The organism is Erwinia sp. MYb416 (assembly GCF_037479575.1).
Classification (GTDB): domain Bacteria; phylum Pseudomonadota; class Gammaproteobacteria; order Enterobacterales; family Enterobacteriaceae; genus Erwinia; species Erwinia rhapontici.
The window spans coordinates 588,098-702,511 of sequence record NZ_JBBGYT010000438.1; the positions used below are offsets into that span (position 1 = coordinate 588,098).

The 114,414-nt window shown below is 54.9% G+C and carries 105 protein-coding genes, 6 tRNA genes, 6 other RNA genes, 2 pseudogenes and 1 riboswitch (2 of these 120 only partly in view); of the genes and pseudogenes, 83 read left to right on the forward strand and 36 right to left on the reverse strand.

Annotated features, from left to right (window positions below; genetic code table 11):
• Window positions 1-465 carry the 5' portion of a two-component system response regulator KdpE gene (gene kdpE, locus WH277_RS12280; RefSeq protein WP_339505734.1) on the reverse strand. 219 nt of this gene lie to the left of the window's left edge, so the window shows 465 of its 684 coding nt (coding positions 1-465); its start codon is at window positions 463-465; its stop codon lies off the left edge, out of view.
• Window positions 466-757: 292 nt separating this feature from the next.
• Here kdpE and WH277_RS12285 point away from each other — a divergent pair, with 292 nt between their 5' ends.
• The 11 genes and pseudogenes from WH277_RS12285 to nei all read left to right on the forward strand — a co-directional run bounded on the left by WH277_RS12285 (window position 758) and on the right by nei (window position 9,953).
• Complete coding sequence (locus tag WH277_RS12285; RefSeq protein WP_133845539.1) at window positions 758-964, forward strand: YbfA family protein; 207 nt, start codon at window positions 758-760, stop codon at window positions 962-964.
• A gap of 110 nt (window positions 965-1,074) precedes the next feature.
• Window positions 1,075-2,031, forward strand: a complete 957-nt coding sequence (locus WH277_RS12290; RefSeq protein WP_339505735.1) for a YbgA family protein — start codon at window positions 1,075-1,077, stop codon at window positions 2,029-2,031.
• A gap of 14 nt (window positions 2,032-2,045) precedes the next feature.
• The gene (phrB, locus tag WH277_RS12295) at window positions 2,046-3,479 is read left to right on the forward strand and encodes a deoxyribodipyrimidine photo-lyase (RefSeq protein WP_339505736.1); all 1,434 of its coding nucleotides are present in this window, start codon (window positions 2,046-2,048) and stop codon (window positions 3,477-3,479) included.
• Between the two features lie 2 nt (window positions 3,480-3,481).
• Window positions 3,482-4,225 (forward strand): type 2 GTP cyclohydrolase I, encoded by a 744-nt coding sequence (locus WH277_RS12300; RefSeq protein WP_133845534.1) that lies wholly within the window; start codon window positions 3,482-3,484, stop codon window positions 4,223-4,225.
• 179 nt (window positions 4,226-4,404) lie between these two features.
• Window positions 4,405-5,061 carry a 5-oxoprolinase subunit PxpB gene (pxpB, locus tag WH277_RS12305; protein ID WP_133845532.1) on the forward strand — a complete coding sequence of 219 codons (657 nt, stop codon included), beginning with the start codon at window positions 4,405-4,407 and terminating at the stop codon, window positions 5,059-5,061.
• The gene (gene pxpC, locus WH277_RS12310; protein ID WP_133845530.1) at window positions 5,055-5,993 is read left to right on the forward strand and encodes a 5-oxoprolinase subunit PxpC; all 939 of its coding nucleotides are present in this window, start codon (window positions 5,055-5,057) and stop codon (window positions 5,991-5,993) included. Before pxpB ends, pxpC begins: the two co-directional genes overlap by 7 nt.
• The gene (gene pxpA / locus WH277_RS12315) at window positions 5,977-6,714 is read left to right on the forward strand and encodes a 5-oxoprolinase subunit PxpA (RefSeq protein ID WP_339505737.1); all 738 of its coding nucleotides are present in this window, start codon (window positions 5,977-5,979) and stop codon (window positions 6,712-6,714) included. Before pxpC ends, pxpA begins: the two co-directional genes overlap by 17 nt.
• A gap of 64 nt (window positions 6,715-6,778) precedes the next feature.
• Window positions 6,779-7,507 (forward strand): DUF969 domain-containing protein, encoded by a 729-nt coding sequence (locus tag WH277_RS12320; RefSeq protein ID WP_133845526.1) that lies wholly within the window; start codon window positions 6,779-6,781, stop codon window positions 7,505-7,507.
• Entirely contained in the window at window positions 7,507-8,496 is a 990-nt protein-coding gene (locus WH277_RS12325) for a DUF979 domain-containing protein (RefSeq protein ID WP_159337432.1), read from the forward strand. The genes WH277_RS12320 and WH277_RS12325 overlap by 1 nt, the downstream gene beginning before the upstream one ends.
• A gap of 7 nt (window positions 8,497-8,503) precedes the next feature.
• A pseudogene (gene pcp / locus WH277_RS12330) lies at window positions 8,504-9,145 on the forward strand (pyroglutamyl-peptidase I).
• A 16-nt stretch (window positions 9,146-9,161) separates the two neighbouring features.
• Window positions 9,162-9,953, forward strand: a complete 792-nt coding sequence (gene nei, locus WH277_RS12335) for an endonuclease VIII (protein WP_212813906.1) — start codon at window positions 9,162-9,164, stop codon at window positions 9,951-9,953.
• A 69-nt stretch (window positions 9,954-10,022) separates the two neighbouring features.
• On the opposite strand, the gene WH277_RS12340 is transcribed toward nei, so the two are convergent.
• Window positions 10,023-11,306, reverse strand: a complete 1,284-nt coding sequence (locus tag WH277_RS12340; protein ID WP_133845518.1) for a citrate synthase — start codon at window positions 11,304-11,306, stop codon at window positions 10,023-10,025.
• A gap of 633 nt (window positions 11,307-11,939) precedes the next feature.
• Between WH277_RS12340 and sdhC the strand changes: the two genes are divergently transcribed.
• The 31 genes and pseudogenes from sdhC (at window position 11,940) to WH277_RS12495 (ending at window position 32,813) form a co-directional block, all read left to right on the forward strand.
• On the forward strand, window positions 11,940-12,329 hold the full coding sequence (sdhC, locus tag WH277_RS12345) for a succinate dehydrogenase cytochrome b556 subunit (protein ID WP_133845516.1): 390 nt from the start codon (window positions 11,940-11,942) through the stop codon (window positions 12,327-12,329).
• A complete protein-coding gene (sdhD, locus tag WH277_RS12350) occupies window positions 12,323-12,670 on the forward strand; it encodes a succinate dehydrogenase membrane anchor subunit (protein ID WP_133845514.1) in 348 nt (115 codons plus the stop codon). The genes sdhC and sdhD overlap by 7 nt, the downstream gene beginning before the upstream one ends.
• Window positions 12,670-14,436, forward strand: coding sequence for a succinate dehydrogenase flavoprotein subunit (gene sdhA, locus WH277_RS12355; protein ID WP_133845512.1), 1,767 nt, complete (start codon window positions 12,670-12,672; stop codon window positions 14,434-14,436). The genes sdhD and sdhA overlap by 1 nt, the downstream gene beginning before the upstream one ends.
• A gap of 17 nt (window positions 14,437-14,453) precedes the next feature.
• Complete coding sequence (locus WH277_RS12360; protein WP_133845510.1) at window positions 14,454-15,170, forward strand: succinate dehydrogenase iron-sulfur subunit; 717 nt, start codon at window positions 14,454-14,456, stop codon at window positions 15,168-15,170.
• Between the two features lie 232 nt (window positions 15,171-15,402).
• A complete protein-coding gene (sucA, locus tag WH277_RS12365) occupies window positions 15,403-18,210 on the forward strand; it encodes a 2-oxoglutarate dehydrogenase E1 component (protein ID WP_133845508.1) in 2,808 nt (935 codons plus the stop codon).
• A gap of 13 nt (window positions 18,211-18,223) precedes the next feature.
• On the forward strand, window positions 18,224-19,447 hold the full coding sequence (gene odhB, locus WH277_RS12370) for a 2-oxoglutarate dehydrogenase complex dihydrolipoyllysine-residue succinyltransferase (RefSeq protein WP_133845506.1): 1,224 nt from the start codon (window positions 18,224-18,226) through the stop codon (window positions 19,445-19,447).
• A 94-nt stretch (window positions 19,448-19,541) separates the two neighbouring features.
• Entirely contained in the window at window positions 19,542-20,708 is a 1,167-nt protein-coding gene (gene sucC, locus WH277_RS12375) for an ADP-forming succinate--CoA ligase subunit beta (protein WP_062748462.1), read from the forward strand.
• Window positions 20,708-21,580, forward strand: coding sequence for a succinate--CoA ligase subunit alpha (sucD, locus tag WH277_RS12380; RefSeq protein WP_062748464.1), 873 nt, complete (start codon window positions 20,708-20,710; stop codon window positions 21,578-21,580). Before sucC ends, sucD begins: the two co-directional genes overlap by 1 nt.
• 616 nt (window positions 21,581-22,196) lie before the next feature.
• Window positions 22,197-23,765: a cytochrome ubiquinol oxidase subunit I gene (cydA, locus tag WH277_RS12385; RefSeq protein ID WP_133845504.1), complete on the forward strand. Its 1,569-nt coding sequence runs from the start codon at window positions 22,197-22,199 to the stop codon at window positions 23,763-23,765.
• A 15-nt stretch (window positions 23,766-23,780) separates the two neighbouring features.
• Window positions 23,781-24,920 (forward strand): cytochrome d ubiquinol oxidase subunit II, encoded by a 1,140-nt coding sequence (cydB, locus tag WH277_RS12390; RefSeq protein ID WP_133845502.1) that lies wholly within the window; start codon window positions 23,781-23,783, stop codon window positions 24,918-24,920.
• A 15-nt stretch (window positions 24,921-24,935) separates the two neighbouring features.
• A complete protein-coding gene (gene cydX, locus WH277_RS12395; RefSeq protein ID WP_133845500.1) occupies window positions 24,936-25,049 on the forward strand; it encodes a cytochrome bd-I oxidase subunit CydX in 114 nt (37 codons plus the stop codon).
• A pseudogene (ybgE, locus tag WH277_RS12400) lies at window positions 25,049-25,336 on the forward strand (cyd operon protein YbgE); the annotation flags it as partial. The gene cydX and the pseudogene ybgE, both read left to right, overlap by 1 nt.
• 256 nt (window positions 25,337-25,592) lie before the next feature.
• Window positions 25,593-25,997 carry a tol-pal system-associated acyl-CoA thioesterase gene (ybgC, locus tag WH277_RS12405; protein WP_133845496.1) on the forward strand — a complete coding sequence of 135 codons (405 nt, stop codon included), beginning with the start codon at window positions 25,593-25,595 and terminating at the stop codon, window positions 25,995-25,997.
• Window positions 25,998-26,002: 5 nt separating this feature from the next.
• Entirely contained in the window at window positions 26,003-26,680 is a 678-nt protein-coding gene (tolQ, locus tag WH277_RS12410) for a Tol-Pal system protein TolQ (protein WP_171148735.1), read from the forward strand.
• A 13-nt stretch (window positions 26,681-26,693) separates the two neighbouring features.
• The gene (gene tolR, locus WH277_RS12415) at window positions 26,694-27,122 is read left to right on the forward strand and encodes a colicin uptake protein TolR (RefSeq protein WP_062748479.1); all 429 of its coding nucleotides are present in this window, start codon (window positions 26,694-26,696) and stop codon (window positions 27,120-27,122) included.
• A gap of 29 nt (window positions 27,123-27,151) precedes the next feature.
• Window positions 27,152-28,405, forward strand: a complete 1,254-nt coding sequence (gene tolA, locus WH277_RS12420) for a cell envelope integrity protein TolA (RefSeq protein ID WP_339505738.1) — start codon at window positions 27,152-27,154, stop codon at window positions 28,403-28,405.
• 109 nt (window positions 28,406-28,514) lie between these two features.
• Window positions 28,515-29,807, forward strand: coding sequence for a Tol-Pal system beta propeller repeat protein TolB (tolB, locus tag WH277_RS12425; RefSeq protein ID WP_159337429.1), 1,293 nt, complete (start codon window positions 28,515-28,517; stop codon window positions 29,805-29,807).
• 44 nt (window positions 29,808-29,851) lie between these two features.
• On the forward strand, window positions 29,852-30,364 hold the full coding sequence (pal, locus tag WH277_RS12430) for a peptidoglycan-associated lipoprotein Pal (RefSeq protein WP_133845490.1): 513 nt from the start codon (window positions 29,852-29,854) through the stop codon (window positions 30,362-30,364).
• A 9-nt stretch (window positions 30,365-30,373) separates the two neighbouring features.
• Window positions 30,374-31,180, forward strand: a complete 807-nt coding sequence (gene cpoB / locus WH277_RS12435; protein WP_159337428.1) for a cell division protein CpoB — start codon at window positions 30,374-30,376, stop codon at window positions 31,178-31,180.
• 164 nt (window positions 31,181-31,344) lie between these two features.
• Window positions 31,345-31,420, forward strand: a tRNA-Lys gene (locus WH277_RS12440).
• 12 nt (window positions 31,421-31,432) lie between these two features.
• A non-coding RNA gene (locus WH277_RS12445) (RtT sRNA) lies at window positions 31,433-31,546 on the forward strand.
• A gap of 47 nt (window positions 31,547-31,593) precedes the next feature.
• Window positions 31,594-31,669: transfer RNA gene (locus tag WH277_RS12450), tRNA-Val, on the forward strand.
• A gap of 4 nt (window positions 31,670-31,673) precedes the next feature.
• Window positions 31,674-31,749 (forward strand) — tRNA-Lys (locus tag WH277_RS12455).
• Window positions 31,750-31,761: 12 nt separating this feature from the next.
• A non-coding RNA gene (locus WH277_RS12460) (RtT sRNA) lies at window positions 31,762-31,875 on the forward strand.
• A gap of 45 nt (window positions 31,876-31,920) precedes the next feature.
• Window positions 31,921-31,996 (forward strand) — tRNA-Lys (locus tag WH277_RS12465).
• A gap of 37 nt (window positions 31,997-32,033) precedes the next feature.
• Window positions 32,034-32,109 (forward strand) — tRNA-Val (locus tag WH277_RS12470).
• 4 nt (window positions 32,110-32,113) lie between these two features.
• Window positions 32,114-32,189: transfer RNA gene (locus WH277_RS12475), tRNA-Lys, on the forward strand.
• A gap of 31 nt (window positions 32,190-32,220) precedes the next feature.
• Window positions 32,221-32,345, forward strand: a non-coding RNA gene (locus WH277_RS12480) — RtT sRNA.
• 31 nt (window positions 32,346-32,376) lie between these two features.
• Window positions 32,377-32,501: non-coding RNA, RtT sRNA (locus tag WH277_RS12485), on the forward strand.
• Between the two features lie 31 nt (window positions 32,502-32,532).
• Window positions 32,533-32,657: non-coding RNA, RtT sRNA (locus WH277_RS12490), on the forward strand.
• A gap of 31 nt (window positions 32,658-32,688) precedes the next feature.
• A non-coding RNA gene (locus WH277_RS12495) (RtT sRNA) lies at window positions 32,689-32,813 on the forward strand.
• A gap of 68 nt (window positions 32,814-32,881) precedes the next feature.
• On the opposite strand, the gene WH277_RS12500 is transcribed toward WH277_RS12495, so the two are convergent.
• Window positions 32,882-34,339 (reverse strand): AlkA N-terminal domain-containing protein, encoded by a 1,458-nt coding sequence (locus tag WH277_RS12500; protein WP_339505739.1) that lies wholly within the window; start codon window positions 34,337-34,339, stop codon window positions 32,882-32,884.
• A 167-nt stretch (window positions 34,340-34,506) separates the two neighbouring features.
• Between WH277_RS12500 and WH277_RS12505 the strand changes: the two genes are divergently transcribed.
• The 3 genes from WH277_RS12505 (at window position 34,507) to pnuC (ending at window position 36,956) form a co-directional block, all read left to right on the forward strand.
• Window positions 34,507-35,010 carry a methylated-DNA--[protein]-cysteine S-methyltransferase gene (locus WH277_RS12505; protein WP_133841215.1) on the forward strand — a complete coding sequence of 168 codons (504 nt, stop codon included), beginning with the start codon at window positions 34,507-34,509 and terminating at the stop codon, window positions 35,008-35,010.
• 159 nt (window positions 35,011-35,169) lie between these two features.
• Complete coding sequence (nadA, locus tag WH277_RS12510; protein WP_133841214.1) at window positions 35,170-36,231, forward strand: quinolinate synthase NadA; 1,062 nt, start codon at window positions 35,170-35,172, stop codon at window positions 36,229-36,231.
• A 26-nt stretch (window positions 36,232-36,257) separates the two neighbouring features.
• Window positions 36,258-36,956, forward strand: coding sequence for a nicotinamide riboside transporter PnuC (gene pnuC / locus WH277_RS12515; protein WP_133841213.1), 699 nt, complete (start codon window positions 36,258-36,260; stop codon window positions 36,954-36,956).
• Window positions 36,957-37,024: 68 nt separating this feature from the next.
• Here the strand turns inward: pnuC and zitB are convergent, their stop codons facing one another.
• The 4 genes from zitB to WH277_RS12535 form a co-directional block, all read right to left on the reverse strand.
• Window positions 37,025-37,951, reverse strand: a complete 927-nt coding sequence (gene zitB, locus WH277_RS12520; RefSeq protein ID WP_133841212.1) for a CDF family zinc transporter ZitB — start codon at window positions 37,949-37,951, stop codon at window positions 37,025-37,027.
• Window positions 37,932-41,060: an ATP-binding protein gene (locus WH277_RS12525; protein ID WP_339505740.1), complete on the reverse strand. Its 3,129-nt coding sequence runs from the start codon at window positions 41,058-41,060 to the stop codon at window positions 37,932-37,934. The genes zitB and WH277_RS12525 overlap by 20 nt, the downstream gene beginning before the upstream one ends.
• Window positions 41,057-41,647, reverse strand: coding sequence for a response regulator transcription factor (locus WH277_RS12530; RefSeq protein ID WP_133841211.1), 591 nt, complete (start codon window positions 41,645-41,647; stop codon window positions 41,057-41,059). Before WH277_RS12530 ends, WH277_RS12525 begins: the two co-directional genes overlap by 4 nt.
• A 116-nt stretch (window positions 41,648-41,763) precedes the next feature.
• Window positions 41,764-42,096 carry a YbgS-like family protein gene (locus tag WH277_RS12535; RefSeq protein ID WP_133841210.1) on the reverse strand — a complete coding sequence of 111 codons (333 nt, stop codon included), beginning with the start codon at window positions 42,094-42,096 and terminating at the stop codon, window positions 41,764-41,766.
• 292 nt (window positions 42,097-42,388) lie between these two features.
• On the opposite strand from WH277_RS12535, the gene aroG reads away from it, so the two are divergent.
• Window positions 42,389-43,441, forward strand: coding sequence for a 3-deoxy-7-phosphoheptulonate synthase AroG (gene aroG, locus WH277_RS12540; protein ID WP_133841209.1), 1,053 nt, complete (start codon window positions 42,389-42,391; stop codon window positions 43,439-43,441).
• Between the two features lie 73 nt (window positions 43,442-43,514).
• Here the strand turns inward: aroG and gpmA are convergent, their stop codons facing one another.
• From gpmA to modE, 6 genes are all read right to left on the reverse strand, one after another.
• Window positions 43,515-44,267 (reverse strand): 2,3-diphosphoglycerate-dependent phosphoglycerate mutase, encoded by a 753-nt coding sequence (gene gpmA, locus WH277_RS12545; protein WP_012441996.1) that lies wholly within the window; start codon window positions 44,265-44,267, stop codon window positions 43,515-43,517.
• A gap of 157 nt (window positions 44,268-44,424) precedes the next feature.
• Window positions 44,425-45,456, reverse strand: a complete 1,032-nt coding sequence (gene galM, locus WH277_RS12550; protein ID WP_339505741.1) for a galactose-1-epimerase — start codon at window positions 45,454-45,456, stop codon at window positions 44,425-44,427.
• Entirely contained in the window at window positions 45,450-46,598 is a 1,149-nt protein-coding gene (gene galK, locus WH277_RS12555) for a galactokinase (protein WP_133841207.1), read from the reverse strand. The genes galM and galK overlap by 7 nt, the downstream gene beginning before the upstream one ends.
• 2 nt (window positions 46,599-46,600) lie before the next feature.
• Entirely contained in the window at window positions 46,601-47,644 is a 1,044-nt protein-coding gene (gene galT, locus WH277_RS12560; protein WP_133841206.1) for a galactose-1-phosphate uridylyltransferase, read from the reverse strand.
• 263 nt (window positions 47,645-47,907) lie between these two features.
• Complete coding sequence (gene modF, locus WH277_RS12565; protein WP_133841205.1) at window positions 47,908-49,383, reverse strand: molybdate ABC transporter ATP-binding protein ModF; 1,476 nt, start codon at window positions 49,381-49,383, stop codon at window positions 47,908-47,910.
• 19 nt (window positions 49,384-49,402) lie between these two features.
• Window positions 49,403-50,182 carry a molybdenum-dependent transcriptional regulator gene (gene modE, locus WH277_RS12570; protein ID WP_133841204.1) on the reverse strand — a complete coding sequence of 260 codons (780 nt, stop codon included), beginning with the start codon at window positions 50,180-50,182 and terminating at the stop codon, window positions 49,403-49,405.
• Window positions 50,183-50,329: 147 nt separating this feature from the next.
• Here modE and WH277_RS12575 point away from each other — a divergent pair, with 147 nt between their 5' ends.
• The 4 genes from WH277_RS12575 (at window position 50,330) to modC (ending at window position 53,314) form a co-directional block, all read left to right on the forward strand.
• Window positions 50,330-50,494: an AcrZ family multidrug efflux pump-associated protein gene (locus WH277_RS12575; protein ID WP_133841203.1), complete on the forward strand. Its 165-nt coding sequence runs from the start codon at window positions 50,330-50,332 to the stop codon at window positions 50,492-50,494.
• 152 nt (window positions 50,495-50,646) lie between these two features.
• Window positions 50,647-51,417 (forward strand): molybdate ABC transporter substrate-binding protein, encoded by a 771-nt coding sequence (gene modA / locus WH277_RS12580; protein ID WP_339505742.1) that lies wholly within the window; start codon window positions 50,647-50,649, stop codon window positions 51,415-51,417.
• A 149-nt stretch (window positions 51,418-51,566) separates the two neighbouring features.
• Window positions 51,567-52,256 (forward strand): molybdate ABC transporter permease subunit, encoded by a 690-nt coding sequence (modB, locus tag WH277_RS12585; RefSeq protein WP_133841201.1) that lies wholly within the window; start codon window positions 51,567-51,569, stop codon window positions 52,254-52,256.
• Complete coding sequence (gene modC, locus WH277_RS12590) at window positions 52,256-53,314, forward strand: molybdenum ABC transporter ATP-binding protein ModC (RefSeq protein WP_133841200.1); 1,059 nt, start codon at window positions 52,256-52,258, stop codon at window positions 53,312-53,314. Before modB ends, modC begins: the two co-directional genes overlap by 1 nt.
• Here the strand turns inward: modC and WH277_RS12595 are convergent, their stop codons facing one another.
• Window positions 53,315-54,133, reverse strand: coding sequence for a pyridoxal phosphatase (locus tag WH277_RS12595; RefSeq protein ID WP_133841199.1), 819 nt, complete (start codon window positions 54,131-54,133; stop codon window positions 53,315-53,317).
• A gap of 143 nt (window positions 54,134-54,276) precedes the next feature.
• Here WH277_RS12595 and pgl point away from each other — a divergent pair, with 143 nt between their 5' ends.
• The 6 genes from pgl to WH277_RS12625 all read left to right on the forward strand — a co-directional run bounded on the left by pgl (window position 54,277) and on the right by WH277_RS12625 (window position 59,177).
• Window positions 54,277-55,269 carry a 6-phosphogluconolactonase gene (gene pgl / locus WH277_RS12600; protein WP_212813912.1) on the forward strand — a complete coding sequence of 331 codons (993 nt, stop codon included), beginning with the start codon at window positions 54,277-54,279 and terminating at the stop codon, window positions 55,267-55,269.
• Window positions 55,270-55,658: 389 nt separating this feature from the next.
• Complete coding sequence (locus WH277_RS12605) at window positions 55,659-56,504, forward strand: YPO3983 family protein (RefSeq protein ID WP_339505743.1); 846 nt, start codon at window positions 55,659-55,661, stop codon at window positions 56,502-56,504.
• The gene (locus WH277_RS12610) at window positions 56,494-56,955 is read left to right on the forward strand and encodes a DUF943 family protein (protein WP_339505744.1); all 462 of its coding nucleotides are present in this window, start codon (window positions 56,494-56,496) and stop codon (window positions 56,953-56,955) included. Before WH277_RS12605 ends, WH277_RS12610 begins: the two co-directional genes overlap by 11 nt.
• Window positions 56,956-57,416: 461 nt before the next feature.
• Entirely contained in the window at window positions 57,417-58,271 is an 855-nt protein-coding gene (locus WH277_RS12615; RefSeq protein WP_339505745.1) for a YPO3983 family protein, read from the forward strand.
• On the forward strand, window positions 58,255-58,719 hold the full coding sequence (locus WH277_RS12620) for a DUF943 family protein (RefSeq protein WP_339505746.1): 465 nt from the start codon (window positions 58,255-58,257) through the stop codon (window positions 58,717-58,719). The genes WH277_RS12615 and WH277_RS12620 overlap by 17 nt, the downstream gene beginning before the upstream one ends.
• Window positions 58,713-59,177: a DUF943 family protein gene (locus tag WH277_RS12625; protein WP_445235336.1), complete on the forward strand. Its 465-nt coding sequence runs from the start codon at window positions 58,713-58,715 to the stop codon at window positions 59,175-59,177. Before WH277_RS12620 ends, WH277_RS12625 begins: the two co-directional genes overlap by 7 nt.
• 61 nt (window positions 59,178-59,238) lie before the next feature.
• Here the strand turns inward: WH277_RS12625 and ampR are convergent, their stop codons facing one another.
• On the reverse strand, window positions 59,239-60,117 hold the full coding sequence (gene ampR / locus WH277_RS12630; protein WP_212815932.1) for a LysR family transcriptional regulator AmpR: 879 nt from the start codon (window positions 60,115-60,117) through the stop codon (window positions 59,239-59,241).
• 134 nt (window positions 60,118-60,251) lie between these two features.
• Here ampR and ampC point away from each other — a divergent pair, with 134 nt between their 5' ends.
• Entirely contained in the window at window positions 60,252-61,367 is a 1,116-nt protein-coding gene (gene ampC / locus WH277_RS12635) for a class C beta-lactamase (RefSeq protein ID WP_212814422.1), read from the forward strand.
• Between the two features lie 70 nt (window positions 61,368-61,437).
• Here ampC and WH277_RS12640 read toward each other — a convergent pair whose 3' ends face one another.
• The 4 genes from WH277_RS12640 to bioA form a co-directional block, all read right to left on the reverse strand.
• The gene (locus WH277_RS12640; protein WP_339505748.1) at window positions 61,438-61,914 is read right to left on the reverse strand and encodes a kinase inhibitor; all 477 of its coding nucleotides are present in this window, start codon (window positions 61,912-61,914) and stop codon (window positions 61,438-61,440) included.
• A gap of 12 nt (window positions 61,915-61,926) precedes the next feature.
• Complete coding sequence (locus tag WH277_RS12645) at window positions 61,927-62,607, reverse strand: type 1 glutamine amidotransferase domain-containing protein (RefSeq protein WP_339505749.1); 681 nt, start codon at window positions 62,605-62,607, stop codon at window positions 61,927-61,929.
• Window positions 62,604-63,650, reverse strand: coding sequence for an NADP-dependent oxidoreductase (locus tag WH277_RS12650; protein ID WP_133841186.1), 1,047 nt, complete (start codon window positions 63,648-63,650; stop codon window positions 62,604-62,606). Before WH277_RS12650 ends, WH277_RS12645 begins: the two co-directional genes overlap by 4 nt.
• A gap of 90 nt (window positions 63,651-63,740) precedes the next feature.
• On the reverse strand, window positions 63,741-65,027 hold the full coding sequence (gene bioA, locus WH277_RS12655; protein WP_133841185.1) for an adenosylmethionine--8-amino-7-oxononanoate transaminase: 1,287 nt from the start codon (window positions 65,025-65,027) through the stop codon (window positions 63,741-63,743).
• A gap of 89 nt (window positions 65,028-65,116) precedes the next feature.
• Between bioA and bioB the strand changes: the two genes are divergently transcribed.
• From bioB to bioD, 4 genes are read left to right on the forward strand one after another with little or no spacing between them, the layout of a single operon-like run.
• Entirely contained in the window at window positions 65,117-66,148 is a 1,032-nt protein-coding gene (gene bioB / locus WH277_RS12660) for a biotin synthase BioB (protein WP_171149348.1), read from the forward strand.
• Window positions 66,148-67,299 (forward strand): 8-amino-7-oxononanoate synthase, encoded by a 1,152-nt coding sequence (gene bioF, locus WH277_RS12665; protein ID WP_339505750.1) that lies wholly within the window; start codon window positions 66,148-66,150, stop codon window positions 67,297-67,299. Before bioB ends, bioF begins: the two co-directional genes overlap by 1 nt.
• Window positions 67,283-68,041 (forward strand): malonyl-ACP O-methyltransferase BioC, encoded by a 759-nt coding sequence (gene bioC / locus WH277_RS12670; RefSeq protein WP_339505751.1) that lies wholly within the window; start codon window positions 67,283-67,285, stop codon window positions 68,039-68,041. The genes bioF and bioC overlap by 17 nt, the downstream gene beginning before the upstream one ends.
• Window positions 68,034-68,702, forward strand: a complete 669-nt coding sequence (gene bioD, locus WH277_RS12675) for a dethiobiotin synthase (protein ID WP_212815937.1) — start codon at window positions 68,034-68,036, stop codon at window positions 68,700-68,702. The genes bioC and bioD overlap by 8 nt, the downstream gene beginning before the upstream one ends.
• Window positions 68,703-68,786: 84 nt before the next feature.
• Here bioD and WH277_RS12680 read toward each other — a convergent pair whose 3' ends face one another.
• The gene (locus WH277_RS12680) at window positions 68,787-69,503 is read right to left on the reverse strand and encodes an ABC transporter ATP-binding protein (protein ID WP_133841180.1); all 717 of its coding nucleotides are present in this window, start codon (window positions 69,501-69,503) and stop codon (window positions 68,787-68,789) included.
• Between the two features lie 914 nt (window positions 69,504-70,417).
• Here WH277_RS12680 and uvrB point away from each other — a divergent pair.
• Window positions 70,418-72,442, forward strand: coding sequence for an excinuclease ABC subunit UvrB (gene uvrB, locus WH277_RS12685; protein WP_133841179.1), 2,025 nt, complete (start codon window positions 70,418-70,420; stop codon window positions 72,440-72,442).
• A 638-nt stretch (window positions 72,443-73,080) separates the two neighbouring features.
• Here the strand turns inward: uvrB and WH277_RS12690 are convergent.
• Window positions 73,081-73,989 (reverse strand): gluconeogenesis factor YvcK family protein, encoded by a 909-nt coding sequence (locus WH277_RS12690; protein WP_133841178.1) that lies wholly within the window; start codon window positions 73,987-73,989, stop codon window positions 73,081-73,083.
• A 165-nt stretch (window positions 73,990-74,154) separates the two neighbouring features.
• Window positions 74,155-74,290: riboswitch (molybdenum cofactor riboswitch) on the forward strand.
• On the opposite strand from WH277_RS12690, the gene moaA reads away from it, so the two are divergent.
• The 6 genes from moaA to WH277_RS12720 all read left to right on the forward strand — a co-directional run bounded on the left by moaA (window position 74,281) and on the right by WH277_RS12720 (window position 78,125).
• Complete coding sequence (moaA, locus tag WH277_RS12695) at window positions 74,281-75,267, forward strand: GTP 3',8-cyclase MoaA (RefSeq protein ID WP_133841177.1); 987 nt, start codon at window positions 74,281-74,283, stop codon at window positions 75,265-75,267. (Overlaps the previous riboswitch by 10 nt.)
• Window positions 75,268-75,303: 36 nt before the next feature.
• Window positions 75,304-75,819: a molybdenum cofactor biosynthesis protein B gene (gene moaB, locus WH277_RS12700; protein ID WP_339505752.1), complete on the forward strand. Its 516-nt coding sequence runs from the start codon at window positions 75,304-75,306 to the stop codon at window positions 75,817-75,819.
• Window positions 75,820-76,305 (forward strand): cyclic pyranopterin monophosphate synthase MoaC, encoded by a 486-nt coding sequence (gene moaC, locus WH277_RS12705; RefSeq protein WP_133841175.1) that lies wholly within the window; start codon window positions 75,820-75,822, stop codon window positions 76,303-76,305.
• Entirely contained in the window at window positions 76,298-76,543 is a 246-nt protein-coding gene (moaD, locus tag WH277_RS12710; protein ID WP_133841174.1) for a molybdopterin synthase sulfur carrier subunit, read from the forward strand. The genes moaC and moaD overlap by 8 nt, the downstream gene beginning before the upstream one ends.
• A 1-nt stretch (window position 76,544) precedes the next feature.
• The gene (moaE, locus tag WH277_RS12715) at window positions 76,545-76,997 is read left to right on the forward strand and encodes a molybdopterin synthase catalytic subunit MoaE (protein ID WP_159338070.1); all 453 of its coding nucleotides are present in this window, start codon (window positions 76,545-76,547) and stop codon (window positions 76,995-76,997) included.
• 36 nt (window positions 76,998-77,033) lie between these two features.
• A complete protein-coding gene (locus tag WH277_RS12720; protein ID WP_133841172.1) occupies window positions 77,034-78,125 on the forward strand; it encodes a DUF1615 domain-containing protein in 1,092 nt (363 codons plus the stop codon).
• Window positions 78,126-78,158: 33 nt separating this feature from the next.
• On the opposite strand, the gene WH277_RS12725 is transcribed toward WH277_RS12720, so the two are convergent.
• On the reverse strand, window positions 78,159-80,105 hold the full coding sequence (locus WH277_RS12725) for a methyl-accepting chemotaxis protein (RefSeq protein WP_133841171.1): 1,947 nt from the start codon (window positions 80,103-80,105) through the stop codon (window positions 78,159-78,161).
• A 247-nt stretch (window positions 80,106-80,352) separates the two neighbouring features.
• Between WH277_RS12725 and WH277_RS12730 the strand changes: the two genes are divergently transcribed.
• Window positions 80,353-81,114, forward strand: coding sequence for a Bax inhibitor-1/YccA family protein (locus WH277_RS12730; RefSeq protein ID WP_339505753.1), 762 nt, complete (start codon window positions 80,353-80,355; stop codon window positions 81,112-81,114).
• A gap of 85 nt (window positions 81,115-81,199) precedes the next feature.
• Here the strand turns inward: WH277_RS12730 and WH277_RS12735 are convergent, their stop codons facing one another.
• Genes WH277_RS12735 through WH277_RS12745 form a run of 3 tightly spaced genes read right to left on the reverse strand, consistent with a single transcriptional unit; the run spans window position 81,200 to window position 84,155 of the window.
• The gene (locus WH277_RS12735; protein WP_133841169.1) at window positions 81,200-82,153 is read right to left on the reverse strand and encodes a lysylphosphatidylglycerol synthase domain-containing protein; all 954 of its coding nucleotides are present in this window, start codon (window positions 82,151-82,153) and stop codon (window positions 81,200-81,202) included.
• Window positions 82,153-83,397, reverse strand: coding sequence for a cardiolipin synthase ClsB (gene clsB, locus WH277_RS12740; protein WP_133841168.1), 1,245 nt, complete (start codon window positions 83,395-83,397; stop codon window positions 82,153-82,155). Before clsB ends, WH277_RS12735 begins: the two co-directional genes overlap by 1 nt.
• On the reverse strand, window positions 83,394-84,155 hold the full coding sequence (locus WH277_RS12745) for an endonuclease/exonuclease/phosphatase family protein (RefSeq protein ID WP_133841167.1): 762 nt from the start codon (window positions 84,153-84,155) through the stop codon (window positions 83,394-83,396). Before WH277_RS12745 ends, clsB begins: the two co-directional genes overlap by 4 nt.
• Before the next feature lie 183 nt (window positions 84,156-84,338).
• Here WH277_RS12745 and WH277_RS12750 point away from each other — a divergent pair, with 183 nt between their 5' ends.
• The 4 genes from WH277_RS12750 (at window position 84,339) to WH277_RS12765 (ending at window position 88,928) form a co-directional block, all read left to right on the forward strand.
• Window positions 84,339-84,728: a YbhQ family protein gene (locus tag WH277_RS12750; RefSeq protein WP_133841166.1), complete on the forward strand. Its 390-nt coding sequence runs from the start codon at window positions 84,339-84,341 to the stop codon at window positions 84,726-84,728.
• 401 nt (window positions 84,729-85,129) lie between these two features.
• Entirely contained in the window at window positions 85,130-86,575 is a 1,446-nt protein-coding gene (rhlE, locus tag WH277_RS12755) for an ATP-dependent RNA helicase RhlE (protein WP_133841165.1), read from the forward strand.
• A 56-nt stretch (window positions 86,576-86,631) separates the two neighbouring features.
• A complete protein-coding gene (dusC, locus tag WH277_RS12760; RefSeq protein ID WP_133841164.1) occupies window positions 86,632-87,570 on the forward strand; it encodes a tRNA dihydrouridine(16) synthase DusC in 939 nt (312 codons plus the stop codon).
• Window positions 87,571-87,728: 158 nt separating this feature from the next.
• Complete coding sequence (locus tag WH277_RS12765; RefSeq protein WP_159338072.1) at window positions 87,729-88,928, forward strand: MFS transporter; 1,200 nt, start codon at window positions 87,729-87,731, stop codon at window positions 88,926-88,928.
• Here the strand turns inward: WH277_RS12765 and ppk2 are convergent.
• Window positions 88,925-89,842, reverse strand: a complete 918-nt coding sequence (ppk2, locus tag WH277_RS12770) for a polyphosphate kinase 2 (protein ID WP_133841162.1) — start codon at window positions 89,840-89,842, stop codon at window positions 88,925-88,927. The two genes, WH277_RS12765 and ppk2, sit on opposite strands and share 4 nt — an antisense overlap.
• A 203-nt stretch (window positions 89,843-90,045) precedes the next feature.
• Here ppk2 and WH277_RS12775 point away from each other — a divergent pair, with 203 nt between their 5' ends.
• Complete coding sequence (locus tag WH277_RS12775) at window positions 90,046-91,074, forward strand: CorA family divalent cation transporter (protein WP_339505754.1); 1,029 nt, start codon at window positions 90,046-90,048, stop codon at window positions 91,072-91,074.
• An 85-nt stretch (window positions 91,075-91,159) separates the two neighbouring features.
• Here WH277_RS12775 and WH277_RS12780 read toward each other — a convergent pair whose 3' ends face one another.
• The 7 genes from WH277_RS12780 to WH277_RS12810 all read right to left on the reverse strand — a co-directional run bounded on the left by WH277_RS12780 (window position 91,160) and on the right by WH277_RS12810 (window position 100,513).
• Window positions 91,160-92,317, reverse strand: coding sequence for a L,D-transpeptidase family protein (locus WH277_RS12780; protein ID WP_133841160.1), 1,158 nt, complete (start codon window positions 92,315-92,317; stop codon window positions 91,160-91,162).
• 202 nt (window positions 92,318-92,519) lie between these two features.
• Entirely contained in the window at window positions 92,520-94,334 is a 1,815-nt protein-coding gene (locus WH277_RS12785; RefSeq protein WP_339505755.1) for a glycoside hydrolase family 15 protein, read from the reverse strand.
• A gap of 282 nt (window positions 94,335-94,616) precedes the next feature.
• Window positions 94,617-95,384, reverse strand: coding sequence for a FadR/GntR family transcriptional regulator (locus WH277_RS12790; protein WP_133841158.1), 768 nt, complete (start codon window positions 95,382-95,384; stop codon window positions 94,617-94,619).
• Window positions 95,385-95,397: 13 nt separating this feature from the next.
• Entirely contained in the window at window positions 95,398-96,213 is an 816-nt protein-coding gene (locus WH277_RS12795) for an ATP-binding cassette domain-containing protein (RefSeq protein ID WP_339505756.1), read from the reverse strand.
• Complete coding sequence (locus WH277_RS12800; RefSeq protein WP_167864901.1) at window positions 96,210-97,982, reverse strand: dipeptide/oligopeptide/nickel ABC transporter permease/ATP-binding protein; 1,773 nt, start codon at window positions 97,980-97,982, stop codon at window positions 96,210-96,212. Before WH277_RS12800 ends, WH277_RS12795 begins: the two co-directional genes overlap by 4 nt.
• The gene (locus WH277_RS12805; protein WP_167864900.1) at window positions 97,979-98,926 is read right to left on the reverse strand and encodes an ABC transporter permease; all 948 of its coding nucleotides are present in this window, start codon (window positions 98,924-98,926) and stop codon (window positions 97,979-97,981) included. Before WH277_RS12805 ends, WH277_RS12800 begins: the two co-directional genes overlap by 4 nt.
• Window positions 98,927-98,941: 15 nt before the next feature.
• Window positions 98,942-100,513: an ABC transporter substrate-binding protein gene (locus tag WH277_RS12810; protein ID WP_133841154.1), complete on the reverse strand. Its 1,572-nt coding sequence runs from the start codon at window positions 100,511-100,513 to the stop codon at window positions 98,942-98,944.
• A 148-nt stretch (window positions 100,514-100,661) separates the two neighbouring features.
• Between WH277_RS12810 and WH277_RS12815 the strand changes: the two genes are divergently transcribed.
• Window positions 100,662-101,306 carry a DUF1028 domain-containing protein gene (locus WH277_RS12815; RefSeq protein WP_339505757.1) on the forward strand — a complete coding sequence of 215 codons (645 nt, stop codon included), beginning with the start codon at window positions 100,662-100,664 and terminating at the stop codon, window positions 101,304-101,306.
• Window positions 101,307-101,471: 165 nt separating this feature from the next.
• Here the strand turns inward: WH277_RS12815 and WH277_RS12820 are convergent, their stop codons facing one another.
• Window positions 101,472-102,038 carry a DedA family protein gene (locus tag WH277_RS12820; RefSeq protein ID WP_133841152.1) on the reverse strand — a complete coding sequence of 189 codons (567 nt, stop codon included), beginning with the start codon at window positions 102,036-102,038 and terminating at the stop codon, window positions 101,472-101,474.
• A 223-nt stretch (window positions 102,039-102,261) separates the two neighbouring features.
• Here WH277_RS12820 and WH277_RS12825 point away from each other — a divergent pair, with 223 nt between their 5' ends.
• Window positions 102,262-102,849: a Yip1 family protein gene (locus WH277_RS12825; protein WP_133841151.1), complete on the forward strand. Its 588-nt coding sequence runs from the start codon at window positions 102,262-102,264 to the stop codon at window positions 102,847-102,849.
• A 166-nt stretch (window positions 102,850-103,015) separates the two neighbouring features.
• Window positions 103,016-103,969 (forward strand): D-alanyl-D-alanine endopeptidase, encoded by a 954-nt coding sequence (gene pbpG, locus WH277_RS12830; RefSeq protein WP_339505758.1) that lies wholly within the window; start codon window positions 103,016-103,018, stop codon window positions 103,967-103,969.
• 40 nt (window positions 103,970-104,009) lie between these two features.
• Here pbpG and WH277_RS12835 read toward each other — a convergent pair whose 3' ends face one another.
• On the reverse strand, window positions 104,010-104,525 hold the full coding sequence (locus WH277_RS12835; protein WP_339505759.1) for a GNAT family N-acetyltransferase: 516 nt from the start codon (window positions 104,523-104,525) through the stop codon (window positions 104,010-104,012).
• Window positions 104,526-104,712: 187 nt separating this feature from the next.
• Between WH277_RS12835 and WH277_RS12840 the strand changes: the two genes are divergently transcribed.
• Entirely contained in the window at window positions 104,713-107,142 is a 2,430-nt protein-coding gene (locus tag WH277_RS12840) for a DUF3772 domain-containing protein (RefSeq protein WP_339505760.1), read from the forward strand.
• Between the two features lie 55 nt (window positions 107,143-107,197).
• On the opposite strand, the gene dld is transcribed toward WH277_RS12840, so the two are convergent.
• Window positions 107,198-108,940, reverse strand: coding sequence for a D-lactate dehydrogenase (gene dld / locus WH277_RS12845; protein WP_339505761.1), 1,743 nt, complete (start codon window positions 108,938-108,940; stop codon window positions 107,198-107,200).
• Between the two features lie 190 nt (window positions 108,941-109,130).
• Between dld and bglX the strand changes: the two genes are divergently transcribed.
• The 5 genes from bglX to idi form a co-directional block, all read left to right on the forward strand.
• On the forward strand, window positions 109,131-111,428 hold the full coding sequence (gene bglX, locus WH277_RS12850; protein WP_133841146.1) for a beta-glucosidase BglX: 2,298 nt from the start codon (window positions 109,131-109,133) through the stop codon (window positions 111,426-111,428).
• A 78-nt stretch (window positions 111,429-111,506) separates the two neighbouring features.
• Complete coding sequence (locus tag WH277_RS12855) at window positions 111,507-112,373, forward strand: oxygenase MpaB family protein (RefSeq protein ID WP_339505762.1); 867 nt, start codon at window positions 111,507-111,509, stop codon at window positions 112,371-112,373.
• 28 nt (window positions 112,374-112,401) lie between these two features.
• Window positions 112,402-112,812 carry a lysozyme inhibitor LprI family protein gene (locus WH277_RS12860; RefSeq protein ID WP_133841144.1) on the forward strand — a complete coding sequence of 137 codons (411 nt, stop codon included), beginning with the start codon at window positions 112,402-112,404 and terminating at the stop codon, window positions 112,810-112,812.
• Between the two features lie 117 nt (window positions 112,813-112,929).
• On the forward strand, window positions 112,930-114,039 hold the full coding sequence (locus tag WH277_RS12865) for a suppressor of fused domain protein (protein WP_133841143.1): 1,110 nt from the start codon (window positions 112,930-112,932) through the stop codon (window positions 114,037-114,039).
• A gap of 132 nt (window positions 114,040-114,171) precedes the next feature.
• A protein-coding gene (idi, locus tag WH277_RS12870; RefSeq protein ID WP_339505763.1) for an isopentenyl-diphosphate Delta-isomerase crosses the window boundary here: on the forward strand, window positions 114,172-114,414 show its 5' end (the start). The gene runs 309 nt beyond the window's last position; the window shows 243 of its 552 coding nt (coding positions 1-243); its start codon is at window positions 114,172-114,174; the stop codon falls past the right edge of the window.

Consider the following 114,414-nt stretch of genomic DNA (forward strand, 5'->3'; position numbering starts at 1 on the left):
CGTCAGGTGCAGGTCCGCACCGTCGCGCATCACCCGGCGGGCGGCAATATCCACCGTGACGCTACCAATACTAATTGGCGCATCCACGCTGTCGTTACCCTGCTGTGGGCGATGACGTAAGGCGACACGCACTCTTGCCATCAGCTCACCGACACCAAAGGGTTTCGTCAGGAAGTCGTCAGCGCCAGCATCCAGCGCGGTGATTTTATCCTGCTCATCACTGCGTGCCGAGAGCACAATCACCGGGATATTGCTCCACTGGCGCATATCACGAATAAATTCTGTCCCATCACCATCTGGCAGACCGAGGTCAAGTATCACCAGTTCCGGTTTGCGCGTGGCGGCTTCGATTAAACCCCGGCTCAGGGTTTCGGCATCAACCACGCGAAAACCTTCCCCTTCCAGCGCCATGCGCAGGAAACGGCGGATCTCTTTTTCATCTTCAACAATCAGAATTGTGGACACAGAACCTCAGTAGCTAAGCGGCGCGACGACGGGAAAAATGATAACAGGGCTAATTTAGCAAAAAGAACGAAGGGCGTCTGTGATTGTTGCGCTCACCCCTGATGTTAAAGAAAGGATATATTTTTCACATTCTAAGGTTAATATTTAACGAATATGTAACCTTCTTTCATTTTTTAGGCGGTTGGTGGTTTTTATTTCGACAAAAGTGGTCGGATCAGTAGTAAAATTACATCTGAAGGCGTATATTTTGTTCAGATTACACACAACCCTTTTAATCATCTCAGGAGGACGTATGAGTCTTTATCATAACTATTCATCTGCTCGGATTTTCATGCGTCGCACTGCGGTGCTGGTTATCGGCATCGCTGCGCTGCCATTTATGCTGTTTCGCGCCGATCGTGCCCGCTTTTACAGTTACCTGCATCGCGTCTGGGTGAAAACCAGCGATCAGCCCGTCTGGCTGGCACAGGCAGAAGCTGCCGGGTGTGATTTCTATTAACTGACCTCGCATTCATAAAAATCCCGCCGTCTGGCGGGATTTTTTTTGCCTGTTACACCGAGTTTTGCGCTACACTCAAATCTGTACAAGATATCTGAGGTTGTATAATTATGGGCGATAAAATTCCAGTGGGTATTAGTGCCTGTTTGTTAGGTCAGAAGGTGCGTTTTGATGGCGGCCACAAACGCAATGAATTCGCAGCTGAACATCTGGCGCCCTTTTTACACTTCGAGCCCGTGTGCCCGGAAATGGCTATCGGTTTACCTACCCCCAGGCCCGCACTGCGCCTCACTGAAGCCGGGGAAGGGGAGGTGTCACTCTGTTTCAGCAACGGACAGGATGCCCCTGTTACAGAAAAAATGGCATCTTTCTCGCAGGAGAAAATCAGCCATCTACATCATCTCTGTGGCTACATTGTCTGCGCAAAATCCCCCAGCTGTGGCATGGAACGGGTACGCATTTACCAGCCAGATAATAACAATAACCGCAAAGCCGGAACCGGGGTCTTTACCCGGGAACTGATGGAACAGATGCCCTGGCTGCCCGTAGAAGAGGATGGCCGCCTGCACGATCCGCTGTTGCGCGAAAATTTCGTTGCGCGAGTCTATGCCCTGCATGAATTTAACCAGCTTTGGCAAAGCGGGCTGACCCGCGCCAAACTGATGGCATTTCATACGCGTTACAAGCTGCTGCTACTGGCACACTCTCAGCCCGACTACCGTGACATCGGGCCCTTTGTCGCGAAAATGGATCAATGGGAATCGCTGGAGGATTTTGCAGTAGAGTATCGGCAGCGGCTGATGGACCTGATGAAGCAGGTGGCCTCCCGCAGCAATCACACCAACGTACTGATGCATGTTCAGGGCTATTTCCGTCGTGATCTGACATCGTCTCAGCGTCAGGAGCTGGCCGGGCTGATTGACCATTATCGTCAGGGGATCCAGCCGCTGCTGGCACCCATTACCTTACTGAAACACTATATGGCGGAATTCCCGCATCCGTGGCTGGCCGGACAGCGTTATTTTGCGCCTTATCCGGAAGCTCTGCGTCTGCGCTACGGGCATTAATCTCAGGGAGCACTATGACAACTCATCTGGTCTGGCTGCGCAATGACCTGCGTATCAACGATAACTACGCACTCCATGCCGCCTGCCGTTCAGCAAATGCCCGGGTGATAGCGTTGTTTATCGCCACTCCCGGGCAATGGGCGCAGCACCATATGGCGCCGAAACAGGCGGAGTTTATCTGGCAGAGCTTGCTTGACGTCCAGCGCTCACTGGCCAAAAAAGGCATTCCTCTTCATATCGCTGAGTGTGATGATTTCACTGCCTCGGTGGCTTTGTTACAGGACTTTTGTCGGGATCAACGTGTCGACCGTTTGTTCTATAACTATCAGTATGAAGTGAACGAGCGTCAGCGTGATGCAATGGTAGAACAGACGCTGTTTGATCAGGATGTCATGGTACAGGGATTTGACGACAGCCTGCTGCTGCCACCCGGCAGCGTGCTGACCGGCAACCGTGAGATGTACAAAGTGTTTACGCCGTTCAGCCGGGCGTTTGTGAAGCGATTGAAAGAGGGATTACCTGAGTGTCTGCCTGCTCCTGATGTCAGGAAAGGCGGGGCGATCGAAACCGATGATCGTCCCTTAAAGGCATTTGATTACCCGCGCGAAGCGGTGGACGCCCGCCTTTTCCCGGCAGGAGAGCAGGCGGCGATTGCGCGATTGCGCGAGTTTTGTCAGCAGCCTGTGACGGAGTACCCCGAGCAGCGTGACTTACCCGCCCGCGATGGCACCAGCCGCCTGTCGGTCTATCTGGCGACCGGTGTACTGTCTCCGCGTCAGTGTCTGCACCGGTTACTGAAACAGCACCCACGTGGGCTGGAAGATCAGCAGGTGTTTGTCTGGTTGAATGAATTAATCTGGCGTGAGTTTTATCGTCATCTTCTGGTGGCCTGGCCGTCATTGTGCCGGCATCAGCCTTTTACACGCTGGACCCGAGGCGTGAAATGGCGGGACGATAAACAGGGGCTGCTGGCGTGGCAACAGGGGAAAACCGGCTATCCGATTGTCGATGCAGCGATGCGTCAGCTCAACAGCCTTGGCTGGATGCATAACCGTTTGCGCATGATTACAGCCAGCTTTCTGGTGAAAGACCTGCTGATCGACTGGCGCGAAGGCGAGCGTTATTTTATGTCGCAGTTGCTGGATGGTGATTTTGCGGCGAATAACGGGGGCTGGCAGTGGGCAGCCTCCACAGGGACCGATGCCGCCCCCTATTTTCGCATTTTTAACCCTACCACCCAGGGTGAGCGCTTTGATAAAAGTGGGGAGTTTATCCGCCACTGGTTGCCAGAGTTGCGCGCGGTGCCGGAAAAATATATCCATCAGCCGCATGAGTGGGCAAAGAAAAATCAGCAAAGTCTCGATTATCCGCTGCCGATCGTGGAACATAAACAGGCGCGCCAGCAAACGCTGGATGCCTTTGAAGCAGCACGAAAACAGACGGACTGATTATGCTAAATACTGAACTCGAACACCTGGTTAACCAGTTACTCAACAGCGCGGATTACAAAGACTATGCCCCGAACGGGTTGCAGGTTGAGGGACGCCGCGAGATTAAAAAAGTGATTACCGGTGTCACCGCCTGTCAGGCGCTGCTCGATGAGGCCGTGCGTCTGGAGGCCGATGCTGTGCTGGTGCATCACGGTTATTTCTGGAAAAGCGAAGCGCCAGCTATCAGGGGCATGAAACGTCAGCGCCTGAAAACGCTGCTGGCTAACGATATCAACCTGTTTGGCTGGCATCTGCCACTGGACGGACACCCTTCAATCGGCAACAACGCTCAGCTTGCCAGGCTGTTTGGCATTGATGTAAAAGGTGAAATTGCATTGCTGCTGCCCTGGGGTGAACTGGTTGAGCCGGTCAGTGGGGAACAGTTTGCCCAACGTATCACGACGGTACTGGGCCGCGAGCCACTGCACTGTGGCGACAATGCACCCGCGCTTATTCGTCGCGTGGCCTGGTGCAGCGGTGGCGGTCAGGGCTATATCGATCAGGCCGCTGCTTTCGGTGTTGATGCTTTTATCAGTGGTGAAGCGTCTGAACAGACAATCCATAGCGCACGTGAGCAGGGCCTGCATTTCTTTGCTGCGGGCCACCATGCGACCGAACGTGACGGCATTAAAGCGCTGGGGGAGTGGCTGGCAAACGAGCACGGCCTGGACGTGACATTTATCGACATTCATAACCCTGTCTGAGCCTTTCCAATCGTTCAGCGCGTTCTGATGGAATGCGCTGAAGGTTGACTCCGTTACAACAATTCCGCATAACTGTTTGTCATATCTGCAATTAACCAGACTCACCTTCTTAGTGGCAATTCTGTTTTGCCATTGGAGTGAGTGGTTTTTTCCCTTTTCTTATTTTCAGGAGGCGCCTTTTGCAACGAGCACGTTGTTATCTGTTAGGCGAACGCGCAGTCGTACTGGAGCTGGACCCGCCAATATCGCTCGCCAGCCAGCAACGTATCTGGGGCCTGACGCAGCGATTGCAGGATCGCCCGGAAGTGATCGAAGTGGTGCCGGGCATGAACAACATCACCGTGATGCTCAGCGATCCACAGCAGACCGCGCTGGATGCGATTGAGTGGTTACAGCAATGGTGGGAAGCCAGTGAATCACTGACGCTGGAATCCCGGTTGATAGAAATCCCGGTGGTCTATGGCGGTGATTCAGGCCCGGATCTTAATGAGGTTGCCCGCCACAGTGGCATGAGTACGTCTGAGGTAGTGGCCTGCCATGCCTCGGTGGACTACGTGGTCTATTTTATCGGTTTTCAACCCGGATTTCCGTACCTCGGTGGGTTAGATGAGCGGTTGCATACGCCACGGCGCGCCGAGCCACGTGTACAGGTTCCCGCCGGTTCGGTCGGGATCGGTGGCAGCCAGACCGGTGTTTATCCGCTGGCAGCACCGGGTGGATGGCAGCTGATTGGCCACACTAAAACGGCACTTTTTACCCCGGATACGCACCCTCCGGTGTTGCTGCGTCCCGGCGACCGCGTGCGCTTTGTGCCGCAAAAGGAGGGGGTATGTTAAAGATTATTCGTGCCGGTATGAGCACCAGCATTCAGGATGGCGGCCGTGTTGGCTGGCGAAAATACGGTATCAGCCTGGGCGGCGTGCTGGACCATCCGGCGATGCAAACCGCCAATATGCTGGTGGGCAATCCCCGCGACAGTGCGGTGCTGGAAATCACCCTGGGCCAGTTTTGTGCTGAATTCCAGCGCGATGGCTGGATAGCGCTGGCGGGGGCAGGCTGTCACGCCGAACTGGATGGTAAAGCCGTCTGGACCGGCTGGCGCACCGAGGTGAAAAAAGGCCAGCGTTTAACGTTGAGTTTGCCATTACGTGGGATGCGCAGCTATCTGGCTGTCAGCGGCGGTTACCGTGTTGATGAGCGGCTGGGATCGGACAGTACCGATTTGAAAGCCGGTTTCGGTGGTTTTGCCGGACGTAAGCTGGAAGACGGTGATATTTTGCCGCTGGGCGAACCGACACGCCAGTTCCACCAGCCGGCGGGGGTGCGTCAGTTGCTGTGGGGCAATCGGGTGCGTGCCATGCCAGGCCCGGAATATCATGAGTTCAGTGAAGACAGTCAGGAAGCCTTCTGGCGCACTGCCTGGCGGCTTAACCCACAGAGTAATCGTATGGGATATCGTTTACAGGGGCGGAAATTACAGCGTGATGCTACCCGTGACCTGCTCTCACACGGTCTGGTGCCTGGCGTGGTGCAAGTGCCACCTAATGGGCAACCTATTGTGCTGATGGCCGATGCCCAAACCACCGGGGGATATCCGCGTATTGCCTGCGTGATCGAAGCGGATCTTTATCATCTGGCGCAGTTGCGTCTGGGAGAACCGATCCATTTTGTGCACTGTACGCTGTCCGATGCCCTGCATGCCAAGAATGAGCAGCAGCGCTCACTGGATCAAATGGCCTGGGGGTTAGCAGATGAACGTCGATCTTAATGCCGATCTCGGGGAAGGAGCGGCATGTGACCGCGAGCTGTTGCAACTGGTCTCTTCAGCCAATATTGCCTGCGGTTTCCATGCGGGTGATGCGCAGACGATGTTGCAGTCCGTTCGCTGGGCACGGGAGTTCGGTGTCGCCATTGGTGCCCATCCCAGTTTTCCTGACCGTGAAAATTTCGGCCGTACGGCCATGCAACTTCCTGCAGAAACCGTGTATGCGCAGGTGGTGTACCAGGTTGGCGCGCTGAAAGCACTGACCGAAAGTGAAGGGGGCAGGCTGGTTCATGTTAAACCTCACGGGATGCTTTACAACCAGGCGGCCTGCGACCCGCAGCTGGCGGATGCGATTGCCGCAGCGGTTAACGCCATTGATCCCGGACTGATGCTGGTCGGCCTGGCCAACAGCGAGCTGATTCGCGCAGGCGTGCGGCACGGATTAATCACCCGGCAGGAAGTGTTTGCCGACCGCGGTTATCAAACCGATGGCTCACTGGTTCCTCGTGGCCAGCCCGGTGCGCTGGTGGACAGCAACCAGCAGGCGATTAACCAAACGCTGGCGATGATTCAACAAGGGCAGGTTCAAAGCCTGAGTGGAGAATGGGTGAAGGTGCAGGCCGACACAGTGTGCCTGCACGGTGATGGCGCACACGCACTGGATTTTGCCCGACAGCTCCGGCAGGCATTCAGCCAGCAGCAGATTGTGGTGACCAGCTGCTAATACCGATTACTTATTATACGCCCTGACCACGGTTGGGGCGTTTTTTTCTGTTTCAGGAGTCAATATGGACGCTGCTGTTAATCTCTGGCCCCTTGCGGGGATCGCCGCCATCGTGGTGGGTTTTCTCTTACGGTTCAACCCGGTCATTGTGGTGGTGGTTGCCGGGCTGATCACGGGTCTGGCGGCACAGATGCCGATCGCCGATATTCTGGAAAAACTGGGTGCCGGGTTCCTTAATACCCGTAATTTACCGTTTATTCTGTTACTTCCTCTGGCAATCATCGGTTTGTTGGAGCGCAACGGTTTGAAAGAGCGTGCCCAGGCATGGATTGCGCGCATTCGAAGCGCCACGGCGGGCAGATTGATGATTGTGTATCTGTTTGCACGTGAAATTACCGCAGCGCTGGGGCTGACCAGCCTCGGCGGACATCCCCAAATGGTGCGTCCACTGCTGGCACCGATGGCGGAAGGTGCCGCTGAGAGCCGTTATGGCGAACTGCCTCCGGCGGTGCGCTACCGGCTTCGTGCTATGGCCGCCGCCACCGATAATGTCGGGCTGTTCTTTGGTGAGGATATTTTTGTCGCCTTTGGCGCGATTATCTTTATGCATAACTTTATGCAGGAGTCCGCGGGGATCCAGACCGAACCGCTGCATATTGCCCTGTGGGGGATCCCTACCGCGCTTTGTGCGTTTTTAATTCATGCAGTACGGTTGCATCGCCTCGATAAAACGCTGGCGAACGAGTTGAGTAAGCTGAATGCCAGTGCGCTGCAACAGAAGGGGGGACGCTAATGTTCCAGCAAAATTATCTGTACTGGCTGGCGGGCAGCATCCTGCTGGTGGTGGCGCTGATGTCGTGGCGTGATAAAACCAATCCCCGCCGACTGACGACCGGGTTGTTTTGGGCGTTGTATGGCCTGGTGTTCTTTGTGGGGGAATGGGCCACGGATCTGGTGGGGGCGCGTGCTCTGCATATCAGTATTGGCGTGGGGGTTGTCGTGATGGCGCTGATTGCCGGTCTGGGGGGCGTTAAGCTCGGCAGTTACTCACAGCGTACCCCGGAACAGCGTATTGAACGGGCAGAGCGCCTGGGGAACCGCCTGTTTATGCCTGCACTGATCATCCCGGTGGTCACCGTGATTGGGGTTCTGATGTTCAACAATATTCCTGGTCTGCAACAGACGGTCTTCGGGGCCGGGAATCATGCCACACTGGTTACGTTGTTCTCGATGTCGGTTGGCTGTCTGCTGGCATGGTTGCTGGCACTGAGGATGACGCGGGAATCCCCGGCACAGTCCTTACAGGAGGCCCGGCGTCTGCTGGACTCGATTGGCTGGGCATTTATCTTGCCGCAGATCCTGGCGACGTTAGGGCTGCTGTTCACCAGTGCGGGCGTGGGAACGGCAATTTCCCATCTGACCGAAAGTTACCTCGCCGTGGATAATCGCTTTATTGCGGTGGTGCTGTATGCGGGCGGTATGGCGTTGCTGACCATGGTGATGGGCAATGCCTTTGCGGCTTTCCCGATTGTGACGGCGGGCATCGGTATTCCCATTCTGGTGCTGCAACATCATGGTAATCCGGCCGTCATGGCGGCAATTGGGATGTTCTGTGGTTACTGCGGCACGCTGATGACACCGATGGCAGCAAACTTCAATATTGTGCCCGCCAGACTGCTGGAGTTGCCTGACCGTAACGCGGTGATCAAGGCGCAGATTCCGACGGGCGTGCTACTGTTAATAGCCAATATCTTCCTGTTGTATTTCCTGATGTTTTTGTGAGGAAAAAATGAAAACGGTACTGATTACAGGTTTTGAGCCTTTTGAAGGCGCGCGTATCAACCCCTCCTGGGAAGCTGCCAGCCAGTTAAATGAACGGATGATCGGCGGTGTGAAGGTGGTTGCCAGACAGCTGCCCTGTGTTTTTGGCCATTCGCTGGAAGTACTGGAGCAGGCGATTGACGAGCTGGATCCTGTTCTGGTGATTGCTGTGGCGCTGGCAGGGGGGCGTACGGATATCAGCGTTGAACGGGTAGCAATAAATATTGATGATGCGCGCATAGCGGATAATGCGGGTAACCAACCGATTGATGAACCCATTATCGTCGCGGGTCCGGCGGCGTATTTTTAAACCTTGCCGATTAAAGCAATTGTCTCCGGCATTCGTGAGGCCGGTATCCCTGCATCGGTTTCCCAAACCGCGGGGACTTTTGTCTGTAATCATGTCATGTATGGTCTGTTGCATCGCCTGCGGCGGCGTAAAGCACGGGCTGGGCTGATTCATGTGCCCTGTTCGCCCGAGCAGGCGATTGAGCGCCCGGGAACACCCAGCATGTCGCAGGCCTCGGTGGTGCTGGCGCTGGAAATGGCGATCAGTATTGCCTTGACGGTTGAAGACGATATCCGCCTCGAAGGCGGCGCAACCCATTAATTCAGAGTGAGGATCTATGCCTGAGGGCCCGGAAATCCGCCGAGCGGCGGATCAACTGGAAAAGGCAATACAAGGTAAGGTGTTAACCGATGTCTGGTTCGCATATCCGGCATTGCAAACGTATCAGCAGGCGCTGATCGGCGAACGTGTTGTCTCAATAGAAACCCGTGGGAAAGCCTTGTTGACCCATTTTTCAAATGGCCTGACGTTGTACAGCCATAATCAGTTGTACGGCGTCTGGCGGGTGGTGAAAACCGGCAGTCTACCGGAAGGAAAACGCATTCTGCGTGTTCGTCTGGCCGCGGCAGACAAGACGCTGCTGCTGTTCAGCGCATCGGAGATTGCGCTGCTGGATGCTGACGGGGTGGCCAGTCATCCCTTCCTGTTAAAGATCGGACCGGATGTCCTTGATATGTCGCTGACTGAAGAGACGGTGCGTGAGCGGCTGTTATCGCCGCGTTTTCGCCGCCGTCAGTTTAGCGGCCTGCTGCTGGATCAGGCTTTCCTGGCCGGCCTGGGTAATTATCTGCGCGTGGAGATACTCTGGCAGGCGCAGTTGGCCGCACACCATAAAGCAGAATCGTTAAACAAAGCCCAGCTTGATGCGCTGGTCGCCGCATTACTGGCAGTACCGCGTCTCTCTTATCAGACTCGCGGACAGGTGGATGAGAACCATCATCATGGCGCATTGTTTCGTTTTAAGGTATTTCACCGGGCAGGGCAGGCGTGTGAGCGCTGTGGCGGGACGATTGAGCGTACGATGCTGTCATCGCGGCCGTTTTACTGGTGTGCGGGATGCCAGAAATAAATCAGGGCGAGGCATGCCTCGCCCCTACGGGTCATATCTGCAGGAGTCGGGCATGCCCGACCCGGAAGATTATTTCTTGATGTTTGACGAGAAATCACGCTGATCGTAGCCAGTGTACAACTGGCGTGGACGGGCGATTTTTACACCATCGTCATGCATTTCTTTCCAGTGTGCAATCCAGCCCACGGTACGTGCCATCGCAAAGATAACCGTAAACATGGAAGACGGAATGCCCATTGCTTTCAGAATGATGCCTGAATAGAAGTCGACGTTTGGATAGAGTTTACGCTCAATGAAGTACGGGTCGTTCAGCGCAATGTGTTCCAGCTCCATCGCCACTTCCAGCAGGTCATCTTTCATGCCCAGCTCTTTCAACACTTCATGGCAGGTTTCACGCATCACGGTGGCACGCGGATCGTAGTTCTTGTAAACGCGGTGGCCGAAGCCCATCAGACGGAACGAATCGTTTTTGTCTTTCGCGCGGCGCAGGAACTCAGGAATGTGCTCAACGGTGCTGATCTCTTCCAGCATGCGCAGACAGGCTTCGTTGGCACCACCGTGCGCCGGTCCCCAAAGGGAGGCGATACCTGCAGCGATACAGGCAAACGGGTTGGCGCCAGACGAACCGGCGGTACGCACGGTAGAGGTTGATGCGTTCTGCTCATGATCGGCGTGCAGGATCAGAATGCGGTCCATGGCGCGTTCCAGCACCGGGTTCACCACATATTCTTCACACGGCGTAGAAAACATCATGTGCAGGAAGTTGCCGGCATAGGACAAGTCGTTGCGCGGATAGGCAAACGGCTGACCGATGGAATATTTGTAACACATTGCCGCCATAGTTGGCATTTTAGACAGCAGACGGAACGCAGCGATTTCACGATGGCGCTCAATGTTGACGTCCATAGCATCATGATAAAATGCCGCCAGCGCACCGGTAACACCACACATGACTGCCATCGGATGTGAGTCACGGCGGAAGCCACGGAACAGATGGTGAATCTGCTCATGCAGCATTGTATGGCGCGTCACAGTGAGTTTGAATTCTTCAAACTCTTTCTCGGTTGGTGGTTCACCATTCAGCAGGATGTAACACACTTCCAGGTAGTTTGAGTGCAGCGCTAACTGGTCAATCGGGAAACCACGGTGCAGCAGAATGCCTTCATCACCGTCGATATAGGTAATTTTAGATTCGCAGGATGCAGTAGAAGTAAAGCCGGGGTCAAAGGTGAAATACCCTTTGGAACCCAGATTCCGGACATCGATTTCTTCCTGACCCAACGTACCTTTCAGTACATCGAGCACGATAGGATCTTCGCCATCCAGGGTTAGTGTTGCTTTTTTATCAGCCATTTACAGTCTCCTTAGCGCCGTATTTTAGGGATCTTTATCACCAGGAAAGTCATATTCCCCAGCCTTGTGTCTGGCGCAGAAGGTCATCATCTCTGTGGCATCTTTTTGCGTGCAGGGTACAGAGTGACGGGCGCGTGCTGGCCGGGATGACATATTACTGATGCGTAGCATGGTTGTATAAAGACCCGGTTTGGTAATGACTTACGTTGTCGTCAAAACCTGATGCTTTATGGGTAATCCCAACCAATGTTACATAACTTGTGCTTAGGGGAAAGTGTATCCCCATAACTTTTGTGCATCATAGAACTTTTATTCGTCCGTTTGTAACAAGAATGTTGAACTTTTGTCAAATCAGATAATTAAAATTGTATCAATTATGAAAACCGTGAGAGTGATCACTGTTCCGCTGAAATGTTCCCAAAGAGTTTGTAGGGGAATTGTAATGAGAATGTGATCCACCTATACTGCCGCCAGGTCTCCGGATTTCCCCTGCAGTAGGAGCCACCCAGCGTTTCATACGCGTCGTTTTTGACACTGGACGTTGTAGTTTTGGTGCCTGGCGCGAATGGTCAACTTAGATAACGCTGTCTGACCCCCCTTCAGGACCGGAGGAAGCAAAATAAGAAAAGCTGTGTGGGCAAAACCGTGAAAAAACAAAGACCTGTCAACTTGGATCTCACTACGATCCGGTTTCCCTTAACCGCAATTGCGTCCATTCTCCACCGCGTGTCCGGCGTGATCACCTTTGTGTCGATCGGGATTCTGCTCTGGTTACTGGGTCTGTCTCTCTCTTCTCCCGAAGGCTTCCTTCAGGCTTCTGCCGTCATGGATAGCTTTATTGCCAAATTCATCATGTGGGGCATCTTAACCGCACTGGCGTACCATATCGCTGGCGGCATTCGCCATATGATGATGGACTTTGGTTTCCTCGGTGAAACCTTAGAAACGGGTAAGTTTTCCGCGCAAATTGCATTCGGTATCACTGTCGTGCTCTCAATCCTGGCTGGAGTCCTCGTATGGTAAGCAATGCTTCTGCACTGGGTCGCAACGGCATTCATGACTGGTTGCTGCTGCGTGCTGCCGCCATGGTTATGACCCTCTATGTGCTGTATATCCTCGGCTTTATCGTGATGTCAGGGACCCTGACCTATGACATCTGGCGTGGTTTTTTTGCCTCAAACTTCACGAAAGTCTTCACCCTTCTGACGCTGTTCTCCATTCTGGTGCATGGCTGGATTGGGATGTGGCAGGTACTGACTGACTACATTAAACCACTGGCGCTGCGCATGATGCTGCAACTGGTGATTGTGGTAGCCCTGTTGGTGTATGCAATTTATGGAACCGTTGTTGTGTGGGGTGCGTGATGAGTTTGCCAGTCAGAGAATTTGATGCCGTGGTTATCGGCGCAGGCGGTGCAGGTATGCGCGCCGCCTTACAGATTTCCCAATCGGGCCAGACCTGTGCCCTGTTGTCCAAAGTTTTCCCAACCCGTTCTCATACCGTTTCTGCGCAAGGCGGTATTACCGTTGCGCTGGGTAATACCCATGAAGACAACTGGGAATGGCACATGTATGACACGGTCAAAGGTTCCGACTATATCGGTGACCAGGACGCGATTGAATATATGTGTAAAACCGGTCCGGAAGCGATTCTTGAGCTGGAACATATGGGCCTGCCATTCTCCCGTCTGGATGATGGTCGTATTTATCAGCGTCCGTTTGGTGGCCAGTCGAAAAACTTCGGCGGTGAGCAGGCGGCACGAACGGCTGCAGCCGCTGACCGTACCGGCCACGCATTGTTGCATACGCTGTATCAGCAGAACCTAAAAAACCACACCACTATCTTTTCCGAATGGTATGCGTTGGATCTGGTGAAAAACGCCGATGGCGCGATTGTCGGCTGTACTGCGCTGAACATTGAAGATGGTGAAGTGGTGTACTTCAAAGCGCGTGCCACCGTGCTGGCGACCGGCGGTGCCGGACGTATTTACCAGTCTACAACCAATGCGCATATCAACACCGGTGACGGCGTCGGTATGGCATTGCGTGCCGGTGTACCAGTGCAGGATATGGAAATGTGGCAGTTCCACCCGACCGGTATTGCGGGTGCGGGCGTGCTGGTGACCGAAGGTTGCCGTGGTGAAGGCGGATATCTGCTGAATAAACACGGCGAACGCTTTATGGAGCGTTACGCGCCAAATGCGAAAGACCTGGCGGGTCGTGACGTGGTAGCACGTTCTATCATGATCGAAATCCGTGAAGGTCGTGGCTGTGACGGTCCGTGGGGTCCACACGCTAAGCTGAAGCTGGACCACCTGGGTAAAGAGGTGCTGGAAGCGCGTTTGCCGGGCATCCTTGAGCTGTCGCGGACCTTTGCGCACGTTGATCCGGTGAAAGAACCGATCCCGGTCATCCCAACCTGCCACTATATGATGGGGGGGATTCCAACGCGTGTGAGCGGTCAGGCACTGACGGTGAACGAGAAAGGTGAAGATGTTCTGGTTCCGGGCCTGTTTGCGGTGGGTGAAATTGCCTGCGTATCCGTCCACGGGGCTAACCGTCTTGGCGGCAACTCGCTGCTCGATCTGGTGGTGTTTGGCCGTGCTGCTGGTGTGCATCTGCAGGAATCCATTGCCGAGCAGGGTGAGCTGCGCGAAGCCACGGAAGAAGAAATTGACGCTTCTCTGGCCCGACTGAACCGCTGGAATAACAACGTCACGGGTGAAGATCCGGCAGATCTGCGTAAAGCGTTGCAGGCCTGTATGCAGAATAACTTCTCGGTCTTCCGTGAAGGTGATGCGATGGCGCGGGGTCTGGAAGAGTTGAAAGTGTTGCGCGAGCGTCTGAAGAATGCCCGTCTGGATGACCGTTCCAGCGATTTCAACACCCAGCGTGTTGAGTGCCTGGAGCTGGATAACCTGATGGAGACGGCCTACGCCACAGCGGTGTCAGCCAACTATCGTACGGAAAGCCGTGGGGCACATAGCCGCTTCGACTATCCTGAACGTGACGATGCAAACTGGTTATGTCACAGCGTGTATCTGCCGCTGACTGAAAGCATGACGCGCCGTGAAGTGAACATGCAGCCGAAACTGCGTGCGGCCTTCCCGCCGAAAGCACGTACATACTAGTTTGCGGAGATAACACCATGAGACTCGAATTTTCCATCTATCGTTACAATCCGGATGTCGATGATGCTCCGCGTATGCAGGAATACACGCTGGAGTCAGAAGACGGCCGTGACATGATGTTGCTGGACGCGCTGATGCGTCTGAAAGAGAAAGACCCGACGTTAGCGTTTCGCCGCTCGTGCCGTGAAGGGGTGTGTGGCTCTGACGGTCTCAATATGAACGGTAAAAATGGCCTTGCCTGCATTACCCCCGTTTCTGCGCTGGGTAATGGTAAACAGAAAATTGTGATCCGCCCGCTGCCCGGTTTACCGGTGATCCGCGATTTGGTGGTGGACATGGGGCAATTCTATGCTCAGTATGAGAAGATTAAGCCTTACCTGTTGAATAATGGGCAAAAACCACCAGCAAGGGAACATCTTCAGGAGCCGGAACAGCGTGAAAAACTGGATGGTCTGTACGAATGTATTCTTTGCGCCTGTTGCTCGACCTCATGCCCGTCATTCTGGTGGAACCCGGACAAATTTATCGGTCCGGCAGGTTTGCTGGCGGCATACCGTTTCCTGATTGATAGCCGTGACACCGAAACCGATGCGCGTCTTGATAATCTGAACGATGCTTTCAGTGTATTCCGCTGTCACAGTATCATGAACTGTGTGAGCGTATGTCCTAAAGGGCTAAACCCAACGCGTGCCATCGGCCATATTAAGTCGATGCTGTTGCAGCGGGGCGCTTAACACTGACGTACCGGGAGCCTGCGGGTTCCCGGTGTTTTACCAGGTCATCTTTGTAAGGTGTTTTCGGCAGAGTGAAGTTGCCGGAAACCCTTTGCAAAGGTTCCCTTACGGGCCGGTCGCTCGTATCGAAGAACCGTACCACGGTAAGCCGTTAACGCGGCGCGGGACTTGCAAAGGTTCCATTAACCAACCACGGCGAAAAAAAAAGCACAAATATGCTTAAGGGATCACAATGCAGAACAGCGCGATGAAACCCTGGCTGGACTCCTCCTGGCTGGCCGGCGCGAACCAGTCCTACATAGAGCAGCTCTATGAGGACTTTTTAACCGATCCTGACTCTGTCGATGTGGCCTGGAAGTCTCTTTTCCAGCAGCTTCCTGGAACTGGGGTTAGACCTGAGCAATTTCACTCCACCACCCGCGAGTATTTCCGCCGTCTGGCGAAAGATGCTTCGCGCTATACCGCCTCCGTCAGCGATCCTGAAACCAATGCTAAACAGGTTAAGGTACTGCAACTGATCAACGCCTTCCGTTTCCGCGGACATCAGCAAGCAAACCTCGACCCGTTAGGCCTGTGGAAGCAGGAAGCTGTACCGGATCTCGACCCAGCCTACCATGGTCTGAGCGAAGCCGATTTCCAGGAAAGTTTCAATGTCGGTTCCTTTGCCATTGGTAAAGAGACACTGAAGCTGGCGGATCTGTTTGCGGCGCTGCAGCAAACCTATTGCGGTTCGATCGGTGCGGAATATATGCACATGACCAACACCGAAGAAAAACGCTGGATCCAACAGCGTCTGGAATCGGTGGTGGGGCAGGCATCTTACTCTGTTGAAGAGAAAAAGGGCTTCCTCAAGCAGCTGACTGCAGCAGAAGGTCTGGAGCGCTATCTGGGCGCGAAATTCCCGGGTGCTAAACGCTTCTCACTGGAAGGCGGTGACGCGCTGGTGCCGATGCTGAATGAGATGATTCGTCATGCCGGTAAGAGCGGTACGCGCGAAGTGGTGCTGGGTATGGCACACCGCGGCCGTCTGAACGTGCTGATCAACGTGCTGGGCAAAAAGCCACAGGACCTGTTCGACGAATTCTCTGGTAAGCATAAAGAGCATCTTGGCACGGGTGACGTGAAGTACCATATGGGCTTCTCATCGGATGTGGAAACTGAAGGCGGCATGGTTCACCTGGCGCTGGCGTTTAACCCATCACATCTCGAGATTGTCAGCCCGGTGGTCATGGGATCTGTCCGCGCCCGTCTTGACCGTCTTGATGAACCTGCCAGCAACAAAGTCTTACCTATCACTATTCACGGTGATGCTGCCGTTATCGGGCAGGGCGTGGTGCAGGAAACCCTGAACATGTCGCAGGCCCGGGGTTACGAAGTGGGCGGTACAGTACGTATCGTGATCAACAACCAGATTGGTTTCACCACCTCAAACCCTAAAGATGCACGTTCAACTCAGTACTGTACCGATATTGGTAAAATGGTGCTGGCCCCGATCTTCCACGTCAACGCGGATGACCCGGAAGCGGTTGCCTTTGTCACCCGTCTGGCGTTGGATTTCCGTAACACCTTTAAACGCGACGTGTTTATTGATCTGGTCTGTTATCGCCGTCATGGCCATAACGAAGCTGATGAGCCAAGCGCCACGCAGCCTGTGATGTACCAGAAAATCAAGAAACACCCGACGCCGCGTAAACTCTATGCTGACAAGTTGGAAGCCGAAAAGGTCGCCAGCCTGGAAGATGCCACGGAAATGGTCAACCTGTACCGTGATGCACTGGATGCAGGTGAGTGCGTGGTACCGGAATGGCGCCCAATGAGCCTCCACTCTTTCACCTGGTCGCCGTATCTGAACCATGACTGGGATGAAGGCTACCCGGAATCTATCGAACTGAAGCGTTTGCAGGCACTGGCGAAACGCATCAGCACGGTACCGGAATCTGTCGAAATGCAGTCCCGTGTGGCGAAGATTTACAACGATCGCGCTGAAATGGCGGCCGGAAATAAGCCGTTCGACTGGGGCGCAGCAGAAAACCTCGCGTACGCCACGCTGGTGGATGAAGGCATTCCATGCCGTCTTTCCGGCGAGGATATGGGGCGCGGTACGTTCTTCCATCGTCATGCGGTTATCCATAACCAGGCGAATGGGTCGACCTACACTCCGTTACAGCATGTGCATAACGGGCAGGGCATCTTCAAAGTATGGGACTCCGTGCTGTCAGAAGAAGCCGTGCTGGCGTTTGAATATGGCTACGCCACCGCAGAACCGCGGACCCTGACCATCTGGGAAGCACAGTTCGGTGACTTCGCTAACGGGGCGCAGGTCGTGATTGACCAGTTCATCAGCTCCGGCGAGCAGAAGTGGGGCCGTATGTGTGGCCTGGTGATGCTTCTGCCACATGGCTATGAAGGTCAGGGCCCTGAGCACTCCTCTGCGCGCCTGGAGCGTTACCTGCAACTTTGTGCAGAGCAGAACATGCAGGTTTGCGTGCCGTCTACACCTGCGCAGGTTTACCACATGCTGCGTCGTCAGGCGCTGCGCGGTATGCGCCGTCCGCTGGTGGTGATGTCACCGAAGTCATTGTTACGTCATCCGCAGGCGGTATCTTCACTGGAAGAGTTGGCCAGCGGTGCGTTCCTGCCTGCCATTGGTGAAATCGACGATCTCGACCCTAAAGGCGTCAAACGTGTCGTGCTGTGTTCCGGTAAGGTGTATTACGACCTGCTGGATAAACGTCGTAAGAATGAGCAAACCGACGTTGCTATCGTGCGTATTGAGCAGCTTTATCCGTTCCCGCACAAAGCGGTGCAGGATGTGTTGCAGCAGTATTCTCATGTGCATGATTTTGTCTGGTGTCAGGAAGAACCACTGAACCAGGGTGCCTGGTATTGCAGCCAGCATCACTTCCGCGAAGTCGTGCCGTTTGGGGCTTCATTACGTTATGCCGGTCGCCCTGCATCTGCATCTCCGGCAGTTGGCTATATGTCCGTTCACCAGCAGCAGCAGCAAGATCTGGTTAATGACGCGCTGAACGTTGAATAATTAAGGAAATAGAATGAGTAGCGTAGATATCGTTGTTCCTGACCTGCCTGAATCCGTGGCAGATGCCACCGTGGCAACCTGGCACAAAAAACCGGGCGACAGCGTCAAACGTGACGAAGTGCTGGTAGAAATTGAAACAGACAAAGTGATTCTGGAAGTGCCTGCCTCGGCGGATGGCGTACTGGAAGCTATCCTCGAAGATGAAGGCGCCACCGTGGTGTCTCGTCAGGCGCTGGGTCGCTTGAAAGAAGGTAATAGCGGCGGCAAAGAAACCTCTGCCAAAGCCGAAGCCAAAGAGGCGACCCCTGCGCAGCGCGCAACGGCCTCACTTGAAGAAGAGAGCAACGATGCGCTCAGCCCGGCGATTCGCCGTCTGATTGCCGAGCACAGCCTTGACGCTGCCGCAATCAAAGGCAGCGGCGTGGGTGGTCGTATCACCCGTGAAGATGTGGAAAAACATCTGGCAAATGCTCCGGCGAAAGCTGCTGAAGCGAAAGCGGCACCTGCTGCTACCGCACCGGCTGCTTCTCTGGGCAACCGCAGCGAGAAGCGTGTGCCAATGACGCGCCTGCGCAAGCGTGTGGCTGAACGCCTGCTGGAAGCGAAAAACAGCACGGCAATGCTGACCACGTTCAACGAAGTCAACATGCAGCCCATCATGGCACTGCGTAAGCAGTATGGTGATGCCTTCGAAAAACGTCACGGTGTGCGTCTGGGCTTTATGTCCTTCTACATTAAAGCCGTTGTTGAAGCCTTGAAACGCTACCCGGAAGTGAATGCGTCCATCGATGGTGAAGAAGTGGTGTATCACAACTACTTCGACGTCAGCATTGCGGTTTCCACACCGCGCGGCCTGGTGACTCCGGTGCTGAAAGATGTTGATGCTTTGAGCATGGCTGACATTGAGAAGAAAATTAAAGAGCTGGCAGTGAAAGGACGCGACGGTAAGTTGACTGTTGACGAACTGACTGGCGGTAACTTCACCATTACTAACGGTGGTGTTTTCGGTTCCCTGATGTCTACCCCGATTATCAACCCGCCGCAGAGCGCGATCCTGGGTATGCATGCCATTAAAGATCGCCCAATGGCGGTGAATGGCCAGGTCGTTATCCAGCCAATGATGTATCTGGCACTCTCTTACGATCACCGTCTGATCGATGGCCGCGAATCAGTGGGCTATCTGGTGGCGATCAAAGAGCTGCTGGAAGATCCGGCGCGTCTGCTGCTGGATGTCTAAACCCCTGGGGTACGGCAGTATATTGTCGTACCCAACCCTATGTGTAGCCGCTTCTGGCGGCTAAGTCTTTTCAGACCTGAATGGATAGAACATCATGAACTTACACGAATATCAGGCAAAACAGTTGTTTGCACGGTATGGTTTACCGGCACCAACCGGTTATGCCTGCACCACGCCACGCGAAGCAGAAGAAGCCGCCTCTAAGATTGGTGCCGGCCCGTGGGTAGTGAAATGTCAGGTTCATGCCGGTGGCCGCGGTAAAGCGGGCGGTGTGAAAGTGGTTAACAGTAAAGAAGAGATCCGCGCTTTCGCTGAAAACTGGCTGGGTAAACGTCTGGTGACCTACCAGACTGACGCACATGGCCAGCCGGTTAACCAGATTCTGGTGGAATCCGCGACCGATATCGACCAGGAACTGTACCTGGGCGCAGTCGTTGACCGTGGCACCCGTCGCGTGGTGTTTATGGCGTCAACCGAAGGCGGCGTGGAAATTGAGAAAGTGGCGGAAGAAACCCCGCACCTGATTCACAAAATGGCGCTGGATCCCCTCACCGGGCCACAGCCTTACCAGGGTCGTGAGCTGGCGTTTAAACTGGGTCTGACTGGTAAGCAGGTTGGTCAGTTCACCAAGATATTTATGGGTCTGGCAACGCTGTTCCTGGAGCGTGATCTGGCGCTGGTTGAGATCAACCCGTTAGTGATCACTAAGCAGGGCGACCTGGTTTGCCTGGACGGCAAGCTGACGGCTGACGGCAATGCTTTGTTCCGCCAGCCAGAGCTGCGCGAAATGCGCGACCCAAGCCAGGAAGACTCCCGCGAAGCACATGCAGCGCAGTGGGAACTGAACTACGTGGCGCTGGAAGGTAACATCGGTTGTATGGTCAACGGTGCGGGTCTGGCGATGGGTACGATGGACATCGTGAAACTGAGCGGTGGCCAGCCTGCTAACTTCCTTGATGTTGGCGGCGGTGCGACCAAAGAGCGCGTGACCGAAGCCTTTAAAATCATCCTGTCAGATGACGCGGTGAAAGCGGTCTTTGTTAACATCTTCGGCGGTATCGTTCGCTGCGACCTGATTGCTGACGGCATTATCGGGGCGGTGGAAGAAGTGGGTGTAAACGTGCCGGTGGTGGTGCGTCTGGAAGGGAACAATGCCGAGCTGGGTGCCAAAAAACTGGCAGACAGCGGCCTGAATATTATTGCAGCAACCAGCCTGAGCGATGCGGCGCACCGTGTTGTTGCCGCAGCGGAGGGTAAATAATGTCTATTCTGATTGATAAAAACACCAAAGTTATCTGCCAGGGCTTCACCGGTGGTCAGGGGACTTTCCACTCCGAACAGGCGCTAGCCTATGGTACTCAGCTGGTCGGCGGTGTAACGCCAGGTAAAGGCGGCACTGAGCATCTGGGTCTTCCGGTATTTAACACCGTGCGCGAAGCGGTAGAAGCAACAGGTGCGACAGCATCCGTGATTTACGTACCGGCTCCGTTCTGCAAAGACGGTATCCTGGAAGCGATTGAAGCGGGCATTAAGCTGATCATCACCATCACTGAAGGCATCCCAACGCTGGATATGCTGACCGTGAAAGTGAAGCTGGATGAAGCCGGTGTGCGTATGATCGGTCCAAACTGCCCGGGTGTTATTACCCCGGGAGCCTGTAAGATCGGCATCATGCCTGGCCATATTCACCAGCCAGGCCGCATTGGCATCGTGTCCCGTTCCGGTACGCTGACCTATGAAGCCGTGAAGCAGACGACAGATATTGGTTACGGCCAGTCTACCTGCGTCGGTATCGGTGGTGACCCGATCCCAGGCTCTAACTTCATCGATATCCTGAAGCTGTTCCAGGATGACCCACAGACCGAAGCCATCGTCATGATTGGTGAAATCGGCGGTAGCGCAGAAGAAGAAGCTGCTGCGTTTATCAAAGAGTACGTGACTAAACCGGTAGTGGGTTACATCGCCGGTGTGACGGCGCCTAAGGGCAAACGTATGGGGCACGCAGGGGCTATCATCGCAGGCGGTAAAGGCACAGCAGACGAGAAGTTTGCAGCGCTGGAAGCAGCAGGCGTGAAAACCGTGCGTAGCCTGGCTGATATCGGCGAAGCCGTAAAAGCGGTACTGCCACAGTAATACGCTTGTTTACTGCAATACAGGCCACCTGAGGGTGGCCTTTTTTATGGTTGTCTGCCACACTTTTTACTGTTAGTGATTAACGTTAAATTATTATTAAAGCTCTCAGATGTAATTTAACGTTAAATTGCCACTCCATTGTTTTTATATTTTAACCTTCCCCCTGTAATCGCATACAAACCTTTAACAAACAAACCTTGCTACCACAATATATGAGATCTCAATCTTAATTTAGATCAAGAAAAGCAGACTTATTTATTGGGTATATTACTGGAGTCTTTGTGCGTTTTTGGTTTAAATTGCGCTACATCAAATTCAGGTTGTTTCCGCTATCTCATTAAAAGTTGATACAGCCTGCTAAAAATAATACTGTCGTCACAAAACCACTTTAAACCTGTGTGTATAAAGGCGTATTATGGAAGCCGGGATGTCTTTCTGGATCTTCTAAGGTTGTTACTAACCCTTTTAGCCCTATGGCTGGGATGATTCCCTGTGTCAGGAGACACTTTACGGGATTACGTTTTCTTTTTTATTTATTGGGATGTCTCCAGGTAATTCTGAGTAATTTACTCGGGTATTCTTCTGTCGGAACCCACTTGCGGAGCAAGGAGTCAGAATGTTTGATATTGTCGAACTGTCGCGATTACAGTTTGCTTTGACTGCTATGTACCATTTTCTGTTTGTGCCTTTAACGCTAGGTATGGCGTTTTTACTGGCCATTATGGAAACGGTATATGTGTTGTCGGGTAAACAAATCTACAAAGATATGACCAAGTTTTGGGGCAAGTTATTTGGTATTAACTTTGCCCTGGGTGTTGCAACCGGGCTTACGATGGAGTTTCAGTTCGGCACTAACTGGTCTTATTACTCGCACTATGTGGGTGATATCTTCGGTGCCCCGCTGGCCATTGAAGGCCTGATGGCATTCTTCCTTGAGTCGACATTTGTCGGGCTGTTCTTCTTCGGCTGGGATCGCCTGGGCAAAGTACAGCACATGGCCGTGACCTGGCTGGTGGCTCTCGGTTCCAACCTCTCCGCATTGTGGATTCTGGTGGCAAACGGCTGGATGCAGAATCCAGTGGCCTCTGAGTTTAACTTCGAAACGATGCGTATGGAGATGGTCAGCTTCTCTGAACTGGTATTAAACCCGGTAGCACAGGTGAAATTCGTGCACACCGTGGCAGCCGGTTATACCTGTGGTGCGATGTTTATTCTGGGTATCAGTGCTTACTACTTGCTGCGCGGCCGTGATATCGCTTTTGCCAAACGTTCATTCGCGATTGCTGCCAGCTTTGGTATGGCCGCTATCCTGTCTGTTATCGTACTGGGTGATGAATCGGGCTATGAAATTGGTGATGTGCAGAAAACCAAGCTTGCCGCGATAGAAGCCGAGTGGGAAACGCAGCCAGCGCCGGCCGCCTTTACACTGTTCGGTATCCCCGATCAGGAAGCACAGAAGAATAACTATGCTATTCAGATCCCCTGGGCGCTGGGCCTGATCGCGACCCGTTCCGTCGACAAACAGGTCACCGGTTTGAAAGAGTTGATGGAGCAGCATGAAGTGCGCATCCGTAACGGGATGAAGGCTTACCAGCTGTTGCAGGAACTACGTACCGGCAACCAGGACCCAGCCGTGCGTACTGCATTCAATGCGGCCAAACAGGATCTGGGCTATGGCTTGCTGTTGAAACGCTATACAGCGAACGTTGCGGATGCCAGCGAAGCTCAGATCCAGCAGGCAACGAAAGATTCGATTCCCAGCGTTGCTCCACTCTACTTCTCCTTCCGCATCATGGTCGCCTGTGGCGTGTTGATGTTACTGATTATCGGGCTGTCATTCTGGACCGTTATTCGTAATCGCATTGGTAAATGCCCACTCCTGCTGAAATGCGCGCTGTACGGCATTCCGCTGCCGTGGATTGCGATTGAATCTGGCTGGTTTGTTGCGGAATATGGCCGTCAACCCTGGGCGATTGGTGAAGTGCTGCCCACCGCTGTAGCGAACTCATCACTGACTGTAGGCGATCTACTGTTCTCGATGGGGCTGATTTGTGGTCTGTATACGCTGTTCCTGGTGGCTGAAATGTACCTGATGTTCAAGTTTGCCCGCCTGGGTCCTAGCAGCCTGAAAACCGGACGCTATCACTATGAGCAGTCCAGCATCGCCTCGCAGCCGGCACGCTAAGACAGGAGTCCATACATGTTAACTTATGAAGAATTGCGCTTTCTCTGGTGGTTGCTGATTGGTATTTTGCTGATCGGTTTTGCAGTCGCTGACGGTTTTGATATGGGCGTTGGCATGCTGACCCGCATCCTGGGGCGTTCTGATACTGAACGCCGTATTATGATCAACAGTATCGCCCCACACTGGGACGGTAACCAGGTCTGGTTGATCACGGCTGGTGGTGCATTGTTTGCTGCCTGGCCGATGGTTTATGCCGCTGCGTTTTCAGGTTTTTATGTGGCGATGATCCTGGTGCTGGCCTCATTATTCTTCCGTCCGGTCGGGTTTGACTACCGCTCCAAGATTGAAGATATGCGCTGGCGCGGGATGTGGGACTGGGGGATTTTCATCGGCAGCTTTGTCCCGCCGCTGGTCATTGGTGTCGCCTTTGGTAACCTCTTACAAGGTGTACCTTTCCACATCGACAACGATTTGCGCCTGTTCTATACCGGCAACTTCTTCCAACTGCTGAATCCGTTTGGTCTGCTGGCGGGGATTGTCAGTCTGACGATGATCCTGACCCAGGGTGCAACGTATTTGCAGATGCGCACCGTCGGTGAACTGCATCTGCGTACCCGTAAAGCCGCGCAGATTTCTGCTGCCGTGATGATGGTCTGCTTCGCGCTGGCGGGTGTCTGGGTGGTGTACGGCATTGATGGTTATGTGGTGACCTCGGCACTCGATCATAACGGTGCGTCTAATCCACTGGTGAAAGAAGTCAGCCGTCAGGCGGGTGCCTGGATGGTGAACTTCAATAATGCGCCGATTCTCTGGGCCATTCCGGTGCTGGGCGTGGTACTGCCGTTACTGACTATCCTCTTCTCGCGTATTGAGAAAGGGGCCTGGGCGTTCCTGTTCTCTTCACTGACGCTGGCCTGTGTCATTCTGACGGCCGGTATTGCGATGTTCCCGTTCGTTATGCCATCCAGTACCGTACCGAATGTGAGCCTGACCATGTGGGATGCTACGTCGACGGTATTGACACTCAACGTCATGACCGTGGTAGCGGCTATCTTTGTGCCAATTATCCTGGCTTACACAACCTGGTGTTACTACAAAATGTTCGGCCGTGTGACCAAAGAACAGATTGAAAATAACAGTAATTCTCTCTACTAAAGAAGGAGCGACATCATGTGGTATTTTGCCTGGATTCTTGGCACGCTGCTGGCCTGTGCCTTCGGTATCATTACCGCTCTGGCGCTGGAACAAGCTGAAGCGTCAGCCGCGAGTAAAGAGGAACTGTGATGGGGGAGGGCATCGCTCGTCTCTATCAACTGATGGACAAGGGCCCGCTGAGGGCGCTTTCCCTGGTGGCCGCGTTACTGCTGGCGGGGTGTATGTTCTGGAACCCATCGCGCTTTGCCGCGAACAGCAGTGAGCTGGCTATCTGGCAGGGGCTGTTGCTGATGTGGGCGGTCTGCACGGGCGTAATTCACGGTGTGGGGTTCCGCCCGCATCGTCTACGCTGGCGCGGATTTTTCTCTCCACTTCCTGCCTTGTTAGTTGCCATGAGTGGCGGTTGTTTTTTTTTTCCTCTGATCGTGCAGAGGGACAGATTCATCTGTCCCTCTGTTTTCCTCTTTGTCCCTCGCCATAATAAATGTCGCTGAAGCTATTTTTAGCTGCGTTTATGTCAATATTTGTCTAACAAATGTCCTGAAATTAGTGAAGTTGTTACGCAGGGATAATTATTTTCGTCAGCCTCTGGCAACCCATTCCCAACAGGTTAGCTCTTGCGTATAGTAGCAACGTTTTCCTGTACCAACGTTAGCATTACCGGGATGTAGAGTGAGTACAACGCTGTTTCGATGGCCGGTGCGTGTCTATTACGAAGATACCGATGCCGGTGGTGTGGTTTACCACGCCAGCTATGTCGCTTTTTATGAACGGGCACGGACTGAAATGCTGCGCCAGCGCCATTTCAATCAACAGGTTCTGCTGGAACAGCAGGTGGCCTTTGTCGTGCGTCGTATCACGGTTGATTACCTTGCAGCTGCACGCCTCGACGATATGCTCGATGTGCAAAGCGAGGTTATTGGCATGACCAGAACGACCATGACATTCGCACAACGCATCGTTAATGCAGAAGGCCGTGTGCTCAATGAAGCAGAGGTCCTGATCGCCTGCATCAATCCACATCTAATGAAGCCGATAGCGCTTCCCAAGTCTATTGTCGCGGAGTTCAAGCAGTGACTGACATGAACATTCTTGATTTGTTCCTGAAGGCGAGCCTTCTGGTCAAACTTATCATGTTGATATTGATCGGATTTTCTATCGCCTCCTGGGCTGTAATCATTCAGCGTACCCGTATTTTGAATGCGGCCACGCGTGATGCAGATGCCTTCGAAGATAAGTTTTGGTCCGGTATCGAACTGTCTCGTCTCTATCAGGAAAGCCAGGCCCGTCGCGATGAGCTGGGCGGTTCTGAGCAGATTTTCTATGCGGGTTTTAAAGAGTTTGCCCGTCTGCATCGTGCTAACAACCATGCGCCGGAAGCGGTCGTGGAGGGGGCGACGCGTGCCATGCGTATTTCCATGAACCGTGAACTGGAAGCGCTGGAAAACCATATACCTTTCCTGGGTACCGTAGGTTCCATCAGCCCTTATATTGGTCTGTTTGGTACGGTATGGGGGATTATGCATGCCTTCATCGCGCTGGGCGCGGTGAAACAGGCCACCTTACAGATGGTGGCACCGGGTATTGCTGAAGCACTGATTGCAACTGCAATTGGTCTGTTTGCGGCCATCCCTGCGGTCATGGCTTACAACCGCCTGACGCAGCGTGTGAACAAACTTGAGCAGAACTACGACAACTTTATGGAAGAGTTCACGGCTATCCTGCATCGTCAGGCGTTCTCTAGCGACGTAAGCAAGTAAGTCGGAGGTTAGCATGGCCAGAAGGCGTGGTCGCGGTCGCCGCGACGTCAAGTCCGAGATCAATATTGTTCCGTTGCTGGACGTGCTGCTGGTGCTGTTGCTGATTTTCATGGCAACGGCGCCGATCATCACTCAAAGTGTGGAAGTTGACCTCCCGGACGCTACAGATTCTAAAACCGTCTCCAGCGATGATAATCCTCCTGTGATTGTTGAAGTCGCGGGTGTCGGGCAGTACAGCCTGGTGGTCGATCACGATCGGATGGAGCAGTTGCCAGCGGAACAAGTGGTGGCCGAAGCGCAGCGTCGCATTACGGCTAACCCGAAAACGGTGTTCCTGATTGGCGGGGCCAAAGAGGTTCCTTACGAGGAAATCATCAAGGCGCTGAACTTGCTGCATCAGGCAGGCGTGAAGTCTGTCGGATTAATGACGCAGCCGATTTAATTCATTCGAACCGTTTTTGGGAACCGAGAGTGTCGAAGGCAACCGAGCAAGACGAAAAGTTAAAACGAGCGATAACAATATCAGTCATCTTCCACATTATTCTGGTGGCCGTGCTGGTATGGAGTTCGTTTGACGAAAACATCGACGCCAGCGGCGGTGGTGGCGGTAGCGATATTGATGCAGTCATGGTCGATCCTGGCGCGGTGGTAGAACAGTACAATCGTCAGCAAAATCAGCAGAGCGACAGCAAGCGTGCCGAGCAACAACGTCAGAAGCAGGCTAAACAGCAGGCGGAAGAGTTGCAGCAGAAACAGGCCGCAGAACAGCAAAGGCTGAAACAGATCGAGAAAGAACGTCTGCAGGCGCAGGAAGATGCCAAACAGCAGGCGGCAGAACAGGCCGCCGAGCAGAAGCAAGCCGCGGATGCGGCGAAGCAGGCACAGCAGGAGCAGAAACAGGCTGAAGCCGCCGCGGCAAAAGCCAAAGCCGATGCGAAAGCCCAGGCGGATGCCCAGGCGAAGTCTGCTGCTGATGCACATAAAAAAGCTGCAGAAGAAGCTAAAAAAGCGGCTGCTGATGCGAAGAAAGAAGCCGAAGCAGAAGCGAAACAGGCCGCTGCGGAAGCCGCTAAAGTGAAAGCGGCAGCGGATGCAAAAGCCAAAGCGACTGCTGAGGCAAAAGCGGCGGCGGATGCGAAGGCTGCTGCTCAGGAAGCCAAAGCACAGGCGGCGGCTGAGGCGAAAGAAAAAGCAGCGGAAGAAGCCAAAGAGAAAGCGGCGACTGCTGCCAAAGAAAAAGCGGAAGCGGCTGCAAAAGCGAAAGCTGATGCCGCAGCGAAAGCCAAAGCCGATGCCGCAGCCAAGAAGAAAGCAGCAGCTGAAGCCGCGAAAGAGTCGGGTGATGTCGGTAACTTACTGGGTGACCTGACCTCAGGTAAAAATGCGCCGAAGTCGGGTAACGCTGCTGGCGGCGGTGGTGCTGCGGGGCAGGGTACGCAGAAAAAATCGGGTGCATCCGGTGCTGCTATCGACAGTTACCTCGGACAGGTTAAAGGCGCGATTCAAAGTAAATTGTATAATGCGGATACTTTCGCCGGGCAAACCTGCGATATCCGCATCAAACTGGCTCCGGACGGGCTGCTGATTTCAGCGACGACGGCCGGTGGTGATGCTGCGCTCTGTCAGGCCGCGTTAAGTGCTGCTCGTACTGCTAAAATTCCAAAACCGCCTACCCAGGATGTCTGGCAGGCGGTGAAAGAAGCGACAGTCGAGTTTAAACTGTAAGAATTCGGTCATCAGCGGCATGTTGAACTATGTTTTGCATGCCGTACTCTTAGGTTTCTTGATACAAGGCTAATTATCGTGGGTGCTATGCCCGGATAAGGGAGAAAGAATGAAGCAGGCATTTCGTGTAGCGCTGAGTTTTTTAATGCTGTTTGTCGCGGTCGCGCATGCAGAAGTTCGCATTGAAATTACTCAGGGTGTGAATTCCGCACGTCCTATCGGCGTTGTGCCGTTTAAATGGGATGGTCCAGGTGCCGCACCGGAAGATATTGGTGGCATTGTTGCTGCCGACTTGCGTAACAGCGGTAAATTCAATCCAATCGATCGTTCACGTTTACCACAGCAGCCAACCTCTGCTGCCGAAGTGCAGCCCGCTGCATGGAGCGCGCTGGGCATTGATGCCGTCGTGGTAGGCCAGGTTCAGCCAGGCGCAGACGGCAGCTATACAGTTTCCTACCAGTTGGTCGATACCTCGGCTAACCCTGGCGCTGTGCTGGCGCAGAATCAGTTCAAAGTGACAAAACAGTGGTTACGTTATGCGGCGCATACAGCCAGTGATGAAAGCTTTGAAAAACTGACCAGCATCAAAGGGGCGTTCCGTACCCGTATTGCTTACGTAGTGCAGACCAACGGCGGTCAATTCCCGTATGAACTGCGCGTATCTGATTACGATGGTTACAACCAGTTTGTTGTGCATCGTTCACCAGAACCACTGATGTCACCAGCCTGGTCTCCAGATGGTAGCAAAGTGGCTTACGTGACCTTTGAAAGCGGTAAGTCTGCACTGGTTATCCAGACGCTGGCGAATGGCGCGATCAGGCAGGTTGCTTCGTTCCCACGTCACAACGGTGCGCCAGCCTTCTCTCCAGATGGCAGCAAACTGGCGTTTGCGTTATCAAAAACGGGTAGCCTGAATCTGTATGTGATGGACATTGGTTCTGGTCAGATTCGTCAGATCACTGATGGTCGTTATAACAGCACCGAACCAACCTGGTTCCCGGACAGCCAGAGTCTGGCTTACACCTCCGATCAGGCAGGTCGTCCACAAATTTATAAAATCAGCGCAAGCGGCGGTACAGCTCAACGTATTACCTGGGAAGGTTCTCAGAACCAGGACTCAGACGTCAGCTCTGATGGCAAATCAATGGTGATGGTCAGCACCAATGGCGGTGCTCAACACATCGCCCGACAAGATCTGGTAACGGGAGCCGTTCAACAATTAACGGACACGTTCCTGGATGAGACGCCAAGTCTCGCACCTAACGGCACAATGGTAATCTATAGCTCTACTCAGGGTATGGGTTCCGTATTGCAGTTGGTTTCGACGGATGGGCGTTTCAAAGCGCGTCTTCCGGCAACTGATGGACAGGTCAAATTTCCTGCCTGGTCGCCGTATCTGTGATGCATGTGTAAATATGTATGGCAAACTATAATAGGAATTAAATAATGCAACTGAACAAAGTGCTGAAAGGCTTAATGCTGGCACTGCCAGTAATCGCAGTGGCTGCATGTAGCTCTCATAAGAACAACAACAACGACCAGACTAACGGTCTTGGTGACGGTTCTAACAGCGGCATGAACAGCGGTAACATGTCTTCTGACGAGCAGGCACGTCTGCAGATGCAAGAACTGCAGAAAAACAACATCGTATACTTCGGTCTGGACAAGTATGACATCGCTTCTGACTTCGCTCAGATGCTGGATGCGCACGCTAACTTCCTGCGTAGCAACCCATCATACAAAGTGACCGTAGAAGGTCATGCGGATGAGCGCGGTACACCTGAATACAACATCGCCCTGGGCGAACGTCGTGCTTCAGCTGTTAAAATGTACCTGCAGGGTAAAGGCGTTTCTGCTGACCAGATCTCTATCGTTTCTTACGGTAAAGAAAAACCTGCAGTACTGGGTCACGACGAATCAGCTTATGCTAAAAACCGTCGTGCAGTACTGGTTTACTAAGAGAATCACATGATTAGTAGCTTCAGAACTCACCTGTTGAGTCTGTCGTTACTGGTTGGCGTAGCGGCCCCCTGGGCCGCTAATGCCCAGGCAACAATCAGTAACGTTGGCTCCGGCTCGGTTGAAGACCGTGTCACTACACTTGAGCGTATTTCTAATGCTCAGGCGCAACTCCTCCAGCAACTTCAGCAGCAACTTTCCGAAACTCAAAATGATATTGACTCACTACGTGGTCAAATTCAGGAAAACAGCTATCAGCTGAATCAGGTTGTGGAGCGTCAGAAAGGACTTTACCAGCAGATTGACAGTCTCAGCAGCGGTGGTGCAAACGCCGGTGCAGCGGCCGCGTCAGGTGCGGGTGCGGCAGCCGCCGATACGTCCTCTGACGGCAGCAATGCAGCGGCAGCAGCTCCTGCTGCCGCTGCTGCCCCGACCCAAAGTGGGGATGCGAATACCGATTACAATGCGGCAGTGGCGCTGGTACTGGAGAAAAAACAGTACGATCAGGCTATCGCAGCATTTCAGTCCTTTGTGAAGAAATACCCGGATTCGACTTTTCAGCCTAACGCGAACTATTGGCTTGGTCAGTTGAATTACAACAAAGGCAAAAAAGACGATGCCGCGTTTTATTTCGCGACTGTTGTCAAAAATTACCCAAAATCACCGAAGAGTGCAGATGCGCTGCTGAAGGTGGGGGTGATCATGCAGGAAAAAGGCGACAAGGCGAAAGCCAAAGCGGTCTATCAGCAGGTGGTCAAACTGTACCCTAACAGTGAAGCCGCAAAACAGGCACAAAAGCGCTCAGCGGCACTCTGATTGGCGTGATTGAGCTCATTTTAGCCTGAAATATGGTCTGACCGCGTGAAAGCTAAGCAGTTGAACAACTTATCCTGAAATAGTGGTTGCGCTGGAAATTCAAATCAGTAATATATGCCGCCGTTGCCGGGGGATATGTTAAGAGACGCCAGCAGCACAAAAGTGGGTCGTTAGCTCAGTTGGTAGAGCAGTTGACTTTTAATCAATTGGTCGCAGGTTCGAATCCTGCACGACCCACCACTATTAAGTTTTAAACGGTGTAAACCGTGAAGGATGAGAACCGTAAAAGGTTCGAGTCGAGCGAAAGCGAGACAACGTTGCTTCAGCAACGGCCCGTAGGGCGAAGTCATCCTGCACCACCCACCAGTATTAAGTTTTAAAACGGTGTAAACCGTGCTTTGAAGTTTCGATATGGGTGATTAGCTCAGTTGGTAGAGCATCTCCTTTACACGGAGGGGGTCGGCGGTTCGAGCCCGTCATCACCCACCATATCGGGTCGTTAGCTCAGTTGGTAGAGCAGTTGACTTTTAATCAATTGGTCGCAGGTTCGAATCCTGCACGACCCACCACTTCAAAGTCGTAAGCGGTGTAAACCGTGAAGGATGAGAACCGTAAAAGGTTCGAGTCGAGCGAAAGCGAGACAACGTTGCTTCAGCAACGGCCCGAAGGGCGAAGTCATCCTGCACGACCCACCACTTCAAAGTAGTCAGTTATAGCGTAGTCCAGTTTTACCGCATTGCGGGTCGTTAGCTCAGTTGGTAGAGCAGTTGACTTTTAATCAATTGGTCGCAGGTTCGAATCCTGCACGACCCACCATCTCTTAAGAGATAAACATGCGTAGCAGTTCTGATATGGGTGATTAGCTCAGTTGGTAGAGCATCTCCTTTACACGGAGGGGGTCGGCGGTTCGAGCCCGTCATCACCCACCATATCGGGTCGTTAGCTCAGTTGGTAGAGCAGTTGACTTTTAATCAATTGGTCGCAGGTTCGAATCCTGCACGACCCACCAGTGTAAGAAGGCGCCCTAAAGGCGCCTTTTTGCTGTCTGCGATTCGTGTAGGGTGAGAACCTTCAGCAGGTTCGAGTCGAACGCAGTGAGACAGCGTTGCCAAAGGCAACGACCCGGAGGGCGAGGCGAAGCCGAGTCATCCTGCACGACCCACCAATGTAAGAAGGCGCCCTAAAGGCGCCTTTTTGCTGTCTGCGATTCGGGCAGTATGAGAACCTGCAGCAGGTTCGAGTCGAACGTAGTGAGACAGCGTTGCCGAAGGCAACGACCCGGAGGGCGAGGCAAAGCCGAGTCATCCTGCACGACCCACCAGTGTAAGAAGGCGCCCTAAAGGCGCCTTTTTGCTGTCTGCGATTCGTGTAGTATGAGAACCTGCAGCAGGTTCGAGTCGAACGTAGTGAGACAGCGTTGCCGAAGGCAACGACCCGGAGGGCGAGGCAAAGCCGAGTCATCCTGCACGACCCACCAATGTAAGAAGGCGCCCTAAAGGCGCCTTTTTGCTGTCTGCGATTCGGGCAGTATGAGAACCTGCAGCAGGTTCGAGTCGAACGCAGTGAGACAGCGTTGCCAAAGGCAACGACCCGGAGGGCGAGGCGAAGCCGAGTCATCCTGCCCGACCCACCAATGTAAGAAGGCGCCCTAAAGGCGCCTTTTTGCTGTCTGCGATTTGAGTGTCCGGTCGCCCCGTTCCTTTATACCAATTTTCCACTGTGCCAGATATGCATCACCGCATAGCTGCGCCACGGACGCCACGCCTGTGAACACTCCTCCGCCTGTTTAACGCTAAGACCACCGAGATTATTGCGTACCACAATATCTCCCGCCGGAAATGCGTCAGGCCAGCGTAATGCACGCATCGCGAGGTATTTCGCCGTCCAGTCACCAATGCCCGGCAAGGCTAACAGTTGCGCTATCGTATCGTCAGGGTTGCTGACGATATCCAGCTGTAGTTTCTCCAGAGCACACTGTTCCGCCAGCGCCAGGATACAGCGGGTGCGGGCACTGACAATCCCCAGGCGGGCGATCTCATCAATACTGCATTGCGCCACCCGGGCTGGCAGGGGAGAAAGATGTGTCAGTTCGGCAAAGGGCGTGGCGATCTCTTCTCCCAGTGCGGTGGCGAAGCGTCCACCCAATGTGGCAGCGGCTTTCACTGTGATCTGCTGGCCGAGAATCGCACGCACGGCCATCTCAAAACCGTCGAACGCACCGGGAACCCGTAATCCGGGATGCGCCAGCACCGAGGCGTGCAACAACGGGTCCTGTCCCAGGTGCTCTGCAATCAGGTCAGGGCGGGCATTCAGGTCAAACAGATTTCTCAGTCGGCGCAGCAGCACAGGCAAAACGGCATTCAGTGAATGTGTGAACTCAACCTGCAGCATATTTTTCTCTGCCTGCTGCGTCACTCTTATCCATCCATAATGCGGCCCCAGACGCACGGTACGGGCATAACTGACATCATCTACACTCTCTACGCCCAGCAGCGCACGACGGCGCAGGAAGGCCAGCATCGCCTCCCAGTCATAAGGAGGGCGATAGCTGAGCTGCAATGTTGATGTATCGTTGCTGTCGATGCCTCCTTCTCTGATCTTCATGTTCTTACGCAAATGCGAAGGGGGCATACGATACTGGCTGCTGAACGCAGCGTTAAAACGACGCAGGCTGGAAAACCCACTGGCAAACGCAATTTGCGTGACGGGCAAATGGGTTTCGCTCAATAACTGTTTAGCCAGCAGCAATCGCCGGGTTTGGCGTAACTCCTGTGGCGAAACGCCCAGCTCTTTATGAACAATGCGGCGAAGTTGACGCAGACTGAGATGAAAACTGGCAGCAATCTCTTCCAGGCTGTCGACCTGCTCAATCATCCCTTCATCAATACGCTGCATCAACCGTTCGGCAATACGCTGACTGTGATCGACAGGCGCATGGCCGGGAGCCAGCTCGGGTCTGCAACGGAGGCAGGGCCGAAAGGTGGCTTTTTCTGCCGCTTCAGCGCTGTCGAAAAACAGGCAGTTCTCCGCACGTGGTGCCTTCACCGGGCAAACGGGACGACAATAAATGCCGGTTGAGGTCACACCCACGTAGAATATGCCGTCAAAACGCGCATCGCGTGAGGTGAGGGCGCGGTAAGCTGAGATTGGGTCAATCATCGTTATGTCCTGTCGCACAGAATTCACTTCAGATTAGGTGTTTAGCGCATCCAGTACTCGCCGTTTGCGGACACAACATTATTCTGTACTGATGTCCGAAAACGGCCAGTGATATGCCATCCCCAGGGCATAATAGCGCGTACCCCAGACAGAGAAGGAGAGGGAAGATGGCTTTCTACTATAAAATGATGCAATCCCCGGTTGGTGAGTTGAAACTGGTGGCAAGCGAACAGGGTCTCGCCGCTATTCTGTGGGAAAATGATGATCCCAAACGTGTGCGCTTCAGGCCACAGCTGGAAGACACCCACAACGCAACCTTGCTCGAAGCCGAACGGCAGCTGCGCGAATATTTTGCCGGCCATCGCCAGCAGTTCAGCTTGCCGCTGGATTTCATCGGCACGACGTTCCAGAAGCAGGTCTGGGCGGCGTTGATCACCATCCCCTTTGGTGAAACGCGCAGCTACGGGGAAATCGCCCACCAGATCGGCAACCCCAACTCTGTTCGTGCAGTGGGCGCAGCCAATGGAAAAAATCCACTCTCAATTATTGCCCCTTGCCACCGGGTGATTGGCGCCAATGGTAAACTGACCGGATTTGCCGGTGGCCTGGCAGCCAAAGCCTTTTTACTGCGTCTGGAAGGGGGGCAGTTGTGGGCGGAGGAGTCTCTTTGATGATCGGCATCACATCCTGAGGCAAAAGTTAGAAATCCGGCGACATAGGTTCATTTTTCAGCTATCGTGTTTAGCATATAAAACAAACCAGCCGTAGAGTTGGCACCAGATGGGCCTTCTACGTTAATTCGGTTAAGTTGAAGAAACGAGAGTTGCCTTATGAGCCTGATGTTTGATCCCGAAGCCGCTGTTTACCCCTTTCCGCCAAAACCGGCACGTTTATCTGTTGATGAAAAACAGTTCTACCGTGAAAAAATCAAACGCCTGCTGAAAGAGCGTGATGCGGTCATGGTCGCTCATTATTACACCGATCCGGAAATTCAGGCCCTGGCAGAAGAGACCGGTGGCTGCGTCTCCGATTCTCTGGAAATGGCGCGTTTTGGCAGCCAGCACTCCGCTTCCACTCTGTTGGTTGCCGGGGTACGTTTTATGGGCGAAACGGCCAAAATACTCAGCCCTGAAAAAACCATTCTCATGCCCACTCTTCAGGCCGAGTGTTCACTCGATCTGGGCTGCCCGATCGAAGAATTCAGCCAGTTCTGTGATGCCCACCCTGACCGTACCGTGGTGGTGTATGCCAATACCTCTGCGGCGGTAAAAGCCCGTGCTGACTGGGTGGTCACCTCCAGTATCGCCGTGGAATTGATTGAGCATCTCGACAGTCTGGGAGAGAAAATCATCTGGGCGCCCGATCGCCATCTTGGACAGTATGTCACGCGAAAAAGTGGCGCAGATGTCATTTGCTGGCAGGCGGCCTGTATCGTTCATGACGAGTTTAAAACGCAAGCACTGCAGCGCATGAAGATGCTCTACCCGGAGGCGGCGGTGCTGGTCCATCCTGAATCCCCGCAGGCGATCGTCGATCTGGCCGATGCCGTTGGTTCTACCAGTCAGCTGATCCATGCTGCGCAGACGATGCCGCATAAGCAAATGATCGTCGCCACCGATCGCGGTATTTTTTATAAAATGCAGCAGGCGTGTCCGGACAAAGAATTGCTGGAAGCGCCGACGGCCGGCGAAGGTGCCACCTGTCGTAGTTGCGCTCACTGCCCGTGGATGGCGATGAACGGCCTGAAAGCGATTGCTGATGGTCTGGAGCAGGGCGGCAGTGAACATGAGATTTTTGTTGATGAAGCACTACGTCAGGCCGCATTGATCCCGCTGGATCGTATGCTAACCTTTGCGGCAGATCTTAAGCTCAAGATCAAAGGTAATGCTTAATTTATAAAATTACAGGATGTCGCAATATGGATTTTTTCAGTACCTCAAATATTCTGGTTCATATTCCTCTCGGGCAGGGTGGCTACGATCTGTCGTGGATCGAAGCGATCGGTACCATTGCCGGTTTGCTGTGTATCTGGCTGGCCAGCCTGGAAAAAATCGTTAACTACGCCTTTGGTCTGATTAACGTCACGTTGTTTGCAGTGATCTTCTTTCAGATCCAGCTTTATGCCAGCCTGCTGCTGCAACTGTTTTTCTTTGTTGCCAATATTTACGGATGGTACGCCTGGAGCCGGCAAACCAGTGATAATCAGCAGGCGCTGAAAATACGCTGGCTGCCGCTGCCTAAACTGCTCGGCTGGGGCGCGGCAATTGTCGTGGCGATTGCCCTGATGACGCGCTATATCGATCCGGTGTTTGCTTTCCTGACGCACACCGCCGTATCGCTGATGCAGGGGCTGGGCATGAACGTGGTGATGCCGCAGCTACAGCCGGATGCGTTTCCCTTCTGGGACTCCTGCATGATGGTGCTGTCGATTGTGGCGATGGTATTGATGACACGTAAATATGTCGAAAACTGGCTGCTGTGGGTGATTATCAACGTGATCAGCGTGATGATTTTCGCCCGCCAGGGGGTTTATGCGATGGCGCTGGAATATGCCGTGCTGACATTAATCGCCCTCAACGGTTCGTGGCTGTGGGTGAAAAGCGCCCGTCAACGCTGATGCCTGGCTCAGGGCAGACCGTCTGTTTTGGTCTGCCCTGAGCCACGGATACCCTCATTCCAGGCATCTCAATGATGGTGATGTGTGCTGTGGTTCTCCTGAACCCCGTGCAGGCCACAGTCGTCATCTTCACAGCGCTGATACTCCATCTGTACCGTTGCATGCGCAATATGATAGTGCTGACGCAGATAATCCTGAATGCAGTGCAGCAGAGCATCATGATCCCGCGGGGGAATCACCTGGACATGCAGCATAATCACCGGTTTCTCCCCCACCTGCCATAAATGCACATGGTGCACGTGACGGACTTCAGGAATGCTGCGGACCAGGGCGCGTTGCAGCTTATCCACGTCAATATCCCGTGGTGCACCTTCCAGCAATTCGCGACCGCTCTCTTTCATCAACGCCCAGCCGCTGCGCAGTACCAGTAACGACACCAGAACCGATAAAATAGGGTCGATGGGCGTCCAGCCGGTGAGCATGATGATCAGTGCAGCAACAATGGCACCGACTGAGCCAAGCAGATCGCCAAGGACATGCAGTGCTGCGGCCCGTACATTCAGGTTCTTCTCTTCACTGCCGCTGCGCAGCAGCCAGAGCGACAGCAGGTTCGCCAGCAGCCCGCCGATAGCAATGATCAGCATCATACCTCCTGCAATCGGCTGCGGTTGCCGGAAACGCACCAGCGCTTCCCAGACAATCAGGGCAGTAATGACCAGCAGGGCGATCGCATTCACAAAGGCGGCAAGCGTGGTTAAACGCAACAGACCAAATGAGTGCTGTGCCGTCGGTTTGCGCCGGGAAAACTGGGTAGCGAGCAGCGCCAATAGCAGTGCAGCGGCATCGGTGAGCATGTGCCCGGCATCGGCCAGCAGCGCCAGCGAGCCTGAGATCAGTCCACCCGCGACTTCCGCCGCCATAAAAATGGCGGTGACGGCGAAAGCTGCCAGCAGACGGGATCGGTTGGTGTCGGTTTCACCGTGGTTGTGAGCCATAAGATTCCAGTTGAGTTAATAACTTATCGCTTAATGATATCAATAAAGTTAGCGCAGATTTAGGGGGCTGATGGTTTTTTGCCGACTGAATGATCTGCTGGCAAAGTCGTTCCCCTTCGCTATAACCCAGCAGCAGCCAACTTCCCTTCATCCGGTGAGCAGCGCTCTCAAGTGCAGGCCAGGCCTCAGCGGTAATGGCTTGATTCATCGCCTCGACATCGCGCGCTAATGTCTCACTCAGTGTCTGGCAGAGGCGCTGAAAATAGTGCACGTCATTGTGGGCAAGCTGGTTCAGACGTTGGGTGATATCCGCAAACAGGTCCGGTGCATCGGCCTGCAACAGCGTAGCGATATCCGCAAGAGACACGGGCTTGAGCAGCAGATGATCGGCAACCTGCTGTGCCTGCGGATGGTTAAGAATATGCGCATCAGCCGAACAGAGCACAATGCGCGTACGGTGCGGCTGATGGCGTTCGCGGCGGCGCAGGATTTTTGCCAGCGTCAGGCCATCCGGATGAGGCATGCTGAAGTCGATAAACAGCAAATCCCATTGCGCCTGTTTTGCGGCATCCAGCAGTGCGCGTCCATTGCCGAAGGTGTCAGCCTGAATGCCACAGTGTGCCAGCTGCTGCTGCATCACCAGTAGGTTAGTGGGATGATCATCGATAATTGCCGCCCGTAAATGGTGGGTCATCGCCGCAACAGGACCCGCCTGTGACGCCACAGGCTGCGGTGGATTGATCACCTGCCACGGCAGCGTGACGCTGACACAGGTGCCTTCGCCAGGTGCCGATTGCAGGTCAATGGTCCCGCCCATGCGACTCACAATTTCACGGCAGATAGAGAGCCCCAGCCCGCTGCCCTGCACTGACAGTTGACGGCCGGAAGGCGTCTGATACCAGGGTTCAAACAGCCGTTGCTGTTCAGCCAGAGGAATGCCGCTGCCGGTATCAGTGACCCGCAGACAGAGGCGGGGCGGATCCTCCAGCGCGGCCAGCGTCAGATGGATCTCGCCTTGCGGGGTAAACTTAATGGCATTCCCCATAAGATTATTGGCGATCTGTTGCAGACGCTCACCATCAATCAGCACCCAGTCGGGCAGGGTCGTCAATGCACTGACGTTCAGCTGCGGTCCATTACGGCGAATAAGAGGGGGATAAAAAACGGCCAGATGCTTCAGCCAGCTTTCCGGTTCCAGCGGGCGCGGCACCAGGTTGAAGCTGTTGCTCTCTACTCTGGCATGATCCTGGAGATCATTGAGCAGCGTCAGCAGGCTGGCAGCGCTGCTGTAGATCAACGATAAATTATGGCGCTGAGGTTGTTGTACCAGCTCCAGTTCAAGCAGTCCCAGCACTGCCTGCATTGGCGTGCGCAGCTCGTGGCTGACGGTGGCCAGGAACTGGCTTTTCATGCGGTTTTCCCGAAGAGCCACTTCGCGCTCCTGTTCCAGCCGTTGCCGCTGCTGACGTTCACGACGCTGGTCAAGATAGCGTCTCAGCAGCAGGATCAGCAGGAAGACAATGGCAAACAGCGCCGCCACCAGCACGAACAGCGATATGGGTCGCATGGCTCCCTGATGACCGTCATCAACACTTTCCGGTGTGCTGCCCCAGTTTTCCCGCAGCCGCTGCCAGCTTTCCGCCGGAATCTGTTGCAGGCTATTGTTCAGTAATGCCCGCAGTAGCGGCTGGTCAGGGGCAATGCCCAGGGTAATGGGCCAGGCAGTATCACTGGCAGTAAACGCCAGTTGCAGCGTATTGACATAACGGCTTTGGATACGCCAGCGAGCCGACAGCACATTGTCCACCAGTGCATCAATCTGACCGCTGGCCAGCGCGTCATACAGGCGGGTTGTGTCATCGAACACCTGAGGCTCGGTGCCCGCAGGCAACAGGCGGGAAGCAATATCGCCACGCTTTACCCCGATGCGCTTGCCATTAAGGTCTGCCCAACTACTGATGCTCTGTTCCGATGGGCGAACGTAAACGCCCCATAGCGCTCGCCAGACGGGCTGCGTATTATTCAGCATGGCGTCATTGCCGGTCAGGGGTAACGTCAATTGGATCAGGGCACGACCCTGCGTCACCAGCGTACCCGCCTGCTGAGCATTGCTGACCCAGTAAGGCTGGAAGCGCAATCCGGTGAGCTGGCCAATGCTGTTGAGCAGATCCACACTGTAACCGGCGGGCTGACCGCTGGCATTGCGGTAGCTCCACGGATAATCATCACTGACGGCGGCGTAAATAATCATCGGATGTTCGGCGATCCAGCTGCGTTCCATCGGAGTGAGCCGGGCGGTATTACTGTCCTGATAGCGCGGCAGTGTGCTACTCCAGCGTGCCTGGATGCCGTTGACTACCTCCATAGGGAGCTGACGAATGGCATCGTCCAACTGCTGCGTCAGTGCCGGACTCCGGGTTACTGCTCTGATTTGCAACATACCCGGATCAAGGGGCGAGGCCAGTTGGTAAATTTCACCCTGCTGTAACTGACCAAGCAGGAAACCTGCGCTGGTTTCATCCGCGACCACATAGTCACTGTGCTGATTCAACAGACCTGAGAGTGCCTGAACATCGCTGTCAACGATCTGCCAGCGATGCTGTTGGACAAAGGCGGGATTGACGCGTGCCAACGTATCACGGCTGACGCTGATGCGTGCTTCGCTGGAATTAAACATCACCGGACGCAGATTGTTGCGATTACGATAGATGCGCAGTGGGCTGCTAAACCAGGGCTGTGTGGCGCTGATGCCGGGGGGCAAAGGGTGCTGAGGCACGCCGAACAGCACGTCCACTTTCCTCTGCTGTAAGGCTTCCAGCATATCGGGCAGGCGATTAAAGCCCTGTACGCTCATACTCAGGCCGCTGGTTTGCTGTAACGCCACCAGATAGTCTGCATTAATGCCGTAAAGATCGTTGCCCACCACCATATTCCACGGAGAACTGCCGCCAACCAGCACACCAATGCGCAGGTTTTTTAACGATTCTGACGCAGGCGAGGCCAGCGGCATCATCTCCTGTGGCAGGGCAATACTGCTGATGGGCCGCAGACTGGCGCTGACGCTACTGACGAACAGCAGCAGGATAAGCAACAGTGGTCTGGCTATCACTGGCGCGACTGCCACAGCTGTGCCAGTTCAACCACCGACTGTGCCCCGGTTTTATCCATAATATTCTTTTTATGCGTGCTGACCGTTTTATTGCTGATATGCAACTGTTCGGCAATTTGCAGATTGGACTGACCCCGTGCCAGCAGAGCAAGGATCTGCAACTCTTTAGCGGTGAGCTGTTCATGCAGCGTTTCATCCTGCTGCTGGGCAGGGAAAGCCCGTTGTCCCCCCAGCACGGCGAGTACGGCCGATAACAGCTGGCTTAAAGGCTGGCGTTTTGCCACAAAACCCGATGCCCCAGCCGCTTCTGCCAGACGCGGCCAGACACGCTCTTCCTGCGCTGAGTAGATCACCACGGGCAGTGAGGGGGCAAGCCGTTTGATACGTTTAAGCAGTTGCAGACCGTCGCTGTCAGGCAGACCAATATCGAGTATCACCAGGCTGACACGCTGACTGTCGAGTAACGCCAGTGCATCCTGCTGATTTTCAGCAGACAATAAAGTCAGAGGGAATGGCGCATGAACCAGAGCGGCTTCCAGTGCAACCTGCACCAGCGGGTGATCGTCAATCAGCAGCAACGTGGCCATGAAAAAGTCCGAAGTGAAACAGGGGATTCAGGATAGCTGATGGGATGGCCGAAGAAAACGAGAAAGAAAAAAGGAGAGCACCCGCTCTCCTTTAATGAATCTGACGTTATAACAGATTACTGACTGGTACCATCGGTTTTGGTATCAGCTTCATTACCGACTTTTTTGTTGATGTCGGGGCATTTGCCATCTTTACATTGGGTATTTTTATTCACTTCATCCGCACTCATGCCTTTATGGTGCTTCATATCTTTGTGCGTACCCGTACCGTCAGTGTTAATTTTACTGTTATCAACGTTATTTGGGGCAATTTTTTCATTAGAACCTGGGGCCACTGCACCGGCATCTGCGGCTGCATTCGCTGAACCGTTATTATCGGCAGCCATTGCCGCACCGCTGCCCAGGGTCATTGCTGCTGTCAGAAATACGATTGCAAACTTATTCATCATTATGCTCCGTTAATTATTGAATGTTGCCTGACTCATTAACTCGATTCGATGAGTTACGCGATTTCATTATCTTCAGAATAAAATCCTGTAAAAAGGTCAGGGTGAAATCGTAAGTGGTACAAATGCGTTTAATGCAAGAGTTAACGAGTAAAAGTGTAGTTCACGACAGGGATAAATCAAATCTGAGTGTGGGTTAACCAATGTAATGCGATTTACAGGGCTGGGGAGTCGCGATAGATTGGAGGCGATGCGCCTGGTGTGCAGTACGGCAATGAAATAACATGGAAATATTATGAATTATCAGAACGATGACTTAAGAATCAAAGAGATAAAAGAACTTTTACCTCCGGTTGCGTTATTTGAAAAATTCCCTGCCACGGACAAAGCGGCCAGCACCGTTTCCCAGGCCCGTCAGGCCATTCATCATATTCTGAAAAAACAGGATGACCGTCTGTTAGTGGTGATTGGTCCCTGCTCGATTCACGATACGGCGGCGGCCAAAGAGTACGCCTCCCGCCTGCTATTGCTGCGTGAAGAGCTGAAAGACTCGCTGGAAGTCGTGATGCGCGTCTACTTTGAAAAACCGCGCACCACGGTGGGCTGGAAAGGGCTGATCAACGATCCCCATATGGATGGCAGCTTCCAGATCAACGATGGCCTGCGCATCGCACGTCAGCTGCTGCTGGAGATCAACGACAGCGGCCTGCCAGCGGCGGGGGAATTCCTCGATATGATCACCCCGCAGTATGTCGCCGACCTGATGAGCTGGGGCGCCATTGGCGCACGTACTACCGAGTCTCAGGTGCACCGTGAACTCTCGTCCGGCCTTTCCTGCCCGGTAGGATTCAAAAATGGTACTGACGGCACCATCAAGGTCGCCATTGACGCCATCGGCGCAGCCAGCGCCCCTCACTGCTTCCTTTCGGTGACCAAATACGGGCATTCGGCGATTGTTGAGACCGCCGGTAACGAAGACTGCCATATTATCCTGCGTGGCGGCAAAGAGCCTAATTACAGTGCTCACCACGTCAGCGCCGTAAAATCCGGCCTGGAAAAAGCCGGTCTGGATCCACAGATAATGATCGACTTCAGCCATGCCAACAGCAGCAAGCAGTTTAAAAAGCAGCTGGAGGTGTCAACGGATGTGGCACAGCAGATCGCGGGCGGCGATCGCGCAATCATTGGTGTGATGATCGAAAGCCATCTGGTTGAAGGAAATCAGAGCCTGGAGAGCGGTGAGCCGCTGGTCTATGGCAAAAGTGTCACCGATGCCTGTATTGGCTGGGAAGATACTGAAACCGTGCTGCGTCAACTGGCGGATGCGGTGAAAACACGTCGCGGTTAATCCGTTAACGTACATAAAAAAACCCGCCGTCTGGCGGGTTTTTTATATCAGCGAATCCTCTATTGCTAAAGGATTACTTCGCTTTACCCTGGTTAGCAACGGCAGCGGCTTTCGCAGCAATCTCGTCAGCATCACCCAGGTAGTAATGTTTAATAGGTTTGAAGTTTTCATCGAACTCATACACCAATGGCACGCCAGTTGGGATATTCAGTTCCAGGATCTCTTCTTCGCTCATGTTGTCCAGGTATTTCACCAGCGCACGCAGGGAGTTACCGTGGGCGGCGATAATCACTTTCTCACCGCTTTTCATGCGTGGCAGAATAGATTCATTCCAGTAAGGCAGCACGCGATCGATGGTCAGCGCCAGGCTCTCGGTGGTTGGCAGCTGTTCAGCGGTCAGTGATGCATAACGTGGGTCGTGGCCTGGGAAACGCTCATCCGCACGATCCAGTTCTGGTGGGGTCACGGCAAAACCACGACGCCATTGCTTAACCTGCTCATCACCGTACTTGTTCGCGGTTTCAGCTTTATCCAGACCCTGCAGCGCACCATAGTGACGCTCGTTCAGGCGCCAGGATTTCTCCACTGGCAGCCACACCTGGTCCACTTCATCCAGGATGTTCCACAGCGTGTGGATGGCACGTTTCAGCACAGAAGTGTAAGCGAAATCGAAGGTGAAGCCTTCTTTCTTCAGCAGCTGACCAGCAGCTTTCGCTTCGGTGCGGCCTTTGTCTGACAGATCAACGTCATACCAACCGGTGAAACGGTTTTCATTGTTCCACTGGCTTTCGCCGTGACGTACCAGAACCAGCTTAGTTACAGCCATAGCTTAACTCCTTAATAACTTTACGTTTCTATGATAATGGTGACCGGTAAACTGCCGGAGACGACAACGCGGCAATTTTAATGTGCATTACCATAGCTGAATTCTGCGCAGCGCGTAAGTCCGTAACGCTCGCGATGCGCGATTTTCATGCGCTTTGTCAAACCGCAGTCAGTTGATAACGCGTTATTGACTGATACGATTCACCTGGTTGCAGCCAGCAGTCGGGCTGAGGCCACTCAGGATGGTTAGGCGAGTCGGGTAAGAACTCACTCTCCAGCGCAATACCCTGGAAAGCAGTATAGACGCCCTGTTCGCGCGCCGGAGTACCTTCCAGATAATTCCCGCTATAAAGCTGTAATGCCGGGGCGCTGGTAAAGACATTAAGTTGCAGTTTGCCATCGGCAGACCACAACGTGGCAGCGGGCTGTGTCGCGCTGTCATTTAACAAATAGGCGTGATCGTAGCCTTTTACCGCACGCTGATCGGCATCACTGAGGAAATCCTGTGCAACCGATTTTGCCTGGCGGAAATCAAAACTGGTCCCTGCCACGGCTTTCAGCGGTGCATTGGGAATGCCTTCGCTATCCACCGGCAGATAATGATCGGCATTCAGGTACAGGCGATGCTGACGTGCATCACCGTGTTCCGCATCCAGATTGAAATAGGCATGATTCGTCAGGTTAACCGGGCAGGCTTTATCCACAGTGGCGTCATAATGAATCGACAGCATGTTGTCATCATCCAGATGGTAGCGCAGCGTCACCAGCAGCGTGCCCGGGAATCCCTGATCGCCATCGGGAGAGTCCAGGCGATATTCCACTTCGCTGTCGCTTTGACCAACAATCTGCCAGCGACGGTTGTGGAAGCCCTCAGGGCCTCCGTGCAACTGATGCGCACCCTGATTGGCTGTGAGCGCGATGTGCTCGCCGTCATGTTGCAACTGTGCATGAGCAATGCGGTTGGCATAGCGGCCTACGGTCGCACCTAAGTAAGCGCTCTGTGCCAGATAGTCTGACGGCGTGGCGCAGCCGAGCAGCGCCTCACGAACGTGACCATCGCCCATCGGGACCCGGGCAGAGAGCCAGGTGGCACCCCAGTCCATAAATGTCGCGACCATCCCATTGCGATTGCGCAGGGTAGTGATGCGCCACGGTTGCCCATCGGGCGCGTGAGAATTTGGGGTTAGCATTCGCCGGCTCCTGCTGAGGCTTTGCAGACGTAGAAGGTCTCTTTAATGCCAGATTTTACTTCGTACTGTTCTGCTACGGCGGCTTTGACCTCGTCCACCAGATCGAACGGCATCAGCGCTACGATGCAACCCCCGAAACCACCGCCGGTCATGCGCACGCCGCCGCGATCGCCGAGCGTGGCTTTGACAATCTCAACCAACTGGTCGATCGGCGGTACGGTGATTTCGAAGTCATCACGCATTGAGGCGTGCGACTCGGCCATCAGCACGCCCATGCGGGCCAGATCGCCGCGCGCCAGGACATCGGCGGCTTCAAGGGTACGAGCGTTTTCCGTCAGAACATGACGAACACGTTTGGCCACCAGCGGATCAAGCTGATCCTGCTGCGCGGTAAACTGGCTCAGTTCCACATCACGCAGTGAGGTTTCGCCGAAGAATTGTGCTCCGGCTTCACACTGCTGGCGGCGCGTATTGTATTCACTGCCTACCAGGCTGCGGCGGAAGTTGGAGTTGATAATGACCACCGCGATATCGGATGGCATCGGCACCGGGCGCGTGCCCAGCGTGCGGCAATCGAGCAGCATGGCGTGATCTTTCTCACCCAATGCCGAGATCAGTTGATCCATAATGCCGCAGTTACAGCCGACAAACTGATTCTCAGCTTCCTGTCCGTTTACCGCAATGGCGGCACCGTCCAGAGGCAGTTCATACAGATGCTGGAACACGGTACCGACGGCCACTTCCAGCGAGGCTGAGGAACTTAATCCGGCACCCTGTGGCACATTGCCGCTGATCACCATATCGGCACCGGCAAAATCGGGTGCACGCTTCAGCAGGTGTTTTACCACGCCGCGTACATAGTTAGACCACATCTGATCCGGGTGGCTGACGATCGCTTCATCCAGCGAGAAAATGTCCTGCTGATTGTCATAGTCGGCGGCAATCACCCGCACCTGACGGTCGCTGCGTTTTGCACAGGCGATAACAGTCTGGTAGTCAATGGCACAGGGCAGCACAAAACCGTCGTTGTAGTCGGTATGCTCACCGATCAGGTTGACGCGGCCCGGTGCCTGAAGGGTATGGGTTGGCGCGTAGCCGAACACGGTACTGAAAATCTGTTGGGTAGCGGTCTGTAAGCTCATGATTATTCCGCCTCACGGAAATGAATATCGCTGACGGCGCGCAGACGTTCTGCTGCCTGCTCGGCCGTTAAGTCACGTTGGGTTTCAGCCAGCATTTCATAGCCGACCATAAATTTACGCACCGAGGCTGAACGCAGCAGCGGTGGATAGAAATGTGCATGTAGCTGCCAGTGGTCATTGGCATCGTCATTAAACGGCGCGCCATGCCAGCCCATGGAATAGGGGAAAGAGCACTGGAACAGATTGTCATAGCGACTGGTGAGCTTTTTCAGCGCCAGCGCCAGATCGCTGCGTTGTGCCTCGCTCAAGTCGGGCAGGCGCTTCACGTGGGCTTTCGGCAGCAGCAGTGTTTCAAACGGCCATGCCGCCCACCACGGCACCACGGCCAGCCAGTGCTCCGTTTCCACTACGGTACGACTGCCATCGTTCAGCTCGCGAGCCGTGTAATCAACCAGCATCGGGGAGGCATGTTTCGCAAGATACGCGCGTTGCAGATCGTCTTCACGCTTCGCTTCATTCGGCAGAAAACTGTTGGCCCAGATCTGGCCATGCGGATGCGGGTTAGAGCAGCCCATTGCGGCGCCTTTGTTCTCGAACACCTGTACCCAGGGATAGTGCTGGCCCAGATCCGCCGTTTGTTCCTGCCAGGTTTTTACGACATCGACCAGGCCTGCCAGCGTCAGTTCGGGCAGCGTTTTGCTGTGGTCTGGAGAGAAGCAGATCACCCGGCTGGTGCCGCGTGCGCTCTCGCAACGCATCAGGATGTCGTCGCTCTCTGGCGCATCCGGGGTGTCGGTCATCAACGCAGCGAAGTCGTTAGTGAAAACGTACGTGCTGGTGTAATCGGGATTTTTATCCCCGGTCACACGGGTATTTCCCGGGCAAAGGAAGCAATCGGGATCGTGTGCAGGCAGTTTTTCCTGCGACGGTGTTTCCTGTGCACCCTGCCATGGTCGTTTGGCACGGTGAGGGGAAACCAGAATCCACTGATCGGACAGCGGGTTATAACGTCGATGAGGGTGATCGACCGGATTAAATTTCTGCATGTTGTGTCCTGATAACCGGGTTTATGCATTTCTGAACTGCAAAGAAAAATAGCACAATCTACGCGCTGAAAGCGTGATCGAGTTTGTATAAATGGAATCGTTTACACAAGCTGAAAAATCCGAAGTATCAATAAAAATAGTGCGGGCTTGGAGAGTTATCAGGCAGGGTGGGGTGAATAATGGTAGCGGTTACACCAAAAAAGCAACGGTCAGGTTGCCACGAACTGCAGGGGTCGATCGTTTTTTCCGATCGACCCGAAAGGTCAGAGTGACAACGCGTCCTGCGTGTAACGATATCCCTCGCCATCAGCGACAAAGCTCAGACGATGAGTAATGCACTGCGGAGCATCCTCCGCATGGTGCGAGACAAACAGCAGTTGGGTACGGCCTTCTCCAATCAGCACATCAACGAAGCGGCGCACCAGCAGGCGATTTATCGGGTCCAGGCCTTGCAGAGGTTCATCGAGGATGAGCAGCGCCGGATGTTTCACCAGCGCCCGGGCGATCAATACCAGCCGTTGCTGACCCCAGGAGAGATCGTGGAAAGGGGAATCCGCCACGGCTCCGCTCATGCCCAGCAGCGCCAGCCACTGTTTTGCCAGCGCCTGCTGACGGTCGGACACCGCCTGATAAATCCCGATGGAGTCAAAGTAGCCGGAAATCACCACATTGCGCACGCTGCTGCTGACACGATAGTCGAGATGCAGACTGCTGCTGACATAACCAATATGCTGTTTGATATCCCAGATAGTTTCCCCGCTGCCACGGCGGCGGCCAAACAGCGTCAGATCGTTGCTGTAGCCCTGCGGGTGATCGCCTGTCACCAGGCTGAGCAGTGTCGATTTTCCGGCACCGTTAGGGCCGGTGATCTGCCAGTGCTGGCCACGTTCCACCTGCCAGCTGAGAGAATGCAGGATGGGACGGTCGTTGTAAGACACCACGCCATCGCGCAGCGTAATCAGCGGTGCGTCCTCCGCCAGTAATGGGATCGCGCTGGCATCATCGGCTTCCGGTAGTGTCATGCCCGCCAGCTGTTCACTGTGCGCCAGCTGCGCCACCAGCGCTTCCGCCAGGATCGCCTGCCGTTCACCGGTGTGGGTCAGGGTGCATTCAGCCAGCACGCCCACCCGATCGATGAAATCAGGAATATCATCAAAACGGTTAAGCACCAGCACCACCGTTAATCCCTGCTGTTGCAGGTTGCCGAGGACATCGGCAAGGTTGGCGCGTGACGCCACATCTAAACCGTCAAACGGTTCATCGAGGATCAGCAGATCGGGCTGCGCCATCAATGCCTGACAGAGCAGCGTTTTGCGGGTTTCCCCGGTCGAGAGATACTTAAAACGGCGTGTCAGCAGGTGCTCAATACCAAACTGAGCAGCCAGTTGCTGGCAGCGAACGTTATCGCGTACCGCTTCCTGAATAATTTCACTGGCAGTGAGGCCGGTATCGTCTTCATCAGCACTCAGCAAATCGGTGTTATTACGCTGCCATTCATCGGCTACCAGTTTTTGTAACTGCTCCAGCGATAAACGGGTGGGGCGTTGAAACTGGCTGGTCACGCTGCCTTTCGAGGGCGGCAGTTCACCTGAGAGGGCGCGGGCCAGTGAGGACTTACCGCTACCGTTAGCGCCGACAAACGCCCAGCTTTCACCGGCCGTCAGGGTCAGGTCGTTGAGGTTAAGTACCCGGGTATCGTTCAGACGGAAGATACCCTGGCGAATCTGCAATACTGGCATTCTCGTTTCCCTTTTCGATTCACAGTAACGTCGCGATGATGACGCGGTCGGCATTAAAACTGGCGGTCACAGTGGCGCCCGGTTCGATTTTTTGCTGCACAATATGCAGATTATCCACGGTCGCGCACAGGATTTCACCGCCTCCCACGGCAATCAACACCTCGCTGTGGGTTTCCCCCTGCTCAATCTGACTCACGGTTCCGGCCAGCTGATTATCCGCCTGGGTGGGAGCGCGAGTCACCTCAATCCACGGCGCTTTAATCAGCACCAGCACCTCTTTGCCGTGGGTCAGTTGCAGACGATTGGCACTTACTTCCGTCAGGGCGACCTGGATTTGTGTCTGCCCGTCGGCCAGTTGCACTCTTATATGCTGCTGCACCGGACGCTCATCGCGGGCGATAAGCGTGCCGAAAAGCTGATTGCGTGCGCTGGTTTGCAGTGAAAAGCGTGCAATGGCACCTAACAGACTGCCTGGCAGTGCGTCATCCTGCAAGACATCAAACGCTTTTTGCTGAATCTGCTCCAGCAGGGCATACAGTTGCAGCAGGCGCTCGCCGTAGGCGGTGACCACGGCACCGCCGCCGCCCTTTCCTCCGGTGGCGCGATCCACCAGCGTCCGGTCGGCCAGCTGATTCATTTCGTTAATCGCATCCCAGGCACTTTTATAGCTGATGCCCGCAAGTTTGGCACCCTGGCTGATCGAGCCACTCTCTTTCACCTGGCGCAGCAGTTCAATACGGCGTGGGTCGGCAAACAGTCGTTGTTGCAGTTTCAGGATCAGGGAAATATCGGCCTGCATAGGAACTCCGGAAGGGGGCAAGATAAAGGGTCTGGGTTGATTCTATCAGTGCGCGGCAAATAAATTGCGCACGAAGGCACAAAAGGTCAGTGCTTTCTTAACCATGCCCGCTACAATGCTTCTTTTATCCCGTAAGATGAGGTTTCCATGCTGGAGTTACTGAAAGGCCTTGCCGTTGCCATTATCATGGTGCCAATCGTCATGGCGATTATCCTCGGTCTGATTTGGGGTCTGGGCGAAGTATTCAACGTTATTTCCAAAATTGGTCACCGCAAAGACCAGCCAGCGAAAAAAAACCAGATTACCCAGTAAATCTCTCCTGTTTCTGATCGGCGCCCGGCTCTGCCGGGCGTTGTCGTTTCTGCCCCACTAAACTTCTCGCCTCAGATGCCGATAATTACGGTTACAGATCCCAGTGCATCGTTATATTATTCAGTACATAACGAACCCACTGGAGAGAAAACATGTCTGTAAAATGGAATCACTGGCTGGCCGCCGCCGCCGTCAGCCTAAGCGTTGGTGGCCATGCCATCGCGGCAGAAAACGTGACTGTATTTGCGGCAGCTTCACTGACCAATGCGCTGCAGGATATTGCCAGCGAGTATGAGAAGGGCAAGGACGTGAAAATCGTCTCTTCGTTTGCCTCCTCATCAACGCTGGCTCGCCAGATTGAGCAGGGTGCGCCGGCCGATCTGTTTATCTCTGCCGATCAGCAGTGGATGGACTATGCCAGCGAGAAGAAAACGATCGATAATGGCAGTCGTGTGACCCTGTTGGGTAACGACCTGGTGTTGGTGGCCCCAACGGCCAGTCAGCCACAGCCGGTGAACATCATTAAAACAACCGACTGGAAAAGCCTGCTAAAAGGTCAGCGTCTGGCCGTCGGGGACCCGGACCATGTTCCTGCGGGAATTTATGCCAAAGAAGCGTTGCAAAACCTGGGCGCATGGGAGCAACTTTCCCCGCTAATGGCGCGCAGTAACAGCGTGCGTGCGGCGCTGGCGCTGGTGGAGCGTAATGAAACCCCTTACGGAATTGTTTACGGCTCTGACGCCATAGCCAGTAAGAAAGTCACCGTGGTCGGCATCTTCCCGAAAGAGAGCCATAAACCGGTTGAGTATCCGTTGGCGATCGTCACCGACCATAACAATGCCCGTGTGAAGGCGTTTTATGACTATCTGAAAGGGCCGGAAGCGGCGGTTGTGTTCAAAAAGTACGGGTTCGCGCCATTATAATTGCAGGTTAAAAAGATAAATTAACCAAAATATTTTAAGCTGCAGCAAGGCGGCAAGTGAGTGAATCCCCAGGAGCTGACTAAAGTCAGTGACTGGGGTGAGGGAGTGCAGCCAACACTGCTGCAGGTTAAAAGATAAAGGTTAAAACGATGTTTTTAAGCGATCCTGAATGGCAGGCCGTAGCGCTGAGTCTTAAAGTTTCCCTGGTCGCAGTCGCCTGTAGTCTGCCTTTTGGGATCCTGATGGCATGGCTACTGGTGCGCCGTCAGTTCCCTGGAAAAACCCTGCTCGACAGCATTATCCATCTACCGCTGGTGCTGCCACCGGTGGTGGTGGGCTATTTGCTGCTGCTGGGATTCGGGCGTCGCGGCTTTATTGGCGAATATCTTTATGACTGGTTCGGCTTCAGTTTTGCCTTTAGCTGGCGCGGTGCCGCACTGGCCTCAGCGGTGATTGCTTTTCCGCTGATGGTGCGCGCTATCCGTCTGGCGCTGGAGGCCGTGGATACCAAACTCGAACAGGCAGCACGTACCCTCGGGGCCGGGCGCTGGCGGGTCTTTTTCACCATTACCCTGCCGCTTACGCTGCCGGGTATTATTGCCGGTACGGTGCTGGGTTTTGCCCGATCGCTGGGCGAGTTTGGCGCCACCATTACGTTTGTTTCCAATATTCCGGGCGAAACCCGTACGCTGCCTTCTGCCATGTATACCCTGATTGAAACGCCGGGGGCCGAAGGGGCGACAGCGCGCCTGTGCGTGATCGCCATCCTGCTGGCGCTGGTTTCCCTGCTCCTTTCCGAATGGCTGACCCGTTGGGGTCGTAAGCGTTTAGGGCTCTGATGCTGATCCTCGATTTTACTCAACAGCAGGGCGACCACACCCTGACGGTAAAGGCCAGTCTGCCTGCCAGCGGTGTCACGGCCATTTTTGGCGTATCCGGTGCGGGAAAAACCTCACTAATCAATGCCATTGGCGGGCTAACCGTACCGCAGCAGGGCAGCATTACGCTGAACGATCGGGTGCTGAGTGATACGGCCACCGGCATCTGGTTACCGCCGGAGCAGCGGCGTATTGGTTATGTCTTTCAGGATGCCCGCCTGTTCCCGCACTATCGGGTGCGCGGTAATCTGGAATACGGCATGGTAAAAAGCATGCGCCCGCAGTTCGATGCACTGGTCAAACTGCTGGGGCTTGAATCCCTGCTCGATCGTTTTCCGTGGTCATTATCCGGTGGTGAGAAACAGCGCGTTGCCATTGGCCGGGCGCTGCTGACCGCCCCGGACATGTTGCTGATGGATGAACCCCTGGCGTCCCTCGACTTACCGCGTAAGCGCGAACTGCTGGCCTGGCTGCAAACGCTGGCGCGCCAGGTTTCTACGCCAATCCTCTATGTCAGCCACAGCCTGGATGAACTGCTGCATCTGGCCGATAACGTCATGGTGCTCGATCAGGGGAAGGTAAAAGCGTTTGGTGCACTGGAGAGAGTCTGGGCCAGCAGCGCCATGCGTCCGTGGCTGCCAAGAAGTGATCAGAGCAGCATTCTGCGCGTGCAGGTGCTGGAACAGCATCCGCATTATCAGATGACGGCGCTGTCGCTGGGCGATCAGCATATCTGGGTGAATCGGGTGGATTCCCCGGCGGGCACGCCGTTACGTATCCGTATCCAGGCCGCCGATGTATCGCTGGTGCTCAAGCCACCGGTGAACAGTAGCATCCGCAACGTCATCCCGGCGCAGGTGGCTGAACTGCTGGAGATTGATAACCAGGTGGAAGTGAAGCTGCTGGTGGGGCAAAGCGAGCTATGGGCGCGTATCACGCCCTGGGCTCGCGATGAACTGATGATAAAACCGAATATGTGGCTGTTTGCTCAAATCAAAAGCGTGTCGATCACCACCTGATTACAGCACTTCCTGATAGAGAGTGTCGGCAATCCCGGTTTCCAGATTGGTGCCAATCACGCGTTTTGCCCGCGCTTTAATGGCTTCGTCGGCGTTGCCCATGGCCACGCCTAACCCCACGGTTTCCAGCATACTGAGGTCGTTATAGTTATCGCCAAAAGCGATCACGTCACTCATCTGGTAACCGTTGGCGGCCACCCATTGCGCCAGTCGTTTACCCTTGCTGTTGCCCGCTTTGGCGATATCCACCTGATCATGCCATGACCATTCACAGGCCAGGCCCATCTCGGCTTCGACCTTTTCAGCGAACTGTTGCAGCGCTGTGGTGTCTGCATGAGACAGGGCAAATTTCCAGATCGACTGCGCATTTCTTGCCGCATCTGCCAGGCTATTGACCTGCAAGAATGTCGGACGCTGGGCTTCAGGCAGTGAAAGCCCCCAGTTAATGGTGCGCGTCACATGGCCGGTTTCTGTCTGGTACAGCATCGCATCATCGACGTAAAGCAGACCGTGGATCCCCGCGGTGTCGAGCATCTCAATCACGCGCAGCGCCTGTTCTTTGGGCAACGGGTCACTTTGCAAGACTGTTTTTGCCTGATAATCATACAAATAAGTGCCATTACAGCAGATTGCAGGTGTATCCAGCGCCAGTGCCTGATAAAAAGGATGGATGGCCACATGATGGCGACCCGTCACGATCAGGATTTTTATGCCGGCCTGTTGCGCTTTTTTGAGCGCTTCCAGTGATTCTGGCAGTATGGTTTTGGAAGGGGTTAACAGCGTGCCGTCCAGATCGAGGGCGATGATGCGATAGCTCATAACAGTTCCCGTGGCTCAAAAGAAGTCAATAAGTGTACACCTTGTGACGCCAGCCACAAAACTGGCGGCACAGAGAGAAAGCATCATCCGAAGATGAAGAGAAAAGCCACTTACCGATTTCCCGTTCAGAACAAGGAGCATTCATGAAACAAGTTGTTTATACCGCCAGCCCTGAGAGCCATCAGATCCACGCCTGGCAGCTGAATGATGACGGCGCACTGACGTTGTTGCAGGTGGTTGATGCCCCAGGCCAGGTGCAGCCGATGGTGGTTAGCCCGGACAAAAAGTTTCTCTATGTCGGCGTGCGCCCGGATTTCCGCGTGGTTGCCTATCGTATTGATGCCGAAGGTAAACTGAAAGAAGCGGGCCATGCACCGCTGACAGGCAGCCCGACGCATATTTCTACCGACCGCCAGGGGCGCTTCATTTTCGTCGGCTCTTATAACGATGCCTTCGTCAGCGTCAGCCCGATTGGCGCTGATGGCCTGCCGGGTGCACCAACGCAGATTGTGAACGGTCTGGAAGGCTGTCATTCCGCCAATATCGATCTGACCAATCAGACACTGTTTGTTCCGGCGCTGAAGCAGGACCGTATCGCCTTGTTCAGCCTGTCTGACAGCGGCGAACTGACGCCGCGAGCGCAGTCTGAGCTGAACACCACCAAAGGGGCCGGTCCGCGCCATATGGTGTTCCACCCTAACCAGCGTTACGCCTACTGCGTGAATGAACTGGACAGCACGGTTGACGTCTGGGATATCAGTAAAGATGAAGTGGAGAAAGTACAGAGCCTGGATATGATGCCGGAAGGTTTCAGCGATACCCGCTGGGCGGCCGATATTCATATCACGCCGGATGGCCGTCATCTGTACAGTTGCGACCGTACCGCCAGCATTATTACCGCGTTCAGCATCAGCACCGAGGGCGCAACCCTGACCGTTGAAGGCCATCAGCCTACGGAAACGCAGCCACGTGGTTTCAACATCGACCATAGCGGCCAGTACCTGGTGGCAGCAGGGCAGAAGTCGCACCATATCGAAGTGTATAAAATCACAGCCGACCGTGGCCTGTTACAACCGCTGGCACGCTATGCGGTAGGGCAGGGACCAATGTGGGTGGTGGTTCACCAGCTGGATTAATCGCGTTAATTTTTCAGTCAGTAAATATCAAGGGTCGGCCATATTCTGGCTGGCCTTTTTTATTGGTCTGAGAGAGATAACATGAAGCATTATTAAAGATGATTGATTACCGCTTAGCGTAACGGACTCAGATAATAATGAAGAGGGTTGAGTCAAAATAACCATAACGAAAAGTAGCATATTTTTTTCCAATCGTATTTTTACCATTTCTCAATAATTATGATCTATGCTGCACTTTTGGTTTTTATCCTCATATTAATTAGGATGTACTGACTGCGACCGATAAATTACGTTGTCGGCAACTGAATGACACTTTCTCTGATGCCGCATGAGAACTGACAGGAAGTCAGCGTCAGGATGACTATTTTTAAAAACAAGGAATGTTTTCAATGTCCGCATTATCTTTTCCCTGTAACATTTTTACCACCCAGCAACGTATGGATGACTTCGGCGCCAATGACATGTGCTGCGGTGATTTAAGCGCGGAACAGCTGAAAAGAGATTTTGGCCTTGCAATTGTCTCTGACAGGGTTGATCCCTGGACGCTGGCACGAAAAAAGCACCAGCAAGTGCCCACTTATCCTGCATCCTCATCCGCCTGGAAGGCGGAGTCGATTAGCAAACAGGAGTGCATCAATATCCTGTTTGATGAGTTCCGTGAGTGCGCAAAATTATTCTCTTTTTACGGTCCCTATCGGGATAACATCATTGAGATGATCACCCATATGCAGCATAAGAAGGGTCTGGATTTTAGCAGTTCGAGGCTGGATTCGGCATTGAGAGTACAAATACTGACTGATCAATCAAACGAAAATAGTTCACGGTTGTTATTACAAAAAACGTTAATAAAAAATATTGATTGGGAAAATGGTTACTATCCTTCAAATGAGAAAAATGAACTTACAGATGCGATATTCAAAGGTAGACTTCCAAAGTTTGATCGCATTCAGGATCGGTTTAACGGTATGGGAATTAGCGTGCATGATACCTGGGCCACCCAGATCAGTATTAAGTCGCTAAGAATAGACGGCAATCGTTTTCGCGCTGTTGTGCATTATAAAATTCAGGACCATTTTGGCTTGGATAACCAGGATATCCAAAACTGGAAATACAGGAATTTCAATTTATTCCGTATCTGGTTTGTCCTTCAGCGTTACAGTAATTTTGCCTTTAAACCGTTTATGACCAATATGGAAGCTACCATTGAGATTACAGGTGAGCGTAATGTTAAATAGTTCTAAAAAAAGAAAGCTCATGGTTCTGATAATCATGATTATTGGTGGTTACATATTATGGTTATGGTGTCGTCCAGTAAAAATAATCGCCGTTCATCAGAGTGGTAGTTATAGCATCGTATTAGTAAAAAATTATCCGTTTACTGATGCAGGGAAAATGGAATGGTGGTTAAAAAATAAAGAAATGGTAAAGGAGACGTATAATATACCCAAACTAGATAAGCAGGGACGATATCATGTAACATTGTGGGATTTTGACGAGGGATATAAAGAGTTGGATAAATACGATCGTCTTTGTTTTGAGGATATGAAACCGCCCAAAAACTGTGTGGATAAAAATGCGATGATGACCGTTAGTCGCGATAAATACAACGTTACAGATTTCACACTTGATGATGGAGTTTACATCCTTCAGGACAATGGCCTCATCGTAAAAAGAAAATCGGATTAAGATAATGTTTTTAAAGTTGATTAAAAAAAGAGTGCTTATCCTACTGATGGTTATTGTATTCTCTGGGGCCATGTTATGGCTGTGGTGTCGGGCAATGAAGATTGTCGCTGTTCATCAGGATGATAGTGTGAGAATAAAATCTAATTGAATGGAGGTTGTTGATTTTAATTAAAGAAAGAATGTTTTTTCTGTTGTCTATGGTTTTTATAGAGGTTTATTATAACTAGCTGTAATGGGTCAGGTGTTGACACCTCCTGTTACTATTCGTATTTTTACTATTTATCAATAACTATGATCTGTGCTGCACTTTTGGTTTTTATCATCATATTAATTTGGAAACACAGACGGTGATCGATAAATTACGTTGTCGGCAACTGAATGACACTTTCTCTGATGCCGCATGAGAACTGACAGAAAGTCAGCGTCAGGATGACTATTTTTCAACACAAGGAGCGTTTTCAATGTCGGCATTATCTTTCCCCTGCACCATTTTCACCACTAAGAAGCGCATGGATGACTTCGGCGCTAACGATATGTGCTGCGGTGATTTAAGCGCGGAACAGCTGAAAAGAGATTTTGGCCTTGCAACTGTCTCTGACAGGGTAGATCCCTGGACGCTGGCACGAAAAAAGCACCAGCAAGTGCCTACCACCTATCCTGCAGCCTCATCCGCCTGGAAGGCGGAGTCGATTAGCAAACAAGAGTGCATCAATATTCTGTTTGATGAGTTCCGTGAGTGCGCAAAATTATTCTCTTTTTACGGTCCCTATCGGGATAACATCATTGAGATGATCACCCATATGCAGCATAAAAAAGGTCTGGATTTTAGCAGTTCGAGGTTAGATGCTGCATTGCGACAGCAGATACTGACTGATATTTCAACAACAAGCAGTTCACGTATTTTATTACAGAAAGCTATTTCGATAAATATTGACTGGGAAAGTGGCTTTCTTCCGTTAAATTTAAAAGAAAAACTTACCGATGCTATAAATGAGAGCATACTTCCAAAATTTGACCGTATCGAGGACAGATTCAATGGAATGGGGATTAGTGTGCATGATACCTGGGCGACCCAGATCAGCATTAAATCGCTAAGGGTAGAGGGTAATCGTTTTCGCGCTGTCATACACTATAAAATTCAGGACCATTTTGGGTTGGATAACCAGGATGTGCTGGATTGGAAGTTCAGGCAATTTCGCTTGTTTCGTATCTGGTTTGTCCTTCAACGCTATAGCAAGTTTGCCTTTAAACCGTTTATGACCAATATGGAAACTACTATTGAGATTACAGGTGAACGTAATGTTAAAAAAACCTAAAAAAATATTGTTTTTTACACTGGCAGCGATGGTTTTTGCTGTTACCTTATTATGGCTGTGGTGTCGGCCAGTAAAAGTAATCGCCGTTCATCAGATGAACAGTAGTAGTATTATCTTGGTGAATCAGTACCCTTTGACTGATAAAGGAAAAATAGAGTGGTGGATTAAACATAAAGATGTGTTAAAAACTAAGTATAACATCCCTGTTATTGATGAAAATGGAAACTATAAAGTTATATTGTGGGGTTTTGGTGATGGCTATAAAGAAGAAGGTAAATATGATCGTCTATGCTTTGATGATATGAATTCACCCAAAAACTGCGTTGATAAAAATGCATTGATGATTGTTAATCACTATAAAGATGACATCACAGACTTCAGTGCTGGTGAGGATATCTATACTATAGATAACAACGGGGAAGTCGTCAAAACAAAACGAAACTGGTAATCATGTCTAAGAAAATAAGAGCAATTATGTTGGTGGTGGTTTTTTTTGTTGGGTGCTTATTATGGTTATGGTCTCGGCCAGTGAAAATTATTGCCATTCATCAGAGCGGTAGTTACAGTGATGTTTTAGTTAAAGACTATCCTCTTACTGATACGGGAAAAATGGACTGGTGGTTGAAAAATAAAGAGGTATTAAAAGAGAAGTATAATATCCCTAAACCTGATGAGGATGGCGGATATCATGTTGTATTCTGGGATTTCGATAAAGGGTATAAAGAAGAGGGTAAGTATGACCGATTATGTTTTGAAGATATGCACCCACCGAAAAACTGTATTGATAAAAACAAACTGATTACGGTTGGTCGAAATAAATACAATGTAACAGATTTTACCGTAAGTGGTGGGGTTTACATCCTTCAGGATAATGGTCTGATCGTAAAAAGAAAGCGCCAGGAGTAATCATATTGGCCAGGAGCATTGATTCTGTGGGGGATCATCTGGCAGGTCCGCTTACTCCTCATTAACTCTCTTTAAACTGCCTGTTAAGCCAGTCGGAAAACATCGTCATTGCCTCACTTTCTGGCTGGGACTGTAACCGTGTCAGCCAATAGCCTCCAAGGTGGATTTCAGCGTCAAAAGGGCGAACAATTTTCTCCGTTTGTAGCAGGTGATGAAAAATCTTAACTGGTGCCAGCGCAATGCCCGCTCCCAACAAGGCAGCCTCGATCATCGTCAGCGAAGAGTCGAAAATCATCACCGGATGTGAGGGAGAAGGTGGGAGTTCGTTAAGACTGTGCAACCAGTGGCTCCACTCGTCACGACGAAATGACCGCAACAGCGTAAATTTATGCACGTCCGCCGGTTGCTGTAACTGACGGGCTATCGTGGGATGACAGAGCGGTGAAAACGGGGCATCACAAATTAACGTCGCCTCGGTGCCGTGCCAGGCACCGCTACCGAAGCGGATGGTGTAATCGTGACCTTCGGCTGCGGGGTCAACCCGATTATTGTGTGTGGACAGTTGCAGCTCAATATGCGGATGACGGTGGTTGAAATCCTCCAGGCGCGGCAACAGCAAACCAGTAGCAAAGGACCCAACCACCCCCACTTTTAATTTTTCGCGCATCTTACCCGCAGAGAAACGGTCCAGCGTATTGGCAATACGATCAAAAGATTCGTTTAAGACCGGTAACAAATTCTCGCCTTCCGTGGTCAGCATCAGACCGCGAGCAACACGGATAAATAACGAGCAACCCAACTGCTGCTCAAGCGACTTTACCTGCTGGCTCACGGCCGCATGCGTTACATTCAGTTCAACTGCTGCATTAGTAAAACTTAGATGGCGCGCAGCTGCTTCAAACGCTCTTAGCGCATTGAGAGGGATGTAAGGACGGGTCACGGATTTACCTGTAAGATTTTCTTTTATCAGGTGTAAAAATTAACAGTTTGTTGCTGATTGTCAAACCCGTCAAACTGACTGCTGTTCAAGAATATGGAAGGTTAGAAACAGTGAAATTACGTTCTCAGGCTGTGATGGTGGCTGTACTGGCATCGGCATACTCATTGGGTGCCGTGGCGGCTCCTGATGTGGAAACAACGGTCAGCCAGGCGATTAAACCCCTTATCGATCAGCAAAACATTCCGGGTATGGCAGTGGCGGTCCTGGTAAAAGGCAAACCTTACTATTTTACCTGGGGTATGGCAGATAAAGAGCAGCATCTCCCGGTGACTCAGGACACCCTTTTTGAACTGGGTTCGGTGAGTAAAACGTTCACCGGTGTGCTGGGGGGCGTGGCGGTGGCAAAAGGTGAGATCGCGCTGAACGATCGTGCCAGTCAATACTGGCCGGCACTTAATCTTCCTCAGTGGCGCAATATTACGCTACTACAACTGGCAACGTATACGGCAGGTGGCTTGCCCCTCCAGGTTCCGGATGCCGTTACGGATGAAGACAGGCTGAAAAACTTCTATCAACAGTGGCAACCTCAGTGGGCTCCGGGAGAGACGCGGCAGTATGCGAATAGCAGTATCGGACTTTTTGGTATGCTCGCGGTCAAGCCAACGGGACTCTCCTTTGAACAGGCGATGCAGCAGCGTGTATTGACGCCGCTAAAACTCACACACACATTTATTACCGTACCAGAAGCCAGCGAAAATGCTTATGCGTGGGGTTATCGCGATGGGAAACCCGTCCGCGTATCGCCTGGCATGCTGGATGCAGAATCCTACGGTGTGAAGTCGTCCATAAAAGATATGTTGCGCTGGATGCAGGCCAATATGAATCCTGAACAGGTTGGGGATAAGACATTGCAGCAGGGGTTGGCACTTGCCCAGACGCGTTATTATCGCACTGATGCGTTATATCAGGGACTTGGCTGGGAGATGCTTGACTGGCCAGAACAGTCAACACTGGCCATCAGAGGCGCTGATAGTCCGGTGGCTCTGGGGCCCCAGCAGGTGCGGGATGCGCAATCGCATCCACGGGTGAAGGCATCATGGGTACACAAAACGGGCGCTACAGGGGGCTTTGGAGCCTATGTTGCCTTTATCCCGCAAAAACAGATCGGTATTGTCATGCTGGCGAATAAAAACTATCCCAATACCTTGCGGGTAAAAGTCGCCATGCAAATAGTCAAAGCTTTAGAGTAATAGTGAGGCGGGGGCATTGTGCCGGAAGGGAAACGCCCCCGCCTCTTTCAACATTAGATTTTAACGTGAATTAGGCATACATCGCCGTTATGGATGCACTGCCCAGTGAATGGAAGTGCACGTTAAAGCCTACCAACGCACCGCTGGCGTTCTCATCCACTTCCAGCACTTCAACGTCAATGGCATGAACGGTGAAGATATAGCGGTGGGATTCACCTTTAGGCGGGGCCGCGCCGCCGTAGCCCGCGCTGCCGAAGTCCGTGCGCGTTTGCACTGAACCCGTTGGCAAATCGACTTTGCCGGAACCGGCACCTTCGGTAAGTTCACGCGTGTCGGCGGGCAGGTTAGCTACCACCCAGTGCCACCAGCCAGAACCGGTAGGGGCATCAGGATCGTAACAGGTGACCACAAAACTTTTTGTCCCTGCGGGAACATCGTCCCAGGCCAGATGTGGCGACAGATTATCACCCTGGTAACCCATGGCGTTCAGCACCTGGCGTTCCGGCAACTTGTCTCCGTCGTTAAAATTCTGGCTGCTTAATTTCATGTCATCCCCCATTTATTGGTGTAGTAGCTTCAGCAGCTCTTCTGCCGCCGCTGCGGAAGAGGCCGGATTTTGTCCGGTGACCAGGTGGCCATCGGTCAGCACATAAACACCCCAGTTATCAGTGTGTTCAAACTGACCGCCAAGCTTCTTCAGCTCGTCCTCGACCAGAAAAGGTACCACATTCGTCAGGCCAACGGCGGCTTCTTCGCTGTTGGTAAACCCGGTCACCCGTTTCCCGGCAACGATGGGCGTGCCATCGGGTTTTTTGGTATGACGCAGTACGCCCGGCGCATGACAGACGGTGCCCACCGGTTTGCCATGAGCAAACAGCGTTTCGATCAGCTGAATACTGTCGGCATTCTCGGCCAGATCCCACAGCGGGCCGTGCCCGCCAGGATAGAACACCGCATCAAACTGGCTGGCATCGATAGCATCCAGACGTTGCGTATGGGCCAGCCCCTGCTGTGCCTCCACGTCACTGCGGAAACGTTCGGTGTCGCGGGTTTGTGCATCCGGCTCGTCGCTGACCGGATCGAGCGGGGGTTGTCCGCCCAGCGGAGAAGCCAGCTCTACGGTGATCCCGGCATCACGGAAAACATAATAAGGCGCAACAAACTCTTCCAGCCAGAAACCGGTTTTATGGCCGGTATCGCCCAGTTTATCGTGCGAGGTTAATACCATTAATAACTTCATGAGGGTTTATCTCCTGCCACACGCACCACCAACTTGCCGAAGTTTTTCCCTTCCAGCATACCGATAAACGCCTCCGGCGCATTATCCAGCCCGTCGATAATATCTTCACGGAATACCAGGCGCTCTTCAGCCACCCACTGGCTCATCTGGCGGAAGAACTCATCAAAGCGGTGGCCATAATCCTGAGTAATGATAAAGCCCTCAACGCGCAGGCGTTTTTTCAGGATGGCGCTTTGCAGCAGCGGCAGGCGGTCCGATCCGGCGTGCTGCCCGGTGCTGTTATAGTCGGCAATCAGGCCACAGACCGGAATGCGTCCTTTGGTGTTCATCAGCGGGAGCACGGCATTAAACACCTTGCCACCAACGCTTTCGAAATAGACGTCAATGCCATCGGCGCAATGACGGCTCAGCTGTTCGGCCAGGTTGTCATCACGGTGATCGAGGCAGCGATCAAAGCCCAGCACGTCTTCGGCGTAGCGGCATTTCTCCGCACCGCCTGCAATGCCCACCACATGGCAGCCTTTCAGTTTGGCAATCTGGCCAACGAGGGAGCCAACGGCACCTGTCGCGGCGGCGACCACCACGGTTTCTCCCGCCTGGGGATTACCGATATCCAGCAGTCCCATATAGGCGGTAAAGCCCGGCATCCCGAGCATTCCCAGCGCCCAGGATGGATGCTTCAGCACCGGGCCGCTGAGTTTCACCAGCTCTTCTCCGCTGGAGATCGCGAAATCCTGCCAGCCGCTGTAACTCAGCACCCAGTCCCCGGCGGCAAAATCTGCGTGCTCAGAGCGCTCAACAATCGATACGGTTCCGCCACACATCACCTCATTAAGGGCGACGGGTGGCACATAGGAAGGGGCATCGCTCATGCGTCCACGCATATAAGGGTCGAGCGACAGCCAGACAGTGCGCAACAGCACCTGTCCGGCAGCGGGTTCAGGAACGTGCTGTGCCTCGAGGCGGAAATTCGCCGTAGTCGGTGCGCCGTGCGGACGAGAGGCCAGCAGCAGCCGACGGTTGGTCTGTTTATCTTGTGGCATGTTATCTCCTGTTTGCGGCAGCAGGCCGCGCAAAACCTGATAAAAGCGTAGCGCATCACGCTGACGGCTGCCTGGAGACTGCCTCCATTGTTAACAATTAAACAGGGCAGGATGTGCTATAGCGGCACTGACGGCGTCCGTAAGCTGTGTCAGCGCCTGTGAAGTGATCACGTAAGGCGGCATCAGATAAATCAATCGCCCGAACGGGCGGATCCACACACCCTGTTCAACAAAGAACTGCTGCATCGCCGCCATATTGACGCTTCTGTGCGTCTCCACCACGCCAATCGCCCCCAGCACCCGCACATCGGCCACTTCCGGCTGTGTGCTCAAGGGCAACAGTGCCGTGCGTAGCTGTCGCTCAATGTTTGCCACCTGCGCCTGCCAGTGGTTCTCCTGCAATATTGCCAGGCTCTCTGATGCCACGGCGCAGGCCAGCGGATTGCCCATAAACGTTGGACCGTGCATAAAGCAACCGGCGGCGCCGTTGCTGATGGTGTCTGCCACCTGGCGTGTCGTCAGGGCTGCTGAGAGCGTCATGGTGCCGCCGGTCAGCGCTTTCCCCACGCAGAGAATGTCCGGGCTGATGGCCGCATGTTCACAGGCGAACAATTTGCCGGTACGGCCAAATCCGGTCGCGATCTCATCGGCGATCAGCAACAGCTGATAGCGGTCACACAGCTCACGCACCCGTTGCAGATAGCGCGGATGATAAAAGCGCATGCCGCCTGCACCCTGCACGATAGGTTCGAGGATCACCGCCGCCAGCTGGCGATGATGCTCAACAATCAACGATTCCAGCTCATTGGCATCTTGTGCCTGCCACGGTTGATCGAAACGCGGCGGCGCAGGTGCAAAAAGATGTTCCGGCAGATAGCCCTGATACAGGCTGTGCATCGAGTTTTGCGGGTCGCACACCGACATCGCCGCAAAGGTATCGCCATGATAGCCGTTACGCAGGGTGAGGAAACGCTGGCGTTTTTCTCCCTTCGCCTGCCAGTACTGCAAGGCCATTTTCATCGACACTTCAACGGCGACGGACCCCGAGTCTGCCAGGAATACGCACGTCAGATTCTGTGGCGTCATCGCCACCAGACGACGGCACAGCGCAACCGCCGCCGGATGTGTGACGCCGCCGAACATCACATGGGACATCTGCGCCATCTGCGTCTGTAACGCCTGGTTAAGGCGCGGATGGTTGTAGCCGTGGATCGCCGCCCACCACGAGGACATGCCGTCCACCAGCTGGCGGCCATCCGCCAGTTCCAGCGAGGTGCCAGCGGCAGCGACCACCGGGTAGCAGGGAAGCGGCTGGCTCATGGAGGTGTAAGGGTGCCAGATATGCTCACGGTCAAAGGCGAGATCGTCAGGGGTCATAAAATCACTTGTAAACAAAAAATAAAAAATTTAGTTTACAAGTATAACCAGGCCGTGAAGACAAATGACAGACTTTTTTGGAGCAAGCAATGGCAACTCGTTGGACCCTTTCTCAGGCACAGGCGCTGTTTGATAAACCTTTTCTCGAACTGATGTTTGAGGCGCAGCAAATCCATCGCCAGTACTTTGATCCGCGTCAGGTGCAGGTCAGCACGCTGCTGTCGATCAAAACCGGGGCCTGCCCCGAAGACTGTAAATACTGTCCGCAAAGCTCGCGTTATAAAACCGGGCTAACCTCCGAACGCCTGATGGAAGTGGAGGAGGTGCTCAGTTCAGCGCGTAAAGCCAAGGCCGCCGGATCCGGACGCTTCTGCATGGGCGCCGCATGGAAAAACCCGCACGAGCGCGATATGCCTTACCTGGAGCAGATGGTGCAGGGGGTAAAAGCGATGGGGATGGAGACCTGCATGACGCTGGGCACCTTGAGCGAGCAGCAGGCGCAGCGACTGGCGCATGCCGGGCTGGATTTTTATAACCATAACCTGGATACCTCGCCGGAGTTTTACGGCAGCATCATCACCACCCGTAGCTATCAGGAGCGACTGGATACGCTGGGCAAAGTGCGCGATGCCGGGATCAAAGTCTGTTCCGGTGGCATCGTCGGGCTGGGAGAAACAGTCAGCGATCGTGCTGGCCTGCTGGTGCAGCTGGCCAACCTGCCAACCCCGCCGGAGAGCGTGCCAATCAATATGCTGGTCAAAGTCAAAGGCACCCCGCTGGCGGATAACGATGACGTCGATCCCTTCGATTTTGTACGCACCATTGCGGTGGCGCGCATCATGATGCCGCGTTCCCATGTGCGCCTCTCTGCCGGGCGTGAGCAGATGAGCGAGCAAACCCAGGCGATGTGCTTTATGGCCGGAGCCAATTCGATTTTCTACGGCTGCAAGCTGCTGACCACGCCAAACCCGGAAGAGGACAAAGACCGGGTGTTGTTCCGCAAGCTGGGCCTGAACCCGCAGCATACGGAGACGGAAAGCGGGGATAACGAGCAGCAACAGGCGCTGGCAGCCCAGTTGATGACTGCGGATACCGACCTGTTCTACAACGCGGCGCTGTAATGAGCTGGTCACAGCGTATTGAACAGGCACTGACCGCCCGGCGCAGCAGCGGGCAGTACCGCCAGCGCCACCCTAGCCAGCAAGGGGATGCACGCAGCCTGCGGGTGGCGGGGCAGGACTATCTGAACTTCTCAGCGAATGATTACCTCGGATTAAGCCACGATGCCCGCATCATCAGCGCATGGCAGCAGGGCGCTGCGCGCTATGGCGTTGGCGCAGGCGGTTCGGCGCATGTGACCGGCTATCGCGCCCCTCAGGCCGCACTGGAAAGTGAGCTGGCCGACTGGCTGGGATACGATCGCGGATTACTGTTTATTTCAGGATTTGCGGCGAACCAGGCTGTTGTCACGGCGATGATGGCGAAAAATGACCGGATCTTCGCCGATAAGCTGTGCCATGCCTCGTTGCTTGAAGCCGCCAGCCTTAGCCCGGCGACGCTGCGGCGCTTCGCGCATAATCAGTCGTCGGCACTGGCGCAGCTGCTGGTTCTGCCTGCCAACGGCGAAACGCTGGTTGTGACGGAGGGGATTTTTAGTATGGACGGCGACCGTGCCCCGCTGGCAGAACTGCATCAGCTCTCTCTGGCACAGGGCGGCTGGCTGCTGGTGGATGATGCGCACGGTATCGGCGTCTGCGGCGAGCACGGGCGCGGCAGCTGCTGGCAGCAGGGGGTGAAACCGGAGCTGCTTATTGTCACCTTCGGCAAAGCCTTTGGTGTCAGCGGCGCAGCGGTGCTGTGCAATGAGGACACTGCCGAGTACCTGCTGCAGTTTGCCCGTCACCTGATTTACAGCACCGCGATGCCGCCTGCGCAGGTCTGCGCACTGCAGGCGGCCCTCGGCTGTATCCGGCAAGGCGAGGGTCTGCGCGAGCAGCTGTCGGCCAACATTCACTACTTCCGCCAGCAGGCGGCTGGTTTGCCCTGGTCACTGGCATCCTCCGACAGTGCCATCCAGCCCCTGATGGTCGGTGATGAACAGGCGGCGCTGACATTGTCGCAGCGGCTGCGTGAACGCGGCTGCTGGGTCAGCGCCATCCGCCCCCCCACCGTGCCGCCGGGGACGTCACGTCTGCGTATTACTCTCAGTGCGGCTCATCGCACGGAGGATATCGATCGGCTTCTGGAGGCTCTCCATGCAGCAAACCGTTGATAAGCAGGCCGTAGCGGCAGCCTTCGGGCGCGCAGCACACTGCTATAACCAACATGCGGATCTTCAGCGTCAGTGCGGTGAACACCTGATGGCGCTGGCACGCCCCGGTCACACGCTGCAGGTGCTGGATGCTGGCTGTGGCACCGGCTGGTTCAGCCAGCGCTGGCGTGCTGCCGGGCATCAGGTCACGGCACTGGATCTGTCGGAAAAAATGCTTCAGCAGGCAGCGAACAGCCACGCTGCGGACCATTACCAGCCCGGCGATATCGAGGCGCTGCCGTTTGCCGATGCCCGCTTTGATCGCTGCTGGAGCAATCTGGCCGTTCAGTGGTGCAGCGATTTATCACAAGCGCTGCGTGAGCTGCAACGGGTGACGAAACCGGGCGGTCAGGTGCTGTTCTCTACGCTTGCAGCCGGGTCACTTGCTGAAGTGCAGCAGGCCTGGCAGGTGCTCGGACGGGCGGCGCCGGTTAACGCGTTTGCCAGCCTGAGCAGGATTGAACAGGCGGCGGCGGGCAGTGCACTGACGCTGACCCCTTACACGTTGACGCTGGCCTTCCCGGATGTCCTGAGTCTGCTTCGTTCCTTAAAAGGCATCGGTGCCACCCATCTGCATCAGGGCCGCGAAGAACGGCCGCTTAGCCGTGGACAGCTGCAACAGCTTGAACAGGTCTGGCCGCGTGATGTGCGCGGTTGCCTGCTCAGTTATCAACTGGTTTCAGGAGTGATGGAACGTGAATAAACGCTGGTTTGTGACCGGAACGGATACTGAAGTGGGAAAAACCGTGGCCAGCTGTGCGTTACTCCAGGCGGCACGGGCCGCGGGCTATCGCTGCGCAGGCTATAAGCCAGTTGCCTCCGGCAGTGAGATCACCCCGGAAGGGATTCGTAATGAAGATGCTCTGGCATTGCAACGTAACAGCGCGGTCAGGCTACCCTACGATGTGGTGAATCCGCTGGCCTTTGTTGAACCGACCTCACCGCATATTATCAGTGCCGTGGAGCAGCGGACGATTACTGCACAGCAGCTTTCTGACGGGCTTGATGCGGTGGCACAGCAGGCGGATTGGGTGCTGACGGAGGGGGCGGGTGGCTGGTTTACGCCGCTGTCGGACACCCTGACGTTTGCCGATTGGGTGCAGCAGATGCAGCTGCCGGTGATTCTGGTGGTGGGGATGAAGCTGGGATGTATCAACCATGCGCTGCTGACCGTACTGGCGGTACAGTCTGCCGGTTTATCACTGGCAGGATGGATTGCGAACGGTATTCAGCCGCCGGGTCAACGGCATCAGGAATATCTGGCTACGCTGAAACAACGTATACCCGCACCGTTACTGGGTGAAATCCCGCATCTGACCGGGCAGGGGAGAGAGGATTTAGGGCGTTTTATTACGCTACCTTGAGGCTGACTGGCGGACCAGAAAACAGGGGCCGCCCCTACGATATCCTGTAGGGGGAGCCCCTTTTTTCCGGTCGACCCGTCGTCATTACACCGTCAGCCATGTATTCACCATGCTGTCATCCAGTTGGGCAACTTTGCCATGGGCGACATTGCGCCCGCGATGCAGCAGCAGGAAGTAATCGGCCACGCGGCGAATAAACGACAGGCGCTGCTCCAGCAACAGAATCGTCATGCCGAAGTCGTGATTCAGACGATGGATCAGATTGCCCATCTCCTCTTCCAGCCAGGGTGACATCCCCTCCGTCGGCTCATCCAGAATCAGCAGCTTCGGTTGCAGTACCAGCGCACGTGCCAGCGCCAGTTGCTGTTGCTGGCCAATCGGCAGCTCGCCGCTGCGCTGATGGCGCAGAGAGTAAAGCGCCGGAAACAGATCGTAAACCATCGGCGGGATTGCGCGGTGGCGCTCCATACCTGCCCCTGCCAGTAGGGCAATTTGCAGGTTCTCTTCAATGGTCATCTGCGAAAAAATCTGGCGCCCTTGCGGCACATAGCCAATGCCCAGCGACGCGCGTTTCTCTACCGGTTGCAGTAACAGATCCTGCGGCGGGCCGTTATCTTCCTGCCAGATCATGGAACCGCTGTTGATGGGCAGGTGTCCCATAATGCAGTTCACCAGCGTGGTTTTACCCATTCCCGGCTGGCCGATAATGCCGGTGCAGGTGCCCGGTTGCAGATCCAGGTCAACGTCCCACAGAATGTGGTTTTGCCCATAAAATTGATTAATAGAACGTAAACTGAGCATCTGACACTCTCCTTCAGACAGTTATCGATCGCACCTGTTTTGCTTACGCTCTTTGTCGTCAGGCAAACAGTCCGGCATTGATAAAAATGCCCGCGGCTTTGCGCTTTTCGCTTTGGTGTGATGAAAGCGTGAGGCGGTACTGATATAGCTTGCAAATAGCAGGCCAGTTCGGAAAAAGGCCAAAAATACACAAAGTGGTAACATTGACGGCAGGTATTGGTGAGCGGCGCTAAACAATTTCTCGTGGTCAACCGCGCGCTGCACCGGGCCAGTGCCGCAGGTGAAACGGTCATGGTGCAACTGCCATGTAAAATAGCAGAGCCGAAAATGTGAGGTGATAATTCGACAGGCGCACGTGGCTCAAAACGGTGCATAAGTTGCCCGTTTATCCTTGCTGCTGCCCCCTTTGCGTGACGAAAAAAAAGCAAAAAAAAATATTTGGCGGTCAGATGGGAGCGTGGGGACGATTTATACACATCAGACGGGTCAGGCGCTGAAAACAGTTATCCACTATTCCTGTGGATAACCTTGTGCATTAACGTCTGAAAACCTGCGCAATGCGAGAGCGGACGCGGCTTTGGCTCGGGTTGGTGTGAAACTCGGCTTATTGATAAACTATAGTTAAATCAATTGTTTATTTAAAATCAATACAGGTAAAAATCCTGGGTTGATCCATCAGCGCTTTTGGCGGGCGGCTATTGACAAATGTTAAAAGGCTAAACTATCTGGGGATAAGCCTTTCAGACACTTTCCGCATACGTTTGCGCACCGGGCGGCAAAAGTGCGGCTTTGCGTTTCTTTGAAGCAGTATGAAAAATACCTGGGATTTTATCCAGCCTTTTTTGCTGGCAAAATCGTCACGGCAGAGTAGAATTACAGTCCGGTTCGCGTCCCTCTTCATCAGGTAGCCTGTTATGAGCAAAGTGTTTAAACTCAACTCCGATTTCAAACCTTCTGGCGATCAGCCGGAAGCGATTCGCCGCCTGGAAGAGGGGCTGGAAGATGGCCTGGCGCATCAAACGTTATTGGGCGTAACCGGATCAGGTAAAACCTTTACGATTGCCAACGTGATTGCCGATCTCAATCGACCGACGATGGTACTGGCACCCAATAAGACGCTGGCGGCACAGCTTTACGGCGAGATGAAAGAGTTCTTCCCTGATAACGCGGTGGAGTACTTTGTCTCTTACTACGACTATTACCAGCCTGAAGCCTATGTCCCCAGTTCTGACACCTTTATCGAAAAAGATGCCTCGGTAAACGAACACATTGAGCAGATGCGTCTTTCTGCCACCAAAGCCCTGCTCGAACGGCGCGATGTGATTGTGGTGGCCTCAGTGTCAGCAATTTACGGCCTGGGTGACCCGGACCTCTATCTGAAAATGATGCTGCACCTGTCACGTGGCATGGTTATTGACCAGCGCGCGATCCTGCGTCGTCTTGCCGAGCTGCAATACACCCGCAATGACCAGGCTTTCCAGCGCGGCACGTTCCGCGTGCGCGGTGAAGTCATCGATATCTTCCCGGCAGAGTCTGACGACTATGCGCTGCGCATTGAGCTGTTTGATGAAGAAGTCGAACGCTTATCCATTTTCGATCCGCTAACCGGGCAGATTGACTCGGTGGTGCCGCGTTATACCATCTACCCCAAAACCCACTATGTGACCCCGCGTGAGCGCATTCTGCAGGCGATGGAAGAGATCAAAGTGGAGCTGGTTGACCGTAAACAGGTGCTGCTGGCTAACAATAAGCTGCTGGAAGAGCAGCGAATCAGCCAGCGAACCCAGTTTGACCTGGAGATGATGAACGAGCTGGGTTACTGCTCGGGCATTGAAAACTACTCCCGCTATCTTTCCGGGCGTGGTCCTGGTGAGGCACCGCCTACGCTGTTTGACTATTTGCCCGCCGATGGCCTGCTGGTCATTGATGAATCCCACGTGACGATCCCACAAATCGGCGGGATGTATCGCGGCGACCGGGCGCGTAAAGAGACGCTGGTCGAGTACGGTTTCCGCCTGCCATCAGCGCTGGATAACCGCCCGATGAAATTTGAAGAGTTTGAAGCGCTGGCGCCGCAAACCATCTATGTGTCCGCGACTCCTGGCAACTATGAGCTGGAGAAATCGGGTGGGGACGTAGTGGATCAGGTGGTGCGTCCCACCGGCTTGCTTGACCCGACCATTGAGGTGCGCCCGGTAGGGACGCAGGTCGACGATCTGCTGTCTGAGATCCGTAAACGCGTGGTGATAAACGAGCGCGTGCTGGTCACGGTGCTGACCAAACGTATGGCAGAGGATCTCACCGAGTATCTGGAAGAACACGGCGAGCGGGTGCGGTACCTGCACTCAGATATCGATACCGTGGAGCGCGTGGAGATTATCCGCGACCTGCGCCTCGGTGAGTTTGATGTGCTGGTGGGGATTAACCTGCTGCGTGAAGGGCTGGATATGCCCGAAGTGTCGCTGGTGGCAATCCTCGATGCGGATAAAGAGGGCTTCCTGCGCTCTGAACGCTCACTGATCCAGACCATTGGCCGCGCGGCGCGTAACCTTAACGGTAAGGCGATCCTCTACGGTGATAAAATCACGCCGTCTATGGCACGTGCGATCAGTGAAACGGAACGGCGTCGTGAAAAGCAGGAGCAGCACAACCTGGAAAACGGCATTGTACCGCAGGGCCTGAATAAGAAAATCGCGGACATTCTGGAGTTGGGCCAGGGGCTGGCGAAGAACAAAGCGAAGGTGCGCAGCATGAAAGGGCGCAGCATTGTGGAAGACGATCCTGAGTATGTTGATCTGTCGCCGGGTGGATTGCAGAAACGCATCCACCAGTTGGAAGCTCAAATGCAAAAGCATGCACAGAATCTGGAGTTCGAAGAGGCCGCCCAGGTACGCGATCAGCTACACAAGGTGCGCGAGCTGTTTATCGCGGCATCCTAGCGTTGGGCTGACCCGATTCTGTAGGGGCGACCCCTGAGGGATCCCCACAAAACAAGACCTGCATTATTTGCAGCCACCTTCTTTTCCGGTCGGCCAGTGACGCGGGCCTGCACGATGGTTCAGGTCAACGTCAAGGGCGTTTCGCTTTCCCGCTGCGCGGGCTGAGCGACCCAGGGCGGCCAGTCGCCGCCGCCCGGGGGGCCCGGGCTTTGCGGCAGGCGCTGCGTCCACTGCGTGGATACCTTCGCAAGCATCGTTCACCGATGGAGCAGTCGTGACGGCACATCCCTGTGCCGGCTCTCACTCTCACCGCCGTCCTGGCGGTTCGTCCTGGTTCACTGCGCTTCCTCAGCGCTGCTGAATGCCGCCTCAACGTCAAAATCCAGGTCAAAACCAAGATCCAAAATCCTGATTCAAATCAATCCGCAGAGACTGTCACATGGTGGGGGTTGTAATACCTACAGCGAGCAGACGTTCTGCGGGGATGGGGCCAGTTTGAGGTAAGCCGGACGTCACGCGGCAGGGACGCCGCGTGCCGAGGCCCGCATGGATGCGGCAGTTGCCGATCCGGCGTGCTCAAACTGGCCTCAGACCTGAAGCCGAATGATCAGACATTAATTTTTCCGGTCGCCCCGTCTTTACACCATTGCCTGCACTGCGTGCTCCAGCGCCATACGTAGCAACTGGCGATCGTGGCGATACGGAATATCTCCGGCCTCCAGCGGTTCCTGAATGATCAGTCGCCCGTCGAGTTGGCTGCTGTCGACCTTTGGCCCCAGCACCAGCGCATCAATCACACGTTTGCCTATCGCCTTCTCCATCATGGCCAGCTTATCGGTGACCGTCAGCTTCGCGGCCGCCGGGCTGAGTTCTTTCCCGAGATTACCAATAAACACCATCGTGGCCGGCGTGCGGCGCAGGGCCTGAGCAATCTCAGGCAGCAGCAGAACGGGCATCAGGCTGGTGTAAAAACTGCCCGGACCAATCAGGATCAGGTCAGCTTCGCCAATGGCCTCCACCGCTTCACGCGTGGCGCTGACTTTGGGCGCGAGCATCAGCTCCTGCGGCGGTTGTATCATCTGATCAATTTCAGTTTCGCCGTATATCAGATGGCCTTCTTCATCCAGCGCCACCAGGTCAACCGGCTGCTCGGACATCGGGATCAGGAATGCATCCACCTTCAGCAAATTGCGGATCAGATTGATAGCTTCAAACGGCCTGACGCTGAGGTGATCGAGGGCTTTCAGCATCAGGTTACCGAGGTTATGCCCTGCCAGCTCACCGTTACCGGCAAAACGGTACTCAAACATGGCGGAAGCAACGCTCGGTTCGGCGATCAGCTGATTCAGGCAATTACGCATATCGCCCCAGGCGATACCGCCTTCAGAGCGGCGTATACGCCCGGTGGAACCCCCGTTATCGGTGGTGGTGACAATGCCGGTCAGGCGGGAACCCAAAGGTGAAAGGGCGGACATCACACGGCCCAGACCGTGTCCTCCCCCTAATGCCACCACGCGGTCGAGGTCAGCTAACGTGCGATTTCGCATAATATCCATTCGTCATGTGATGAAACTGTTATGAGCCTTATTTTACGCTAAACGTCCGCTAAAATGCGGGGAAAATGCGTTATATATAATAATACATAGCGAAATACTGCGCTGGTAACCCTGCTGTATTAGCGCTAACATTTGCGCTATCACGGTTTACCGATGTTCGGTGAATCACACTTAAGCCCTGATACCTGTGTCCTGCTGGATATGGTGTCCTGGCCGCAACCGTTGAGTTGCCAGGGTGCAGAAAGAAATGACTGCATCTCCCTATCTGGAAAGGTGTCACAGGTGCCACAATTTACTGATAACTTCGCGCGCAGGTTTTATTACCTGCGGCTGTCGATCACCGACGTGTGCAATTTCCGTTGCACTTACTGTCTGCCCGACGGTTACAAGCCGCAGGGCGCGCAGAACAAAAGCTTCCTGTCGCTGGATGAAATCCGCCGCGTCACACGTGCCTTCGCCGCAGCAGGTACGGAAAAAGTGCGCCTGACGGGCGGTGAACCTTCAATGCGCCGTGATTTTACCGAGATCATCGCGGCCGTGCGTGAAAATCCTTCCATTCGTCAGATAGCCCTCACCACCAATGGTTATCGCCTGAAGCGCGATGTCGCGCAGTGGCGTGCTGCCGGGCTGACCGCGCTGAATGTCAGTATCGACAGCCTGGATGCGCGCCAGTTTCATGCCATCACCGGGCAGGATAAATTTGATGACGTGATGCGCGGGATTGATGCGGCCTTCGACGCCGGATTCAGCAAGGTAAAAGTCAACACCGTACTGATGCGTGACGTCAATCATCAAAGCCTCGATACCTTCCTCGACTGGATACGCACCCGTCCCATTCAGCTGCGTTTTATCGAACTGATGGAAACCGGTGACGGTGGTGCACTGTTCCGCAAACACCATGTATCCGGGCAGGTGATCCGCGACCAGTTAGTGCAACAGGGCTGGGTGCAGCAACTACGCGCCCGCAGTGACGGCCCGGCGCAGGTGTTCAGTCATGCGGATTATCAGGGTGAAATTGGCCTGATCATGCCGTATGAAAAAGACTTTTGCGCCAGCTGTAACCGTCTGCGCGTCTCTGCGACGGGAAATCTTCATCTCTGCCTGTTTGGCGATGGCGGTGTGCCACTGCGCGATTTGCTGGCCGATGACAGCCAGCAGGCCGAATTACAGGCGCGTATTGCCGGTAGCCTGACGACGAAGAAAGAGACGCATTTTCTCCATCAGGGAAATACCGGTATTACACAAAATCTCTCGTTTATCGGCGGCTAACAGCCGACGATACAGGCGTTAATCTAAGGAGTATATATGGGCAAAGGATCAACGGATTTTATCCCCCTTAACGTGGCGGTACTCACCGTCTCCGATCGCCATACGACTGAAACTGACAGCTCCGGCGACTATCTGCGCGAAGCGCTGGCAGAGGCCGGGCACCACACGGTGGAGAGCGGTATCGTGGCGGATAACCGCTACGGTATTCGTGCCGAAGTCTCGCGCTGGATCGCCAGCGATAATGTGCAGGTGGTGCTGATTAACGGCGGCACGGGGTTTAACGATAAAAACGCCACGCCAGAGGCGTTACTGCCGCTGTTCGATCGCGAGATTGAAGGCTTTGGCGAACTGTTCCGCATGATCTCCTATGAGGATATTGGCACATCTACCCTGCAATCGCGCGCGGTGGCCGGTTTAGCCAATAACACGCTGATTTTCGCCATACCGGGATCAACCGGGGCCTGCCAGCTTGCCTGGGAGCGCATCATTCAGGATCAGCTCGATGCCCGCACCCGTCCCTGTCACTTTGTTTCGCATGTGAAGAAGCCGTAAATGTCTCAGTTAACGCATATTAATGCCGCCGGAGAGGCGCATATGGTGGATGTGTCCACCAAACAGGAAACCGTGCGTGAAGCACGGGCAGAAGCCTATGTCGTCATGCGTCCTGAAACGCTGCAAATGATTATCGATGGCAGCCACCACAAAGGGGATGTGTTCGCCACGGCGCGCATCGCCGGTATTCAGGCGGCCAAACGGACCTGGGAGTTGATCCCGCTGTGCCATCCGCTGCTGCTGAGCAAGGTCGAAGTGTCGTTAAGCGCCGAACCTGAACATCACCGGGTTCGCATTGAATCGATGTGCCGCCTGACGGGGAAAACCGGGGTTGAGATGGAAGCGCTGACGGCTGCATCGGTCGCTGCGTTAACGATTTACGATATGTGCAAAGCCGTGCAGAAAGATATCACCATTGAGCAGTGTCGCCTGTTAAGTAAGAGCGGCGGGAAATCCGGTGATTTCCAGGCGGTGGCCCATGATTAACGTGCTGTTTTTCGCCCAGGTGCGCGAACTGGTCGGTATTGATCGCCTTGAACTGCCCGCGGAATATCAGAATGTCGAAGCCCTGCGCAGTCAGCTGGCGCAGCAAAGCGAGCGCTGGGCGCTGGCGCTGGAATCCGGCAAGCTACTGGCCGCGGTTAATCAGACGCTGGTGTCGATGCAGCATCCTGTTCGTGCCGGGGATGAAGTTGCCTTCTTCCCGCCGGTCACCGGGGGCTGAAATGGATACCCGCATTCGCGTGGGCAGTGCGCCCTTCAGCATGAGTGATGAGTACCAGTGGCTGGCGGCATCCGATCTTGACGGTGCCGTGGTGACGTTCACGGGCAAGGTGCGCAACCACAATCTGGGGGATAATGTCAGCGCGCTGAGGCTGGAACACTATCCCGGTATGACCGAAAAAGCGCTGGCAGAGATTGTCGAAGAGGCGCGCGCCCGCTGGCCGATGCAGCGTGTGACGGTGATCCATCGTATTGGCGAGCTGTTCCCTGGCGATGAAATCGTGCTGGTGGGGGTTAGCGGTGCGCATCGGGGAGCGGCGTTTGCCGCCGCAGAATTTATAATGGATCAGCTTAAGACCCGTGCCCCGTTCTGGAAACAGGAAGCCACCGCTGAAGGTGACCGCTGGGTTGCCGCGCGTGACAGCGACCATCAAGCCGCAGACCGCTGGAAATAGCGTATTTATCATTTTGACTCTGCCTTGAGGATTTTCATGCGCCGGATTGAACTGCATCATCTTTTGCCGCTGGCCCTGCTGGTGCTGGCGGGTTGTAGCCATCAGCCGTCGGACACAGCATCTCAGCCGCGCCCGACCGATGTAAAAGCCGATATTGCCCGTCTGTTACCTGCGGGCGTCAGCGATCGTCAGGGATGGACGCAGGATATTTTCGTGGCATTTAACAGCCAGAATATCGTGCCCGACGTCAGCAATATCTGCGCCGTCATTGCGGTGACCGGACAGGAATCTAACTTCAGCGCCGATGCCACCGTGCCGGGTCTGCCAAAAATTGCCTGGGCGGAGATAGATCGCCGTGCCGGGCAAATGCATATTCCGTCCTTCCTGGTGCGCACCGCACTGATGATCAACTCACCGACCGGCAAAAGTTATGCCTGGCGTCTGGATCACGTCAAAAGTGAGAAAGAGCTGAGCGCGGTATTTGATGATTTTATCGATATGGTGCCAATGGGACAGAAGCTGTTTGGCAACCTGAATCCAATCCACACGGGCGGGCCGATGCAGGTCAGTATTGCCTTCGCGGAAGCCAATGCTAAAGGGTATCCGTATCAGGTGGACAGTTCTGTTCGCCGCGAAGTCTTTTCCCGCCGGGGAGGCATGTGGTTTGGCACCCGGCACCTGCTTGGCTATCCGGCTAATTATCCGTCGCCGCTGTATCGCTTTGCCGACTTTAATGCAGGCTGGTACGCCAGCCGTAATGCGGCATTCCAGGCGGCAGTGTCGCGGTTAAGTGGCATTAAGCTGGCGCTGGATGGTGACCTGATCAACTACGGTTCCGACAGTGCAGGATCGACCGAGAAGGCGGTACGTACTCTGGGTAAGCGGCTGGATTACAGTGACCGGGCGATTCGCCGTGCACTGGAGAAAGGCGACAGCATCGATTTCGAGAAAACCGATCTGTGGAAGTCGGTATTTGCTCTGGCTGAGAAAGATGCCGGGAAAAAGCTGCCGCGCGAAGTGTTACCGGGGATCAAGCTGGAGAGTCCGAAGATTACCCGTAATCTCACCACCGCGTGGTTTGCCCAGCGGGTGAACAGCCGATATCAGAGCTGTATCGGTCGTCATTAACAGGGACGGGCATGCCCGTCCCCTACCGCTGTCTTAAACTGATTGCAGTTTGAAAATCTGCACCGTCTGCGCCAGCGTCTTCGCCTGATCTTCCAGCGAAGCCGCAGCCGCGGACATCTCCTGAACCAGCGCGGAGTTTTGCTGCGTTGCGCCATCCATCTGGTTCACGGCGACCGTTACCTGACCAATACCCTGTGATTGCTCATCCGAGGCATGCACAATTTCCCCGATAATGGTTTTCACCGAGTTCACCGCCTGGGTCATCTCCTGCATGGTTTTTCCGGCGCTCTGCACCAGCGTCACCCCCTGATCAACACGTTGAGTCGATTCGCTGATCAGGGCAGAAATGTCTTTCACTGCGTTGGCACTGCGCTGCGCCAGATTGCGCACCTCTGCCGCCACAACGGCAAAACCACGCCCCTGTTCCCCGGCTCGTGCAGCTTCAACCGCCGCGTTCAGCGCCAGGATGTTGGTCTGGAAAGCGATACTGTTGATAATGCTGGTGATAGCACCGATTTTCTGTGAACTTTCATCGATCTGTTGCATGATCTTCACCACCTGCGACACCAGATGCTCACCGCGTTGGGCAATATCCGTGGCATTTTCGGTCAGTGCCGTGGCCTGATGCGCGTTATCGGCGTTATGTTTTACCGTCGCTGTTAACTGCTCCATGCTGGCTGCTGTCTCTTCCAGCGCTGCCGCCTGCTGCTCGGTACGGGAAGCGAGGTCAAGGTTGCCGCTGGCAATCTCTTCTGCACCCTGGCGCACGGAATCACTGGCCGAAATAATCTCACCGACCATATTGCGCAACTGATGCTGCATGGTCTGCATGGCGAAGAAAATACTCTGCTGATCGTTCTTTTTCACCGGAATATTGGCGCTGAGATCGCCTTCCGACACGGCCATGGCGATATCTGCCGCCTGACGCGGTTCGCCACCAATAGGCGTTGCCACTTTACGGCTGAAGATCACGCCCAGCACGCCGCACACCACGATGATACTGATCAGCATCATTGCCACTGCGTACATTAACTGGCGGTTAGCGGCGGCCATCACCAAATCAACCGGAGCGACAACGCTGAGATACCATGAAGCTTTGCTGTTACCGACGGTCACCGGACGCCAGGTTTGCAGCACCTCTTCGCCCAGTACCGGATCAAAGCGTTCGACCATTTTGGTGGTGAAGCCGTCAGTTTCGCCTTTGTACTGCTTACCGGCATCCGCTTTATTCGGACTGGAAACCACTTTACCGGCGGTGGAAATCAGCATGGCATAGCCGCTGCCTTCCCAGGGTTTGATTTTACTGACACGCTCTTGCAGCGAGGCGAGGGAGATATCAGAGGTGGTGACCGCTTTCAATTTACCGTCATCGACAATGACCGCAGAAACCGACGTCAGCAGGGTAGGGATGCCGTTATAAGCGTAGCTATAGGGTTCGGTCAGGGTGTCGCGCTCAAGTTTGCGCGGCACCAGGTAGTAGTCACCCTGGCCTGGTGTCAGGAACGATCCCATAAAGTGCGCTTTATAGTTTCCTGCCTGGTCACGGTCAACAAAACGGGCAAAACGCCCGGCGGGCGGCGATCCTGGCTGGCTGGCGAACTCGGCATCGCGGCCATCAAAGGCATCAGGTTCGAACACGACCGACATCGACAGATAGCTTGGGTTAAGTTTCAGGGAGTAGATCATCTGCTGTTCTGCAATAGCACGATCGCTGATGCCAGAGGCACGCAGAGCGACCAGGCTCTGTCCCATCGATGTGGCGACAGTACGGGCATAATCCAGCTCATTCTGTACGGCCAGTGCCTGGCTCTGGGCGATCTGACCGAGATATTCTTCTGCCAGTTTCCTTTGCTGTTGGCTGGACTGCCAACTGAGCAGTCCAATCGTCACGCTGAAACCGAGGGTGATAGTCAGCACCCCGGTCAGCAGCATCAGTGTACGGGTACTCATTTTCTTTTTTGGAACCGACTGACTCTGCATCTGACTTCCCCCGATGTGGCAATAATGTGATCGCTATGTGTCTTCTTGTAACTAAAATTCCCTGTAAGCGATCTATCGGCAGAAGCTGCACAATCTTTATCCGCTTATTGTCTCACTCCGTAATAACTTCAACAGGTAATCAATCTGGCAAAAAGAGCACGGTTGCAGGGTGGCGGAGCGGGTGGAGTTTGTGCCAAGCTAATAGCGGATCTAACCGTAATTTCATTCACCTTTTAAGGGGAGCATCATGGACCGATATCCACGTTCCAGTGATTCAATCGTACAGCGCGCCAGCACCGGCCTGTCTGTTTATATGGCGCAGGTCTACGGCTGGATGACCTGTGGACTGCTGTTAACCGCCTTTATCTCCTGGTATGCGGCCAATACGCCGCAGGTGATGGAACTGGTGTTTGCCAATCGTATTACCTTCTTTGGCCTGATTATCGTCCAGTTGGGACTGGTGTTTGTGCTGTCGGGGATGGTGCATAAACTCAGCGGCACCGTTGCCACCGGGCTGTTTATGCTCTATTCGGCGCTGACCGGACTGACGATGGCGAGTATTTTCCTCGTGTATACCTACTCTTCCATTGCCAGCACTTTCCTGGTGACGGGCGGGATGTTTGGTGCCATGAGTCTGTGGGGCTACACCACGAAACGCGATCTGAGCGGAATGGGCAGTATGCTGTTTATGGCGCTGATCGGCATCGTACTGGCATCACTGGTGAACATCTGGCTGAAGAGCACGGCACTGATGTGGGCGGTAACCTACATTGGGGTAGTGGTGTTTGTTGGTCTGACGGCGTATGACACTCAGAAGCTGAAAAATATCGGTGAAGGGATCGACGTTAATGATAAAGAGAACCTGCGTCGCTTCTCCATTATGGGGGCGCTGACGCTGTATCTCGACTTTATCAACCTGTTCCTAAAAACCCTGCGGGGGCGCGGCGCCCCGCGCCCCTACGTGTCTGCATGTCCCGCAGGTGTCAGGCGCGTATCTGAATTCACGTAGGGGTCAGGCGCGTATCTGAATTCACGTAGGTGTCAGGCGCCTATCTGAATTCACGTAGGGGTCAGGCATGCCTGACCCGCTATCATTACGTTGACAAATTCTTTGCCCGTAACGATTTCGCCCGGCCTTCCAGCCATAAATACAGCACCAGCGCCAGCAGCAGCGGGGCAATAAAATAGAGCACTCGATAGGCCAGCAGCGCGGCGATAATCGCACCATGCGAAATCGGTTCACCACGCAATAACGCCAGGAACACCGCCTCCAACACGCCAATTCCGGCCGGAATATGAATGATTACCCCGGCAATACTGCTGATCAGCAATACGCCCAGCACCTGCGGGAAATCCACTTTCTGCATTAACAGCAGCCAGATAATGGCGCCCATCACCAGCCAGTTGGCGCTGGATACCGCAAACTGAATCAGCGCCATTCGCAGTGACGGGAGCGCCAGCTTCTGTCCTTTGATCGTCCAGCGCCGTTTTTTTGAGAATGCACACAGCGCCAGATACGCCACCACAAAAGCCAGCAGTGCGAAGCCCGTGATACGCAGGGTGCCGGCACCGATAAACCAGCCGCCTGGCACGCTGACCATGCCGGCGCTGAACACCACGCCGGCCACCAGTACATAACCCAGCCAGTTAGTCGCGATACTCAGTGAGAAGATGCGCGTAATGGTGCTGCCGTCCAGCCCCAGCCGTGAGTAAAGGCGATAGCGCATCGCTACCCCTCCGACCCAGGTACTGAGCGTCAGGTTAAAGGCGTAACAGATAAACGACACCAGCATGACCTGGCGTTTTTCCAGCTTATGTCCGCAGTAGGCGCGGCCGATCAGGTCATACAGACCGTAAGTCAGGTAACTGACCACCACCAGCGCCACTGAGCCTAAAATGGCCAGCCGGTTATAATTGACCACCACATTCCAGACATCGGCCCAGTTCACCTGGCGGGCGTAGACCACCAACAGGACAATAACCGCGATAAAAAACAGCCAGGTGAGGACTTTTCGCGTACGTTTCCAGAGTAACGAGGAGGTTGCCATCAGGGTTTTGCCCCTTCGTTTTCCGGTTCAACGCGATCCTGAGTTTCCATCTCCGGCTGAACCGGTGGAGGTACCTGGGCCAGTTTCGGCGTATGGGCCGGCAGCCAGCCTGCAATTGCCGGGAAGTGGCGCAGAAAGTGGAACACCACCACATTTTTAGTGAGCTGCCACCAGCTGCGTGACGGTAGCTGACTTTCCTGCACCCGCTGACAGTCGGCTGACAGCAAGCCCTCCAGGTTATCACGCACCTGCTGATTAAATGCACGATCGTGGATCATTAAATTAGCTTCCAGATTTAGCGACAGACTCAACGGATCAAGGTTACTGGAGCCCACCGTTGCCCACTGGCTGTCCTGCACCGCGATTTTGGCATGCAGCGGGCGACGGCAATACTCATAGACTTCCACGCCGCCCTCCACCAGGTAGTTGTACAGCAGCTCGGCACCCACTTTGACAATCGGCATATCCGGTTTGCCCTGCACGATAAGGCGCACGCGCACTCCGCGCCGCGCCGCCTGACGCATCTCACGCAGCAGGCGATAGCCGGGAAAGAAATAGGCATTGGCGATGATCACATCCTGTCTGGCATTTTTCAGCATTTCGATATAATGCTGTTCAATATCATCGCGGTGCTGATGGTTATCACGATAAACCAGCAATGCCTGGGCATCCCCTGGCGTGGCATTGTGCGCCGGACGGTGAGAACGGTGTCCCCACCAGCGGTAATGTTTTTGTTCGCTGCCGATCTCCTGCTGCACATAGTGTGCAATATCGTCAACAATCGGGCCTTTCACCTCAACGGCATAATCCTGTTTGGCCTGCGGGCCAAAGCTGGCGTTATGCTCTGCGGAATAGTTGATGCCCCCGACGAAAGCGATCGTACCATCGACGACCACGATTTTACGGTGCAGGCGGCGGAACAGGTTGGTGCGCATCCCCAGCACCAGCGGACGCGGATCATAATAGAGAAAACGTACCCCCAGCGACGTCAGGCTGTGAACGAATGTGTCCGACAGATCCGGTGAACCATAACCATCCACCATCATCTCGATTTTCACCCCGCGCTGCGCGGCCGCCAGCAGTTCCTCATGGAGGGCGTTACCCACGTCATCCTCAAACAGGATAAACGTCTCCAGCAGCAGGCTGTGCTGTGCGCGGCGGATCGCCCCAAATACCCGGGGGAAAAATTCTTCACCGTTTTCCAGCAGCGTAATCTGGTTGCCCTCACGCCAGTTCAGATTCATAGGTGGATCTCCACGGCGAGCGGGGCATGATCGGAGAGATGTGCCCACGGGCGTAACGGGATGGTTTGCGGATGGCTAATGCCCGCATTGCGCACATAGATACGGTCAAGCCGCAGCAGAGGAAAGCGGGCAGGGAAGGTGCGAGCCGGACGGCCATTTTTGCGGCTGAATACCTCTTCCATCCCCGCCTCACGCTTCAGAATGGCATTCGCCCGCTGGCGCCAGTCATTGAAATCGCCGGCGATCACCACCGGCGCTTCCGGCGGCAATTCATTGACCAGCTGACACATCATGCGCAACTGGGCCGAACGGTGCGCCTCGCGCAGACCAAGATGTACGCAGAGAATATGCAGCGTAACGGGGGAGTCCGGCACCTGAATCTGGCAATGCAAAATGCCGCGTTTTTCCGTGCCCGCAACAGAGATATCCCGGTTTTGATAATCGACGATCGGCAGACGTGATAACACGGCGTTGCCGTGATGCCCCTCCGGATAGACCGCGTTGCGCCCATAGGCAAAGTCTTTCCACATGGTATCCGCCAGAAATTCGTAATGAGGGGTTTCAGGCCAGTCAGCAACGCGTAACTGATGCAACGCATGGCTGCCCATCACTTCCTGTAACAGCACAATATCCGCCCCGGTGTTGCGAACGGCATCACGCAGTTCAGGCAAAATAAAGCGACGGTTAAAGGCGTTAAAACCCATATGTGTATTGATCGTCAGGACTTTAAATGAAAATCCTTGCGCTTTTTGTGACATACTGATGACGCTACCTTCATAACTAATGAAGGATAAAGTGTAGTCTTTGTCACAAAAGTGTGGCGGGATATGCGTTAATTTGCAGCATAATCCGAAAACTACGTTAGTCTGAGGAAATATGTTACTGGCCTGTGTCAGTAACCCGCTTGGGTAACCTTTAACGGAGGTTGCCAGGAGAAGAGCATGAAATGGTCTAATCGTATTCAGATTGTCACCGGACAAAACTGCGTACATATCGCACTGCACCTGCTGCTGATTGCTGCGCTGGTGTGGGGGTGGAAACATCAGGCCTTGTTACAGGTCAGCACGATTTTACTGGCGATGTATGTCAGCGTGTTTGCCGCGATGTTATTGACCCAGCGTTTGCCGCGTCTGCGGCGTATTGGCGATTTTCTGGAAGACGTGACCACCACTTACTATTTTGGTGCCGCAATGCTGGTGCTGTTGGTGCTGTCACGAGTCATCCATAATAACCTGCTGCTGTGTGCCGCAGGGGTCGTTATGTTAGCTGGCCCTGCGCTGGTCTCCCTGCTGGTGAAAGAGCGGGTGCAGCCGAGTCAGCGCCCACGCTAAACCGCACGGGCCACTTCGGTGGCCCGTTTGTTTTATGGCCTTTCTCTCCGTCGTTTCAATCACTCTGCCAGCGTTAGCAATACCACCACGACCACCACGTGCTGCAGTGTCACCAGGGCCGTCATCACTTCATAAACCTCCTGCATAACAAAAGTGTTGTTACGTTAATGCGTTGTATGCAACAGCAAGCGTTCGTGTGTGTGCTGTTACAGGCTGTAGCGCATTTTCGGATAACACGATAAGAATAACTCCCTGTGCAGCGTAGGGATCTGTTATAATGCCCGGCTTACGCACCGTGGTTTGTGCTCTCATTCAAGCGTCAGGAATGATCCTGGCGTCAACTCTCCCCCTGGAAACTACACCGCTATGCGGTCAGGGCGGATCCGGAGTCAGTCAACTTTATGTCATTTGATTCTCTCGGCCTTAACGCCGATATTTTGCGCGCTGTTGCAGAACAGGGCTATAACGAGCCGACGCCTATTCAGCGCCAGGCTATCCCGGTAGTCCTTGCTGGCCGCGACCTGATGGCCAGCGCACAGACCGGTACCGGTAAAACCGCAGGTTTCACCCTGCCACTGCTGCAGTTGTTAAGCAGCAACAACCCGCACCCTAAAGGCCGTCGCCCGGTGCGCGCACTGATTTTGACCCCGACCCGCGAACTGGCGGCTCAGGTGGGCGAAAACGTGCAGGAATACAGTAAATATCTGGATATGCGTTCGCTGGTGGTCTTCGGCGGAGTGAGCATCAACCCGCAGATGATGAAACTGCGCGGTGGTGTGGATGTGCTGGTCGCGACCCCGGGTCGCCTGCTGGATCTTGAGCACCAGAACGCTCTTGATCTGTCTCAAGTGGAAATCCTGGTTCTGGACGAAGCGGACCGTATGCTGGATATGGGCTTCATCCACGACATTCGCCGCGTGCTGGCAAAACTGCCTGCAAAACGTCAGAACCTGCTGTTCTCTGCCACTTTCTCTGATGAGATTAAAACCCTGGCGGAAAAACTGCTGCACAACCCGGAACAAGTGTCCGTGGCGCGCCGCAACACGGCTTCTGAGCAGGTGACGCAGCATGTGCATATGGTTGATAAGAAACGTAAGCGCGAGCTGTTATCGTTCCTGATTGGTCGTGACAACTGGCAGCAGGTGCTGGTGTTTACCCGTACCAAGCACGGTGCTAACCATCTGGCTGAACAGTTAAATAAAGACGGCATCACGTCTGCTGCTATTCACGGTAACAAGAGCCAGGGCGCACGTACCCGTGCACTGAGCGACTTTAAAGACGGCAAAATTCGTGTGCTGGTGGCAACGGATATCGCTGCCCGTGGTATCGATATCGAAGAGCTGCCACACGTAGTGAACTACGAACTGCCAAACGTGCCGGAAGACTATGTACACCGTATTGGTCGTACCGGTCGTGCGGCCGCAGTGGGTGAAGCGTTGTCACTGGTGTGTGTGGATGAGCTGAAGCTGCTGCGTGATATCGAACGCGTACTGAAGCGTGAAATCCCGCGTATGGCGATTGACGGCTACGAGCCAGACCCAAGCATCAAAGCAGAACCGATCATCAACGGTCGCCAGCAGCAGCGTGGCGGAGCCGGTGGCGGCGGTGGACGTGGTCGTGGCGGCCCGGGCCAGGGTCAACGCAGTAACAGCGGTGGCGATCGCAGTGCCAGCGGCAGTCGTACCGGTAACGGCGGCGGCGGCAATGGCGGCGAACGTCGTCAGGGTAATGCGAATGGCAGCAGTGCAGGAGCCCCACGCGGCGCTCGCCCTGAAGGCGGTAACGCTGGCGCACCACGCGTCAACAAAACCCGCCCACGTCGTTCTAACCCGGCGAACAACGGCTAATTAATCAGGGGGAAGCGCCCGCTTCCCCCTTTGCTCACCCATCCCACAGGTTTACCATGCGCGTATTACTTGCCCCGATGGAAGGCGTTCTCGATTCGCTGGTGCGTGAACTGCTGACCGACGTCAACGACTACGATCTCTGTATTACCGAATTTCTGCGGGTAGTGGATGCACTGCTGCCGGTGAAATGTTTCCAACGCCTCAGCCCCGAACTCGATCATGACAGCCGCACGCCGTCAGGTACCCGTGTGCGTATTCAACTGCTTGGGCAGTATCCGCAATGGCTGGCAGAGAACGCCGCGCGTGCCGTCGAGCTGGGCTCCTGGGGCGTGGATCTTAACTGTGGTTGCCCGTCAAAAACGGTGAACGGCAGCGGCGGTGGGGCAACGTTATTAAAAGATCCCGAGCTGATTTATCAGGGCGCGAAGGCGATGCGTGCCGCCGTGCCTGCCCATCTCCCCGTCACGGTGAAAATCCGGCTGGGCTGGGATTCCGGTGCGCGGCAGTTTGAAATTGCCGATGCGGTCCAGCAGGCTGGCGCCACGGAGCTGGCGGTACATGGCCGAACCAAAGAGGATGGCTATCGCGCTGAGGCGATAAACTGGGCGGCGATAGGCGAGATTCGTCAGCGGCTGTCGATTCCGGTGATTGCCAACGGTGAAATCTGGGACTGGCAGAGTGCGCAGGATTGTATGCAGGCCACGGGATGTGATGCCGTTATGATCGGGCGCGGTGCGCTGAATGTACCCAATCTCAGCCGGGTGATCAAATACAACGAACCGCGGATGCCGTGGCCGCAGGTTGTTCAACTGCTGAAAAAGTATGTGCTCCTGGAGAAGCAGGGCGATACCGGACTGTATCATGTGGCGCGTATCAAACAGTGGCTGGGGTATCTGCGTAAAGAGTATGAAGAAGCCTCACCGTTGTTTATGCAGGTGCGCGTGTTGCAAACCTCCGCGGATATTGCGCGGGTGATTGGTTCCGTGAATGGCTAACCCTCTGTTAATGGCTGGCCCACAGGCCAGCCTCTGCCTGCTCATCTGCATCAACCCTCTTTCCTCTCACGGACATAACTTGTCTCTAAACTGATCGGGATCTGTTAGCAAGCTAAGGGTATAATGTGACACATATCGTATCTTTTTCTGGCTCCGCTATGTCCGCAATCCCGGCGTTAACCAATGCCCAACTGAACAAACGTATTATCTCTGTCGTGATCTTCACCTTCTTTTGCTACCTGTCTATCGGCCTGCCGCTGGCGGTATTGCCGGGCTACGTGCATAACCAGCTGGGCTACAGCTCGTTTATTGCCGGACTGATTATCAGCCTGCAATATTTCGCCACGTTGATCAGCCGACCGCAGGCCGGGCGTTATGCCGATCTGCTGGGGCCGAAAAAAGTGGTGCTGGTGGGGCTGATCCTCTGTGGTGCCAGCGGGCTGTTTACCCTGCTAGCGGTGCTGATGGATGCCTCACCGCTCACCAGTCTGCTGCTGCTGGCCGTGGGGCGCGTGGTATTAGGCTTTGGTGAAAGCCTCACTGCCACCGGATCGATCCTCTGGGGCATCAATGTGGTGGGCACCGTGCAGAGTGCTCGGGTAATCTCGTGGAATGGCGTGGCAACCTATCTGGCAATGGCAATGGGGGCACCGCTGGGCGTGATGCTCAATGCGCTGTTCGGCATCCCCGGTTTTGCCGTGTTGATCATGCTGATGGCCGCCTTTGGCTACTGGCTGGCGACCCAACGCCCGGCGATTCAGGTACAAGTGGGGCAGCGCATTCCCTTCAACCAGGTGTTTGGAAAAATCTGGCTGTATGGTCTTTGCCTGGGATTAGGCACGGTCGGGTTTGGGACTATCGCCACCTTTATTACGCTCTACTTCTCCCATCATGGCTGGAACGGTGCGGCGTTCTCCCTGACCCTGTTCAGCATCGGTTTTATTCTCATGCGCCTGCTGTTTAACAACAGCATTGCGCGCTACGGGGCCATTCGTGTTTCGCTGGTCTCCTTTGCCATTGAATGCGTAGGATTGCTGCTAATCTGGCAGGCCGGTTCGATCTGGCTGGTGGATCTGGGGGCATTTCTTACCGGCAGCGGTTTCTCGCTGATCTTCCCGGCGCTGGGCGTGGAAGCGATCCGTCGGGTTCAGCCACAAAATCAGGGATCGGCGCTGGGGCTTTACTCCGCGTTTCTCGACTGTGGATTAGGCATTACCGGGCCGATTGCCGGATTGCTGATTGGGCACTGGGGCGTGGACAGTATCTATCTGGCGGCGGCAGGGGTGGTGTTGCTGGCCCTGTTAATCATGGTCAGTGTGCTAATCCGGGGCAATAGCACATTGCCCCGACAGGCTTAGTACACTTCCGGCACAATCATATCGTCCGGCACCGGGGTGCGGTGATAATCCTCGTTGCGCTCACGGCTGGGCAGGGTGATGGGTTTTAAGGCGCTGTCCTCATACGGCACCTGGCGCAGCAGGTGGCTGATGCAGTTCAGGCGCGCCTTCTTTTTATCCACGCCCTGGACCACCCACCACGGCGCTTCGTCAATGTGGGTGCGCGACAGCATAATCTCTTTGGCTTCGGTGTAGTCTTCCCAGCGGCGGCGGCTTTCCAGGTCCATCGGGCTGAGCTTCCACTGCTTCAGCGGATCGTGAATGCGGCTGAGAAAACGCAGTTCCTGCTCTTCATCGGTGATAGAGAACCAGTATTTAACGATCTGGATCCCGCTGCGCGTCAGCATCTTCTCGAACTCCGGTACGCTGCGGAAAAACTCTTCCACTTCCTGTTCATTACAAAAACCCATGACCCGCTCAACGCCTGCGCGGTTGTACCAGCTGCGGTCGAACAGCACCATTTCGCCCGCCGCAGGCAGGTGTGCAATGTAGCGCTGGAAGTACCACTGTGTACGTTCACGGTCGTTGGGGGCGGGCAGGGCAGCCACACGACAGGTACGGGGGTTCAGACGCTGGGTAATACGTTTGATCACGCCACCTTTGCCCGCGGCATCGCGGCCTTCAAAGATAATCACCATGCGGTGCCCGGTGCGCATCACCCAGTCCTGCATCTTCACCAGTTCGCCCTGTAGCCTTAGCAACTCGCGGAAATAGTGTTTACGCCAGGCTTTCTCGCCTTCTTCCATCTTGCTGTCATCGCCAAAACGCAGATCGTCCAGCTCCATTTCCAGCTCTTCGTCGTAGCTGTCGTAAAATTCCTGTAGCAGACGATGGTGAATATTCTCAGCTGAGAAATCATTACCTTGCATCGCCATACGTCGTTCTCCCGGTCATGTGGTGAAAATAGCCATTCAGGCAGGTTCATCAATTTATCCTCTGGTAATACGCACTCTGTGTGACAGGAAAATGACATCCGTGAGGGATTTCTGCGCGAACAGTCGCTCCGGTAACAAAACTGTCATCGGCATACGGCAGGATAAGACTATCGCCATAACGCGCCCGAACCGGAAAAAAACGAATGACGCAACACCTGCCGTTACTGCGGCAAAAACCGGACTTCAGTGATGATGTTTCCGGCCTGATTTATGGCTACCGCTTTGTTCAGGATCACGCACCCGAAAGCCTGACCGTTCAGCAATCCTGTGAGGCCTGGGCCAGCGGAGCCGTTGAGGGCAGCTTTCTCTGGCTGCACGTTAATCTTAACCATGCCGCCGCCGCCCGCTGGCTGAAAACCCACTTTGGTGTTGATGAAGACTTCTTTGACGAAATCCAGCAGGGGTCGCACAGCACCCGTATAGAACGACAGAATGATGCGCTGATGGCGGTACTGAACGATGTTACTTTCAACGCACGGGAAACCAGCGACGAAAGCGCTACGCTGTGGATCTGGTGTCGCGATGGGCTGGTGGTCAGCGCCCGCTTTAAACCGCTGCGGCTGGTGGAACGGTTAGTCAGTAAGCTGGACCAGCTGGAGCTGCGTTCGTCGACCGGGCTGCTGGCTCTGTTGCTGGCGGAACAGGAAGAGGTGCTGGCGCTGATTGTGCGCCAGTCGAATCAGTATGTGGATCAGATAGAAGAGCGCCTGCTCGGGCAGCATATAAAAAGTAATCGTGGTGAACTGGGGCGCCTGCGCCGCACATTGCTGCGTTTCCAGCGCCTGCTGGCACCGGAACCGGCGGCACTGTTTCGCCTGATCAATCGCCCGCCGGGCTGGCTGCATCATCATGTGGTGCAGGATCTGCGTCAGTTTACCGAAGAGTTCACCGTGGTCCTGAACGACCTGAATGGACTGACCGAGCGCATCCGGCTGCTGCAGGAAGAGATCGCTGCGCAGCAACTGGAACAGAGTAACCGGACCCTGTTTACCCTGACGCTGATCACCGTGCTGGCCCTGCCGATTAATCTGGTGGCCGGGTTCTTTGGCATGAATGTGGGCGGTGTGCCGCTGGCCAATAATCCGCACGGTTTTTTCCTGCTGGTGATGCTGGTAACGCTTTTCACCTGCGTTGCGGCCTGGCTGGTGTTGCGGCGGCGTGATAAGCCCTGACGGCTATCTCGCGTCAGTAAAAAACGCACAATAAAAAACCCCCGCACCTTAACGGCACGGGGGTTTTTATATCTACTGCGCGGAATTAAGGCTTCGGCGTGCTGTAGATCGGGCCAGGCTGAGTCAGCGCGGGAACCGCCTGTACTGACGCATCGGTTGTTGCCGGTGCTTCAGTAGTTGCCGGTGCTTCCGTGGTTGCTGGCACGTCAGTAGCGGCAGGTGCGTCAGTGCCCTGAGCTGCGGCTGGGGCAGCAGGTGCTTCCTGAGGCGTGGCAGCCTGCTGAGGCACCACAACCGGAGCAGAAGGCTGGCTATTTGCATCGCCGTTCACTTTGGTTGGCATGCCAGAACGTGCTTTCAGCGCGTCTTCCATTGCGGTTGTGTTAACGCTGGCGTCTGAAACCACCTTGTTCACCGCATTGGTCAGTGTCAACGGAACTGGCTCGCGAGAGGCAAACTGCTCTTCGGTCTGCGACAGTGGGTTATGAATTTCCACGTAGCGTGAACCGTCCGGCTCAACCGATGCTTTAATCGGCTGATCGATAAACTGCACGCGTGTACCCACTGGCACATTCTTGAACAGCCATTTGATATCGTCAGCACGCAGACGCACACAGCCGTGACTCACGCGCAGGCCGATACCGAAGTTAGCATTGGTGCCGTGGATGGCATACAGGCGGCCGATGTACAGCGCATACAGACCCATCGGGTTGTCCGGGCCAGCCGGGAAGACCGCTGGCATGGATTCACCGCGTGCGGCGTACTCTTCATGCATCTTCTTGGTTGGAGTCCAGGTCGGGCCATCTTTTTTGCGCTGAACGGTAGTCGTCCAGTTTACCGGTGTATCACGGCCCAGTTCGCCGATGCCAATAGGCAGCACAACCACAGTTTTACTGCCTTTCGGGTAGTAGTACAGACGCATTTCCGCACTGTTGATCACGATGCCTTCACGCGGAGCGTCAGGCAGGAGCAACTGCTGAGGAATGATCAGTTTGCTGCCTGCTTTCGGCAGATAAACGTCCACGCCTGGGTTCGCTTCCATAACGTTGCTCAGACCCATCTGGTACTGAGCAGCGAAAGCTTCCAGCGGAAGTTTGCTGTCTTCCGGGATGGTAATTTCCAGATTTTCCCCGGTCAGGCGGCTGTTGGCGGCCGGAAGAGGGTAAACCACAGCGAAGGCAGAGTGGCTGAAAGCCGCAGCGGCCAGAATCAAGGTGACTAACGCACGGATGTTCTTTTTCATAGTAATTTCAGGTGTAGCGCCATGTAGACTGTTGATAAACGACCCAATACTGGCCAACTGTGACCGGCTGCACATTATATGTGCATTATGGCCCCGGATGAAACCAGGATTTTCCCTGTTGAACTATCTTTACGATAAATTGTCTGCAATACGACCATTTTTGCGATGCATCATTCTGTTTCTGCGATGCATCGTCCTGATTTCAGGGTTGCCAGAGCGGATCTTTCCCACTCAGTTTCCGGTCAAGGAAGAAGGCGGCACTGATCAGGGCCAGATGGGTGAGCGCCTGAGGCGTATTGCCTAACGCGTGACCGCGACTGTCAAACTCCTCCGCATACAAGCCGAGGGGGTTGGCGTAATTTAGCAGCTTCTCAAATTCAAAGTGTGCTTCATCAAGCCGCCCGGCACGGGCAAGGCACTCAACGTACCAGAAAGAGCAGGCGGCAAAGGCCCCTTCTTCACCCTGCAGGCCATCGGCCGGGGTTTCGCTGACGTTGTAGCGGCGTACCATCCCATCACTGACCAGCTTCTCTTTAATCACATCCAGCGTTGCCAGCCAGTCCGGATCGGTGGCTCCGACAAAGCGCACCAGCGGCATTAATAGCATTGAGGCATCAACGAACTCGCCGTGACGGGTGGCGACAAAGTGACCCGCTTCTTTGTGCCAGAAATTCTCCCAGATATCGCTGCGGATCGCATCCCGGGCAGCGGTCCAGCGTTCGGCAGGCATTGACAGCGATCGCTTCTCCCCCAGACGTAATGCACGGTCAAGTGCTACCCAGCACATCAGGCGTGAATGCAGGAAGTGCTGCGGTTCCCCGCGCATTTCCCAGATGCCTGCATCACGCTGCTCCCAGTGGTCGGCCACATAGTCAATCATCCGGCTGACGTGGCTCCAGCCGCGCTGGGAAATCGCTTCGCCGTATTTGTTGGCGAGATAAATGGCGTCCATCAACTCACCGTAGATATCCAGCTGCGACTGGCGCCAGGCATCATTACCAATGCGCACCGGGGTGGAACCGGCATAGCCCGACAGGTTCAGCAGTTCGCTTTCGTGTAGCTCGGTGCCGCTGTCGATGCGGTACATCACCTGTAATTTTTCAACGTCGTTGTGACTGTTCTCAACGCAGCGGCTGACCCAGTGCGTGAAGTGTTTTGCTTCATCGACATAGCCGAGGCGCATCAGGGCATACATGCTGAAGGAGGCATCACGGATCCAGGCGGCGCGGTAGTCCCAGTTCCGTTCACCACCCAGCTCTTCCGGCAGGCCAAACGTGGCAGCAGCGGCAATCGAACCGTGCTGCCAGGAGGTCAGCAGCTTCAGCGTCAGCGCCGAGCGGTTCACCATTTCCCGCCAGCGTCCCTGGTAGCTACTCTGCGCGCTCCATTGCCGCCAGAACGCCAGCGTGGCATCAAAGCAGCTTTCGGTACCTTCTTCTTCACGCTGCGGATCCTCATCGCCCCCGAAAATAAACTCGCGCGATTCCCCTTCCTGTAGGGTGAAGCGGGCGACCGCCGCGGCACCTTCCAGGGCAAAGTCCACTTCGCCCGTCAGGCGTAACGTGGGCTGACCTTCTGCGTGGAATATCACGCCTCCTGATTGCAGAGTGGCGCGGGTTTCTGCCCGGGCATAATCATGGACAGGCGCACAGCGCAGGTTGATGGTGGCGCTGCCGTGCACCACATTAATCCGACGAATTATGCGCGGCTGGCGGTCTTCCCGCTGGCATACCGGCATATAGTCGGTCACTTCCACGACACCCAGATCGTCCAGCCAGCGGGTTTGTAGCAGGGTGGTATCGGGCAGGTAGAGCTGCATACGACGCGCATCGGGCCAGTCGGGGCTGAGGCTGAATAAGCCCGCCTTATCGCTGTCGAGCAGGGCGCTGAATACCGAGGGGCTATCGAGGTTGGGCCAGCAGAAGTAGTCGAGGGTTCCGTCATTGGCGATCAGTGCGCAGGTGCGCAGATCGCCAATGACGCCGTGGTCTTCAATCTTTCGTTTGATTTTATTCATCGTTTAACTATAGCGGTTGTTTTGGCTGATGGGCGCGGCATGCCACGCCCCTACGACAACCGCACTATCTTTTCGCCGGGGTCAGGCATGCCACTCGTCTACTACAACCGTAATCTTTCGCCGGGGTCAGGCATGCCACTCGTCTACTACAACCGTAATCTTTCGCCGGGGTCAGGCATGCCACTCGTCTACTACAACCGTAATCTTTCGCCGGGGTCAGGCATGCCACTCGTCTACTACAACCGTAATCTTTCGTAGGGGTCAGGCATGCCTGACCCTCACTCAACTATCATCCCGTAAAAAACGCTCTTCCAGCGTCGCCTGCAGCAACAGCATCGCCTGCTCAGCATGCTGCATATGATCGCGCATGATGCGTTCCACCGCGGTGACATCCTCACGGCGCAGCGCATCAATCAACTGATACTGATATTCGATGCCCTGGCGACGATCGACGGGCTGCGGCTGCTGATAAATATCTTTGCACACCGCCAGATCTTTCAGCAGACGTTGCAGAAAACGACAGAAAAATGCCAGCAGCGGATTAGTCGAATAACTCGCCACCACACTGTGAAAATCCAGCTCGGCCATACGTTGCTCCCAGCGCTCTTCCTCACTGGCGGGCGGGTGATCATAGATACGAATCAACTGATGCAACTGCTGAAAACCCGCCTCATCAATCTGGCCGATGGCGCTGACCGCAACCTGCGGTTCCAGCGTTTTACGCAGCGCATAGATATGGCTGATGCTCAGCTCACGGGTAAACAGATAATTCGACAGCAGGCTCATGGCACGGTTTTCCGGCATGCTGTCGATAAACGCACCACCGCCAGGTCCGGTACGTGTGCGGATCAGCCCCTGCGCTTCCAGCGCCTTCAGCGCCTCGCGCACCGTACTTTTTCCGGCGGAAAACCGCACCATCAGATCTTTTTCCTGCGGCAGGCGATCGCCGGGCAGCAGGTTGTCATCCACAATGCTCTGCTTGATGGCATCAATGATGGTGTCGGTGCGTTTACGCTTTACTGCCTCGGGGGGCGTTGATACTGAAGACATGGTCACCTGTATGTCAGAGAGTGGGCTGAACGCTGGGCGGCGTGGCCTGCCAGGCTGGCGCGGCTGCCAGCTGTTGACGACTGTATTCGTGCTCAGGCGCACTGAACAGCGTCTGCGTGGCGGCGCATTCGACGATAGTACCAGAATTCATCACTGCAACGCGGTCGGCAATCGACTCCACCACGGCCAGGTCATGGCTGATAAACAGATAAGACAGACCCAGTTCCTGTTTAAGATCCTCCAGCAATAGCAGAACCTGTGCCTGTACTGAGACGTCAAGCGCAGAGACAGGTTCATCCAGCACCAGAATCTGTGCCTCTGCCGCCAGCGCACGGGCAATCGCCAGCCGCTGCGCCTGACCGCCAGAAAACTCATGAGGATAACAGTTCAGGGCATCGGCAGGCATATTGACCGCCGCCAGCAGCTGTTGCATACGCGGCAGACAGTCATGCGCAGAGTAACCACACAGCCGCCGCAGCGGTACGCTCAGCGTCTGACGAATGGTTTTACGCGGATTGAGCGATGCCACCGGGTCCTGAAACACATACTGAATGGTTTTGCCAAAGGCCTGCACGCCACGCTGTGCCAGCAGGCTGGCCTCTTCACCCTGTAGGGTCAGGCTGCCAGACGTGGGGGATTCCAGCCCGACCAGCATACGGGCGAGGGTGCTTTTTCCACTGCCACTTTCACCGACCACGGCAAGTGTTTCCCCCTGGCAGAGATCAAAACTGATGCCTTTTACCGCCTCAACGGCGTTACTGCGTCGCCACCATCCTCCCTGACCCGGGTAGGTTTTTATCAGATTTTTCACTTCAATCACGTTCTTCATGAAGAGGTCTCCTGCTGGTGTAGCTGGCGGATTTGTTGCAGGAAGGCGCGGCCCTGACCGCGCTGCGGCACGCTGGCAATCAGTCGTCGGGTATAGTCGTGTTGAGGAGCCTGTAATACCGTGGCGGTGAGACCACTTTCCACAATCTCACCCTGACGCATTACCGCTACCCGGTCACACATCTCACTGACCACGGCAAAATCATGCGTGATAAACAGCAGGGCCAGCCCGCGTTTGTGACGCAGTTCGTTCAACAGGGCGAGGATACGCGCCTGCACCGTGACATCCAGCGCCGTGGTGGGTTCATCGGCAATAATCACCTGCGGATCGTTGGCGAGGGCGATTGCAATGCCCACGCGCTGACGCTGGCCGCCGGAAAGCTGATGAGGCCAGGCATCAAAGCGTTCTGCCGCCTGCTGAATGCCGGTATCTTCCAGCAGCGTAATGGCTTTGGCGCGTGCTGCCGCGGCGTTTAGCGGCTGGTGGCACTGAATCGCTTCGACCAGCTGCTGACCAATGCGCATCTGGGGATGCAGTGACGTCAGCGGGTCCTGGAAGATATAAGCCACGCGTACACCACGGCGTTGCTGCATCTGGGTGGCAGAGAGAGACAGCAACTCCTCATTCTCCAGCCAGACGCTACCGCCGGTGATCACACCGGGTGGCGAAGCCACCAAACCCATAATCGCCAGCGCGCTGACGCTTTTACCGGAGCCGCTTTCGCCAATCAGCCCGAGGCATTCACCCGCCTGCACATGGAAGCTGACGCCTTTTACCGTGGGCACCCGATGGCTGCCACGGCTGAACGCCACCTGTAAATCCACCACTTCCAGCAGCGCATCAGGATGAGCACGCGGGGCGACCGCTGCACGATCAACGGTGGTCATTGCCTGTGAGCGTAGCAGGGCGCCGGACTTCAGACGCGGATCCAGCAGGTCACGCACGCCATCTCCCAGCAGGTTAAAACCGATCACCAGCAGGAAGATCATCACGCCCGGCACCAGGGCAACATGGGGGGCGATAAACAGCTGGTTGCGCCCCTGGCCCAGCATCGAGCCGAGATCGGCATCCGGTGGCTGCGTGCCCAGACCGAGGAAGGAGAGTCCAGCCGTTTCAAGGATCATCCAGCCGATGGTGGTGGAGAGCGTCACCACGATCAGCGGCAGTACGTTTGGCAGGACTTCGCTTAACAGGATCTGCGTATGATTTTTCCCCGACAGTTTGGCTGCCTGAATAAAATCACGGCTGCGCAGGCCAAGGGTCAGACCACGTACATTACGGGCAAAGAACGGAATATTGACCAGCGCGATGGCATAGAGCGCATTCAGTAGCCCTGGCCCGAGCACCGCGACAATCGCCAGCGCCAGCAGGATATAGGGAAAGGCCATGATCATATCGATCAGGCGCATCAGGATACTGTCGGTGCGCCCGGCGGCGTAGCCGGCAATCAGGCCGATCAACGTGCCGAATACGGCGGCCAGCAGGGTGGCGCTCAGGCCCACGGCAACGGAAACCCGGGTGCCCCACAGCAGGCGCGATAACATATCGCGGCCCAGCGCATCGGTGCCCAGCAGGTGGCCCGGCGTCAGCGGTGGAGCAAGACGTTGCAGCAGGTCGGTGGCATCCGGGTCCGGCAACGGCAGCAGCGGGGCGATAAAGGCCGCGGTTAAGGTGATTGCCAGCAGCAGCAATCCCAGCGCGGCGAGGCGGTTGTGCAGTAACAGCGACCAGCTGGAGCGGCGCGTGGGCAGGGTAGTGGAAGTCGTCATGATTTTACCCTCGGGTCGAGGCAGGCCTGAACGATGTCGGTCAGCAGATTAATCAGCACGTAAGCAATGGCAGCGACCAGCACGCCGCCCTGAACCAGGAGCAGGTCGCGGGTCGAGACGGCTTTCACCAGCATCGCGCCCAGGCCCGGCCACTGGAACACGGTTTCGATATACACCGCACCGCCCAGCACAAAGCCAGCCTGAATACCGATCGCCGGGATCACCGACACCAGCGCCACGCGAAAGGCGTGACGCCATATCACCCGGCGCTCGCTGACGCCTTTCGCGCGTGCCGTACGGATGTAATCCTGGCGCAGCACTTCCAGCATCGCGGTGCGCGTCAGGCGGGCAATCACCCCGGTGGCAACAATTGCCAGCGTGATGACGGGCAGCGTCAGATGATGCAGCAGGTCCCATGCATCGCCGCCACCATAAATCGCGAACATGCCGGAGGCCGGGAACCAGCGCAGGCTGACGGCAAACAGCATGATCATCAGCAGGCCGATCAGGAACGAGGGCAGGGAAATGCCGATCAACACCAGCAGGGTGATCAGTTTGTCGCCCCAGCCGAACTGGCGTACCGCCGAGGTGACACCCGCCAGCAGGCCGAGGATCACGCTCAGCAACAGCGCGCAGCCGCCCAGCAACAGGGTGGCGCTCAGGCGTTCCAGCACTTCATCGATCACCGGGCGGTTCAGCACATAGGAGCGACCAAAATCGCCGTGCAGCAGGTTGTTGACCCAGATGAAATACTGCTGCCACAGCGGTTTATTCAGCCCCAGTTCGGCGCTGACGCGCGCCACATTTTCCGGTGTGGCAAATGCGCCGAGCAATGCCTGTGCCGGGTTGCCGGGGATCATCGCCATCAGCAGAAAGACAATCAGCGACAGGCCGATAATCACCGGGATGATGCCAATCAATCGCCGCAGTAAATAGTTCCACATGGCAGGCGGCCTCCGTCAGGGTTTGCTGACCTGATGCAGGATCAGGTTGAAGTTAGGTTGCAGGGCAAAATTCTGCACCTGGCGCGTGGTCACAGCGTTTTGCTTCCAGTTGGCGACGAACAGCCAGGGCGCATCATCGTGAACGAGGGCCTGGACCTGGCGATACAGTGCACCGCGCGTCTGCTGGTCGCTGCTGCTGCGGGCTTCATCCAGCAGCTTATCGACCTCGGGATTGCTGTAATAACCGGAATTAAAGCCGCCTTTATCCGGCCACGCATCGCGCCGCAGGGTGAGGAACGGCAGGGTATCCGGGTCATTGGTCATCCACGCCATCTCTGCCATCTGGGTTTGCGGGGTCAGCCCGGCATTCACTTTGGCCAGATAGGTGTTCCACTCCCAGGTCTGAATAGTGACGTTGAGGCCCACGGCTTTCAGATCGGCCTGAATCGCGGTGGCCATTGGGATCGGATCAAGCATCCCTGATCCCCCTTCTGTGACGTAGAAATTCAGCGTAGCTCCTTCTGCCCCGGCTTCTTTCAGCAGCGCACGGGCCTTTTCTGGATCGTAAGGATACGGGCTGACCTCTTTATTCGCCGCCCAGGTAAATGCTGAAGGGATCGGGCCATCGGCAACCTGTGCCGATCCCTGCAAGACTTTATCGACCAGTGCCTGCTTATTCACGGCGTAGTTCACCGCCTGGCGGACGCGCTTATCGTTAAACGGTTTCTCTTTGGTGTTCAGCAGCAGGAACCAGACGTGCGGGCCGACCGCCTGGTGCATCTTGAACTGCGGGTTATCGGCGAAGGTTTTTACCGTGTCCGGTGGCACTTCCACCATCGCATCAATGCCGCCGGAGAGCATCTCCGCGGTACGGGTGTTGCCATCGGTAATCGGACGGAACACGGCGGCTTCCAGCTTCGGTGCGCCGTCCCAGTAGTCTTTATTGGCGGTCAGCACCACGCGCTGGTTGGCCTGCCACTCGCCAAAACGAAAGGCCCCGGTGCCGACCGGATGGCGACCAACGTCTTTGTCATATTTCTTCACCGCTGCCGGAGACACAATCAGCCCGGCAGGGGTCGCCAGATTGGAGAGCAGGGGGGCGAAGGGTTGTTTCAGCGTAAACACCACCGTCTGTACATCCGGGGTGGTGATGGTATCGATGGAAGAGAAGAAGAAACTCAGCGGGAAGGGGCCGGTGTGATAGTACGGATGTTGCTTGTTAAGCATGCGTTCAAAGGTAAATTTCACCGCATCGGCATTGAACGGCGTACCGTCGTGGAACGTGACGCCTTCACGCAGATGGAAGGTATAGCGCAAGCCGTCCGGGCTGATTTCCCAACGGCTGGCGAGTGCCGGTTCAATCGAGAGTGAACCCGGCGCATTGCGCACCAGACCATCGTAAATATTGACCAGAATACGCGAATCGTTAGCAGCTGTAGCCACCTGAGGATCGAGCGACTGTGGCTCTGCCACCTGGCCGATAATTAGCACGCCGGGGGGAGATTCTGCCCCGGCCTGGGGTGCCAGGGCCAGCAGGCCCAGGCAGAGGGAAAGACAGTGCAACCCGGTGCGTAGCGATGTGAACATGGTGGTCCCCGTTAAGCAGAGTGGTCAGCGCACGGTGTGACGTGCGGATGAACAAAGTTTGTCCTGTTTGTTATTTATGCGTATAAATAGCGTTAAGTGCAATAATTTATCCATATAAATTTGATCTGCCTGGCAGAAGGAGGGTGCAATGACCTTTTCTATTGTGGCACGCGATCCACAGAGTGGCGCACTGGCGGCGGCCACGGCCACGGGCGGCCCGGCGGTGGGTGCGCTGGTGATCCATGGCCGCGCTCGTACGGGTGCTATTGCCACGCAGGCGCTGACCAATCCACTGTACGGCAGTCGCGGGCTGGCATTGCTGGCAGAGGGGCTGACGGCTGAACAGACGCTGCATCTGTTGCTGAAGGAAGATGATGCGCGTGAGCGGCGGCAGCTGCTGATTATCGATAATGCCGGGGCGACCGCGCACTGGAGCGGCAGCCTGTGCGGGCGCTGCTTCAGCAGCATGGCGGGCCCGCAGCTGGCCGTGGCGGGCAATATGCTGGTCAGTGAACAGGTCCTGACGGCGATGCAGACTGCGTTTGCAGCGGCGCACCGTCTGCCGCTGGCCGATCGGATGCTGGCGGCGCTCAATGCTGCGCATCAGGCCGGAGGGGATGAGCGTGGCATTCGTTCTGCGGCGCTAAAGGTCTGGGATCGTCGTGCTTATGCCGACATTGATGTGCGTGTTGACTGGTCGGATGCCCCCCTGGCGCAATTAGCCGCGGTGCTGGAGCAGGTGCGCGCGCCCACCTATGCGGATTTTTTCCGGCAGTTGCCGGGGGGGGAATAGGGACCGCAACGGGTCAGGTATTCACATTTCGTCGGGGATGATCTTTTTCCCCCCACCCCGCGCCGGGGGCTGCCCGAAGAGTCTGGTCAGTGTTGCCGGCCGACCAAAATGGAGCCGACTGCGCTGGCCGACTGGAAACGAAGGTCGACCACTGAAGGTCGACCACTACTGATGCTTTTTATGGCGGTGTTTCACCGCCAGGCGTATGCCCCACACCAGCACCACCGCCAGCAGCAGCCAGAAAAGGTGCTTGAGATGATGGTCAAGCTGATGCAGCCACGGCGCAATCACCTGGCCGCCGAGATAACCGAGCGAAACAAAAATCAGCGCCCACAGTGCGGCGCCAATCGCGTTAAAGAGCAGGAACTTGCGTGGCGAGAGCTGACTGGCCCCGATAATAATCGGCCCGACAATGCGCAGTCCGTACATAAAGCGCACGCCAATCACAAACAGCACCGGACGTTTGCGGATCAGGCGGTTAGCACGCTCAATTTGCTGCTGATGTTTTTTGAAACGCTGGAGGATCGGCTCACCGTAGCGGCGGCCAATGAAAAACAGCGCAGTATCACCCAGAACACCCCCACACATCGCCACCAGCACCACCCAGCCGAAATGCAGCAGGCCCTCATGTGCGGCGACACCGCCCAACAGCGTAAATGTCTCACCCTCAGCCAGACAACCAATAAACAGTGCCCAGTAGCCATACTGGGAAATCAGCGTATTCACATCCATCTGTTAAACCCGTTCCTCATGTTGCTTTTAGGGTTAAGTCTAACCCTTTTAATAAAAGTTGCAGCGAAAAGGGCCGTCTCCGTGTTTATTTTTAACGGAAAATGAAGCGCTTAACGCGTTCATCTGCTGGATAAAAAACAAACAGGCCAGGGCCGCTTATACTTGAAGAGATGCCGCCCGAGACTGTGCCTGCTGGCGGTCCGTTGTACAGAGGAGTGAAGATATGAATCATGTCTGGGGACTTCTTGCGCACCCGGGTCGGGAGATGCGCGACATTAAGCAAGAGAATGAAACGCTCTCGCATCATTACACTCATCATGTGCTGCTGATGGCGTTGATCCCGGTGATCTGCGCCTTCATTGGTACCACTCAAATCGGTTGGGATATCGGCATTGAACGGACTATTCCGCTGTCGTTATTCAGTGCGTTCTCACTGGCCATCCTGTTCTATGCGCTGATCCTGCTGGGTGTGGCCGTCATGGGAAGGGTGATCTGGTGGATGGCGCGTGACTACCCGCAGCGGCCCTCACTCTCAAACTGTCGTGTCTTTGCCGGTTACGTGGCAACGCCGCTGTTTCTCAGCGGGCTGGTCGCTCTCTATCCTCTGGTGTGGCTTTGTGTCCTTGTCGGCGCGCTGGCGCTGGTTTATACCGGCTATCTGCTGTATGTCGGTATCCCGCTGCTCCTCAACATTGACCGCGAAGAGAGCTTACGTTTCTCCGGCTCCACACTGGCCATCGGTATCCTGGTGTTTGAAGTGTTACTGGCGATAACCGTGCTGATGTGGGGTTACGGCTATCAGCTATTTTGAGCGTGGATACCGCCGGGAAACCGGCGGTGTTTTGGTAACGCTCAGAAACGAATATCCTGTAGGATAATCCTTAACTTCCGGCGTATTATGCCTGCGCCAGCCCCCGCAACAGTGCGGGACGCGGTGTGTGGTCTCCACACCCTCATTATCAGCCGCTAAGTTTACAATGCCTGCAAAAATCCGTTTGTCTCTATTAAGTGTGGTTATGCTGTTTTCTGGTCAGGTCATCCTGAATCAGGCCGTTGCCCGTACTCACCAGCCTGCCGTAGAAACTGCATCGGCCCAGCCTGAAATTGCATCAGGCAGTGCGATGATTGTCGACCTGACCACCCAGAATGTGATCTACGCCAGTCACCCGGATTTGGTCCGTCCGATTGCCTCGATCACCAAGCTGATGACGGTGATGGTGACGCTGGATGCCCATCTGCCGATGGATGAAATGCTCAAGGTTGATATCAGCCGTACGCCAGAAATGCGTGGAATCTATTCGCGCGTGCGTCTTAACAGCGAAATCAGCCGTAAGAACATGATGTTGCTGGCATTGATGTCCTCAGAAAACCGCGCGGCGGCCAGCCTGGCGCACCACTATCCGGGCGGATATGATGCCTTTATTCGCGCCATGAACGCCAAAGCCCGTGCACTGGGTATGAGTAACACGCATTACGTAGAGCCGACCGGACTGTCGATTAAGAACGTCTCAACGGCGCGTGATTTGAGCAAACTGCTGATCGCGACCAAACGTTATCCGCTATTGGGCGAACTCAGCACCACCCATGAAGATATGGCAACGTTCCGTAACCCGAATTACACCCTGCCGTTCCGTAACACCAACCATCTGGTGTATCGCCCGGACTGGAATATACAGCTGACGAAAACAGGGTATACCGATGAGGCAGGACACTGCCTGGTGATGCGTACGGTGATCAATAAGCGCCCGGTTTCACTGGTGGTGCTGGATGCCTTTGGCAAATACACCCATTTTGCTGACGCTAACCGTCTGCGTAAGTGGATGGAAACCGGCAAAATCTCTCCGGTTCCTCCGGCAGCGCTGAGTTACAAGAAGCAGAAAGCCTCGCAGGTGGTCACTAACCGGGCGGTCGATGACAGCGCGGTAGAATAACCTGCGCTCACGGGGCGACCTTTTTTTGCGGTCGCCCTGGTTATAACGCTCGCTGCATCAGTAATGTATCGCGCCATTCGCCATGTTTAAAACCAACGGCGCGAAAATTACCGACAATCTCAAACCCCATTTTTTTATGCAGATTAAGCGAGCCGGCATTGCGCTCGCCATTGCCGATAATCGCCAGCATCTGGTGGTAAGGACCTTGCTGACAGCGGACGATCAGCGCGGCCAGCAGGGCGCTGCCGATGCCCCGGCACCCCATTTCCGCATCAATATAGACCGAATCTTCAACGGTAAAACGGTAGGCGGGACGTGGACGATATTGTGTGGCATAGCAGTAACCCACGACCTGCCCGTCGATCTCGGCGACCAGCCACGGCAGTTCGAACGAACAGACTTTTTGATGTCGGGCAGCCATCTCTGTTGCATCGGGGGGCGTTTCCTCAAAGGAACCGCAACCGTGCAGCACATGCCAGCTATAAATACGGGTCATCGCGTCGATATCGGCTGGTGTTGCATCACGGACGATCGGCTCAGAAGAGGAAAGGGACATTTTTTGCTCCATGCATTTTTGGATAATTTGCCATAACACCAGGAAGGTGAGGTCATAGAATATTCTTATGACAACGACCTCATTTTTCCATCACGAATCCTATAGTCCCGGCCAGATCAAAAGCTTAAACTAGCCGGAAAATTGACAGGCGCCGCCCGGCGCTGCCCTTAGTCTCAGGAACCTGCACATGTCTGGCTTGTTAACTTTTCTTCGTGTTTGTCTGCTGGCGCTGGTGGCGCTGTCGCCCCAGTTTGTACTGGCGGCGAATAACGACAACACTCAGCAAAATGATGCTCCCCCTAAAATCAACGCCTCCGTTGAACTGCCTAAAATGCAGAAGGTGCTGGACAAGATCAAACAGCAGGTTTCCGGTCAAACAAACGACAGTAAACTCAATGCGCTCAACGATCTGGCGCTGGAGTTGTCCGGCGATGCCGATACGCTGATGCAAAGTATCATCCCACAGCGTGCGCAGTTACAGGCGCAGCTGGCGGTGCTGGGCCCGGCCCCGGAAGCCAGCAGCGGTGTGAAAGAAACGGCTGAGGTCACCAGCAAACGCAACAAGCTGGAAAACCAGAAAGGCAAAATGGATGACCAGATAAAACAGGCCGAGGCGATCAAAAGCGGGGCGATTAACCTGTCAGCGCAGATCGTCAACCTGCGTCGTGACGCGCTGAAAACCCAGCTTGCGCTCAACGCAGGCAGTATTTTCGGCCCGCGCTTCTGGGCACCGCTGTTTAACACCCAAAGCGATGACAGCGAAAAGATCAGCGGTTTTGTCGATGAGCTGACCGGCGCCGCTGCGCTCTCCTGGGAACCCGGTTGGCGCTTTGGCACGTTGGCATGGCTGTTGGCCGCCGGCCTGGTGGCCACGCTGGGGCGCCGCTATCTGGAAGAGTTTCTTGCCTGGGTGGGGATTCACCATTTGCCGGAAGGTCGTCTGCGCCGCAGTTTCCTGGCGGCAGCGACCGCTATCACCACCCTTGCCGCAGTAGTGCTGGCCTTTAACTTCCTCGACCTTGCCTTCACCCGCCACGATGACGTTGTCGACGAGGTCCGGGATTTCGCTGACAAGCTGGTCGGACTCAGTGTGCTCTGTGGTCTGATTGCCGGCCTCGGGCGGGCTTTCCTCTCCACCCGTCGCCCGTCATGGCGTTTGCCGAATATCTCTAATGAAGTGGCGATGGCGTTAAAACCCTTCCCACCGCTCACCGCTGCGCTGGTGTTTATCTTCCAGACAGTTGAAAGCTTCAACAGCAGCGCCAGCACCAGCGTTGGCACCACTATCTTTGCTAACGGCCTGACTGCACTGCTGATTGGTGCCACGGCGCTGTCAATCAGTATGCGCACCAACCGCGTACGTCGCCGTATGATGCAGGAAGGTAATCAGCCGGAGGCGAAATCTACGCTGGTCGGGCTGATCCAGATGGCGCTGACGCTGATTGGCGTGGCGATTATGATTGCGCTGGTCATTGGCTATATCACGCTGGCGCGCTTCCTGAGCTACGAGCTGATCTGGATGGGGATTGTTTTTGGCTCTTTCTATATCCTCAGCCAGCTGGTGGCCGATGGGTGTGAAAGTCTGTTTTCCACTAACAATGCCTCCGGTAAACGCATTCAGGCTTCGCTGAATATCGATGAGCGTCATCTGGGGCAGGTTGCAGCAGTGCTGGGCGCCATAGGCAAAACTGTGCTGGTGCTGGCTGCTGCGATGGCGTTGCTTAACGGTACTTTCGGCAGTTCGACACCGATTGAGCTGGTGCAGAAAGCCATTGAGTTCTGGGGCGGTAAAGGCCTTGAATCCCTGAATATCGTCCCGGCGCATCTGGTGAATGCGCTGATCTGCATGGTGGTGGGCATCTGGGTTCTGCGTTCGGTCAAGCGCTGGCTGGAGCATGATTTTCTGCCGAAAACGACGATGGACAAAGGGATGCGCCTGTCGCTGATCACCCTGTTCAGTAATATCGGTTTTGTGCTGGTGATCCTGATGACCCTGTCGATTATGGGCCTTCAATGGAACAAGCTGGCCTGGATCGTCAGCGCCCTGTCAGTCGGTATTGGTTTTGGCTTACAGGAAATTGTGAAGAACTTTATTTCCGGCCTGATCCTGCTGACGGAACGTCCTGTTAAGGTCGGTGATCTGGTGAGTATCAGCGGCATTGAAGGCGATATTCGCCGTATCAATGTGCGTGCCACGGAAATCCAGCTGAGTGATAAATCGACGGTGATTGTGCCTAACTCGCAGCTGATTTCGCAGAACGTACGTAATGCCACAATGGGCAATGCCCAGGGGGTGGCGACCATTACGCTGACCTTCCCGCTGGATATTGACCCGCAGCAGGTTCGTCAACTGCTGCTTGAGGTGTATAACGAGAACGAACGCATTCTGGAGACCCCGGAGCCGTCAGTCACCTTTAAGGATCTGACCTCCACGGGGATTGTGCTGTCTGTAACCGGTAACGTTGCCAGCCCGCGTCAGGTGGGTGGGGCGAAAAGTGATCTGCTGTTTGATATCCTCACCCGCTTACGCAAAGAAGGTGTGATGTTATCCACACCGCAGACCATGATCATTGAACGTAAAAACGGTCAGATGGTATTGCAGGAGCCTAAAACGTAGGGGCGAGGCATGCCTCGCCCGTTTAGGGGGCAGGCACACGTTGCCCGTTTCAGGGTCAGGCGTGCCGGTCCCCCTGTGATTTATCGCACCCGCACTCGCCCCAGTGCTTCGCCCGCGTGGTTTTACCAATCCCTGGATTAAAGCTGTTGGTCGGGTCGAGCTGTTGATAGAATGCCTTCAGCTGCGGTTTGGCTTTGTACAGATGCCCGACGTTATGCTCTGCCGGGTACTCCGCGCCACGCGCGTGCAGGATGTCCAGCATCTTCTCCTTGAGCGCGTGCACATCCACCCCTTTTTTCACGATGTAATCCTGATGGAACACATGACAGAGGAAGTGGCCGTAATAAAGACGGTGGGTCAGCGCATCGTCGAACTCCGGCGGGAGTTGCTCAAACCAGTCACGATCGTTACGGCGCAGGGCAATATCCAGCGCCAGGATATCCTCCACTTCCTCATGGTGTACCGCGTTATAACGCACGGCCGCGCCCGCCGCGGCAAAGCGATGCAGGAAAGCGTGTGCTCCCTCTTTTCCTTCGCACGCGAAGAACTCCCCTTCGGCGCTGCTGAAAAAGTCGTTTAAATAAGCGCGCGCTTCCGCCACCCCGTCGCCGGACATCTTCAGCATCAGATGGTGTTCAAAACGATCGCGATACTGCTTCATGCGCGGTGGCAGATGTGACGGCAGCAACGCGGCTATTTTCTGCAACAGACGGTCGCTGAAGTGGGGCTTCAGCCATTTGATCCGGGCGAGCAGGGCATCTGCGCGTCCCTTGAGCGTGAAGAACAGCGGCATTTTGTCGGTGCCGAGCTTATCGATCATCACAAAGGTGTCTTTGCCGTAGGTTTCCGCCATATCAAAAATATCGCGGTGCATATATTCCCCGGCCACGGGCAGATTATCGAAGCTGGCCAGCATATGGCGGCGCAGCTGGTCGAGCACCGCCGTGTCATTGGTGCCGATGTAAAACACCTGCTGGGCGCTTTCGCTGGCAAAGGTGTCCAGGCGGACGGCAAACAGGGCCAGCTTGCCGGCACAGCCGGAGGCCTCAAACAGGCGGCGTTCATCGGCATTAAAACGCGATGGCGTGTCAGCATCGACGTCGCGCACCCGTTCGGCGTAATCCGGGTCAGAGGCGTGACGCTGGTCGTGCAGCACATCACTCTGCTGCCAGCTGTCGTCATCCAGCTTGCCTAAAATCTGCTCCGGTGTGACGCCGAGGTTGATCCCAAGATGATTCACCAGCTGCAATTTTCCGCTGGCATCAATCTGCGCATACAGCGCCATCTCGGTATAGGCCGGGCCGCGTTTCACCAGCGATCCACCCGAGTTATTGCAGATACCGCCCAATACCGAGGCGCCGATACAGGAGGAACCAATCACCGAGTGCGGTTCACGTCCCAGCGGTTTCAGGGCTTTTTCTAACTGATAGAGCGTGCTGCCGGGAAACGCCAGCACCTGCTTACCCTCATCCAGCAACTGGATTTTATCCATCCGCAGGGTGCTGATAATCACGATATCACGCGGATAATCTTTGCCGTTCGGCGTTGAGCCTTCGGTCAGCCCGGTGTTGGCTGCCTGCATCAGAATAATCACGTCGGCGGCAACACAGGCCTGCAAAATACGCCACTGCTCCAGTAAATTGCCGGGGAAGACCACCGCCAGCGCATCGCCTTCGCCCGATCGGAAGCCTTTACGATAGCGTTCCGTTTTTTCCGGTTCCGTTAACAGATGGTTGCGGCCCACAATGCGGCCCAGTTCAGCGATCAGTTTTTGTTCTGCGTGTTGGGAAGTGTGCATGTCATATCCTTGTCAGTATCACCGTCCTACTGTAGCACTCGCAGCGTGGCAATAAAGTCCGGCCTGTGGCGTCTGTGATTCATCACCTGAAAACTAGCTGCTATTCTCAAGGTATGACACACTGCACCCGCTTGTTACTTGCACTAAAATAATATAGATACGCCACAGTCACTTGAGAGAAAATCATCTGATGAAATGGATTTGTTCTGTCAGCCTTGCCGTTACTCTGGCGATCCAGCCAGCTTTTGCCGACGATTTGATCGGCCCACATCAACTGACTCCGCAGGCGCGTGACGCATTCGTTACCGACCTGCTGACAAAAATGACCCTGGATGAAAAGATCGGCCAGCTCCGGTTGATCAGCGTGGGGCCGGAAAATCCGAAATCCGCCATACGCGATATGATCCAGCAGGGGCAGGTGGGGGCGATCTTTAATACTGTCACCCGGCATGACATTCGTCAGATGCAGGATCAGGTGATGCAACTCAGCCGCCTGAAGATCCCGCTGTTCTTTGCCTATGATGTGATCCACGGGCAGCGCACCCAGTTCCCGATCCCGCTGGCGCTGGCCGCGAGCTGGGACACCGAGGCCGTAGCGAATGTTGGCCGCATTGCGGCGTATGAAGCCGCCGATGACGGGCTGAATATGACCTGGGCGCCCATGGTGGATGTGACCCGTGAACCTCGCTGGGGACGTGGCTCAGAGGGCTTTGGTGAAGATACTTATCTGACGTCGGTGATGGGCCGCACGATGGTGCAGGCGATGCAGGGCAAAAGCCCGGCGGATCGCTATTCCGTCATGACCAGCGTCAAACACTTTGCCGCCTATGGTGCGGTGGAAGGCGGGCGTGATTACAACACCGTAGACATGAGTTCGCAGCGTCTGTTCCAGGACTATCTGCCGCCGTACAAAGCGGCGTTAGATGCGGGCAGCGGCGGCGTTATGGTGGCGCTTAACTCGCTGAACGGCGTACCGGCCAGCGCCGACAGCTGGCTGTTGAAAGAGGTGCTGCGTGATGACTGGAAGTTTAAAGGCATCACCATCAGCGATCACGGTGCCATTAAAGAGCTGATCAAACACGGCGTGGCGCGTGATCCGGAAGACGCGGTGCGTATTGCGCTGAAGTCCGGCATTGATATGAGTATGAGCGATGAGTATTACAGCAAGTACCTGCCGGGCCTGGTAAAACGCGGTGAAGTGAGCGAGAAAGAGATCGACGATGCGGCACGCCATGTGCTGAATGTGAAATACGATATGGGGCTGTTTAACGACCCGTACAGCCATCTTGGTCCGGTGGGGAGCGACCCGGAAGACACCAATGCGGAAAGCCGTCTGCATCGCACCGAAGCCCGCGATGTGGCGCGCAAAAGCATGGTGCTGTTGAAAAACCGTCTGGAGACGCTGCCGCTGAAAAAATCCGGCACAGTGGCTTTAATTGGCCCGCTGGCGGACAGCCAGATCGACATCATGGGTAGCTGGTCTGCCGCCGGTGTGGCAGCGCAGTCCGTCACGCTGTTGCAGGGGATGAAAAACGCCACGGCCGGTAAAGCCACGCTGCTGTACGCCAAAGGCGCGAACGTCACCGACGATAAAGGCATTCAGGACTTTATCAACCTGTATGAAAAAGCGATGACCGTCGATACGCGTTCACCGCAGCAGATGCTGGATGAAGCCGTTGCCACCGCTAAAAAAGCGGATGTGGTGGTGCTGGCGATAGGTGAGGCGCGTGGTATGGCGCATGAAGCCTCCAGCCGGAGTGACCTGACGCTGCCACAAAGTCAGCTGAAACTGATTGATGCGCTAAAAGCGACCGGAAAACCGCTGGTGCTGGTGCTGATGAATGCCCGTGCGCTCACGCTGGTGCATGAAACGCAGCAGGCCGATGCGATGCTGGAAAGCTGGTACAGTGGCACCGAAGGCGGTAACGCCATCGCTGATGTGCTGTTTGGCGACTACAACCCGTCTGGCAAATTGCCGATGTCCTTCCCGCGCTCCGTGGGCCAGATCCCGATCTATTACAACCATCTCAACAGTGGCCGTCCGTATAACTTCGAAAAACCGAACAAATACACCTCACACTATTTTGATGAAGCGAATGGCCCGCTGTTCCCGTTTGGCTACGGTTTGAGCTATACCTCGTTCACGCTGTCGCCTGTGAAGATGTCTGCGACGACCATGCCACGTAACGGCACGGTCAACGCCAGCGTCACGGTGACCAACAGCGGTAAGCGCGATGGTGCAACCGTGGTCCAGCTTTATCTGCGCGATCAGGTGGCCAGCATTAGCCGCCCTGTGAAAGAGCTGAAAGGCTTTAAGCGCATCATGCTCAAGGCCGGTGAATCACAAACCGTCACCTTCCCGATTGACGTCAGCGCGTTGCAATTCTGGAATGCCAGAATGCAGCAGGTGGCCGAGCCGGGTAAATTCAGCGTGATGATCGGGCTGGATTCCGCGCGCACCGTCGATGCGGAGTTTGATTACCTGTAAAGCGGGTCGGGCAGGGCATGCCCACCTCATTTTCCATTGGGGTGAGGCATGCCTCGCCCGGTTTCACTGGACGCTGTAATGGTCAATTTTCGCGATAAAATTCAGCAGCAGGTGTTCCGCTTAAATGGCCTGTCATTAAATGAGTTTGACCTGTCAAAACCACCGGGTGACCCCGGTCTGTACGGCCCGGACAGTGTGATATGGCGGGTGCACGGTGATTTTTCTTCCATGCTGTGTGGCGGGATCGCCGCGCTGTTGTTACAGATGCAACATCCGCTGGCGCTGGCTGGCGTGTGGGATCACTCCACTTTCCGCGACGACATGATGGGGCGGTTACGCCGCACCAGTCAGTTCATCGCCGTCACCACTTTTGGTAACACCATCGATGCACACACCCTGATTGACCGGGTGAAGCGCATTCATCTGCGCGTCAGCGGTGTGGATGCGCACGGGCAACCTTATGCCGCCAGCGATCCGGCGCTGCTCACCTGGGTTCATGTCGCGGAAACCCGCAGTTTCCTGGCGGCGCATTTGCGCTATAAAAACCCGCAGCTCAGTCTGGCTGAACAGGATCGTTATTATGCAGAGGCAGCGTTAGTGGCCGAAGCGCTGGGCGCGCAGGATGTACCGAAAAGTGTTGCCTCCGTTGCTGCGTATCTTGAGGCGATGCGGCCGCAGTTACGCTGTGATGAACGCACACAGGAAGTGTTATCCCTGCTGCTGAATGCGCCCGCGCCATCATGGCAGGCGCGTCCGGCGATGAATGCCATGCTGCTGGCGGGCATTGAACTGCTGCCGGAGTGGGCACAACAGGCGTTCGGACTGCATTTTTCTCCGCTACGGCGGCGCATTATTCGCCTGCGTATTGAGGTGATTGCCAGGCTGCTGCGCTGGGCGATCTCGCGCGGGGCGTATCAACGGGCCATGACGCGGGTCGGACGTTAATTCTCTTTCACGGTTCAAGGATCTCATCATGAAAAATATTCTCATCAGCGTACTGCTGCTCAGCGGCACGGCCAGTGCAGCAGAAACATTACGTCAGGATCTGGATACCCGCCTGGCAAACTGCCAGCAGCAGGCGGTCAGCACGCTGGAGAATCTTCAGTGTTATGAGGTGGCGAATAAAGCCTGGGATAGTGAGCTGAATAAACAGTACCGGCTATTGCTGGCAGGGCAGTCACCTGAGGCGCAGGCCGCGCTGAAAAATGCCCAGCGGGCGTGGATCAGCTACCGTGACAGTTATTTGCAGGCAATGAACCGCTTTTATCAGCAGCAGCAGGGAACAATCTGGGGGCTGGTGGCGTCAGAAGCGAAGCTGAATGTGATTAAAGAGAAGGCCCGCGATCTCTATCGATTGCGTGAAAGCACCCATATGGGGGAGTAACAAAAGGCATTTTGAGACTTTTACCCTTGCCCCAACGTGATGTAACGCGCCATTCTCTTCTTATTGCCCAGGCCTATTCTCAAGGGAATGGAACCCGCCACACACCGTCGAGGCGTTATGACACAGCCCTATCAGATTGCTGAAGTCACCAATCAGCAACAGACGCTCATCGCAATTGTCGAACAGGATGAGCGCACCGCGTATTTTTATATCTGGCCGACAGACGCATTTCGTCAACAGTTTGCCGTGCGCGGCTGCTGGTTGCGTAACCTGTTGCCTGCCCCCTTGCAGGATGATGTTGCCGCGATGGAGCAGGGCACACCGCCGCTGCTCAGTGCCGAGTATTGCCGTACGCTGGCCGCCGAGCCGATGCTTGACCCGGCCGGGCTACAGATCATTTGGGAGCCGTCAGATGACGGTGCTGCTCTGTGGTACCAGGGGCAGCTTCTGGCCGTGATCCCGGGCTGGAGCCTGTACCAGGATCAGCAGGTGAGCTTTTCGGCGGGCTGCATTAAAGCGAACCGTCTGACCGCGCCGCTGGGTTCTGCGTCGACCAACAAAAACTACGCCGCCGCACAACAGCACCGGCAGTTTTTTCGCGAGTGGCAGGATGGCCAGCAGTGGGAGCCCTTCCAGCAGGAGATGCTGCAATGTTATGAAGCGCAGTACGGTGAATCACTGAAATATTACTCTATTGATCAGGGCAACTGGCCGCCGATGGCGATCTCCCAGCATTACCATGAGGGCTGCTGGTACTTTCTGACGCTTGGCATGTGCATCCGCCCGATGCCGTGGGTGGATTTCCTGTTTGATGACCTCGCCCCGGAATATCGTCGGACGGAGCTGGCGCTGGCCATCGATGCCGAGGTGATGACGGAAGAAAATGCCGTGCAAATGGCCAGTGCGTTAGCCGGATTTGCGCATATGCCATGGTCTCGCCTCAGCTGGCTGGGGGAAGGGCATACGCTCGAATCCTCAGTGGCCCCGATGGGGTTTGAAGGGTTTATTCTCTCATCTGCCCTGGGGCGTGAAAGCGGCCAGTTCCCGCTACCAAAACGTGACGGCGAAAAGGTCAATCTGCTCTGGGCGGCCCCGATCACGCAGCTTGAGCGCGAATTCGCGCAGGCCGAAGAGAACGGTGGCCTGGATCTGGTGGCGCGTCTGTTGCAGTACGGCGGCGGGCATATTTTTCGCGCCCGTCAGCAGGTGGTGAATGTAGAAGAGTAATTTCTCGCGATCCCGGCCTGCCAACGCCGGGAAACTTTCGGTTTACGCCCGCCTCGCATAAAGCACGATTTTATGCAGACCATGAGATGCCTCTTATGCCAGAATAGTCAGTATCATTTCTGAGGAGTCGGCATGTCTGCAATTGAAGTTATTCTGGTCGACAGCCAGGACCGTCCTACCGGTAAGATGGAAAAAATGGAAGTTCATGAAAAAGGTCTGCTGCATCGCGCGGTCACCGTTTACGTGTTCAACACCGACCATCAGCTGCTGTTACAGCGTCGTGCCAGTGGTAAATACCACTGTGGCGGGCTGTGGAGCAACACCACCTGTGGGCACCCTTATCCGCAGGAGTCGACTCAGGATGCCGCTGAACGC

What these genes read in the sequence shown, in the direction of transcription:
- tolQ (WP_171148735.1), top strand. Translation starts at nt 26,003, where the DNA reads ATGAACATTCTTGATTTGTTCCTGAAGGCGAGCCTTCTGGTCAAACTT.
- bioC (WP_339505751.1), top strand. Translation starts at nt 67,283, where the DNA reads ATGCAGCAAACCGTTGATAAGCAGGCCGTAGCGGCAGCCTTCGGGCGC.
- sucA (WP_133845508.1), top strand. Translation starts at nt 15,403, where the DNA reads ATGCAGAACAGCGCGATGAAACCCTGGCTGGACTCCTCCTGGCTGGCC.
- WH277_RS12725 (WP_133841171.1), bottom strand. Translation starts at nt 80,105, where the DNA reads ATGCAGAGTCAGTCGGTTCCAAAAAAGAAAATGAGTACCCGTACACTG.
- WH277_RS12645 (WP_339505749.1), bottom strand. Translation starts at nt 62,607, where the DNA reads ATGAAGTTATTAATGGTATTAACCTCGCACGATAAACTGGGCGATACC.
- uvrB (WP_133841179.1), top strand. Translation starts at nt 70,418, where the DNA reads ATGAGCAAAGTGTTTAAACTCAACTCCGATTTCAAACCTTCTGGCGAT.
- moaD (WP_133841174.1), top strand. Translation starts at nt 76,298, where the DNA reads ATGATTAACGTGCTGTTTTTCGCCCAGGTGCGCGAACTGGTCGGTATT.
- tolR (WP_062748479.1), top strand. Translation starts at nt 26,694, where the DNA reads ATGGCCAGAAGGCGTGGTCGCGGTCGCCGCGACGTCAAGTCCGAGATC.
- WH277_RS12795 (WP_339505756.1), bottom strand. Translation starts at nt 96,213, where the DNA reads ATGAAGAACGTGATTGAAGTGAAAAATCTGATAAAAACCTACCCGGGT.
- ppk2 (WP_133841162.1), bottom strand. Translation starts at nt 89,842, where the DNA reads ATGGCGATGCAAGGTAATGATTTCTCAGCTGAGAATATTCACCATCGT.
- WH277_RS12775 (WP_339505754.1), top strand. Translation starts at nt 90,046, where the DNA reads ATGACGCAACACCTGCCGTTACTGCGGCAAAAACCGGACTTCAGTGAT.
- WH277_RS12530 (WP_133841211.1), bottom strand. Translation starts at nt 41,647, where the DNA reads ATGGCCACGTTGCTGCTGATTGACGATCACCCGCTGGTGCAGGTTGCA.
- pgl (WP_212813912.1), top strand. Translation starts at nt 54,277, where the DNA reads ATGAAACAAGTTGTTTATACCGCCAGCCCTGAGAGCCATCAGATCCAC.
- WH277_RS12860 (WP_133841144.1), top strand. Translation starts at nt 112,402, where the DNA reads ATGAAAAATATTCTCATCAGCGTACTGCTGCTCAGCGGCACGGCCAGT.
- modF (WP_133841205.1), bottom strand. Translation starts at nt 49,383, where the DNA reads ATGCCAGTATTGCAGATTCGCCAGGGTATCTTCCGTCTGAACGATACC.
- galK (WP_133841207.1), bottom strand. Translation starts at nt 46,598, where the DNA reads ATGAGCTTACAGACCGCTACCCAACAGATTTTCAGTACCGTGTTCGGC.
- WH277_RS12835 (WP_339505759.1), bottom strand. Translation starts at nt 104,525, where the DNA reads ATGTCCCTTTCCTCTTCTGAGCCGATCGTCCGTGATGCAACACCAGCC.
- modA (WP_339505742.1), top strand. Translation starts at nt 50,647, where the DNA reads ATGTCTGTAAAATGGAATCACTGGCTGGCCGCCGCCGCCGTCAGCCTA.
- cydX (WP_133845500.1), top strand. Translation starts at nt 24,936, where the DNA reads ATGTGGTATTTTGCCTGGATTCTTGGCACGCTGCTGGCCTGTGCCTTC.
- WH277_RS12820 (WP_133841152.1), bottom strand. Translation starts at nt 102,038, where the DNA reads ATGGATGTGAATACGCTGATTTCCCAGTATGGCTACTGGGCACTGTTT.
- sucD (WP_062748464.1), top strand. Translation starts at nt 20,708, where the DNA reads ATGTCTATTCTGATTGATAAAAACACCAAAGTTATCTGCCAGGGCTTC.
- modB (WP_133841201.1), top strand. Translation starts at nt 51,567, where the DNA reads ATGTTTTTAAGCGATCCTGAATGGCAGGCCGTAGCGCTGAGTCTTAAA.
- bioA (WP_133841185.1), bottom strand. Translation starts at nt 65,027, where the DNA reads ATGACCCCTGACGATCTCGCCTTTGACCGTGAGCATATCTGGCACCCT.
- WH277_RS12500 (WP_339505739.1), bottom strand. Translation starts at nt 34,339, where the DNA reads ATGATTGACCCAATCTCAGCTTACCGCGCCCTCACCTCACGCGATGCG.
- sdhA (WP_133845512.1), top strand. Translation starts at nt 12,670, where the DNA reads ATGAGTTTGCCAGTCAGAGAATTTGATGCCGTGGTTATCGGCGCAGGC.
- modE (WP_133841204.1), bottom strand. Translation starts at nt 50,182, where the DNA reads ATGCAGGCCGATATTTCCCTGATCCTGAAACTGCAACAACGACTGTTT.
- WH277_RS12575 (WP_133841203.1), top strand. Translation starts at nt 50,330, where the DNA reads ATGCTGGAGTTACTGAAAGGCCTTGCCGTTGCCATTATCATGGTGCCA.
- galT (WP_133841206.1), bottom strand. Translation starts at nt 47,644, where the DNA reads ATGCAGAAATTTAATCCGGTCGATCACCCTCATCGACGTTATAACCCG.
- moaE (WP_159338070.1), top strand. Translation starts at nt 76,545, where the DNA reads ATGGATACCCGCATTCGCGTGGGCAGTGCGCCCTTCAGCATGAGTGAT.
- pal (WP_133845490.1), top strand. Translation starts at nt 29,852, where the DNA reads ATGCAACTGAACAAAGTGCTGAAAGGCTTAATGCTGGCACTGCCAGTA.
- WH277_RS12735 (WP_133841169.1), bottom strand. Translation starts at nt 82,153, where the DNA reads ATGGCAACCTCCTCGTTACTCTGGAAACGTACGCGAAAAGTCCTCACC.
- aroG (WP_133841209.1), top strand. Translation starts at nt 42,389, where the DNA reads ATGAATTATCAGAACGATGACTTAAGAATCAAAGAGATAAAAGAACTT.
- WH277_RS12290 (WP_339505735.1), top strand. Translation starts at nt 1,075, where the DNA reads ATGGGCGATAAAATTCCAGTGGGTATTAGTGCCTGTTTGTTAGGTCAG.
- WH277_RS12535 (WP_133841210.1), bottom strand. Translation starts at nt 42,096, where the DNA reads ATGATGAATAAGTTTGCAATCGTATTTCTGACAGCAGCAATGACCCTG.
- WH277_RS12325 (WP_159337432.1), top strand. Translation starts at nt 7,507, where the DNA reads ATGTTCCAGCAAAATTATCTGTACTGGCTGGCGGGCAGCATCCTGCTG.
- bioB (WP_171149348.1), top strand. Translation starts at nt 65,117, where the DNA reads ATGGCAACTCGTTGGACCCTTTCTCAGGCACAGGCGCTGTTTGATAAA.
- WH277_RS12720 (WP_133841172.1), top strand. Translation starts at nt 77,034, where the DNA reads ATGCGCCGGATTGAACTGCATCATCTTTTGCCGCTGGCCCTGCTGGTG.
- WH277_RS12855 (WP_339505762.1), top strand. Translation starts at nt 111,507, where the DNA reads ATGGTCAATTTTCGCGATAAAATTCAGCAGCAGGTGTTCCGCTTAAAT.
- rhlE (WP_133841165.1), top strand. Translation starts at nt 85,130, where the DNA reads ATGTCATTTGATTCTCTCGGCCTTAACGCCGATATTTTGCGCGCTGTT.
- odhB (WP_133845506.1), top strand. Translation starts at nt 18,224, where the DNA reads ATGAGTAGCGTAGATATCGTTGTTCCTGACCTGCCTGAATCCGTGGCA.
- WH277_RS12340 (WP_133845518.1), bottom strand. Translation starts at nt 11,306, where the DNA reads ATGGCTGATAAAAAAGCAACACTAACCCTGGATGGCGAAGATCCTATC.
- WH277_RS12730 (WP_339505753.1), top strand. Translation starts at nt 80,353, where the DNA reads ATGGACCGATATCCACGTTCCAGTGATTCAATCGTACAGCGCGCCAGC.
- cydB (WP_133845502.1), top strand. Translation starts at nt 23,781, where the DNA reads ATGTTAACTTATGAAGAATTGCGCTTTCTCTGGTGGTTGCTGATTGGT.
- WH277_RS12690 (WP_133841178.1), bottom strand. Translation starts at nt 73,989, where the DNA reads ATGCGAAATCGCACGTTAGCTGACCTCGACCGCGTGGTGGCATTAGGG.
- sucC (WP_062748462.1), top strand. Translation starts at nt 19,542, where the DNA reads ATGAACTTACACGAATATCAGGCAAAACAGTTGTTTGCACGGTATGGT.
- galM (WP_339505741.1), bottom strand. Translation starts at nt 45,456, where the DNA reads ATGCTAACCCCAAATTCTCACGCGCCCGATGGGCAACCGTGGCGCATC.
- bglX (WP_133841146.1), top strand. Translation starts at nt 109,131, where the DNA reads ATGAAATGGATTTGTTCTGTCAGCCTTGCCGTTACTCTGGCGATCCAG.
- nei (WP_212813906.1), top strand. Translation starts at nt 9,162, where the DNA reads ATGCCTGAGGGCCCGGAAATCCGCCGAGCGGCGGATCAACTGGAAAAG.
- WH277_RS12805 (WP_167864900.1), bottom strand. Translation starts at nt 98,926, where the DNA reads ATGTGGAACTATTTACTGCGGCGATTGATTGGCATCATCCCGGTGATT.
- WH277_RS12815 (WP_339505757.1), top strand. Translation starts at nt 100,662, where the DNA reads ATGACCTTTTCTATTGTGGCACGCGATCCACAGAGTGGCGCACTGGCG.
- WH277_RS12505 (WP_133841215.1), top strand. Translation starts at nt 34,507, where the DNA reads ATGGCTTTCTACTATAAAATGATGCAATCCCCGGTTGGTGAGTTGAAA.
- cpoB (WP_159337428.1), top strand. Translation starts at nt 30,374, where the DNA reads ATGATTAGTAGCTTCAGAACTCACCTGTTGAGTCTGTCGTTACTGGTT.
- WH277_RS12680 (WP_133841180.1), bottom strand. Translation starts at nt 69,503, where the DNA reads ATGCTCAGTTTACGTTCTATTAATCAATTTTATGGGCAAAACCACATT.
- pxpC (WP_133845530.1), top strand. Translation starts at nt 5,055, where the DNA reads ATGTTAAAGATTATTCGTGCCGGTATGAGCACCAGCATTCAGGATGGC.
- cydA (WP_133845504.1), top strand. Translation starts at nt 22,197, where the DNA reads ATGTTTGATATTGTCGAACTGTCGCGATTACAGTTTGCTTTGACTGCT.
- tolB (WP_159337429.1), top strand. Translation starts at nt 28,515, where the DNA reads ATGAAGCAGGCATTTCGTGTAGCGCTGAGTTTTTTAATGCTGTTTGTC.
- WH277_RS12840 (WP_339505760.1), top strand. Translation starts at nt 104,713, where the DNA reads ATGTCTGGCTTGTTAACTTTTCTTCGTGTTTGTCTGCTGGCGCTGGTG.
- WH277_RS12750 (WP_133841166.1), top strand. Translation starts at nt 84,339, where the DNA reads ATGAAATGGTCTAATCGTATTCAGATTGTCACCGGACAAAACTGCGTA.
- sdhD (WP_133845514.1), top strand. Translation starts at nt 12,323, where the DNA reads ATGGTAAGCAATGCTTCTGCACTGGGTCGCAACGGCATTCATGACTGG.
- pnuC (WP_133841213.1), top strand. Translation starts at nt 36,258, where the DNA reads ATGGATTTTTTCAGTACCTCAAATATTCTGGTTCATATTCCTCTCGGG.
- WH277_RS12285 (WP_133845539.1), top strand. Translation starts at nt 758, where the DNA reads ATGAGTCTTTATCATAACTATTCATCTGCTCGGATTTTCATGCGTCGC.
- pxpA (WP_339505737.1), top strand. Translation starts at nt 5,977, where the DNA reads ATGAACGTCGATCTTAATGCCGATCTCGGGGAAGGAGCGGCATGTGAC.
- zitB (WP_133841212.1), bottom strand. Translation starts at nt 37,951, where the DNA reads ATGGCTCACAACCACGGTGAAACCGACACCAACCGATCCCGTCTGCTG.
- WH277_RS12785 (WP_339505755.1), bottom strand. Translation starts at nt 94,334, where the DNA reads ATGAATAAAATCAAACGAAAGATTGAAGACCACGGCGTCATTGGCGAT.
- moaC (WP_133841175.1), top strand. Translation starts at nt 75,820, where the DNA reads ATGTCTCAGTTAACGCATATTAATGCCGCCGGAGAGGCGCATATGGTG.
- bioF (WP_339505750.1), top strand. Translation starts at nt 66,148, where the DNA reads ATGAGCTGGTCACAGCGTATTGAACAGGCACTGACCGCCCGGCGCAGC.
- nadA (WP_133841214.1), top strand. Translation starts at nt 35,170, where the DNA reads ATGAGCCTGATGTTTGATCCCGAAGCCGCTGTTTACCCCTTTCCGCCA.
- WH277_RS12790 (WP_133841158.1), bottom strand. Translation starts at nt 95,384, where the DNA reads ATGTCTTCAGTATCAACGCCCCCCGAGGCAGTAAAGCGTAAACGCACC.
- WH277_RS12780 (WP_133841160.1), bottom strand. Translation starts at nt 92,317, where the DNA reads ATGAAAAAGAACATCCGTGCGTTAGTCACCTTGATTCTGGCCGCTGCG.
- WH277_RS12800 (WP_167864901.1), bottom strand. Translation starts at nt 97,982, where the DNA reads ATGACGACTTCCACTACCCTGCCCACGCGCCGCTCCAGCTGGTCGCTG.
- gpmA (WP_012441996.1), bottom strand. Translation starts at nt 44,267, where the DNA reads ATGGCTGTAACTAAGCTGGTTCTGGTACGTCACGGCGAAAGCCAGTGG.
- WH277_RS12650 (WP_133841186.1), bottom strand. Translation starts at nt 63,650, where the DNA reads ATGCCACAAGATAAACAGACCAACCGTCGGCTGCTGCTGGCCTCTCGT.
- WH277_RS12360 (WP_133845510.1), top strand. Translation starts at nt 14,454, where the DNA reads ATGAGACTCGAATTTTCCATCTATCGTTACAATCCGGATGTCGATGAT.
- clsB (WP_133841168.1), bottom strand. Translation starts at nt 83,397, where the DNA reads ATGAATCTGAACTGGCGTGAGGGCAACCAGATTACGCTGCTGGAAAAC.
- dld (WP_339505761.1), bottom strand. Translation starts at nt 108,940, where the DNA reads ATGCACACTTCCCAACACGCAGAACAAAAACTGATCGCTGAACTGGGC.
- WH277_RS12640 (WP_339505748.1), bottom strand. Translation starts at nt 61,914, where the DNA reads ATGAAATTAAGCAGCCAGAATTTTAACGACGGAGACAAGTTGCCGGAA.
- moaB (WP_339505752.1), top strand. Translation starts at nt 75,304, where the DNA reads ATGGGCAAAGGATCAACGGATTTTATCCCCCTTAACGTGGCGGTACTC.
- WH277_RS12865 (WP_133841143.1), top strand. Translation starts at nt 112,930, where the DNA reads ATGACACAGCCCTATCAGATTGCTGAAGTCACCAATCAGCAACAGACG.
- WH277_RS12765 (WP_159338072.1), top strand. Translation starts at nt 87,729, where the DNA reads ATGTCCGCAATCCCGGCGTTAACCAATGCCCAACTGAACAAACGTATT.
- WH277_RS12810 (WP_133841154.1), bottom strand. Translation starts at nt 100,513, where the DNA reads ATGTTCACATCGCTACGCACCGGGTTGCACTGTCTTTCCCTCTGCCTG.
- modC (WP_133841200.1), top strand. Translation starts at nt 52,256, where the DNA reads ATGCTGATCCTCGATTTTACTCAACAGCAGGGCGACCACACCCTGACG.
- phrB (WP_339505736.1), top strand. Translation starts at nt 2,046, where the DNA reads ATGACAACTCATCTGGTCTGGCTGCGCAATGACCTGCGTATCAACGAT.
- ampC (WP_212814422.1), top strand. Translation starts at nt 60,252, where the DNA reads ATGGTGGCTGTACTGGCATCGGCATACTCATTGGGTGCCGTGGCGGCT.
- WH277_RS12610 (WP_339505744.1), top strand. Translation starts at nt 56,494, where the DNA reads ATGTTAAATAGTTCTAAAAAAAGAAAGCTCATGGTTCTGATAATCATG.
- WH277_RS12320 (WP_133845526.1), top strand. Translation starts at nt 6,779, where the DNA reads ATGGACGCTGCTGTTAATCTCTGGCCCCTTGCGGGGATCGCCGCCATC.
- WH277_RS12300 (WP_133845534.1), top strand. Translation starts at nt 3,482, where the DNA reads ATGCTAAATACTGAACTCGAACACCTGGTTAACCAGTTACTCAACAGC.
- pbpG (WP_339505758.1), top strand. Translation starts at nt 103,016, where the DNA reads ATGCCTGCAAAAATCCGTTTGTCTCTATTAAGTGTGGTTATGCTGTTT.
- WH277_RS12595 (WP_133841199.1), bottom strand. Translation starts at nt 54,133, where the DNA reads ATGAGCTATCGCATCATCGCCCTCGATCTGGACGGCACGCTGTTAACC.
- WH277_RS12620 (WP_339505746.1), top strand. Translation starts at nt 58,255, where the DNA reads ATGTTAAAAAAACCTAAAAAAATATTGTTTTTTACACTGGCAGCGATG.
- WH277_RS12745 (WP_133841167.1), bottom strand. Translation starts at nt 84,155, where the DNA reads ATGTCACAAAAAGCGCAAGGATTTTCATTTAAAGTCCTGACGATCAAT.
- WH277_RS12615 (WP_339505745.1), top strand. Translation starts at nt 57,417, where the DNA reads ATGTCGGCATTATCTTTCCCCTGCACCATTTTCACCACTAAGAAGCGC.
- dusC (WP_133841164.1), top strand. Translation starts at nt 86,632, where the DNA reads ATGCGCGTATTACTTGCCCCGATGGAAGGCGTTCTCGATTCGCTGGTG.
- WH277_RS12605 (WP_339505743.1), top strand. Translation starts at nt 55,659, where the DNA reads ATGTCCGCATTATCTTTTCCCTGTAACATTTTTACCACCCAGCAACGT.
- WH277_RS12825 (WP_133841151.1), top strand. Translation starts at nt 102,262, where the DNA reads ATGAATCATGTCTGGGGACTTCTTGCGCACCCGGGTCGGGAGATGCGC.